This is a genomic window from Paenarthrobacter histidinolovorans (genome assembly GCF_014647595.1).
GTDB lineage: Bacteria > Actinomycetota > Actinomycetes > Actinomycetales > Micrococcaceae > Arthrobacter > Arthrobacter histidinolovorans.
In genome coordinates, this window is the sequence record NZ_BMPM01000005.1 from 55,456 (window position 1) to 169,780 (window position 114,325).

107 protein-coding genes, 3 tRNA genes and 1 pseudogene (1 of these 111 cut by a window edge) are annotated in these 114,325 nt (G+C 62.1%); 63 read left to right on the forward strand and 48 right to left on the reverse strand.

Annotated elements, in window-relative coordinates; genetic code table 11:
• Positions 1-396 carry the final stretch of a phosphoglucomutase (alpha-D-glucose-1,6-bisphosphate-dependent) gene (gene pgm / locus IEY62_RS12920; protein ID WP_229785274.1) on the forward strand. 1,275 nt of this gene lie to the left of the window's left edge, so the window shows 396 of its 1,671 coding nt (coding positions 1,276-1,671); its start codon lies off the left edge, out of view; the stop codon is at positions 394-396.
• A gap of 114 nt (positions 397-510) precedes the next feature.
• Here the strand turns inward: pgm and IEY62_RS12925 are convergent, their stop codons facing one another.
• Both IEY62_RS12925 and IEY62_RS12930 read right to left on the reverse strand, forming a co-directional pair.
• Positions 511-1,011 (reverse strand): 2'-5' RNA ligase family protein, encoded by a 501-nt coding sequence (locus IEY62_RS12925; protein ID WP_189018462.1) that lies wholly within the window; start codon positions 1,009-1,011, stop codon positions 511-513.
• A gap of 334 nt (positions 1,012-1,345) precedes the next feature.
• Positions 1,346-1,951 (reverse strand): malonic semialdehyde reductase, encoded by a 606-nt coding sequence (locus tag IEY62_RS12930; RefSeq protein WP_189018464.1) that lies wholly within the window; start codon positions 1,949-1,951, stop codon positions 1,346-1,348.
• 206 nt (positions 1,952-2,157) lie between these two features.
• On the opposite strand from IEY62_RS12930, the gene opgC reads away from it, so the two are divergent.
• The 10 genes from opgC (at position 2,158) to IEY62_RS12980 (ending at position 12,062) form a co-directional block, all read left to right on the forward strand.
• Positions 2,158-4,635 carry an OpgC domain-containing protein gene (opgC, locus tag IEY62_RS12935; protein ID WP_189018466.1) on the forward strand — a complete coding sequence of 826 codons (2,478 nt, stop codon included), beginning with the start codon at positions 2,158-2,160 and terminating at the stop codon, positions 4,633-4,635.
• Between the two features lie 81 nt (positions 4,636-4,716).
• Positions 4,717-6,072, forward strand: a complete 1,356-nt coding sequence (locus IEY62_RS12940; protein WP_189018468.1) for a uracil-xanthine permease family protein — start codon at positions 4,717-4,719, stop codon at positions 6,070-6,072.
• A 2-nt stretch (positions 6,073-6,074) separates the two neighbouring features.
• Positions 6,075-6,620 carry a hypothetical protein gene (locus IEY62_RS12945; RefSeq protein WP_189018470.1) on the forward strand — a complete coding sequence of 182 codons (546 nt, stop codon included), beginning with the start codon at positions 6,075-6,077 and terminating at the stop codon, positions 6,618-6,620.
• Positions 6,617-6,979: a hypothetical protein gene (locus IEY62_RS12950; protein ID WP_189018472.1), complete on the forward strand. Its 363-nt coding sequence runs from the start codon at positions 6,617-6,619 to the stop codon at positions 6,977-6,979. Before IEY62_RS12945 ends, IEY62_RS12950 begins: the two co-directional genes overlap by 4 nt.
• Before the next feature lie 24 nt (positions 6,980-7,003).
• A complete protein-coding gene (locus IEY62_RS12955; RefSeq protein ID WP_189018474.1) occupies positions 7,004-8,158 on the forward strand; it encodes a sensor histidine kinase in 1,155 nt (384 codons plus the stop codon).
• Positions 8,155-8,808 carry a response regulator transcription factor gene (locus IEY62_RS12960; protein WP_189018476.1) on the forward strand — a complete coding sequence of 218 codons (654 nt, stop codon included), beginning with the start codon at positions 8,155-8,157 and terminating at the stop codon, positions 8,806-8,808. The genes IEY62_RS12955 and IEY62_RS12960 overlap by 4 nt, the downstream gene beginning before the upstream one ends.
• A gap of 136 nt (positions 8,809-8,944) precedes the next feature.
• Positions 8,945-9,712, forward strand: coding sequence for a hypothetical protein (locus tag IEY62_RS12965; RefSeq protein WP_189018478.1), 768 nt, complete (start codon positions 8,945-8,947; stop codon positions 9,710-9,712).
• Between the two features lie 29 nt (positions 9,713-9,741).
• The gene (locus tag IEY62_RS12970) at positions 9,742-10,458 is read left to right on the forward strand and encodes an ABC transporter ATP-binding protein (RefSeq protein WP_189018480.1); all 717 of its coding nucleotides are present in this window, start codon (positions 9,742-9,744) and stop codon (positions 10,456-10,458) included.
• Positions 10,455-11,252 (forward strand): ABC transporter permease, encoded by a 798-nt coding sequence (locus tag IEY62_RS12975; RefSeq protein ID WP_189018482.1) that lies wholly within the window; start codon positions 10,455-10,457, stop codon positions 11,250-11,252. The genes IEY62_RS12970 and IEY62_RS12975 overlap by 4 nt, the downstream gene beginning before the upstream one ends.
• Before the next feature lie 243 nt (positions 11,253-11,495).
• The gene (locus IEY62_RS12980) at positions 11,496-12,062 is read left to right on the forward strand and encodes a type 1 glutamine amidotransferase domain-containing protein (protein WP_189018484.1); all 567 of its coding nucleotides are present in this window, start codon (positions 11,496-11,498) and stop codon (positions 12,060-12,062) included.
• A 93-nt stretch (positions 12,063-12,155) separates the two neighbouring features.
• Here IEY62_RS12980 and IEY62_RS12985 read toward each other — a convergent pair whose 3' ends face one another.
• The gene (locus IEY62_RS12985) at positions 12,156-12,638 is read right to left on the reverse strand and encodes a hypothetical protein (RefSeq protein WP_189018487.1); all 483 of its coding nucleotides are present in this window, start codon (positions 12,636-12,638) and stop codon (positions 12,156-12,158) included.
• A gap of 2,574 nt (positions 12,639-15,212) precedes the next feature.
• Positions 15,213-16,439, reverse strand: a complete 1,227-nt coding sequence (locus tag IEY62_RS12990) for a hypothetical protein (RefSeq protein WP_189018489.1) — start codon at positions 16,437-16,439, stop codon at positions 15,213-15,215.
• A gap of 303 nt (positions 16,440-16,742) precedes the next feature.
• Between IEY62_RS12990 and IEY62_RS21710 the strand changes: the two genes are divergently transcribed.
• The 5 genes from IEY62_RS21710 (at position 16,743) to IEY62_RS13010 (ending at position 19,976) form a co-directional block, all read left to right on the forward strand.
• Positions 16,743-17,141: an acyl-CoA dehydrogenase family protein gene (locus IEY62_RS21710; RefSeq protein WP_229785275.1), complete on the forward strand. Its 399-nt coding sequence runs from the start codon at positions 16,743-16,745 to the stop codon at positions 17,139-17,141.
• The gene (locus IEY62_RS21925; RefSeq protein ID WP_404595638.1) at positions 17,125-17,604 is read left to right on the forward strand and encodes an acyl-CoA dehydrogenase family protein; all 480 of its coding nucleotides are present in this window, start codon (positions 17,125-17,127) and stop codon (positions 17,602-17,604) included. Before IEY62_RS21710 ends, IEY62_RS21925 begins: the two co-directional genes overlap by 17 nt.
• Positions 17,605-17,973: 369 nt before the next feature.
• The gene (locus tag IEY62_RS13000; protein WP_189018491.1) at positions 17,974-18,153 is read left to right on the forward strand and encodes a hypothetical protein; all 180 of its coding nucleotides are present in this window, start codon (positions 17,974-17,976) and stop codon (positions 18,151-18,153) included.
• A gap of 933 nt (positions 18,154-19,086) precedes the next feature.
• Positions 19,087-19,413 (forward strand): hypothetical protein, encoded by a 327-nt coding sequence (locus IEY62_RS13005; protein WP_189018494.1) that lies wholly within the window; start codon positions 19,087-19,089, stop codon positions 19,411-19,413.
• 11 nt (positions 19,414-19,424) lie between these two features.
• Positions 19,425-19,976, forward strand: a complete 552-nt coding sequence (locus IEY62_RS13010) for a dihydrofolate reductase family protein (protein WP_189018496.1) — start codon at positions 19,425-19,427, stop codon at positions 19,974-19,976.
• A gap of 50 nt (positions 19,977-20,026) precedes the next feature.
• On the opposite strand, the gene IEY62_RS13015 is transcribed toward IEY62_RS13010, so the two are convergent.
• Entirely contained in the window at positions 20,027-20,980 is a 954-nt protein-coding gene (locus tag IEY62_RS13015; RefSeq protein WP_189018498.1) for an ArsR/SmtB family transcription factor, read from the reverse strand.
• A gap of 50 nt (positions 20,981-21,030) precedes the next feature.
• On the opposite strand from IEY62_RS13015, the gene IEY62_RS13020 reads away from it, so the two are divergent.
• Both IEY62_RS13020 and IEY62_RS13025 read left to right on the forward strand, forming a co-directional pair.
• Positions 21,031-22,296, forward strand: a complete 1,266-nt coding sequence (locus IEY62_RS13020; protein ID WP_189018500.1) for an MFS transporter — start codon at positions 21,031-21,033, stop codon at positions 22,294-22,296.
• A 142-nt stretch (positions 22,297-22,438) separates the two neighbouring features.
• Positions 22,439-23,590 carry a VanZ family protein gene (locus tag IEY62_RS13025; protein ID WP_189018502.1) on the forward strand — a complete coding sequence of 384 codons (1,152 nt, stop codon included), beginning with the start codon at positions 22,439-22,441 and terminating at the stop codon, positions 23,588-23,590.
• Between the two features lie 284 nt (positions 23,591-23,874).
• Here IEY62_RS13025 and IEY62_RS13030 read toward each other — a convergent pair whose 3' ends face one another.
• Positions 23,875-24,318, reverse strand: a complete 444-nt coding sequence (locus IEY62_RS13030; protein ID WP_189018504.1) for a YdeI/OmpD-associated family protein — start codon at positions 24,316-24,318, stop codon at positions 23,875-23,877.
• Positions 24,319-24,413: 95 nt separating this feature from the next.
• Between IEY62_RS13030 and IEY62_RS13035 the strand changes: the two genes are divergently transcribed.
• Complete coding sequence (locus IEY62_RS13035) at positions 24,414-24,656, forward strand: DUF2630 family protein (RefSeq protein ID WP_189018506.1); 243 nt, start codon at positions 24,414-24,416, stop codon at positions 24,654-24,656.
• A gap of 29 nt (positions 24,657-24,685) precedes the next feature.
• Here IEY62_RS13035 and IEY62_RS13040 read toward each other — a convergent pair whose 3' ends face one another.
• Positions 24,686-25,828, reverse strand: a complete 1,143-nt coding sequence (locus IEY62_RS13040; protein ID WP_189018508.1) for a glycerate kinase — start codon at positions 25,826-25,828, stop codon at positions 24,686-24,688.
• Positions 25,829-25,876: 48 nt separating this feature from the next.
• Positions 25,877-26,839 (reverse strand): D-2-hydroxyacid dehydrogenase family protein, encoded by a 963-nt coding sequence (locus IEY62_RS13045; protein ID WP_229785276.1) that lies wholly within the window; start codon positions 26,837-26,839, stop codon positions 25,877-25,879.
• A 74-nt stretch (positions 26,840-26,913) separates the two neighbouring features.
• Here IEY62_RS13045 and IEY62_RS13050 point away from each other — a divergent pair, with 74 nt between their 5' ends.
• On the forward strand, positions 26,914-28,719 hold the full coding sequence (locus IEY62_RS13050) for a glycoside hydrolase family 2 protein (protein ID WP_189018967.1): 1,806 nt from the start codon (positions 26,914-26,916) through the stop codon (positions 28,717-28,719).
• Here the strand turns inward: IEY62_RS13050 and IEY62_RS13055 are convergent.
• On the reverse strand, positions 28,716-29,513 hold the full coding sequence (locus IEY62_RS13055; RefSeq protein ID WP_189018512.1) for a glycerophosphodiester phosphodiesterase: 798 nt from the start codon (positions 29,511-29,513) through the stop codon (positions 28,716-28,718). The two genes, IEY62_RS13050 and IEY62_RS13055, sit on opposite strands and share 4 nt — an antisense overlap.
• Positions 29,514-29,526: 13 nt before the next feature.
• Positions 29,527-29,796, reverse strand: coding sequence for a hypothetical protein (locus tag IEY62_RS13060; RefSeq protein WP_189018514.1), 270 nt, complete (start codon positions 29,794-29,796; stop codon positions 29,527-29,529).
• A gap of 31 nt (positions 29,797-29,827) precedes the next feature.
• Here IEY62_RS13060 and IEY62_RS13065 point away from each other — a divergent pair, with 31 nt between their 5' ends.
• Positions 29,828-30,796 (forward strand): NAD-dependent epimerase/dehydratase family protein, encoded by a 969-nt coding sequence (locus IEY62_RS13065; RefSeq protein ID WP_189018516.1) that lies wholly within the window; start codon positions 29,828-29,830, stop codon positions 30,794-30,796.
• A gap of 53 nt (positions 30,797-30,849) precedes the next feature.
• Entirely contained in the window at positions 30,850-31,719 is an 870-nt protein-coding gene (locus IEY62_RS13070; protein ID WP_189018969.1) for a methyltransferase family protein, read from the forward strand.
• On the opposite strand, the gene IEY62_RS13075 is transcribed toward IEY62_RS13070, so the two are convergent.
• Positions 31,716-32,525 (reverse strand): HAD family hydrolase, encoded by an 810-nt coding sequence (locus IEY62_RS13075; protein WP_189018971.1) that lies wholly within the window; start codon positions 32,523-32,525, stop codon positions 31,716-31,718. The two genes, IEY62_RS13070 and IEY62_RS13075, sit on opposite strands and share 4 nt — an antisense overlap.
• A gap of 85 nt (positions 32,526-32,610) precedes the next feature.
• Here IEY62_RS13075 and IEY62_RS13080 point away from each other — a divergent pair, with 85 nt between their 5' ends.
• On the forward strand, positions 32,611-33,669 hold the full coding sequence (locus tag IEY62_RS13080) for a glutathione S-transferase family protein (protein WP_189018518.1): 1,059 nt from the start codon (positions 32,611-32,613) through the stop codon (positions 33,667-33,669).
• Positions 33,670-33,682: 13 nt separating this feature from the next.
• Here IEY62_RS13080 and IEY62_RS13085 read toward each other — a convergent pair whose 3' ends face one another.
• Positions 33,683-34,618: a carbohydrate kinase family protein gene (locus IEY62_RS13085; protein WP_189018520.1), complete on the reverse strand. Its 936-nt coding sequence runs from the start codon at positions 34,616-34,618 to the stop codon at positions 33,683-33,685.
• Between the two features lie 40 nt (positions 34,619-34,658).
• Positions 34,659-35,480 (reverse strand): alpha/beta hydrolase fold domain-containing protein, encoded by an 822-nt coding sequence (locus IEY62_RS13090; protein ID WP_189018522.1) that lies wholly within the window; start codon positions 35,478-35,480, stop codon positions 34,659-34,661.
• A gap of 110 nt (positions 35,481-35,590) precedes the next feature.
• Between IEY62_RS13090 and IEY62_RS13095 the strand changes: the two genes are divergently transcribed.
• The 5 genes from IEY62_RS13095 to IEY62_RS13115 all read left to right on the forward strand — a co-directional run bounded on the left by IEY62_RS13095 (position 35,591) and on the right by IEY62_RS13115 (position 40,112).
• On the forward strand, positions 35,591-36,697 hold the full coding sequence (locus IEY62_RS13095; RefSeq protein ID WP_018778427.1) for a GTP pyrophosphokinase: 1,107 nt from the start codon (positions 35,591-35,593) through the stop codon (positions 36,695-36,697).
• A 22-nt stretch (positions 36,698-36,719) separates the two neighbouring features.
• A complete protein-coding gene (locus IEY62_RS13100; protein ID WP_189018524.1) occupies positions 36,720-38,216 on the forward strand; it encodes a SulP family inorganic anion transporter in 1,497 nt (498 codons plus the stop codon).
• 152 nt (positions 38,217-38,368) lie between these two features.
• Positions 38,369-39,364 carry a bile acid:sodium symporter family protein gene (locus IEY62_RS13105; RefSeq protein WP_189018526.1) on the forward strand — a complete coding sequence of 332 codons (996 nt, stop codon included), beginning with the start codon at positions 38,369-38,371 and terminating at the stop codon, positions 39,362-39,364.
• Positions 39,365-39,414: 50 nt separating this feature from the next.
• Entirely contained in the window at positions 39,415-39,819 is a 405-nt protein-coding gene (locus tag IEY62_RS13110) for a VOC family protein (protein WP_189018529.1), read from the forward strand.
• Entirely contained in the window at positions 39,816-40,112 is a 297-nt protein-coding gene (locus IEY62_RS13115; RefSeq protein WP_189018531.1) for a winged helix-turn-helix transcriptional regulator, read from the forward strand. The genes IEY62_RS13110 and IEY62_RS13115 overlap by 4 nt, the downstream gene beginning before the upstream one ends.
• A gap of 57 nt (positions 40,113-40,169) precedes the next feature.
• Here the strand turns inward: IEY62_RS13115 and IEY62_RS13120 are convergent, their stop codons facing one another.
• The gene (locus IEY62_RS13120) at positions 40,170-41,225 is read right to left on the reverse strand and encodes a LacI family DNA-binding transcriptional regulator (RefSeq protein WP_189018533.1); all 1,056 of its coding nucleotides are present in this window, start codon (positions 41,223-41,225) and stop codon (positions 40,170-40,172) included.
• A 125-nt stretch (positions 41,226-41,350) separates the two neighbouring features.
• On the opposite strand from IEY62_RS13120, the gene IEY62_RS13125 reads away from it, so the two are divergent.
• Entirely contained in the window at positions 41,351-42,598 is a 1,248-nt protein-coding gene (locus IEY62_RS13125; protein WP_189018535.1) for a D-arabinono-1,4-lactone oxidase, read from the forward strand.
• On the opposite strand, the gene IEY62_RS13130 is transcribed toward IEY62_RS13125, so the two are convergent.
• The 8 genes from IEY62_RS13130 to IEY62_RS13165 are packed head-to-tail and all read right to left on the reverse strand — an operon-like array spanning position 42,588 to position 51,751.
• Positions 42,588-43,298: a copper homeostasis protein CutC gene (locus IEY62_RS13130; RefSeq protein WP_308424489.1), complete on the reverse strand. Its 711-nt coding sequence runs from the start codon at positions 43,296-43,298 to the stop codon at positions 42,588-42,590. The two genes, IEY62_RS13125 and IEY62_RS13130, sit on opposite strands and share 11 nt — an antisense overlap.
• Positions 43,298-44,866: a M81 family metallopeptidase gene (locus IEY62_RS13135; protein WP_189018537.1), complete on the reverse strand. Its 1,569-nt coding sequence runs from the start codon at positions 44,864-44,866 to the stop codon at positions 43,298-43,300. Before IEY62_RS13135 ends, IEY62_RS13130 begins: the two co-directional genes overlap by 1 nt.
• Entirely contained in the window at positions 44,863-46,350 is a 1,488-nt protein-coding gene (locus IEY62_RS13140) for a sulfatase family protein (protein ID WP_189018539.1), read from the reverse strand. Before IEY62_RS13140 ends, IEY62_RS13135 begins: the two co-directional genes overlap by 4 nt.
• Positions 46,351-47,226 carry an ROK family protein gene (locus tag IEY62_RS13145; protein WP_189018541.1) on the reverse strand — a complete coding sequence of 292 codons (876 nt, stop codon included), beginning with the start codon at positions 47,224-47,226 and terminating at the stop codon, positions 46,351-46,353. It abuts the gene before it with no gap.
• Positions 47,223-48,557, reverse strand: a complete 1,335-nt coding sequence (locus IEY62_RS13150; protein WP_189018543.1) for an alpha-L-fucosidase — start codon at positions 48,555-48,557, stop codon at positions 47,223-47,225. Before IEY62_RS13150 ends, IEY62_RS13145 begins: the two co-directional genes overlap by 4 nt.
• Positions 48,558-48,587: 30 nt before the next feature.
• Positions 48,588-49,484: a carbohydrate ABC transporter permease gene (locus IEY62_RS13155; protein ID WP_189018545.1), complete on the reverse strand. Its 897-nt coding sequence runs from the start codon at positions 49,482-49,484 to the stop codon at positions 48,588-48,590.
• Positions 49,474-50,409, reverse strand: a complete 936-nt coding sequence (locus IEY62_RS13160; RefSeq protein ID WP_189018547.1) for a carbohydrate ABC transporter permease — start codon at positions 50,407-50,409, stop codon at positions 49,474-49,476. Before IEY62_RS13160 ends, IEY62_RS13155 begins: the two co-directional genes overlap by 11 nt.
• Positions 50,410-50,458: 49 nt before the next feature.
• Positions 50,459-51,751: an ABC transporter substrate-binding protein gene (locus tag IEY62_RS13165; protein WP_189018550.1), complete on the reverse strand. Its 1,293-nt coding sequence runs from the start codon at positions 51,749-51,751 to the stop codon at positions 50,459-50,461.
• Positions 51,752-51,870: 119 nt separating this feature from the next.
• On the opposite strand from IEY62_RS13165, the gene IEY62_RS13170 reads away from it, so the two are divergent.
• Positions 51,871-53,055, forward strand: coding sequence for an ROK family transcriptional regulator (locus tag IEY62_RS13170; protein ID WP_189018552.1), 1,185 nt, complete (start codon positions 51,871-51,873; stop codon positions 53,053-53,055).
• An 80-nt stretch (positions 53,056-53,135) separates the two neighbouring features.
• Here the strand turns inward: IEY62_RS13170 and IEY62_RS13175 are convergent, their stop codons facing one another.
• The 4 genes from IEY62_RS13175 to IEY62_RS13190 are packed head-to-tail and all read right to left on the reverse strand — an operon-like array spanning position 53,136 to position 58,718.
• Positions 53,136-54,899 carry an acetyl/propionyl/methylcrotonyl-CoA carboxylase subunit alpha gene (locus IEY62_RS13175; RefSeq protein ID WP_189018554.1) on the reverse strand — a complete coding sequence of 588 codons (1,764 nt, stop codon included), beginning with the start codon at positions 54,897-54,899 and terminating at the stop codon, positions 53,136-53,138.
• A 7-nt stretch (positions 54,900-54,906) separates the two neighbouring features.
• Entirely contained in the window at positions 54,907-56,556 is a 1,650-nt protein-coding gene (locus tag IEY62_RS13180; protein WP_189018556.1) for a 5-oxoprolinase subunit B/C family protein, read from the reverse strand.
• A 6-nt stretch (positions 56,557-56,562) separates the two neighbouring features.
• Complete coding sequence (locus IEY62_RS13185; RefSeq protein ID WP_189018558.1) at positions 56,563-57,912, reverse strand: MFS transporter; 1,350 nt, start codon at positions 57,910-57,912, stop codon at positions 56,563-56,565.
• Positions 57,913-57,959: 47 nt separating this feature from the next.
• A complete protein-coding gene (locus tag IEY62_RS13190; RefSeq protein WP_189018560.1) occupies positions 57,960-58,718 on the reverse strand; it encodes a LamB/YcsF family protein in 759 nt (252 codons plus the stop codon).
• A gap of 109 nt (positions 58,719-58,827) precedes the next feature.
• Between IEY62_RS13190 and IEY62_RS13195 the strand changes: the two genes are divergently transcribed.
• Complete coding sequence (locus IEY62_RS13195) at positions 58,828-59,526, forward strand: GntR family transcriptional regulator (protein ID WP_189018562.1); 699 nt, start codon at positions 58,828-58,830, stop codon at positions 59,524-59,526.
• A gap of 115 nt (positions 59,527-59,641) precedes the next feature.
• On the opposite strand, the gene IEY62_RS13200 is transcribed toward IEY62_RS13195, so the two are convergent.
• Positions 59,642-60,367 (reverse strand): LysR family transcriptional regulator substrate-binding protein, encoded by a 726-nt coding sequence (locus tag IEY62_RS13200; protein WP_189018564.1) that lies wholly within the window; start codon positions 60,365-60,367, stop codon positions 59,642-59,644.
• A 33-nt stretch (positions 60,368-60,400) separates the two neighbouring features.
• On the opposite strand from IEY62_RS13200, the gene IEY62_RS13205 reads away from it, so the two are divergent.
• Complete coding sequence (locus IEY62_RS13205) at positions 60,401-60,850, forward strand: DUF5997 family protein (protein WP_018778440.1); 450 nt, start codon at positions 60,401-60,403, stop codon at positions 60,848-60,850.
• A 55-nt stretch (positions 60,851-60,905) separates the two neighbouring features.
• Here IEY62_RS13205 and IEY62_RS13210 read toward each other — a convergent pair whose 3' ends face one another.
• On the reverse strand, positions 60,906-61,286 hold the full coding sequence (locus tag IEY62_RS13210) for a VOC family protein (RefSeq protein WP_055976680.1): 381 nt from the start codon (positions 61,284-61,286) through the stop codon (positions 60,906-60,908).
• 104 nt (positions 61,287-61,390) lie between these two features.
• On the opposite strand from IEY62_RS13210, the gene IEY62_RS13215 reads away from it, so the two are divergent.
• Positions 61,391-61,945: a hypothetical protein gene (locus tag IEY62_RS13215; RefSeq protein WP_189018566.1), complete on the forward strand. Its 555-nt coding sequence runs from the start codon at positions 61,391-61,393 to the stop codon at positions 61,943-61,945.
• 58 nt (positions 61,946-62,003) lie between these two features.
• Here the strand turns inward: IEY62_RS13215 and IEY62_RS13220 are convergent, their stop codons facing one another.
• The 3 genes from IEY62_RS13220 to IEY62_RS13230 form a co-directional block, all read right to left on the reverse strand.
• Positions 62,004-63,506, reverse strand: a complete 1,503-nt coding sequence (locus IEY62_RS13220) for an APC family permease (RefSeq protein WP_189018568.1) — start codon at positions 63,504-63,506, stop codon at positions 62,004-62,006.
• A 23-nt stretch (positions 63,507-63,529) separates the two neighbouring features.
• Positions 63,530-64,396, reverse strand: a complete 867-nt coding sequence (locus IEY62_RS13225) for a universal stress protein (RefSeq protein WP_189018570.1) — start codon at positions 64,394-64,396, stop codon at positions 63,530-63,532.
• Between the two features lie 85 nt (positions 64,397-64,481).
• Positions 64,482-65,855, reverse strand: coding sequence for a flavin monoamine oxidase family protein (locus IEY62_RS13230; protein ID WP_189018572.1), 1,374 nt, complete (start codon positions 65,853-65,855; stop codon positions 64,482-64,484).
• A 107-nt stretch (positions 65,856-65,962) separates the two neighbouring features.
• Between IEY62_RS13230 and IEY62_RS13235 the strand changes: the two genes are divergently transcribed.
• From IEY62_RS13235 to IEY62_RS13255, 5 genes are all read left to right on the forward strand, one after another.
• Positions 65,963-66,670, forward strand: coding sequence for a TetR/AcrR family transcriptional regulator (locus tag IEY62_RS13235; protein ID WP_189018575.1), 708 nt, complete (start codon positions 65,963-65,965; stop codon positions 66,668-66,670).
• Between the two features lie 54 nt (positions 66,671-66,724).
• On the forward strand, positions 66,725-67,330 hold the full coding sequence (locus IEY62_RS13240; protein WP_189018577.1) for a helix-turn-helix domain-containing protein: 606 nt from the start codon (positions 66,725-66,727) through the stop codon (positions 67,328-67,330).
• The gene (locus tag IEY62_RS13245) at positions 67,323-68,231 is read left to right on the forward strand and encodes an EamA family transporter (RefSeq protein WP_308424490.1); all 909 of its coding nucleotides are present in this window, start codon (positions 67,323-67,325) and stop codon (positions 68,229-68,231) included. The genes IEY62_RS13240 and IEY62_RS13245 overlap by 8 nt, the downstream gene beginning before the upstream one ends.
• An 81-nt stretch (positions 68,232-68,312) precedes the next feature.
• Positions 68,313-69,440 (forward strand): L-talarate/galactarate dehydratase, encoded by a 1,128-nt coding sequence (locus tag IEY62_RS13250; protein WP_189018579.1) that lies wholly within the window; start codon positions 68,313-68,315, stop codon positions 69,438-69,440.
• Between the two features lie 10 nt (positions 69,441-69,450).
• Complete coding sequence (locus IEY62_RS13255; protein WP_189018581.1) at positions 69,451-70,149, forward strand: FadR/GntR family transcriptional regulator; 699 nt, start codon at positions 69,451-69,453, stop codon at positions 70,147-70,149.
• A gap of 72 nt (positions 70,150-70,221) precedes the next feature.
• Here the strand turns inward: IEY62_RS13255 and IEY62_RS13260 are convergent.
• Positions 70,222-70,304, reverse strand: a tRNA-Leu gene (locus tag IEY62_RS13260).
• 371 nt (positions 70,305-70,675) lie between these two features.
• On the opposite strand from IEY62_RS13260, the gene IEY62_RS13265 reads away from it, so the two are divergent.
• Genes IEY62_RS13265 through pknB form a run of 7 tightly spaced genes read left to right on the forward strand, consistent with a single transcriptional unit; the run spans position 70,676 to position 80,259 of the window.
• Positions 70,676-71,425: an FhaA domain-containing protein gene (locus tag IEY62_RS13265; protein WP_189018583.1), complete on the forward strand. Its 750-nt coding sequence runs from the start codon at positions 70,676-70,678 to the stop codon at positions 71,423-71,425.
• The gene (locus IEY62_RS13270) at positions 71,422-71,910 is read left to right on the forward strand and encodes an FHA domain-containing protein FhaB/FipA (protein WP_018778452.1); all 489 of its coding nucleotides are present in this window, start codon (positions 71,422-71,424) and stop codon (positions 71,908-71,910) included. The genes IEY62_RS13265 and IEY62_RS13270 overlap by 4 nt, the downstream gene beginning before the upstream one ends.
• Before the next feature lie 3 nt (positions 71,911-71,913).
• Complete coding sequence (locus IEY62_RS13275) at positions 71,914-73,623, forward strand: PP2C family protein-serine/threonine phosphatase (RefSeq protein ID WP_189018585.1); 1,710 nt, start codon at positions 71,914-71,916, stop codon at positions 73,621-73,623.
• Positions 73,620-75,047: an FtsW/RodA/SpoVE family cell cycle protein gene (locus IEY62_RS13280; protein WP_189018588.1), complete on the forward strand. Its 1,428-nt coding sequence runs from the start codon at positions 73,620-73,622 to the stop codon at positions 75,045-75,047. The genes IEY62_RS13275 and IEY62_RS13280 overlap by 4 nt, the downstream gene beginning before the upstream one ends.
• On the forward strand, positions 75,044-76,501 hold the full coding sequence (locus IEY62_RS13285) for a penicillin-binding transpeptidase domain-containing protein (protein ID WP_189018590.1): 1,458 nt from the start codon (positions 75,044-75,046) through the stop codon (positions 76,499-76,501). The genes IEY62_RS13280 and IEY62_RS13285 overlap by 4 nt, the downstream gene beginning before the upstream one ends.
• Positions 76,498-78,342 carry a protein kinase domain-containing protein gene (locus IEY62_RS13290; RefSeq protein ID WP_189018592.1) on the forward strand — a complete coding sequence of 615 codons (1,845 nt, stop codon included), beginning with the start codon at positions 76,498-76,500 and terminating at the stop codon, positions 78,340-78,342. The genes IEY62_RS13285 and IEY62_RS13290 overlap by 4 nt, the downstream gene beginning before the upstream one ends.
• A gap of 6 nt (positions 78,343-78,348) precedes the next feature.
• Positions 78,349-80,259 (forward strand): Stk1 family PASTA domain-containing Ser/Thr kinase, encoded by a 1,911-nt coding sequence (gene pknB, locus IEY62_RS13295; protein WP_189018594.1) that lies wholly within the window; start codon positions 78,349-78,351, stop codon positions 80,257-80,259.
• Positions 80,260-80,291: 32 nt separating this feature from the next.
• On the opposite strand, the gene IEY62_RS13300 is transcribed toward pknB, so the two are convergent.
• Together IEY62_RS13300 and IEY62_RS13305 are read right to left on the reverse strand one after the other, a co-directional pair.
• Complete coding sequence (locus IEY62_RS13300) at positions 80,292-80,933, reverse strand: aminodeoxychorismate/anthranilate synthase component II (protein WP_189018596.1); 642 nt, start codon at positions 80,931-80,933, stop codon at positions 80,292-80,294.
• Positions 80,934-81,103: 170 nt separating this feature from the next.
• Positions 81,104-81,916 carry a class E sortase gene (locus tag IEY62_RS13305; RefSeq protein WP_404595601.1) on the reverse strand — a complete coding sequence of 271 codons (813 nt, stop codon included), beginning with the start codon at positions 81,914-81,916 and terminating at the stop codon, positions 81,104-81,106.
• A 173-nt stretch (positions 81,917-82,089) separates the two neighbouring features.
• On the opposite strand from IEY62_RS13305, the gene IEY62_RS13310 reads away from it, so the two are divergent.
• The 7 genes from IEY62_RS13310 (at position 82,090) to IEY62_RS13340 (ending at position 86,870) form a co-directional block, all read left to right on the forward strand.
• Positions 82,090-82,344 carry a cell division protein CrgA gene (locus IEY62_RS13310; protein ID WP_018778460.1) on the forward strand — a complete coding sequence of 85 codons (255 nt, stop codon included), beginning with the start codon at positions 82,090-82,092 and terminating at the stop codon, positions 82,342-82,344.
• 45 nt (positions 82,345-82,389) lie between these two features.
• Positions 82,390-82,899 (forward strand): methylated-DNA--[protein]-cysteine S-methyltransferase, encoded by a 510-nt coding sequence (locus tag IEY62_RS13315; protein WP_189018598.1) that lies wholly within the window; start codon positions 82,390-82,392, stop codon positions 82,897-82,899.
• On the forward strand, positions 82,899-83,429 hold the full coding sequence (locus IEY62_RS13320; protein ID WP_189018600.1) for an RNA polymerase sigma factor: 531 nt from the start codon (positions 82,899-82,901) through the stop codon (positions 83,427-83,429). Before IEY62_RS13315 ends, IEY62_RS13320 begins: the two co-directional genes overlap by 1 nt.
• On the forward strand, positions 83,426-84,055 hold the full coding sequence (locus IEY62_RS13325; protein ID WP_189018602.1) for a methylated-DNA--[protein]-cysteine S-methyltransferase: 630 nt from the start codon (positions 83,426-83,428) through the stop codon (positions 84,053-84,055). The genes IEY62_RS13320 and IEY62_RS13325 overlap by 4 nt, the downstream gene beginning before the upstream one ends.
• A complete protein-coding gene (locus tag IEY62_RS13330) occupies positions 84,052-84,768 on the forward strand; it encodes an alpha-ketoglutarate-dependent dioxygenase AlkB family protein (protein ID WP_189018604.1) in 717 nt (238 codons plus the stop codon). Before IEY62_RS13325 ends, IEY62_RS13330 begins: the two co-directional genes overlap by 4 nt.
• A 126-nt stretch (positions 84,769-84,894) precedes the next feature.
• A complete protein-coding gene (locus IEY62_RS13335; RefSeq protein WP_189018607.1) occupies positions 84,895-85,494 on the forward strand; it encodes a DNA-3-methyladenine glycosylase I in 600 nt (199 codons plus the stop codon).
• Between the two features lie 755 nt (positions 85,495-86,249).
• Entirely contained in the window at positions 86,250-86,870 is a 621-nt protein-coding gene (locus IEY62_RS13340) for a GyrI-like domain-containing protein (RefSeq protein WP_189018609.1), read from the forward strand.
• A gap of 51 nt (positions 86,871-86,921) precedes the next feature.
• On the opposite strand, the gene IEY62_RS13345 is transcribed toward IEY62_RS13340, so the two are convergent.
• Together IEY62_RS13345 and IEY62_RS13350 are read right to left on the reverse strand one after the other, a co-directional pair.
• Entirely contained in the window at positions 86,922-87,779 is an 858-nt protein-coding gene (locus IEY62_RS13345) for a rhomboid family intramembrane serine protease (protein ID WP_189018611.1), read from the reverse strand.
• 21 nt (positions 87,780-87,800) lie between these two features.
• Complete coding sequence (locus tag IEY62_RS13350; RefSeq protein ID WP_018778468.1) at positions 87,801-88,343, reverse strand: peptidylprolyl isomerase; 543 nt, start codon at positions 88,341-88,343, stop codon at positions 87,801-87,803.
• 153 nt (positions 88,344-88,496) lie between these two features.
• Here IEY62_RS13350 and IEY62_RS13355 point away from each other — a divergent pair, with 153 nt between their 5' ends.
• Together IEY62_RS13355 and IEY62_RS13360 are read left to right on the forward strand one after the other, a co-directional pair.
• Positions 88,497-89,468 carry a hypothetical protein gene (locus IEY62_RS13355; protein ID WP_189018613.1) on the forward strand — a complete coding sequence of 324 codons (972 nt, stop codon included), beginning with the start codon at positions 88,497-88,499 and terminating at the stop codon, positions 89,466-89,468.
• Between the two features lie 129 nt (positions 89,469-89,597).
• Positions 89,598-90,473: a glycosyltransferase gene (locus tag IEY62_RS13360; protein WP_189018615.1), complete on the forward strand. Its 876-nt coding sequence runs from the start codon at positions 89,598-89,600 to the stop codon at positions 90,471-90,473.
• 34 nt (positions 90,474-90,507) lie between these two features.
• Here the strand turns inward: IEY62_RS13360 and IEY62_RS13365 are convergent, their stop codons facing one another.
• The 12 genes and pseudogenes from IEY62_RS13365 to dnaA form a co-directional block, all read right to left on the reverse strand.
• Entirely contained in the window at positions 90,508-91,416 is a 909-nt protein-coding gene (locus tag IEY62_RS13365; RefSeq protein ID WP_189018617.1) for a DMT family transporter, read from the reverse strand.
• 117 nt (positions 91,417-91,533) lie between these two features.
• Positions 91,534-91,609 (reverse strand) — tRNA-Ala (locus tag IEY62_RS13370).
• Between the two features lie 71 nt (positions 91,610-91,680).
• On the reverse strand, positions 91,681-91,800 hold the full coding sequence (locus tag IEY62_RS21715; protein ID WP_018778473.1) for a DLW-39 family protein: 120 nt from the start codon (positions 91,798-91,800) through the stop codon (positions 91,681-91,683).
• A gap of 47 nt (positions 91,801-91,847) precedes the next feature.
• A tRNA-Ile gene (locus tag IEY62_RS13375) sits at positions 91,848-91,921 on the reverse strand.
• Between the two features lie 113 nt (positions 91,922-92,034).
• Positions 92,035-92,760, reverse strand: a complete 726-nt coding sequence (locus IEY62_RS13380) for a DUF3566 domain-containing protein (protein ID WP_189018619.1) — start codon at positions 92,758-92,760, stop codon at positions 92,035-92,037.
• Positions 92,757-95,429, reverse strand: a complete 2,673-nt coding sequence (gene gyrA / locus IEY62_RS13385) for a DNA gyrase subunit A (protein WP_189018621.1) — start codon at positions 95,427-95,429, stop codon at positions 92,757-92,759. The genes IEY62_RS13380 and gyrA overlap by 4 nt, the downstream gene beginning before the upstream one ends.
• A 62-nt stretch (positions 95,430-95,491) precedes the next feature.
• A complete protein-coding gene (gene gyrB / locus IEY62_RS13390; protein ID WP_189018623.1) occupies positions 95,492-97,570 on the reverse strand; it encodes a DNA topoisomerase (ATP-hydrolyzing) subunit B in 2,079 nt (692 codons plus the stop codon).
• 337 nt (positions 97,571-97,907) lie between these two features.
• A complete protein-coding gene (locus tag IEY62_RS13395) occupies positions 97,908-98,462 on the reverse strand; it encodes a DUF721 domain-containing protein (protein WP_189018625.1) in 555 nt (184 codons plus the stop codon).
• The gene (gene recF, locus IEY62_RS13400) at positions 98,449-99,642 is read right to left on the reverse strand and encodes a DNA replication/repair protein RecF (protein ID WP_189018627.1); all 1,194 of its coding nucleotides are present in this window, start codon (positions 99,640-99,642) and stop codon (positions 98,449-98,451) included. The genes IEY62_RS13395 and recF overlap by 14 nt, the downstream gene beginning before the upstream one ends.
• A 23-nt stretch (positions 99,643-99,665) precedes the next feature.
• Positions 99,666-100,577: pseudogene (gnd, locus tag IEY62_RS13405) on the reverse strand (phosphogluconate dehydrogenase (NAD(+)-dependent, decarboxylating)); the annotation flags it as partial.
• A gap of 15 nt (positions 100,578-100,592) precedes the next feature.
• Entirely contained in the window at positions 100,593-101,717 is a 1,125-nt protein-coding gene (gene dnaN, locus IEY62_RS13410; RefSeq protein ID WP_189018631.1) for a DNA polymerase III subunit beta, read from the reverse strand.
• 576 nt (positions 101,718-102,293) lie between these two features.
• On the reverse strand, positions 102,294-103,712 hold the full coding sequence (gene dnaA, locus IEY62_RS13415; RefSeq protein WP_018778482.1) for a chromosomal replication initiator protein DnaA: 1,419 nt from the start codon (positions 103,710-103,712) through the stop codon (positions 102,294-102,296).
• 703 nt (positions 103,713-104,415) lie between these two features.
• Between dnaA and IEY62_RS21930 the strand changes: the two genes are divergently transcribed.
• From IEY62_RS21930 to IEY62_RS13455, 9 genes are all read left to right on the forward strand, one after another.
• Positions 104,416-104,643, forward strand: coding sequence for a DUF6355 family natural product biosynthesis protein (locus tag IEY62_RS21930; protein ID WP_407671498.1), 228 nt, complete (start codon positions 104,416-104,418; stop codon positions 104,641-104,643).
• 512 nt (positions 104,644-105,155) lie between these two features.
• Complete coding sequence (rpmH, locus tag IEY62_RS13420; protein WP_011776797.1) at positions 105,156-105,293, forward strand: 50S ribosomal protein L34; 138 nt, start codon at positions 105,156-105,158, stop codon at positions 105,291-105,293.
• 41 nt (positions 105,294-105,334) lie between these two features.
• The gene (gene rnpA / locus IEY62_RS13425) at positions 105,335-105,745 is read left to right on the forward strand and encodes a ribonuclease P protein component (protein ID WP_189018634.1); all 411 of its coding nucleotides are present in this window, start codon (positions 105,335-105,337) and stop codon (positions 105,743-105,745) included.
• 1 nt (position 105,746) lies between these two features.
• On the forward strand, positions 105,747-106,160 hold the full coding sequence (yidD, locus tag IEY62_RS13430; RefSeq protein ID WP_407671499.1) for a membrane protein insertion efficiency factor YidD: 414 nt from the start codon (positions 105,747-105,749) through the stop codon (positions 106,158-106,160).
• A 16-nt stretch (positions 106,161-106,176) separates the two neighbouring features.
• The gene (gene yidC / locus IEY62_RS13435) at positions 106,177-107,151 is read left to right on the forward strand and encodes a membrane protein insertase YidC (protein WP_189018638.1); all 975 of its coding nucleotides are present in this window, start codon (positions 106,177-106,179) and stop codon (positions 107,149-107,151) included.
• A complete protein-coding gene (locus IEY62_RS13440) occupies positions 107,151-107,702 on the forward strand; it encodes a Jag family protein (protein ID WP_189018640.1) in 552 nt (183 codons plus the stop codon). The genes yidC and IEY62_RS13440 overlap by 1 nt, the downstream gene beginning before the upstream one ends.
• A gap of 5 nt (positions 107,703-107,707) precedes the next feature.
• Positions 107,708-108,358 (forward strand): 16S rRNA (guanine(527)-N(7))-methyltransferase RsmG, encoded by a 651-nt coding sequence (gene rsmG / locus IEY62_RS13445; RefSeq protein ID WP_189018642.1) that lies wholly within the window; start codon positions 107,708-107,710, stop codon positions 108,356-108,358.
• An 87-nt stretch (positions 108,359-108,445) separates the two neighbouring features.
• Entirely contained in the window at positions 108,446-109,501 is a 1,056-nt protein-coding gene (locus IEY62_RS13450) for a ParA family protein (RefSeq protein ID WP_229785283.1), read from the forward strand.
• Positions 109,502-109,568: 67 nt separating this feature from the next.
• Entirely contained in the window at positions 109,569-110,795 is a 1,227-nt protein-coding gene (locus IEY62_RS13455; protein ID WP_189018643.1) for a ParB/RepB/Spo0J family partition protein, read from the forward strand.
• Positions 110,796-114,325: the final 3,530 nt, after the last annotated feature.

Sequence of the window (114,325 nt, forward strand, 5' to 3'; positions counted from 1 at the left end):
CTGGCGTTGCTGGCGTCGGAGATCACCGCTGTTACGGGTAAGTCTCCGTCACAGTTGTACAAGGGCCTCACCGACCAGTTCGGCGCACCCGTCTACGCCCGCATCGACGCCGCTGCCACCCGTGAGCAGAAGTCCAAGCTGGGCAAGCTCTCCGCTGCGGATGTCACCGCTACCTCCCTTGCCGGCGAGGAAATCACTGCCAAGCTCACCGAGGCTCCGGGCAACGGCGCTTCGATCGGTGGGCTGAAGGTTGTCACGGAGAACGCCTGGTTCGCGGCGCGCCCGTCCGGCACCGAGGACGTCTACAAGATCTACGCTGAGTCCTTCAAGGGCGCCGACCACCTGAAGCAGGTCCAGGAAGAGGCCAAGGCGCTGGTGGACGGGGTCATCGCGTAGGCCCTACCCTCGCTGACTCCGGGCAAAATCGCTAGCGACACCCAAACGGGTTGAGGACACTTGAATTCAGGTGTCCTCAGCCCGTTTCTGTGTCTTCAGGCGTTGTGCGTGTCTTCAGGCGTTGTGCGTGTCCTGGGTCCAGAGCCGGAGGATCCTCCGGATGGTGTGGTCGCCGTCGGGGGCCATGTCCACCAGCGCTACTTGGTCAAGGACGACGGTGTCTCCGGACTTTGGGCGCTTCCCGTCGTGGTGCGAAATGTGTGGGCGGTAATGGTCCAAGACGTAGTTCGGGGTAGCAATCCTGGCTCCAACGCCGACTGCTGCCTCCACGATTTCCTCGTGCAGCCCTTGAAGCAGCGGATCGTGCTCGATCAGGCTCACCGGAATGGACCCCATATGCCCGAAACCAGCCTCTCCGCCCACTCTGAGCCGCGTACCAAGCGCGCCCTTGACCGACGCTTCGGCCAGGTCCGCAAGGACATCGGCGACGTCGGCACTCACGTCAGGGCCGACGTCGAACCTTAACAACGTGATGTGAAGCGGCCAGTCGCTGCGCGGAAAAACGAGCCCCGGTTGCACGGGCTCAGTGAACGCTACCCAGATGAGGTTCCGCATAGGCATAGTTTGCCACCCACCGCCCAACCCTCTCCCACATCCCCTGGAGTCGAGCCAGTGGCGATTTCAAATTTGGGGGAAATTATGAGGCTGGAGTTCTGGCACGTTCTGGTTCTGCTCGTACTACTGTTTGCAGCTGCCGTGGTGATCGTGGCCGTGACACTGCTCGTCCGTTGGGTCACCAGGACGGCAGATCGTCGAGATCGAGGCAGCGGACCCAGCCCGGAGTCGGAGCGTTGATTCCAAACCGGAGGAACCTGATCGAGCGTCCAGGGTGCCGGCAAAGCAAAACGCCCGCCCACAGGAGTGTGAGCGGGCGTCTGCTGCAGAGACCTTAGACGGTGCGAACGACGTCGTCGTAAGCGAACTTGGGCTTGGCTTCGCCCCAGGCGTCCGGGCCGGGCTGGCCGATGTTGACCACCAGGAAGCTCTTCTGATCACCGGCGGGGAAGAACTCAGCGTCGATCGCGGAGAAGTCGGCACCGGTCATCGGGCCCGCAGCGAAACCGAGGGAGCGCACAGCAAGGATGAAGTAACCGGCCTGCAGGTGGGCGTTGTTGTTGCCTGTGGCGGCGGCGAAAGCGGGATCGGCGTCGTACATTGCCTTGGGCGCGCCGTAGGCGGGCAGGAACTTGTCCCACTGCCCCTGCCAGTCGGTGTCGTAGGAGAGGATGGCGACGAGCGGAGCGGAGGCTGTCTTGGCTTTGTTGCCGTTGGAGAGGGTGTCCACCAGCTTGGCGCGGGCTTCGTCGGAGCGGACGTACGTCACGCGGAGCGGCTGCGAGTTGAAGGCGGTGGGGCCGAACTTGGTCAGTTCGTAGATGGCGCGGGCCTGCTCCTCGGTGACTTCACCGGCGAAGCTGTTGGCGGTGCGGGCTTCGGCAAAAATGGCGTCGACTGCTGCGGCGTCAATGACTGCTTCTTCGTGGGCGATCGTCATTCGTGAACCTTTCGCTGGGCCCGGACTCTGAGCCGGCCGGGCACTTCTGCTTTCCATGGTTGCAACTTCAACTTCCGCTGTCCTCTTCCCGTGACGGTGCGTGACGTTGGGCACAGGGTGAAAGTCGGTACCATCATGCTTGTGGGCTGCCGTGCGCTTTGCGCGGCCGCCTCAGCCGCGGGAATGACGACACCAGAAGGGGCCTGATGCCTACCTTTCCCCTAGCGGCCCGTCGCCGGGCCCTGGTAATTCCCATCCTGATGCTTCTGGCGTTCCTTCTTCCGTCCGCGCAGGCCTGGGGCTCAGTTGACCAGCAGCCCGCCAGCGACGACCACGGTAAACAGTTCTTCGGTGCTTTGCTGAACTGGGACAAGGACTCAGCCGCGGACTATGCCCAGCGGCTCGGCGCCCCGGCAGCCCTTTACGGACAAAACGTGTCCTTGCCCTTGGACGACGGCGGCCGGGAATACCTCACCGGTTACTTCGCCCAGGTGGCCGATCAAGGCTCACACGCGCTGCTCACCGTCCGCCCCGGGATCGCCCTGAAGGACATCAGCGACGACGTCGTCAGTACCTTTGCGCGACAAATCACGACGGCGGCTGCCGGCTTCAGGGGGAAGGTCTTCATCCGTTTCGCGCCCGAAATGAACGCCCCTTGGGTGGATTGGGGCCAGGAGCCGGAAGCGTACCGGGCTGCTTTTAGCCGGGTAGCTGCAGCCGTTCGCGGCAACCTGCCTGATCCTGTGATGGTGTGGTCGCCCACGGCGGAGAAAGATTATCCATTCCAAGCGGCAACCTCCACGCCACCCAAAGGCGTGCCCCTCGCTTCGTTGGACACCAACGGAAACGGCACGTGGGACCTGGATGACTCCGCGTTTGACCCCTACTACCCGGGCGATGACGTTGTCGATTGGATAGGGCTGTCCATTTATCACGACACCACAGGGGCCGGCGCTGCGCACAACACCCTCCCCGCTGCTGACGAGTTCAACGGTTCGCTGCACGCATCGAGTGGTGGCACGGGTACTGACAATTTCTATGCCACCTACGTCCAGGCCCGGAACAAGTCCCTCCTGGTCGAAACCGGCGCGTTCTACTCCCCCGGCGCTGGTGGCGCCAGCGAGATGGATGTGAAGCAGACGTGGTGGCACCAGGTGTTTGCTTCGGCGGCGCAGCCCGAAAACGGGGCCGTGCGGGCAGTGGTCTGGAACGAAACCACTGACGCACGCGATCAGAGCAAGGTGTCAATTGACTGGCGGACCACTGCCAACCCGTCGCTGGCGGCACCGTTCCGGACTTCTTTGGACGCCTCAGGCCTGACACTCGGTCCTGTCACCGAGAAGGGGCTGAAGGACGTTCCCGGGCTGGAAGCTCCGCAGGCGAAATCCGGCACGGTCATCCAGGGGTGGGCAGCATGGGCGACTGCCGGAACTGTCCTGGTGGCCGTCGCGGCCTTGTGGCTCCTCTCGTCACGGGCCGCGCCCAACAAGTGGTCCTACGGAGGCTCGGGGAAACGGGACGCCAGAATCGACATGCTTCGTGGACTGGCAATCGTCTTCGTGGTGGTCAACCACGTGGGCATCAACTCGGTCTTCCAGTTGCTGAGCCAGGAGACAATTGGCGTGGTTTCCGGGGCGGAACTGTTCGTGATGCTCTCCGGCGTAGTCCTGGGCATGGTCTATGGGCCGCGTATCGCCACAGAGCTTGGCGATGTGGTGGACGCAACCACCAAGCGCGCGTGGAAGCTCTACTTCACCGCCCTGGCCGTGGTCCTGATTGTTTATGGGCTGAGCCTGCTGCCTTTCATCAACGCCGCGGCTGTTACCACCTTCACGGATCAAGGAACGGGCGCCGCGGGTCATTCAGCCGCTGGAACAACCTATGACCTCTACGCCGGGATGGAAGGCTTGCTGCAGTTTCCGGTCCCCCAAGGCCTGATTCCGGCCCTGCTGTTGCTGCAGGTTGGGCCGTGGCAGTTCAACATCATGGGCCTCTACGTAGTCCTGTTGTTGATCAGCCCCTTGATCCTGGTGGCCCTCTCGCGTGGGCTCACCTGGCTGGTGCTCACCCTCAGCCTGGGCCTGTACATCGCGGGGTCTGTTTTCCGTTTCCGCTTGCTTCCCTCGCAGTTCGAGGACTCGTTTCCGTTGCTCGTATGGCAGGTTCTGTTCGTCCTGGGCATGACGGCGGGGTTCCATCGCCAACGGATCATCGACTGGTTCGCCAATCCCCGTCAACGTGTTCTTCTGGGGGCGTGCGTTTTTCTGGCTGCAGCCTGCGCGCTCTTTTCCTGGAGCGGCCCCTATTTGACCAATCAGCTGGACGTACGGCTGGCCCTCATCCCCGACGCCACCTTCCGGTTCGTTTATGACACCTTCTTCAGCCGGACGTACCTGGGCCCTGGGCGGCTGCTCAACGTCTTCCTCATCACCATCGCGTTTTACGCGCTGTTGAGTGCTTTTTGGAAGCCTCTGTCACGGGCCGTGGGCTGGTTCTTCATACCTCTTGGCCAGGCCACCCTGTACGTGTTCATCATGCACGTCTTCTTCATCGTGGCCATCGCCAACATCCCTGTCCTGCGGGACGGCAACCTCTGGCTGAACACCGCCGTGTACCTCGCGTTGCTCGCGATTCTGTGGACCATGGTGAAAACGAAGTTCCTTTTCAAGCTGGTTCCGCGGTAGGCGGCTATCACGGGGCGTGCGGGGTCACTTTGGCGGTAATGTTGCACCGAATCCCAATACTCTTCTGAGGAAGGCTCCGCCATGAGCATGCTCGGCACCAAATGGAAGCTCCACGGCAATGGCAAGTCCATCCGCCCCGGCCACGTGGTGGCACCCGATGAGCGGCTCGCCTGGCCCCTGACCATCGGCATCGGCATGCAGCACGTTGTCGCGATGTTCGGGGCGACCTTCCTGGTCCCGATCATCACGGGCATGCCGCCCGCCACCACTCTGTTCTTCTCCGGCATCGGCACCCTGCTGTTTCTGGTCATCACCAAGGGCCGGGTACCCAGCTACCTGGGTTCGAGCTTCGCTTTCATCGCCCCGATCATGGCGTCCCAGCAGCAGTACGGCGTCGCCGGCGCCCTGGGCGGCGTGGTGCTTGCCGGCGTCGTACTGGCGCTTATTGGTGCGGTTGTCCAGAAGTTCGGCGCTGAGTGGATCAACCGGCTGATGCCGCCGATCGTCACCGGCGCGATTGTGGCGCTGATCGGCCTGAACCTGGCGCCGGCCGCAAAGGCGAACTTCGACCTCGCGCCCGTCACCGCGCTCATCACGCTTGTGACGATCATCCTGGTTTCTGTCCTGTTCCGCGGGATTCTGGGGCGCCTGAGCATCCTGGTGGGCGTGGTTGTGGGCTACCTCGTGGCGATGATGCGCGGCGAGGTGTCGTACGAAAAGATGGACGCCGCAGCCTGGGTTGGCCTGCCGTTCTTCCAGACGCCCGAATTCCACATCGGCGTTGTGGGCCTGTTTGTCCCGGTAGTTCTGGTGCTGGTGGCTGAGAACGTGGGGCACGTGAAGTCAGTGGCCGCAATGACCGGCCAGAACCTCGACGGCGTCTCCGGCCGCGCGCTGATGGCCGACGGCGCCGCGACGGTACTTGCCGGGTTCGGCGGCGGTTCCGGTACCACGACGTACGCGGAGAACATCGGCGTCATGGCCGCCACCAAGGTCTACTCGACGGCGGCCTACTGGGTGGCCGGTGTCTTCGCCATCCTGCTGAGCTTCTCCCCGAAATTCGGCGAACTGATCGCGACCGTCCCGGCCGGTGTGCTGGGCGGCGCCGCGACCATGCTGTACGGCATGATCGGCGTGCTCGGCGTGAAGATCTGGGTGCAGAACAAGGTCAACTTCTCCAACCCGATCAACCTCACCACCGCTGCTGTTGCTTTGATCATCGGCATCGCGGACTACACCTGGACCATAGGTGAGCTGAAGTTCACGGGCATTGCCCTTGGCTCCGCTGCTGCATTGGTGATCTACCACGGCATGAAGGGGTTGGCCCGCTGGCGCGGGACCGTCGCCGAGCCGGAAACCGAGACGGCGGGGCTGCCGCCTGCGGTGAAGTCGGCGATGAACGCTGCGGCGAAGCGGGGCGGGAAGAAGGGGAGGTAGGGGTGCGGTGCATCACCGACGCTGAGCGGCAAGTACTCGACCTGTTTCTTTCCGTCGAGTTCGAGGGCGTCGGTGCCTTCAGAGAGCAAGCGATGCACATTCTTGGAGTCGAGCCGGACTGCATTTGTGGTTGCCCGTCGATCAAGTTTCACATCGATCGATCGAAAGCGCCTGCCACACCGGCATATCGCCTGCTCCCAACGGAGTTGGAGGAGCTCAGCCGACCCGCCGGCATCCCGTCGTCTGTGCTTTGTCTTCTCGACAAGGACGGCTATCTGGCAAGCCTGGAATGTGTGTACTACGACGATGTTGTCACCGAATGGCCTGCACACGATCGTTGCGCAGTCATCCTCCGGGGCATCGGGGGGAACCTGACTTCAGTGTCGCTACCGAGCGGCGTCCTCGTGCGACCCCATGATGACGAAGATCCTTGGGCTTCCTTCAGCGAGGAAGGATTGGGATTCAGGGCAACGACACGCAAGGGATGGGCTGAAACTTATAGCGCCAACGGGGAGTTGGTGTCGCGGCTCATGGAGAGCAAACGATGAAGCGAGAACCCTCGGAAAAGGAACACGGCAGCAAGCCCCGGACGCAGATTTCGGTCCGAACGTACCTTATCTGCCTCGCGGTGCTCATAGCGTTGTCCTTCGGCGCCCCTGCAGTGGAGAAGCTCCTGAGGCCCAGGGCTGAAAAAGTCTGCACCACCGAGGACGTGGTCATTTCCCATGAGAACCGAAGCCGCACCTCCTATAAGCTCGACACCTCGTGCGGGCAACTCGTGGTGGACGACTCGATTGCCGAGGAAGCCAGCAGGACCATCGAAAGACACACAACCTACCGCATGGTTATCGCTTCAGGTCTCCTGGGCGAGTACCTGGTGGAGTTGCCAGTTAAAGTCCAGCCCTGACGGCACTGACAAATGAGATGGCCTATGAAGCAACGACACCCGAGCACGACCCAAAGCGCTGATCCAGATAACGTTCGCCTCTCCGTAGTCCGGGAAACGATCATTCCCGTTCTGCTGAACGGCCTGGTCGGCATCATCGTGGTGGCAGGGCTTTGGATCACCGTTGTTCCGCCGGAATCACCGGGCAGGCTGTTCCAACTGGCTTTGGGGGGCCTTGTTGTCCTGGGGCTCTGCCTTCGGTCAAGGTTCCCCTGGCTAGCTGCCGCGTGGACCGGCGTTGTGACGGCCGTTGGCTGGAGCTTGGGAATGACCGAGGATCCCTTTTTGGTGACAGGGCTCTGCCTGTACGTTGCCGCGGAACGATTCGGGACGCGGCTTTTTCCTGCATGGCTGATCGTGCTGGAAATTCTTCTGTTTGCGTCCTTGCTTCTGGTCTCTGCGGAGGGCGCCGAAGCGAGCATCCGGGGCATCATCCTGGGTGCCGTCATCATCGGGGCCGCATGGGTCTTGGGAATTCGCACCCAACGCATGCGTTACGAAACCGAGCGCAATGCCCGGGCGCAGGAACGGCTTCGGCTGGCGCGGGATATCCACGACGTACTGTCCCACGCCCTGGGAGGGATTGGGGTGCGGGCCGGTGTCGTGGCCCATGTAAAGTCGTCCACCACCGACGATCTGCGATCTGCGCTGCAGGGCATCGAGTCCGACGCCCGTGATGCGCTGGGCCAACTGCAGGTCTTGATGCGCCAGGAACGAACTGAAGCGGCTGATGACACTCCGCCGGGAAGCCTTCCGGAACTGGTGCAGGAGCTCTCGCAGCCGGCCATACGGGCAGGCATATCCGTCCTGATCGACGCCGACGAAAGTGCCCACGATCTCCCGGCCGCGCAGCGAACCACCGCGTATCGAATCATTCAGGAAGCCCTGACAAACGTGATCCGGCATTCCGCGGCTGAAACCTGCCGAATCACTGTCAGGACGGAGGGCGGCGACCTGAAAATCAACATCCTCGACGACGGCCCGGGGGCGGCTTTGGCTTCCAAGAACGGTCACGGACTCACAGGAATGCGTGAACGGGCTCAGTTATTGGGCGGGACCTTCGAAGCAGGACGGGACGTCAATGGTTACCGTGTGGCTGTTTCACTGCCAGGAACTGCGGGGAGGGCGCACACCCGATGAATGAAATCAGTGTGCTCATCGCAGACGACGATGCTCACATCAGGACGTCACTGCACCTCTTGATCGACGACGAGCCGGACATGACGGTGTCCGCCGTGGCTGCGGACGGCGCGGAAGCCGTGGAGTCCATCTTGGAGCATCAACCGGATGTGGCGCTCATGGATGTTCGAATGCCACGGATGACAGGCCTTGAAGCTGCAGGCATTCTGGCCTCCCGGAAATCCAGCACCCGGTTGGTCATGCTGACCACCTTCGATCTGGACGACTACGTCTACCAAGCACTCCGCCAGGGTGCCTCGGGGTTCCTGCTGAAGAACGCACCGCTGCCCGACATCCTCAAGGCAATCCGCACCGCGCATGAAGGTAACGCCCTCCTGGCTCCGGAGATCACCCGCCGTCTCATAGACCGCTTCACCCTGCGCCCGGCCGCACACGACCGCATCAGCGAGCTGACAGTCCGCGAACGCGAAACCTTGACCCTCATCGGACAAGGCGCCTCCAACAACGAGATCGCGGCAGCCCTGTTTCTCACGCGAACCACGGTGCGGACCTATGTGAGTAGAATCCTGACGAAACTGGACGCGCGGGACAGAGCCCAACTTGTTGTCATCGCCTACGAAGGCGGCCTTGTGGGTCCTACGCCCATCTAAAGCCTTTCCCCGCCCAAGAGCGTGCCACGACTGTCAACACCTGCAGACAGACAAGCGATGCTGGTCCGGATTGACTTGAGTTATGCCAGTATCTTCCAGAGCGGCCCTTGATGTGCGGCCGGGGTTAAGAACCACCATGGCCCGCGCTGTCAGGGCCGAGACCACCAAACTCCTGACACTGCGTCTTTGCCTCAACACCATGGCGGGAACGGTGCTGCTCACGGTGCTTCTTTCCTGGATACTGACCAAGCTGATCGACGCCGCCCATGCAGCGGGGAGGCCGGAGGAAGCAGCTGGCCTTGAGGGAGGCACGGCCTTTCTGGTCGTCCTTCACTATGGACAAATAGGGGTCATCCTTCTTGCTGCGTGGTCGATGCACCAGGAATCGGACAGCGGCTCGCTTCGAAGCACCTTGATCAGCCTCCCGCAGCGCAGTGCCGTGTTGGCGGCCAAAGCGATCGTGATTGTCGTTGCCGTTTTCATCACGGCTGTCCTGAGCGTATTTGGGTCGGCAGGCATTCGTTGCGTGGTTATCGACTGCACCGCCGAGAGCAGCCAGATAGCAGCAACTCCACAAGCGGCATCGGGAATCCTTTGGGGCGTGGTCCTTTACTGGATACTCATCGCCCTGTTCACCTACGCCTTGTCGGTGGTCCTTCGCAGCGGGTTGGCGGCCATGGGCACGGTCTTGGCGATGGCCCTCATTGTCTCCACCTACATGGTGAACATCACGCCCCTGGCCAAGTTCCTGCCGGATCAGGCGGGAGCCCAGCTCTACCAACTGCCACCTTCTGCGCCGGGCAATTTGGGACCTGCGACGGGCGGATTGGTCCTCGCGGTGTGGGTGGTCTCAGCGCTGATCGCTGCTCTTGTTCTGTTCCGCTGCCAACCAGTTCGCCGCTAAGTGACATCGACTACCGAGGAGATCAGACAGTGATCGAGATCAAGAGTTTGAGCAAGAAATACGGGCAGTCGGACGGAATCATCGACGTCTCACTGACGGCCGAGCCCGGGAAGGTCACCGCGTTTCTCGGCCCGAACGGGGCCGGCAAGTCGACCACTTTCCGTCTGCTTCTAGGCCTCGACCGGGCGGACAGCGGGTCCGCGCTCATCGAAGGAAAGCCTTACCGGGACCTCATCGCCCCCCTCTGGACCGTTGGAGCTCAGTTCGATGGCTCAGGAGCCCACAAGGGTCGCACAGCCAAGGCCCATCTCACCTGGCTGGCTCAATCCAATGGCATTCCGCATTCGAGGATCGGTGAAGTCCTGGAGCTCGTCGGACTTTCGGACGCCGCCCGGAAGCGCGTGGGAGCGTACTCGCTGGGGATGGGTCAACGGCTGGGGATCGCCGCGGCCCTCCTCGGCGATCCACGCATTATTGTTCTGGATGAGCCGACCAACGGTTTGGATCCCGAAGGCATCCGCTGGATCCGGGGGCTTCTAAGAACCCTCGCGTCCAACGGCAAGACTGTCCTTATTTCCAGCCATCTCATAAATGAGGTCCAGCACGTCGCTGACCATATCGTCGTCATTTCCGGTGGCCGCATTGTCCAGTCCGGAAACGTCGATGATCTGGTAGCCGGTCACCATGACCTTGAGGCCGCCTACTTTGACTGGACCGGCAACGCAGCTAAGGGAAGCGCCGCATGACTACACTCGTGGACACTGCCCGAAAGCCCAGTCTGTTCCGTGCCGAACTCACCAAACTCGTCACTTTAAGGTCCGTGTGGATCACTGCAGCCCTGACGTGGCTCATCGTCGTCCTCGTCGGGTGGTCCCAGGCGAGTCCGGTGGGGGAAGCGCTCCGAACCAATGACCCCGGTCTGGCCCCAGGGGCGAGTCCGGAGACGGTGGGCTTTGACTGGGTTGCGCTGGGACTGATTGGAATCATTGTTATCGGCGTCATTTCCGCATCGAGTGAGTACGTGTCGGGCCAACTGCGGACCAGCCTGGTGGCCGCGCCGAACCGCGAGCGCCTGTACGTGGCAAAATGCACTGCGTTGACGGTGTTCGTCACGCTGCTGGGTCTGGTGACCATCCCGCTGTTGAGCCTGCTGTCCCAATCCGGTCTCGGCGAAATTTCGGTCGTCAACGGGACCGTTCCGGCAAGCCTCGTTCTCCGTTGGGTTGGTGCCATCGCTTTCTGGGATGCCATAGCCCTCATTGGGTTCGCGCTGGGCATCTTGCTCAAGCAGACGCTGATACCGCTATTTGCGCTGATTGTGGTGTCACAACTGTCGTTGATGTTGCTCTTGCTGACTCCGGCTTTTGCCTATCTGCCCACCGTGGCCGGGGTCCTGCTGTTCGATCCCGGCTTGGTGACGGCGTCTTACCCGGCTGCGGACCTGGGTACTCTCACCGCTGCGATAGTAACTTTCACCTGGACAGCAGGCCTCGTGGGTTTTGCAGGGTTCAGGTTCAGCACGCGGGACGCCCGCGGATAGCTGAACCACGACGGCGGTCCTCACCTCAGACTAAGGCGGGACCGCCGTCGGGCTTGGCTCAGCGACGTACGAGGCCGGTTCTCACAGCGACTGAATATGTGCGGCTACGCGTATGTTCACCAACCTTATCGAATTGATCAGCTTGCTTACTAACGCATCCTTCCCTAGGCTGGAACAGGTCAGACAAACAACTCTCGCAGCAGCGGCACACGCCCAAAAAGCAGCCGAACAAGAGGAGGAACAATGTCAGAACACAACATCGCAGGCAAGAAGGTCGCATTCCTTTTGACAGACGGCGTGGAGCAGGTGGAACTCACCAGCCCGTGGCAAGCCATCAAGGACGCCGGAGGCGAGCCCACCCTGGTAGCCCTCGACAAAGGCAAGCTCCAGGGCTTCAACGGCGTGGAGAAGGGTGACACCTTCGACGTCGACCTCGCAGTTGCGGACGCCGACGCATCCAACTTCGACGCACTGGTCCTGCCCGGCGGCGTCGTCAACGCGGACAACCTCCGCGTGGACAAGGACGCCCAGAACTTCACGCGCTCCTTCTTTGAGCAGCACAAGCCAGTGGCATCGATCTGCCACGGACCGTGGATCCTCATCGAAGCCGGAGTGATCAAGGGCCGCAACGTCACCTCGTACCACACGCTCCAAACGGACCTGAAGAACGCGGGTGCCAACTGGAGCGATGAAGAAGTGGTGTGCGATCAGGGGCTGGTCACCAGCCGCAACCCGGACGACCTCCCGGCGTTCAACGCCAAGGTTGTTGAAGAGATCTCGGAAGGCCAGCACGCCGGCCAGACCGCATAGCGGCCACCAGCGTCCTTAAGGCGAGTGCCGCCGTCGTACTTTCACAAGAAGTACGACGGCGGCACTTGCCGTTTTGCTGGCTGCGGCAAGTTCTCAATCGAGGCTAAGGATGCAGTGCTTTCCGGTGATTTGACCGACTACAACGAACTCAATTTGCAGCGTTTGGGCATTGGGTGGCGGTGCGGGAGTGTATATCCAGAGTGCATCCCACTCTGTGCCGCTACCTGCCATCTTGCCGCCCGCACGTCGGTACCCGGTACCAACATCGTCAGTGAGTTGGATGCCTATCTGGTCGAAGACAGCGATACTCGGCATCTGGGGAGGATGTACTTCCTGGCCAAAAACTTCCAGATCCTTGTCTCGTTCAGACCAATCCTGAAGGTCTCTTAAGAACTGGCTATCTCGAAGTTGGGTTTCGGTGCCGCGGATACCGTTTAGGTGCAGGTGGAGACTCTGTTCACCTGCCCTTTCTCCTACGTATCCGGGTGCCCTATCCAGGTTGATACCCGCGAAACGTACGTTGATCCCGTCGCTGTTCGCGATGACGAGGTCTGCCGGGGCAGAAATGATTTTCATAGGCTCACCCTAATCATCGTTACGCCTGTTGCCCGGGTGAGGGCCGTCCCGCAGGCCGATGGGCTTACCGAACACACGGTGCGTCAATTAGCGTTGCGAAAGTGCCACCATTCAACACAGATGTTCATTGTTTGTCGTGGGGAGATTGTTTGTACCGCCATTGGAGGACCAAAATCTAGCAACGCAGTGAAAGCTCTGTCGCCAGCAGTGTCCCTCACAAGTCACAATGTCCGTTGAGGGATCCTTTACCGAACGCCCGAATCCATGGCATCGGATCTGGAAACGGGCACCACTGATCACGGCTCTGGGCGAGTTGAAGATACAAGGAATGGGTTAGTCAGAGCCCTAAGACTGTTGAGTGCTGCAATCTGTGGGTACTGATCCCTGTGAAATCGCCATCGATCATAGGCATTCCAGTAGCTCAGCGCCCTTTGAACTGTCAGGCTTATGAATGCCGGATTTTCCTTGGTGAATTGGACATAGGCCTGTTGGAGTTCGGGTCGCTCAGCTAGCGTCGTCCCAAAGAACTGCTTTAGATCGTTGCCGATTTCGATGACGTATTCACCGCAGAGCTGGACCACGAATGGAATCGTCCACGAGGCATTCGCTTCGAGGAGATCCCGGAGAGCCGCTTGGCGGATTCGTCCGTCACCGTGTCTGGACATCCAAGCTGCAAGGATGAGTAATTGCTCTGGTCCCAGATTTTGAGTGCGACTAACCTCCGGCCACTCGTAGTAGGTCCTGCACGGGATTTGAACCAACTCACCCGAGATGTGAATTTTGATGGGGGACGGAGACCGGCCGTTTGTGTCTTGGATGAGTCGCGACATAGTTGGATGGTGTGGACATGCCAGAGCACGGAGTGCTGCGTTGGCATCCGCGCGAAACTCCAAGGGCACGGCGCCGAGGAGAAGTGGATCCATTACGGACGACTCGTTCATTGGCTCATTAAAGCAGCGCCAAAACCCACAGCACCGAAGAGATGCCTTCGCCGTCACTAGTGTCCCATTTCCTTTGGAATTGGGATCCGCAGGGGCGGGACGCACTCCCCCATCATGGATTTGATTGCTGGCTGGCGGCTTCATTCTGTCCTTGATGCCGCGCAGGTGCCCGCAAGGGGATCCTTTACCGGACGGCGCTCCACCCCATCTGCGATGGACCGGTTTCGTCTTTGCAGTCCCGTCTTCCGTATTTCACACTGGTCTCATGCACCCATCGTGGACCCGGATACTTAAGCTTGGGCCACACTCATGGCTCGGGCTCGTTGGAGACGTCCTCTACATCGGTGATGACACGCGGCCTAAAAGGCAGCTCGATCTGGAGAACCCGATTGGGCTACTTCCGTGTCTGGAACGTCCTTACGAGGAAGTCCGAGCAGAACTTGAGGCGCGCGAGCTTGAGCTGTCCATGGTGCCAGGAACACTGCTTTCAACAGTTCCGCTGGCAACAATTCCAGCGACAGCGGTGGCGACTCAGATGAACTATTGGACTTCCCTTTCCGTGCCCTGGCTCGCTTCACTTCCCGCCAGCGACGTCGACGACAACGTCATCATGGCTATCGAAGAGGCGCCTTGGGCCAGCCAGGCGAGCAGGCACGGCGTCCGTAGACTTCGACGGAGTAGGAGTAGAACCTAGTCAAGGTGGCCCGGGAGTCCTTCATAGACTGCCCACGAGCGAAAGTGGATCGGCTTACGGGCGGTGGCGAGAGCCGAGAATCTTCGCTCTGAGGCCTATGATCCCGTTACGTTGTCCTGCTTGCGGCTCATTCACAAATCCTATGTAAACGCCGCCGAGGACCCCGCTATGCGATAGGGCCCCTACGATGACTTTAAGGTGCACTTCTATCAGAACAAGGTCACGGGTGCCATTGACTACGGCTACGACTACAAGGCGGTGTTGAGATCACGGTGAAGGTTATTTGTACAAAGATCCTTTCGATGGATGGGACGGAAACATACGATTCCAACCCCTCTATAACACTTGGCGCCGAGTATTTAGTGACCTCCTTGCTGGCTTACTCCAACAGGCCAACCCAGCTCCAGATCCTGACTGACGATGGGAACTCGCTTGTGTGGCACGACTCACGGTCTTTCGTCACTTCTGGTGGCTCGATACCGGACGGGTGGGAAGCGAGAATCAATGACGAGGGTACGCTCGAGTTGGCGCCGTCTAGTTGGTTTGTCGTTGGCCTTTGGGAAGACTATTATGACGGCGACCCTGAAGCTGCACACGTAGTTGCCGCGGAACTAAACAAAATGTTCGCCCTTGAGCGAAACCCCGATTCCGCGCCGCCTAAAGAAGTTGGCCCTAGCTTCAACTAGATCTTCCTGACCCGCCGCTGTCCAAGTTAGGAGGCCGTCTATGCACTATCGCAGCATAGACGCCTCCTGACATTGAGGGCAGCCGGCTTCGGGAGATGACACCAGATGGTTGGAGGATCCGATCGGGGTGCCGTCCCACTTCCTTGGCAGTGGGACACCCTGACTGGGAGACTCCCCCACCCATGGTCCTCGGGTCAGAACGGTGGGCCGGGCGAAAGCGACCGATGCTGCTGGCGGCTACTTCTATATGTCTCTATGTCCGGTCAGGCTTCGGCGGCGGCGCGACGAGCATTCGGGTGAGTCGTTCGGGCATGACATCAGCGAACCGGCTCTCAGGGTGTCCCACGGCACCGGTGAGCTCGACAGGTACCCACTCGCCAGCTTCGGGCCATCGTTCAATGATCTCTTCCCGGCCAAGTGGCCCGTCACCGAATCGGTGCATGATGCCTTCGGGATATTTCTGAACAGCGCCTTGCAGGTGCGGTCGCACGAGGTCGGAGTACAGCGGCGAGAACCAGGCCATCCAGACCGGGTGGGGGCTCAATCCCAACCACTGGCCCCAAGCTTCCTTCTGGGAGTAAAGGCTGGGCTTGGACGCGTAGCACCACAACGATCTGCCGTTCCACCCCCATCCCGAGTCAACTTCGGCGGTGGCGTAGAAGCTGCGAAGCTCGATGGCCACGGCAATGAAGAAGCGCTCCAAAGCTTCCCGCCACCGAGGATCCTCCAGCGCAAGCCGATGAATGCTGATCGAGACGACCTGCACGTCGCCCTTCCTGGTAGGGCGGTCCTGTTTCATATGACCGCCGAAAACACCTTTGAAGTAGGCGCCGGCGGTGGGAAAACTCCCGACGGTCGAAACGTCACAGTCCTCAGAAAAGAATTTCACGAAGGCCTGGTCGCCGTCACGGGCAAGGTTTCGTTGGAGCGGCTCGTAACTGCCAAACCGCTTCGGCAGCGCCTCCGGCAAGTACTGCCGGGCCAGATCCAGGTACCGCTGTGGGAAGTCGTCCCGGACCTCGTCCATGAGGTGATACCAGCGGACCTCCACAATGTCGATCATGGTGTCGCGCTCCGGCCTGGCTGCCGCCCGGGTACTGGTCTTGGGCCAGATCTCTTCGGTCTGCAGATCCTGTGCCGCCCCGTTTCCCTCCTTGGCCAAGCGTTTGGCAAACCGGACAGCATGCGCGATGGACACCGGTTCGGCGCCTTCAACCAGGATGCTGTACATGACGCCGGCGCCAAGGACAGCAGCCGTAACCTCATGCGGAACGTCTTCGGGCTCGACCAGGAACGGGCCTTCCAAAGTGAAACAATACGCGGCCCTCTTGCCCCGGAGGATGTGCCAGTTCTGCGGGCCATCACCACTTCCGCCGTCGGCGATTTCTTCCAGCTGCAAACCTATCGAAGCGTCCACGAGAGCAGTCAGAGCCTCGGCGTCAAGGGCTTCGGGCAGGTAGACAGCAAGGTCATATGACATGACCACAGGCTAGATGTGTTCGCTCCTTCATCAAAACCTGCCCGATTATGTGTGGAGCGAAGTCGGTAATCGAAATGACACCGGCTTACTGACCGTCTTGAACAAACGGTTTGGAGACATCCGCCTGGAGTCGGAACGCGTCGTTCGTGTCTTGGAGAATCGTCACGATGCAGGTGTTCCATTTCCTTGGGAGTGGGGCGGTGGCAGTATCGGTATCTCCCATGCTGCCCGGGGGCTCCGCGTAGAGTCTGAGAATGAATCCTGTCGCTGGCGATCATCGTCGTTGAGAAGGGCACACCGGGCGTGGAGATCACCGGGATGATCGACACGATGGGCCATCTCGCCTCGAACTCGCCCATCGTCGAGTTCAGAGAGGTGCGCGTGCCGCTGTCGAACATGATCGGCAAACCGGGCGACGGCCTCCAGTTGGCGAAAGGGGCCTTCTCCTGGACCTCCTCGAGCATCTGGGCTGCAGCCGTCGGCAAAGTGCGCGCCGCGTTCGAGATCGCATATAACTTCGTGAAGACGGAGAAACGGTCAGGCAGGGTTCCAGTGATCGAGCATCAGAACGCCGGCTATATGCTCGCCGACATCAAGACTCGGATCGAAGCGGCACGCTACTTCGCGTGGAAAGCGTCGGATCACTTCGACAAGACCGGGGGGTCTCGATCGCGAGCTGTCGAACATGGTGAAGATCTTTAACTCGGAACTATCAGTGCAGACGGTCTACGACGCGATGCGGCTTGTCGGTGTCGACTCGTACGGTGACCGTTCACCATTGGGCAAGGTCATGCAGGATGTTCTGTGCCTGCCGCTCTATGACGGCGGAAACATGGGGGGGTGCGTCGGCGGCACTTGCACGATCTTCTCCGTAACCCCGACTACGACCCCCTGGCGGCGTCCGAGAGCCGCCTCTCGGCTTGACCGGCCTGATTCATACCGCGTGACACGTGCCGTGCTCCGAGGCGGTACCGCGCCAGCGGTACCGCCTCTCCTCTTCGGACAAAATGGTGTCGTCGTCTTCTGTGGTCGCTTGGGCTCTTTCCTAATGGGTCATTGGCCCATTGCATCTCGGAGTGCCGCCGAGGCTACACTCCTGGAGGCTCGTTTCCCAGCAGTCGAATCATTCCATGCCCGTTTTCGTATGGAAACTCTGCATAAATAACGAACGTCCTGCCCGCGGAATGCTCGTTGGCCCACAGGAGCACCTCAGCGATGTCTGTGACTTGGCTAAGTTTCCACTCTTCCGAAACACTCTGATCTGTCCAAAAATCAACTCGGTAACTTGGATTCCGATCGACTCGGTTTACATAACGCGGGTCAATAATTTGTGGTTTCATCGCTGCTCACCAGTTAAGACTAGATTGTCTTCCAGATAGTAACGGTCTGCGTGCCCACGGTCGACATCTTTCCGCCGACCTCGAAGAACCAGGTAGACGTCGCCCTCCAGAAACCAGTTCCGCGCCCGGCGTTGCTCGGGACCGTGCTGTGACTGGGCTCCGGAACATACCACGTGACCTCCGGGCCGTTCACCATGACGGTTTGGGTCGCCGTGGCAGCACCACGATGCTGGAACACCACGTCAGTGTTCGTCGCCGAGTTCGACGGTGCGAACGAGATGATGCCACTGACCCTCAAGTCAACGGAGGGAAGCCCTGTCCCGACGCACTTGATAACCGTCTTCGAGATGGCTCCCTCGGCCCCCTTGGAGTAGTGCGGGTATCTCACCGCGTTGTCCGCTTGTGTCCCTGCGCACGTCACTGCGTAACCCGTAGCACCACTCGCCCGCAAGGTAGTTGTGAAATTCCCGGAAGCATCCACGACCGTAGTGACCTCTTGGAGGGACTGAGGATCGTTCCTGAATGCCTCGCGCTGCAAGATTTGCTGGCTTTCCTGCTCCACAGGCGGCACCTCAGCAAATGCCGGAGTGGCGGTGCAGAGACCAATTGTCAAAATGACGGCGGCCAATAAAGATTTGAAAATTCTCAAAATTCCCCCAAATAATTTAATCAGCTTTCCGCTGGAAAACCCATAGCCACACATCCAGCAATAATTGCAAGTCAAGTAAATCCATCAGAATTAGGGCAACGAGGTTACCCCCGTAACCGGTTAGGCAGTTCCGTCGTCCGCCTCATCAAAGACCCTCGCAAATGGCAGGAAGCTCTCACCCACCGTCGTTGCCCCACGCTTTGACACGTCGCGGCCCTGTGCCAATGGAATCCCACTGCCTTGGAACCGGGACACTCTCGGTAGGACAGTTTCCACTCGCGCATTCAGTCGCTGGCGGCATTCCGGACGTGGCTGATGCCGCGTCGAACCCTTGGTGGCATCCTCTAACGTGCATGCCGCGCAAACGGCTTTGGCCACTCACTCAGACGCGTTCCATGACCGATGACATCCACAGCATCCGCGGAACATTTCCGTCCCGTATGTTGTGCCAAAACATCCCCTTCAAGCAGCTGTCACAAAACAACTTCCGGGACGGTTGGTTTAGGGCCCACAAAGACCCACATCCATGCTGCACCCACAGGACGCGGCTGGTCACGGCCCGCACCCGTACAGGAACCAGCACCGGCCCCGCCGTCGCAATGTTGCGCACGTCACACATCGCACATACGCTGGGGTGCGCTGCAGCGTGGCAGCAAGGATGAAAGGCAGTTCATTGGCCAGCGACAAGCTCTCCGTAGTTGTTCGCGTCGACGTTGACGGCGAACAGATCCAGATCGCAGCGACCGGGCGCGTGACCGCGGTGAGCCTTCAGGGGCTCTACCCCGTGGTTCAGCGAACCAAGAGCCTCGGCGGCGGCTTGGGCGTGGAGATGGACCTTTCGGAGGCGACAGTCGATGCAGATGCGCTGGACCAGCTGAAGATCTACGCTGAACTTCATGAGGTGCCTGTCCGCCTGAACACGACGCCGCACAACGTAACCACGCTGCCGTCCCGGGAAGTCCTGACAACAAGCCAGGCAGCCTAAGAGGAGAACCATTGCGCAAAGTAACCGCCGGACTGTTCCATTCCGTGGATGGCGTGGTCCAGGACCCGTTCAAGTTCCAGTTCGACAGCTTCGACGAGGAGCTGGGCAAGGGACTCACCAAGATGATCAACACCGTGGATACCGTGGTGTTGGGCCGGGTCAGCTACCAGGAGTGGGCCGGTTACTGGCCGAATGCCACCCAGGACGATGACTTTGCGGCATTCATCAATCCCGTCGAGAAGTTCGTAGCATCCCGGACGTTGTCAGAACCCCTTGAATGGCAGAACTCGCAGCTGATCAGCGGTTCGCTGGAGGACTTCATCACGGATCTCAAGAACCGCGACGGCGGCGAGATCGCCGTATGTGGGAGCATTTCGGTGGTTCGCCAACTGCTGTTCGCCGGCATCCTGGACGAGCTGACCCTGATGACGCACCCGGTGGTGGCGGGCAGCGGCCGGCGCCTCTTCGAGGACGGCGATCCCCAGAACAGGCTCGTGCTGGAGGACCAATACGCCACCAGCAAGGGCAACGTTGTGAGCACCTACAGCCTCCGCAAGGACTAGAGAACGCTCGACGGCGGCAGCGGCCTGGCGCCGTCGGCCCGCCTCAGCGCTCACCCCAGCAGCAACGCCGCGCCCAGCTCGCTCCGGAAGTACAGCACACTGTGGCCGTAGCGCGTGGAAGTCACTAGACCGGCATTCCTGAGCACCCTGAGATGCTGATTGACTGCGGACGTGGTCACGCCAAAACGCACTCCAAGCTCGGTGGATGAGGCAGGGGCGGCGAGCGCAGTCAACAGGCTGGTCCGGACCTCCCCGAGCACCGCCACAACAGCGGCTGGGCTCCTCACCTGCTCGGCCTCCCACATTGCTCCTTGACCGCGGGCAGGGTACATGAGCATCGGCGGGTCCCCGTGGTTCACGGGAGCTGAGGCCCTGCGGGTGAACATGGTGGGAACAAGGGTCAGCCCCAGCCCATCGGTCTTCTCGGTCCGCGACGCAGGGTTCTTCAATCGCACGGAGATGACCCGGCCGTCGAATTCCACAGCACCAGACAAATCGTTGAGCATCGTGAACAGGCCGCCGTGGGCAAGTTGCCGGCCGCGGTAGACGATGTCCGCTTCCAGGATGGTGCGCATGCGCAGCCAGTGCGGCGCGAAGCATGTGTCCCAAAAGTCCTTGAGGATCTGCACGAGGCGCTGGATCGCGGGGCCGACAGGGCCGGAAAAGACCGCCGGAACAGCACCGTGCACCCGGATGAGGTCGCCGTGAAACTGCTCGCTGGACATCCGCTCCAAAGCCGCGAACTCGTCGTCGATCCTGGTGAGAGGTGACTCTGGCCGGGGGTTCAGGAAGTCCGGCGTCCAGAGCCGGTGGTCGACCAAGGCCAGTAAACCGTCCAGGTCCAGGCGGGAACGGGCCTCTTCCGTGCGACGCAGCCACGGTAGTTGAAGTGGGTACTGGCTGGGATCGCGTATGGCCCGGAGGGAAAGTCCCAGTTCGCACATGGGCGAGATGCCGAAGCGCACACCGCCCAGATCTGCTCCGGACAATTCGTACTTCAACATGAAGGATAACGCTACATCAATACCGGCCGTCATCGGTGGGTGGCAGAACTATGTGTGTGACCAAATCTCCCGCAGACACCACCGAGACTCCCCGGCACGGCCTCCGCGCCGCGCTTTCCGATCCCAGCCTCAAGATCCTCGCATCGGCCATCCTGGTCTCCACAGTGGGTCGCGGCATCTTCCTCACCCTGACAGTCCTCTACTTCAGCCGTTTCGTCGGGTTGAGTGCCGTGGAAATCGCCGTGATCCTCTCTGTTTCCAGCGGGCTCGGTGTCGCGACGTCCTACATTGGCGGCCGCCTGGCCGATCACTTCTCCGCGCGTCGGCTCCTGGTGGGGATGGTCGCTGTCCAAGGTCTCGCGATCGCAAGTTATACGTTCGCCGGGAACTTCGGCACCGCCGTCGTGATTGCCTGTATTACGGTAGGCGTGGACCGGGGCGCGAACGCCACACGCTCCGCGATCATTGCCCGGGCCTTCGAAGGCCCCAACCGCGTCAACGCCCGCGCGGTCCTGCGCACCATCACAAACCTGGGCATCGCGGTGGGCGGCATGATCGCCGGACTGGCTTTGCTGGCCGGGACCGCCGACGCGTTCCGGGCAATGATGATCGGCGCCGGCGTGGTTTACGTCCTCAGCGCGTTGCAACTCCGCCGCCTTCCAGCACGTGTTGACGCGCCGCGCCACGATCCCTCCCAGCCCGCTCCGAAGCGCGGCGTCTCCCCCTTCAGGGATCGCCGCTACGTTCTGTTGACTGTGCTGTCAGGAATCTTCGGCATGCAGTTCGGGCTGGCCGAGATGGGCGTCCCGCTATGGATTTCACAGGACACCAGCGCACCGGATGTGCTGATTTCCGTGGTCCTTGTTATCAACACTGTGTGCGTCATCCTCCTGCAAGTCCCTCTCTCCCGCGGTTCACACGATCCGGGCCGGGCAGGAAAGATCGTTATGACCGGTGGCGTGCTGATGGCCGCGGCCTGCGCCCTCTACGCAATTTCGGGTGGAGTGCCGGTGGCCGCCGCCATTACGCTCCTGTGCGGTGCGGCTCTCCTGCACTCTTTGGCGGAAATCCTGTCACAAGCGGGAGCGTGGGGACTCAGCTTTGAACTCGCCAATCCCCTCCAGGCAGGCGCGTACCAAGGGATGTTCGGGATGGGATCGGCGCTCGGGGCCATGCTCGCACCGCTTGTGGTGACCGCTACCGTCGTCGAACATGGTGTCCCGGGTTGGGCCATATTGGGTGCGGTCTTCCTGGCATCGTCGGCCGGCGTCGCGCTGATAGCCCGGAAAGCCTCGACGACGGCGGTACTCGCCTGATCGGAGCAGGCGCGGCAAGCGGCCGCCCACTTGTCCCGGACTCCACCCCCGGGACGAGTCGGTGGCGAGCAACATCACCACGGAGTCGGAGGACTTGAGCCCACCATCCTGAAACCATGGAGACAACGAGTGAAAGGGAATCATGGGGGAATGGGTGTGGCCGGCGTACGTGGGTGTGCTGGGAGGGGTGCTCCTCTTTGGCGTGTTCATGGTGCCTATCGTGGCGATCCAGTACAGGATGTACGGCCGGTTCACGTGGCGTCGATTCCTGGGTGCCGCAGGGCTGAGCGTCTACGGTGTTGCCCTGGTGGCCTACACGTTGCTGCCTCTGCCGGATCCCACCCTGTTGAAGTGCGGCCCAGGCGGAAGCACTTTCCAGCCGGTTCCCTTCCAATTCCTCGACGACATCCAACGTGAAACTTCGGGCCTGGGAATCACGGGAACCCTGACCAGCCGCGCCACGCTGCAGGTTGTCTTCAACGTGGTGCTGTTCATCCCTTGGGGCGTGATCGCGCGGCGCTACCTTTCGTGGAACATCGCCGTATCCACGCTGACCGGCGGCATCGTCTCGGGACTCATCGAGGCCACCCAATTCACCGGTTTATGGGGCATTTACGACTGCGCCTACCGTCTTGCCGACGTCGACGATCTCATCACGAACACCCTTGGCGCTTTGATCGGCGCCGTTATTGCTCCTTTGGTCCTTTGGTTCATGCCGCAACGACGTGACCTCCGCGCGGCCCGTGGCCAGAGCCGCCCCGTCACCGTCCGGCGGCGCTGGCTTGGGATGATCATCGACTACGTGGCGCTGGTGTTCCTCGGCTTTGGCTTTGTTGTCGTTTACAGCGTGGGGCTGCTCGCGATCGGCGCGGATCTCCCCGCAGCAGACGACACCTTTTCCCTCGTCCTCATGCATCTCGTTCCCGGGTTCCTGGTGTTCTACCTGCCCGCACTTGTGGGTTCCGGCGCATCACTCGGCCAGCGCGCCGTGTGGCTGCAACCGTATTGGCCGGCCACCCGCCGTCGGGCATTGCTCCGGGCCAGCGCTACCGGCGGGCTCTACGTCGTGTTGTCGTTCCTGGGCGATCTGATGCAGGCAACCGCGTTCGGTCCTCTCACCGGCCTCTTGCTCCTGGCCGCTTTCGTAGCGATTCCGCTCACTAAGTCGCGGGGACTTTCGGGCGTCCTAACCGGTGCACAGATGGTTGACTCACGTGAAATCGAACGACGCCGGGTGGCTGGCTTAGTGCCGGGACCGGCCTGGCGTTCGCAAACCACGACAGCAGCTGAGTGACGCGGGGTGCATGTGGCCGGCTCGAGGGGGGGTCTGCTTTCGGGCCGGCCACACTGTCCGCTCGGGCAAGCGGACGAGCGCACCCCCAAGGCCACTGACAACGAGCGGCCCAGGGTATTGCGCGTGACCGGCCGAGGAGGGGGTCTCAACACCTCATAGGCCGTGGCTGCTGCTCTGCATCCGGAATGCGCTCGGCAACCTGTCACTACTTAGTAGTGGCGCCACCCGACGGAACGTGTCATGGTCCAGGTCAGTTTCTTTTTTTATTTTTTTGCGCCTGGTTGCTACTTTTTGCCGGCCTTCAGATCCGAGACAACTTTGGCAATACGTCGTGCGCGGGTCTCAGCGGTCTTGGCGTCCCCGATCGGTTCCACGTACCGCCGCTGGGCACTGTAGTTGAGCGTCCCGTAGAAGGCTTTCGCGTCAGGGTCCGCGTCCAAGGCTGCAGCGAGATCGTCCGGAACTTCCACGACGCGCGGCTGGGTGTCCACCTCGAGACCCACCTCCACCGTGTCACCAGCGGCAGCGCCGGTCAGCTCGCGGTTCGCCGAACTGACGCCCACCATGTATTTCCCGCCCATCACCGCGATGCTGCTGCGGTAACTTTGGCCGTTGATGGTCACCACCACGGGAGGCTTTTTCCCGGCCCCAAGTGCATCCACGACGTCGGAGGGAACCTCGATGCCGGCTTTGTTGCCATCGCCCACGATGGTGGTTGTAAATTGCATGACCCAAGTATGCCGCCAGGAACCAGTAGACGCACCCCACCGGCAAGACTAGGTTTCTTATAACGCCCGGAACAGCCACCCCAAGGAGAGAGACCATGGACGAGCAGGACCTTCTGGAACGAATCCAGGCATTGGTGGAAGAGGAACATCATCTCCGCGACTCCGCAGGTTCAGAGACAGCCGGCGACGACAGCCGGGCACGCCTTGCCCACCTTGAAGCCCAGCTGGACCAGTGCTGGGATTTGTTGCGCCAGCGGCGTGCCAAGAAGGACGCCGGAGAGAACCCGGACGACGCCGAGGCCCGTCCTATCAGCGAAGTTGAGGGCTATCGGCAGTAGCTTTACCCCTCAGAAACCGGCCCTGGAATCTAGGCGCCTTCAAGTACCTGGCTGGTGGCCCACGCCAAGTACTTGGCGGCGTTGGCCACTGCGTCCGCAACATCCGGAACGCCATCTTTGCGCTGTGCGACGTCCAGCAACTGTGCCGCCGCCACGATCCCGTGCTTCGCCAGGTCCTCGGGCGTCACAGTGATACGGCCGGCTACTGCGATCACCGGAATGCCATGGACGCTCGCGGCATCTGCCAACGCAATCGGCGCCTTGCCCGTGAGCGACTGCTCATCCATGGACCCTTCACCGGTGATCACCAGATCGGCCTCACTCAAGTGCGAGGCGAGTCCAGTCAGCCCTGCCACCAGCGCGAAACCACCTTCCAGCGCGGCATCCGTGAATGCCAGGAACGACGCCGGGAACCCACCGGCCGCTCCGGCGCCCGGAACGTTCACGTCGCGCCCAGTGGTTTCCCGAAGGAGCGACGCCCAGTTGCGGAGTCCGGCGTCGAGCATTTCAACGGCGTCCTCATCCGCGCCCTTCTGCGGACCAAAAACATGCGCGGCGCCATCGGTCCCGTACAGCGGGTTTTGGACGTCGACGGCGATGCGGAACTTCACCGCCGACAGCCGGGGATCCAGCTCCGAGACATCCAAGGCTACGACGTCCGCGAGTGATCCGCCGCCCAGCGGCATCACGTTCCCGGCCGCATCCAGGGGCTTGAGCCCCAGCGCGCGCAAGGCGCCGCTGCCGCCGTCGGACATTGCTGAGCCGCCAACGCCGAGCACGATCTCGGTGGCACCGGCGTCCAGGGCAGCAGCGATGAGCTGGCCACAACCGTAGCTATGGGCGCGCAGGGAATTCCCGGGAGTCGGCTCCATATGCGCCAAACCGGAAGCCATGGCTGTTTCGATGACGGCCGTGACGCCGCCGAAAGAGTCTTTGCGGATCGCCCAGGACGCACCCACCGGCTTGAGGATGGGTCCCACAACTGCGTTGTTGCGCTCCTCGTAACCAGCGGCAATGGCAGCATCCAGCGTGCCCTCACCGCCGTCTGCCACCGGGAACTGCGTGGTCACAGCATCCGGGTAGACGCGCAAGGCGCCCTCGGCCATGGCTGACGCGGCTTCGGCGGCGGTCAGGGATCCCTTGAACTTGTCCGGGGCGATGAGGATACGCATGCGTCCATCTTGCCAGCTTTGCCCGGAAAGCGCTTGCCCGCCCGTAACCTAGCCGCTGATAACCCTCACCGGAGCACCCTCCAGCCACGCCTTCACGTCCTCGAACGCCTCGCCGTAGAACTTCCGGTAGCTCTCATGCGTCACGTACCCAATGTGCGGTGTGAGGACAGTCCGCGGGGAATGCAGCAGCGCGTGCCCGGCAGGAAGGGGCTCTTCCTCGAAAACATCCAGGGCAGCCCCACGGATCCAGCCCTCCTCCAAGGCACGGATCAGGGCCACCTCGTCAACCAACGGGCCCCGGGCAGTGTTGACCAACACCCCATCGGGACCCAGAAGGCGCAGTTCTTCGGAGCCCACAATGCCTTGGGTTCGCTCGGAGAGCCGCAGGTGCAGCGTCACGATGTCCGACTCACTGAAGAGTTCCTCTTTGCTGACCAGGCGGGCACCTGCTGCCTCGGCGGCCTCCGTGGTGAGGTTCTGGCTCCACGCGAGGACGTCCATGCCGAACGCTTGGGCGTACCCGGCCATGCGCTTGCCGATTTTCCCCAGGCCAACGATTCCGAGCGTCTTGCCTTCAAGTTCAAATCCGACGCCGGTCTGCCAGTCCCCCGCCCGCAGCGAGTTCTCCTCCACAGGCAGGTTCCGTGCGAAGGCGAGCAACAGGGCCCAGGTGAGCTCCGGCGCCGCGGCGGGTGATCCGCCCGTTCCGCACACCACGATGCCCCGTTCCGTAGCGGCTTCGAGATCGATCGCCGCATTCGCCATGCCCGTAGTGACCAGGAGCTTCAAGTTGGGCAACGAATCCAGGACATTTTGTGGAAACCGGGTCCGCTCACGCATCGCCACAATGATGTCGAACGGCGTCAACGCAGCCACGGCTTGGTCCTCCGAAAGGAAAGGTGCGCTGAAGACGCTGACCTTCACGCCGTCGTCGGGCAGTGAATCCCACGGTGCATAATCCCCGGAAACCTGCTGGTAATCATCAAGAATGGCTAAACGGAACTGGGTCACGGCAATCTCCTCCCCACAGCGGCTGGTGGTACTGAACACCATCTCACGTTAGGTTTTTGAGTGTGAGCCAAAATGTGACCTCCACCATGCCCAAGCCCGAGCACCCCCGCCCACAAATGGTCCGTGAGAACTGGATGAACCTCAACGGCACCTGGGGTTTTGAGATCGACGCCGGAGACTCCGGCGTCGATCGTGGGCTCACAACGCGCGAACTGAACAGCGAGATTCTGGTTCCTTTCGCGCCCGAGTCGGCACTTTCCGGGGTTGGGCACGTCGACTTCATGGAAGCCGTCTGGTACCGGCGAACGGTCACCATCCCGCAGGAGTGGGCAGCGCACAATGTGCTCCTCCACTTCGGCGCTGTGGACCACGACGCAACTGTCTGGGTGAATGGAGTCGAGGTTGCGCGGCACCGGGGTGGTTTCACGCCGTTCACCGCCGACTTGGGCGGAGTAGTAGAGCCCGGCGCGGACGCAGTGATAGTGGTGCGCGCCCGGGACTCACGGCACGGGATGCAGGCACGCGGCAAGCAGGCAACCTGGTACAACAACACGCACTGCCAATACACGCGCACCACCGGAATCTGGCAGACCGTGTGGATGGAAGCCGTGCCCGAGGTCTACATAAAACGCCTCCGAATGACCCCCAACCTGGCCGACTCAAGCATCACCGTGGAAGTCCCGATCAGCCGGAACCGGCGCGGACACACAGTCACGGCAGTTCTCAGCGATAAGGAAGAACTGCGGATTGAAGCGCAGGCCAAGGCGGACCTGGACCTCACACCATCGCTCCGGCTCACCATTCCCGCCGATGCACTGCGCCCATGGTCGCCGGAAGACCCGTTCCTTTACCACCTTGAAGTGAGCGTGCGGGACAGCGCCGGCGAGATTGTGGATTGCGTGAGCAGCTATGCCGCCATCCGCTCGATCGCCCTGGACGGCAAGGTTGTCCGCATCAACGGCAATGCGGTTTTCCAGCGGCTGGTCCTGGACCAGGGCTACTGGCCGGACTCCTTGATGACCGCACCCGATGAAGCCGCCTTGGTCAAGGACATCGAACTGTCCATGGCAGCCGGATTCAACGGTGCCCGATTGCACCAGAAGGTTTTCGAAGAACGATTCCTCTACCACGCGGACCGGCTGGGCTACCTGGTGTGGGGCGAATTCGGTGACTGGGGCGTGTCAGGCGGCGGCACCATCGGCCACAACCAACAACCGACGGCCAGCTTCGTGGCGCAGTGGTTGGAAGTCCTGCAGCGCGATTACAACCACCCATCCATCGTCGGCTGGTGCCCCCTCAATGAAACCCACCAGGTGCTGCACGACCGCCTCACCGTGCTGGACGACGTCACCCAGGCCATGTTCCTGGCCACCAAACTCGCCGACCCCACACGGCCCGTGATCGACGCGTCCGGCTACTCCCACCGGATCCGGGAAACAGACATCTACGACTCCCACTCCTACGAACAAGACCCCGACCGTTTCCGCATGGAACAGCAGGGCCTTGCCGACGGAAAGCCGTACATCAACAAGAAGGCCGACGGCGAGGAGTATTCCGTGCCCTACGCCGGGCAGCCGTACTTCGTCTCCGAATTCGGCGGGATCTGGTGGAACGAGGCCGAAGCCCGGCAGGCAGCGGGGGCGGCAGGCACCGACGTCGAAAGTTCCTGGGGTTACGGCCAGCGGGTCAGCAGCGAGGAGGAGTTCTACACCCGCTTCGACGGGCTCTGTGGCGTCCTGCTGGAAAATCCGGACATGTTTGGTTACTGCTACACCCAGCTGACCGATGTGTTCCAGGAGAAGAACGGAATCTTCACCTTTGATCGCAGCCCCAAGTTCGATCTCGAGAGGATCCGGGCCAGCCAGCTCCGGAGGGGCTAGACCCACTGCCCCCGGCGGATCAGGACTTCCTTGAGCAGATCCAGGCGGTCGGACACGATCCCGTCCACGCCAAGATCCAGGAGCCGCTCCATCTCGGCGGGATCGTTGATGGTCCACACATGCACCTGCCTGCCAACGCGGTGGGCACGGCGTATGAATCCAGCGGTCACTACCGGCAACCGCCCGTACCGGACAGGGACCTGAAAAACGTCGACGCCGGTCAACAACCTGCGTGCCAAACCCGTCGGCAGCACGGGGCCAAGAAGGACAAACAACGCAGTCAATGAGCTCCCGGCAGAAGATGCCACCCGACGCGACAGCTTCGCCAAGACTGCCCTGCGCCGCCTGTCCGAGAAACTGGTGACCAGGACACGGTTGTGGACGCCGTGCCTTTCGATCGCCGAAGCCAGGGCAACAACCGAGTTCCAGTCTTTGACGTCAAGGTTCAAACGGGCATCCGGCAAAGACATCACCAGCTCATCAAAAGTTGGCACCGGCTCCACACCGCCGATCCGGGCCCGGGCCACCTCCGCGGCGGTCAGCTCCGAAATCCTGCCGGTCGAGTCGGTGACCCGGTCCAAGGATGAGTCGTGGAAGACCAGCAGAACATCATCGGACGTGGTGTGGACATCCGTTTCCAGGTGCACGGTCCCGAGCTCCACGGCAGCCTTAAACGCCGCCATGGAATTCTCCAGCCCCTCCCGGGAAAAGCCGCGATGAGCCAAGGCCAAGGGTCCTGACGAACCGTCCTTGCGGAGGAAATAGGGCAGCGTCACACCCGTAGCGTAGCCCATCGCGAAAGTGGAGCTAGCCCTCCTGCTGGAGCGCCGCCGTCGTCTGCGGAACGATCTCCACGCCGTCGCTGATGTGGACGAGCGTCCGGCCGCGGCCGCCGTCGAGCTCCACCCACACGGCGGTGGCGTCGCCGGTGACGGCGTCAATCACACCCGCCGACTCGTACCCCGGTGTGAGCGTTACGCTGACGCGGTCGCCCTGGCGCAAGGAACGCCAGTGGTGATCCGGTTCGATGCGCCGCAGCGGCGCTGTGTTGAAATCGTTGATCCTGCGCTTGGCCATGATTCCCCCTGCATTTCGACTGGTAGACACGATGCGAACGGGTCCGTGGCTGGAAGCCTACGGGCGCAAGGTGAACGCCGGTTGTATGGAGGCTGGGAAGTCGGTGACAGCCCGAAACTGCAAGACTAGGGGCATGACTGTGTTGATAGCCGGCTGCGGCGACCTTGGAACGGAAACCGGGCTTCGCTTCGCTGCGGCAGGCCACGAGGTTGTGGGCTTGCGCCGTTCCCCCGGGAAGCTGCCCCCCGAAATCCGTGGCGTGTACGCGGACCTCGCCACGGACGTGCCGGAATTGCCGGCAGATGTGGACATTGTGGTGGTGGCCGTCGCCGCCGACGCCTCCACAGAAGAGGCCTATCGCGCGGCCTACCTGAACGGCGTGAAGAACGTCCTGGACGCCCTCGAACGGCAATCCATTGAACCGCGGCGGATCCTCTTCGTCTCCTCCACTGCCGTGTATAAGGATTCCGGCGGGGCTGTTGTGGACGAGACGACACCCACGGAACCCACGCGATTCAGCGGAAAGGTGCTGGCGGAGGCGGAGGAGCTGCTGTTCACCCGGACGCGCGGAACGGGCACCCAGCCAATCTCCCTCCGGCTCGGCGGGATCTACGGCCCGGGGCGCACCCGGCTGATCGACCAGGTCCGGAGCGGCACGGCTGTCATCCCCGCGCAGCCCCGGCACACCAACCGTGTCCACAGGGACGACGCTGCCGCCATGATCGTCCACCTCACCACCATGGAGGCCACCCCGGACCAGGTCTACGTGGGTGTTGATGATCACGCCGCCGAAATGGGCGACGTCATGCGGTTCCTCGCGGCCGAACTGGACTGTCCGGAACCCCCGACGGCGGCACCTGAGAGCGCGTCCGACGCCGGCCCCGGCGACAAGCGCTGCTCCAACAAACGGCTCCGGGCGACGGGTTTCGAGTTCACGTTCCCGAGCTACAAAGAGGGGTACCGCGCGTTGCTTTCCGGCGAGGGCGTACGCCACCCGTGAAGCGCGTGCTGCGTGCCACAGGAAAGCAGGGATGGGGGCTGGCCTACTTCGCAATGCAGGCGGTTGCCGGGCTGGCTTGGTGGACCCTGGTTTTCCTGCAGCCTTCGGTGCGCGCAGCCACCCTGGGCAGCCTCGACCCCATCGCTGTAGCCGCCCTCGACGTTCCCCTTTTCGTGCTCTGTTCGGCCCTCGCGGCTTGTGGCATCAGGGCCGCAGCCGTGGTGGCCACGGGCTGGACGGCCTTGGTGGCAGCCGCGCTGGCTGTCTACTCCACATTCACCACGGAAGCGGGCCTGGGCGTCCTGATGATGATTGCCGCCACGGCCTGCTCAGGCCTGGCGCTCTGCCTTGTCCTGCTGGGGCGGGTTCCCACGGACTGGATCATCCGCGGTCCCTTCGCGTTCCGTTCTGCTGCTTCGAGCCGCCCCGCGTCGGCCCACGTAAGTGCAACCATCGGGCAAATGATCCTGTTCTGGGGCTTCTTCCTTGGTGCAGTCCCGCTGGTCATCTCGTGGCTGGAACGTCGCTGGATGGTGTACCTGCCCTTCCCGCAGTCTGTCGCCACCGCGGGCGCCGTGATCTTGATGCTGGCGAGCGTTCTTGGGGTTGCTTCCGCGGTGACCATGTCGTCCCGGGGCCGTGGCACACCGCTGCCATCGGCCATGCCCAACCACTTGGTCATCGCGGGGCCGTACAGGTGGGTTCGTAATCCGATGGCGGTCGCCGGCATCGCCCAAGGCGTGGGAGTGGGCCTCATCCTGGGGTCCTGGCTCGTGGTCGCCTACGCGATGATCGGCTCTTTGGTGTGGAACTACGCCGTTCGACCGCTCGAAGAAGCAGACCTCGAAAACCGCTTTGGAGCCGAATTCCGCCGGTACCGTTCGTCAGTGAGCTGCTGGGTCCCGCGCGTCGGGCGGAACTAGACCCGCTGCTCTGTCAGCTTCGCCTCGAGAACCTGGGCCACGCCGTCGTCGTCGAAATGCGGCGCCTGCTGGCCCGCGGCGAGGATGGCTTCCGGATGTCCGCTGGCCATGGCATAACCGTGGCCGGCCCAGCGCAGCATCTCAATGTCATTGGGCATGTCCCCGAACGCCACAACATCGGCGGCGTCGATCCCCAGCGACTCGGCGTACTTGGCCAGGGTGACGGCTTTGTTGATGCCCGGTACGGACATCTCCAGCATCGCGGTCCGCGGAGCTGAGTGCGTGGTGGACACGAGATGCGCAACAGCCGGCTGCACCTCTGCCAGGAACTCGTCAGGCGTCCCCTTGCGGGTGATGGCAAGGAACTTTACGACGGCGTCATCCGCCGTGAGCGTCTGGTCCAGCGGTTTGGGGGTGAACTCGGAAAGCAGTTCGCTGGTTTCGTTCTCGATGAAGCCCGGCTCCAACTGGAAGCCGGTGAGCGTCTCCACGGCGAACAGCGCGTCAGGCCTGATGGACTTGATGATCCGGCGGGCCTCGAACACTGATTCAGCATCGAGGACGCACGAGGAAAGTGCCTGCTCCGTTTCCAAATCCCACACCACGGCACCGTTGGAACAGATCACGATTCCACTGTGCCCCAACTGTTCCTGAAGCGGGTACAACCAGCGCGGTGGTCGACCCGTAACGAAGACGAGCTCCACTCCAGCATCGCGGCATGCTTGGAACGCCTTGATGGTCCGGTCGCTGATTTTTCCATCGTGACCGAGGATGGTGCCGTCAATATCGCTTGCTACGAGCCGCATCATGCCAGTCTACGTTGGAGCGAAACAGGCGGCTGCGCACCGCAAAGCCTCCACATTTTCAAAACCGGGAGCATAGGCTGAGTTGATGAGTGACAAGACCATGAGCGAAGAACACAGCACACGCGGCGCGTACGTCACCGGCGGTGAATTCACCCGCGACACCAACTACATCGAGGACCGCATCACCCGCGATGGTGCTGCCGGGCCAAACGGGGAAACCGGCTGGCCTGTGGAGCCGGGGCGCTACAGGCTGGTCGCGGCGCGCGCCTGCCCGTGGGCCAACCGCTCTGTGATCGTGCGGCGGCTGCTGGGACTTGAGGATGTCATCAGCCTTGGCCAGCCCGGCCCCACCCACGATGCCCGCTCCTGGACCTTCGACCTTGATCCCGGCGGCAAAGACCCCGTGCTGGGGATCGAGCGCCTGCAGGAGGCCTTCTTCCGCCGTTTCCCGGACTACCCCCGCGGCATCACGGTCCCGGCCATCGTAGATATCCCCAGTGGGCAAGTAGTCACCAATAACTACCCGCAGATCACGATCGACTTTTCCACTGAATGGACAGAATTCCACCGCCCGGGAGCACCGCAGCTGTACCCGGAGCACCTCCGCGAGGAAATCGACCAGGTCAACAAGCGCGTATTTACCGAGGTCAACAACGGCGTCTACCGGTGCGGGTTCGCAGGATCACAGGAAGCCTACGACGCCGCCTACACGCGCCTGTGGAATGCCTTGGACTGGTTGGAGGAACGGCTGTCAACGCAGCGTTACCTGGTGGGTGATTCCATCACCGAGGCTGACGTCCGGCTCTTCACCACCCTGGCGCGCTTCGACGCCGTCTATCACGGGCACTTCAAATGCAACCGGAACAAGCTCAGCGAAATGCCGGCGTTGTGGGGCTATGCAAGGGACCTGTTCCAGACACCCGGCTTCGGGGACACCATCGACTTCGTCCAGATCAAGCAGCACTACTACATCGTCCACGAGGACATCAACCCCACGCAGATTGTGCCCGGGGGCCCTGATCTTTCCGGCTGGCTCACGCCCCACGGACGGAAATCCCTGGGCGGCAGCCCGTTCGGGGACGGCACTCCCCCGGGGCCAGTGAAAGCCGGCGAAGAAGTAGCGCCGGGGCATGGCGCCGGCTAGCCACTTCTGCGTGTCACGCCGTCCCGTGGTTAAGCTCGGCGCGCGTTGGCGGGTTGGCGCCGGCGCGTGAAACGGTCACCGCGGCCGCGCGTGCTGCGTGGTCCATGATTGCGGCGAGCGTTTCGGCGGGCAGTGCCCTCAGTGCCTCGCGGTTCTGAGCCCCGTCCAGCCCGTGATCCACAATCGCGGACAGCAGCCCTGCCATGAACGAGTCCCCGGCGCCCACGGTGTCCACCACGTCCACAGTCGGAGCGGGAACCTCGGTTTCACCCGCCCGGGTAATGCCCCACGGCCCACGTGAACCGCGCGTCACCACCACCAGGGCCGGCCCTTCGTCGCCGCCCAGGGACAGCCAGCGACGCGCGGACTCGGTTGGATCGACGCCGGGATACAACCATTCAAGGTCCTCGTCCGAGGCCTTCACGACGTCGGCCAGCGCCACGAAGCGCTCAGCTTGCGTCCGCGCGTACTCAACATCCGTGATGATGCTTGGGCGGCAGTTGGGATCGTAGCTGATGGTGCTGTTCGGGTGGGCATGCTCGACGGCGGCAAGAACCTCCGCCGCGCCGGGCTCCAGGAAGGTGGCTATGGAGCCGGTGTGCAGCAAGGTGGCACCCTGCAGCATGAGGGGCAGCCGCCCGGCGAGTCCGGGCAACTCCCAGGTGAGGTCGAAAGCGTAGGTGGCTGCGCCGTCGTCGTCTATTTGCGCGGTGGCCACGCTGGTTGCTTTGTCATCGGGCGGAACCGGGACCATCACGGAGCTCGAGCGCAGATGCGCTGCGACGGAGTCTCCGTAGGCGTCCTTGCCGTAGCGGCCGATGAACTGCACCGGGTGGTCCAACCTTGCCAAGCCCACGGCAACGTTGAGCGGGCTGCCGCCAACGTGGGCCTCAATTCCAGAGGAGCGTTGGACGACGTCTACCAGGGCCTCACCAATGACAGTCAGCATGGGTCAACTCTGCCAGAGGACAACTGCCGCAGCCCAACAATTACGACAACAGTCGCTGCACCAACTCGCGGCACTTCTTGTACGCGACCGCCTTGGGGTCAATGAGGTCGAAGTGGTCGCCCGGAACCCGCAGCAACTGGGCCGAACTCCCCGCTGCCGTGGCCGCGGCAACGTAGGCCTCGGACTGGCTTGCAGGAACGTCCTCGTCTTCCGTGGCGTGCACGGCGTAGACGGGGACGTCAATCGGCAGGGAACTCATGGGGTCAGCGTATTTATGCCGTTTGGGGAATCTTGCCGAATCCCCGCCCATGAGGTTGCAGACAGCGCCGTTGCTGAGGTTCAGCTTCTCGGCTGCCGCAAGGTTCAGCAGGCCTGATTGGCTCACCACTCCCGTCAGGTGCACGGCATTGTCCTCCGGTGCCCTCTGGAGCTGACGGTCGGCGTCGGGGGCGCCGATGTCCGAGAGGCGGTGCCTGCCCGCAGCCCATACCGCGAGGTGGCCGCCGGCCGAGTGGCCGAGTGCCACCACTTTGCCGAGCTGGAGGTCGTGGTCCCCGGCTATCTGCGAGAGGTGGTCGATGCCGGCGAGGATGTCCTCGAATGTATGGGGCCAACCACCGCCGTTCCCGGCACGCCGGTATTCGAGGTTCCAGGCGGTGATTCCATGCGCTGCGAGGTCCCGCGCCAGCGGTTCGCCGAGCTCCGCACCGTATTGCGAGCGCCAGTATCCGCCATGGATTACAACGGCTATTCCACCGGCCACAGCTGATGCGCCGCGATGGTTTCCGTTGTTCGGTTCAGGTATGAAGAGTTCGCCCCACTGACTGGGGTGTTCGCCGTAGCTGTACTTGTGCCGCAACATTGCGCCCTCCTTTGTACTGAGCCTATCGTGACGGTTCCGTAGTTTGGCTAGAGGCACCCCGACGGCGGGTGGCCCGGTTCACTGTCGCAGCCGCCACGTAAGCTGGGGGCATGGCAAGCAATTGGGACAGCCTGGACCAGGCCCAGCGGGATGCAGTGGATGCGAATGTGGCTCTCTATGAGCGTGTCCGCCCTGCTCTGAAGCGGGTCACACGGGACGTGCTGCTGACCCTGCGGGACATGTTGAACGACGCCGAAGTCACCCCTTTGTTCGTCACCGGCCGGACCAAGACCGTTGAGTCGTTCCGCGAAAAGATTTCCCGCACGGATGATCCCTTGGAGCCGGGTGGGCCACGGGTGCTCAAGTTCCCGGACCCTTTCCGCACGTTGAACGACATGGTCGGCATCCGGGTGATCACCAAGCTCCCGGCGGAAAACGCCGCCGTGGCCAACATCATCAAGCGGCAGCGGCAGCTCTTCGACTGCCGTGGCGACCGCGAGAAGGACATCGGTTCCATCGAATCCGGGACCTACGGGTACTCCAGCCGGCACCTCATCCTGCGCACCATCCAGAATGAAACCGTCAAGGAGTACCAGCACGTCTTCAACCCGGACATGCCCGCCAACGGCAGCTATTTCTTTGAATGCCAGATCCGCACAGTTTTTGCGCATGCCTGGAGCGAGATCGAGCACGACATCCGTTTCAAGGCGGAGGACCCGCGCGCATGGACGCCGCATTTCGACCGGCAGTTCACGGCAACGGCCGCCATGCTGGAAACCGTGGAGAGCGCCTTTGCCGATCTCCACGAACGGTACGAGGAAGTCCGCGGCTACTGGGACCTGGAGGGCGAGGGCGGCTCACCGTTGACTCCCAACCGGGTTCGTGACGTCTGGCGTACGCTCCTGCCGCACGTTGACCGTAAAGTTGATGACGACTGGGGATGGGCCGCCGAGCTGCTGGCTGCCCACGGACTCACCAAGACCGTGGAGCTGGCCGGGCTTCTCAGCGCCAACCGGATCACCGAGGTCCGCAAGGCCCTGGACCATCGCTACTCACCCGGCCCTGACCGCCTCCTGGACGACCTCCTGCTGTGGCAGTACGGAACCGAACACATCGATCTCACTGCTGAGGCGCCCGACGCCGTTCCGCACCCGCGGCGCGACAGCCTCCAGCGGCGTCTTAAGCAGATTGAGCGCTACCGCCAGACTGCACTGTAAGAAACCTGCCCTGTAAGGACCCATGACTCCCGAGCAACTCATGTCACTGCGGGCGACCTTCCGCTCGCCCCGCCGGCTGCTGACGGAGTCCCTCGCGGGTCTCGTGGTGGCCTTGGCTTTGATCCCGGAAGCGATCGCATTCTCGGTAATCGCCGGAGTGGATCCCCGTATCGGCCTGTTCGCGTCGTTCACCATGGGCGTGGTGACGGCGCTGGTGGGTGGCCGCCCGGCCATGATTTCCGCCGCGACGGGAGCCGTGGCGTTGGTGATCGCCCCCGTCATGAAGGAGCACGGCCTCGACTACCTGATCGCCACGATCATCCTGGCGGGCGTCTTCCAGATCATCCTGGCCGTCCTCGGAGTGACGCGTTTGATGCGGTTCATTCCCCGCTCGGTGATGATCGGCTTCGTCAACGCCCTGGCCATCCTGGTTTTCATGTCCCAGATGCCCGAACTCTTCAACGTGCCGTGGATGGTCTATCCGATTGTCATTGTCGGTTTGGTGATCGTGTTCGGGCTGCCGCGGCTGACCACTGCCATTCCTGCACCCTTGGTGGCGATCGTAGCCATCACACTGGTGACGGCCCTGGGCAACATCGACGTTCCCACCGTCAGCGACAAAGGCGAGCTTCCGGACAGCCTGCCCGGCTTCTTCCTGCCCAACGTTCCACTGAACCTGGAGACGTTCCAGATCATTGCGCCGTTTGCCCTCTCCATGGCGCTGGTGGGTCTGCTGGAATCCCTCATGACCGCCAAACTGGTAGACGACATCACGGACACGCGTTCCAACAAAACCCGGGTGTCGTGGGGGCAGGGCGTGGCCAACATCGTCACCGGTTTCCTGGGTGGCCTGGGTGGTTGCGCGGTGATCGGGCAGACCATGATCAACGTGAAGGGATCAGGTGCCCGGAGCCGGCTCTCGACCTTCCTGGCCGGCGTGTTCCTGCTGATCCTGGTGGTTGTGCTCGGTGACATCGTTGGCATGATTCCGATGGCAGCTTTGGTGGCCGTGATGATCTTCGTTTCACTGATCACGTTCGACTGGCACTCCGTTCGGCCCTCAACGTTGAAGCGGCTGCCCAAGTCCGAGACCGCCGTCATGATCCTTACCGTTGCCGCCGTGGTGGCGACGCACAATCTGGCGGTGGGTGTCGGCGTCGGCGTCCTGGCCGCCATGGTGCTGTTCGCCCGGCGGGTGGCGCATTTCGCTACGGTGGAACGGACTGAACTGGAGCTGAACGGCGAGAGGGTTGCGACGTACACGGTGGATGGTGAGCTGTTCTTCGCTTCCTCCAACGATCTGTATACGCAGTTCGACTACGCAAAGGATTCCTCAGACGGCATAGATCGAGTGGTCATAGATCTCCATGGCTCGCATATTTGGGATGCTTCCTCCGTATCGGTGCTGGATTCGGTGACGGAGAAGTACCGGAACCATGGCCGCGAGGTGGAGTTCATCGGGCTGAATGAGGCCAGCGTCCGCATGCGTGAGCGCCTGGCAGGGAAGCTCAACCCCTAACCCGACTGAGTCGCAGTTCAGGTCGTTCCCAGCGCTCAAAACGGCCTTAACTGCTACTTAGTTGGGTGGGGAAACAGCGGTCATCTGACATATACGCCTGCCTGCAAGTAAAGAATTCGTTGTGGTTGCCGGCCGGATGTGAGCATGGATGAATGCTTGAGGCAACCAATAACGCACCAGACTCTGAACAAAAAGCCGCGCCTGTGAATGCCGCCCTCGCCGCTGAGGCAAGGATTGCGCGGATCGCGGTCACGGTGTTCCCACTCCTCGTTGTGGCTGCCGGCGTCCTTGGCTTCCTCGTCCCGGACCTCTTCAAGCCCATGGGCGTCTCAGTTCCCTATTTGCTGGGGGTCATCATGTTCTGCATGGGCCTGACCTTGACCCCTCCGGACTTCGCGTCAGTAGCACGGCGTCCGTGGGCGGTAGCGCTGGGTATCGTGGCACATTACGTGATCATGCCCGGCGCCGGCTGGCTCATTGCCGTGCTGCTGCAACTGCCTCCTGAACTGGCAGTGGGGCTCATCCTGGTGGGCTGCGCACCGTCAGGTACGGCCTCCAACGTGATGGCGTTCCTGGCCAAGGGCGATGTTGCACTGTCTGTTGCTGTCGCGTCCGTTTCCACGTTGATCGCGCCTCTGGTGACGCCGGCCTTGACGCTGTTCCTCGCCGGTTCGTTCCTCCACATCGACGCCGGGGCCATGGTCCTGGACATCGTCAAGACGGTGCTGCTTCCCGTCATCGCCGGCCTCCTGGCGAGGTTGTTCCTCTCGAAGCTCGTCGCGAAGGTGCTTCCGGCACTTCCGTGGGCATCCGCCGTCGTGATTTCGCTGATCGTCGCGATCGTGGTGGCAGGCAGTGCCAGCAAGATCGTGGCCGCAGGCGGCATCGTGTTCCTTGCTGTGGTTCTCCACAATGGCTTCGGCCTGGGCCTCGGCTACCTGGCCGGCAAACTCGGCCGTCTGGATGACAAGGCGCGCCGTGCGTTGGCGTTCGAGGTCGGCATGCAGAACTCTGGCCTGGCCGCCACCCTGGCCACCGCGCACTTCGGTGCGCTGGCTGCGCTGCCGTCCGCCGTGTTCTCGCTGTGGCACAACGTTTCCGGCGCGATCGTTGCGGCCTGGCTGGCGCGCCGCCCGCTGAAGGACTGACATTGGCCGGGGGTCTTGACGCCGCACTTGCATTTTGCAAGTATGGCCGCATGAGCCTCTTTATTACCTGCCCCGTTGAGAGCGTTGAGCGTTCGACCGCCTTCTATACCGCCCTCGGTTGGACTCTCAACACCGAGATGTCCGATCACAACGTGTCATGTTTCGCGATCGCGCCCGAGCAGTACGTCATGCTCGGCAGCCGCGAAATGTACGCCAGCGTGGGGGGCGCCGAAGAACTGGTCGGCGGACCCGATACTCCCTCGAAGGTCACGGTCTCGTTCGACCTCGGCAGCCGCGAGGCGGTAGACGAACTCACAGAACGCGCCGGCGCCGCCGGTGGGCGGATCGGCGACACCGACGACTACCCCTTCATGTACCAGCGCCAATTCGACGACCCCGATGGCTACCACTACTCACCGTTCTGGATGAAGCCGGACACCGATCCGACCGCGTGAGCAACCTCGCCGCGGCCCTCGACGTCGTCGGCTCACGGTGGGCTCTGCTCATCGTGGAACGGCTGCTCGACGGGCCACAGCGCTACGGCGATCTGCAGCGGGACCTCGGAGTGCCGACCAACATGCTCGCGACGCGCCTGCGCGAGCTCGAAGCCGCCGGGGTACTGTCCCGCCTGCCCCTGCGCCACAACACCCGCGCCTACGCGCTGACCGACAGGGGGCGGGCCCTGGGCGAAGCGATCAACGCGCTGGCCCGTTGGGGCGAGGACTTGCCTGGGAACGACGCGGACTAGCGGTGCCGCGCCGTTGCGAACATCCTGGTTTTCAGCACCAGGGCTGAGATCCTGCCGTTACGGAGCCGCCGTCGTGGTGCCGTCTGTCGTGGTGCCGTCCGTCGTGGTGCCGTCCGTCGTGGTGCCGCGACGGTGCAGCTTCCACGGAGAGGCGACCCGGACGCCGTCGGCAGGGGCTGTTCCCTCCAAACGGTCAAGCAGCATCCGGACCACCTTCTCGAAAATGGGATCAGGCCCCACAGTGGTCAGCGCCGGATCGAACTCCTGCCCTTCGGTAGAGTTCCCCACCCCGACGATCTGCACGTCCTCGGGCACGCGGAGTCCCAGCCTGAAAGCTGCCCGTATGGCCTGGAGCGCTTCCATGTCGTCGGTGCAGAGGATGGCGGTGGGGCGGACGGGCAGCTGCAGCAATTCAAGCGCCGACTGATACGCCTCGGCCGGGCGGTGATGCGATGTCCTGATGAGGGACTGATCGAGTGGAATGCCGGCGTTATCAAGCCCCTTGGCGTAGGCAGCGAAGCGACTCTTGGGCCGGTCGGGGGAATCGGACCGGCGAATACACGCGATCCTTCGATGCGACGCAGTGAGGAACTCCATGCAGTCGGCCAGCCCGGCCTCGGTTTCGGGGGCAAGGACATCAAACCCGGCAGGATTCATGGTTTCCGAAATCACCACCTGGGCTACGCCACGGCGAGCAAGTTCGGTGACGGTTTCGTCCTCCGTTTTCGCTTCCGGGAAATAGCCGATGATGACACCGTCCGCACCACCGGACATCATGAACTTCCGCCAGTCCTCGCCCAGGAGGATCACCGGCTGGTAGCCGCGCTCCGGAAGAATGTTCGCCGCCGCAGTGGCCAACGCCCGGTCCCACGGCCACTCGAGGTTTCCAATCGCGACGGCCACCACGTCAGTTTTGCCCCTCCGCATCCCGCGCGCGGCCTGGTTGGGAACGTAGCCCAACTCCTTCACGGCCGACAGGACGCGGTCCTGGGTCGGCTGGCTGATCCGGGTGGTACCGCCGTGACGGCCGGAAAGCACGTAAGAGACGGTTGTAAGCGATACGCCCGCTGCCGTAGCAACATCCCGGATGGTGGGCTTGAATCCCTTGCTCACAGCGGCTCCTGACAGACGATTGATTCTTGAACTCTATCTTCACCAAGGTGGACTCCCCTTGACGCACTTAGTTGTGAACGTTAACAATTGCGGGAGCCAACAAGTATTCAAAAGGGAAGAATTCAATGAAGAACTGGGCAGGAAACCTTGAGTATTCGTCCGCGGGCATCCAGCGCCCCGCCTCGGTTGATGAGCTGCGTGAGCTCGTGGCACAGGCGACACAAATCAAGGCCCTTGGTTCCCGGCATTCGTTCAATACGGTCGCGGACACCCCTGGAACCCACGTCCTTTTGGATGCCCTCCCCCAGGAAATCGTCCTCGACCGCGAAAAGGGCACGGTAAAGGTCAGCGGTGGCATCAGCTACGGTGCCTTGGGCCGCTCGCTTGAAGAGCAGGGTTACGCCATCCACAACCTCGCCTCCCTGCCCCACATCTCCGTTGCGGGCGCCATCCAAACCGGCACCCACGGCAGTGGAGTCAACAACCCCTCCCTGGCTGCCGCCGTCGTAAGTGTCGACCTTGTGCGCGCCTCAGGCGAGCTGGTCACCCTCACCGCCGACGACGACGAATTCCTCGCCAGCGTGGTTGGCGTGGGAGCCCTTGGCATTGTGACAGGACTGGAGCTTGCCGTCCGGCCCAGCTACGAGGTCCGGCAACGCGTGCTCACCGATCTGTCCTGGGATGCGGCGTTGGCGAATTTCGAAACCATCGCTTCCAGTGCCTACAGCGTCAGTTTCTTCACGAACTACACGGGCGACACCATCGCGCAGGTCTGGGTCAAGGCCTTGGACACCGAAGCTCCCCTGACGGACTTGTTCGGTGCGACACCGGCGACGGCTGCCCTGCATCCACTGCCGGACATGTCAGCCGAGAACTGCACCGAGCAACTGGACGTCGCCGGCAAGTGGTTGGACCGTTTGCCGCACTTCCGCCACGAATTCACCCCGAGCAACGGAGAGGAGCTGCAGAGCGAATTCCTCCTCCCCCTGGAACATGCACCAGCCGCTTTGGACGCCGTTCGAGGCCTCGCGGACAAGCTGGCACCGCTGCTGTTCATCTCCGAAATCCGCACGATCGCTGCCGACGACTTCTGGCTCAGCCCGTTCTACCACCAGCAAAGCGTGGCCCTGCACTTCACCTGGAAGCCGATGCAGCCCGACGTCGAGGCCGTACTCCCTGAGCTCGAAGCAGCCCTGCGTCCATTTGGTGCACGGCCGCACTGGGGCAAGCTCTTCACACCCGGCGAGTACGACTTCCCGGCCCTTTACCCGCGGTTCGAGGACTTCCGGGCACTGGTCAAGGCCAACGATCCCACGGGCAAGTTCCGGAATGCCTTGCTGGACAGCGTGCTGGGCGTGACTGTTACGTCATAGCTTGTCGGGCCGCGGCCACAATCCCGGGGTCTGTGGCGTCGAGTTCCTGCGCCCCGCCACCGGGGCCTGCAGGGTAGGGGTCGTCGTAACTTGTACGCGCCGAGAGGTGCACGGCCGCAACTCCTGCCTCCACGAGCGCGGGGATGTCTTCAACGCGCACGCCTCCGCCGGCCATGATCTGCACGCCGATCGGCGCCGTGCGGACCATGTCCGCCAGCATTTCCAGTCCGTGGATGCTCCGAACCGCGCCGCCGGACGTGAGAACACGGCCCACACCGGTCCCTTCCAGCGCGGCAAGTTCGGCCAAGGCGTCCCGGCTTGCGTCCAGGGCGCGGTGGAACGTCACGGGGAGCTCTCCAGCGGCGTCGACGAACCGGCCCAGCGCCGCGAGATCAATCCGGCCATCGGGAGTGAGTGCACCCACCACCACGCCGCCCACTCCGGAATCCCTGACAGCGGCGATGTCCGCGCACATGGTGCGGACGTCGTCGTCGGAATAGACGTAGCCGCCGCCCCGGTTCCTTACCAACACGTGGACGAAGCCCGCCGGGGCGGCGTCGACGGCCAACCGCACGGTGCCCATGGACGGTGTCAGGCCACCAACACCCAAGGCAGTGCAAAGCTCCACCCGGGTGGCCCCGCCCTCCAACGCTGAACGCACCCCTGCAACGTCCTGGACCGCAATCTCAAGATCGATCATCAGCGGCGGTGCACCACGGCCGACAAAGCCGGTTGGGTGTCTGTGTCGGTGAAGGGGAAGACGCCGTCGGCCAAGTGGGAGTGGCCGAGTCGGAGCAGGTCCTGGTCCACCCCTCCCGGAGTAAGGGCGAGTTTCCAGCCTGCAGCGGCGTCGTAGAGTTCCGGTTCCAGGTAGCCGATCTTGACCACGAAGATGTCGAACGACGCCGGGTCCAGGCCGAGCTTGGTGAAGTCGCCGATGTGGTGGAACGGCTTGCGGCGTTCGGTCAGGATGGCGAACACGTTGCCTGATTGGACCACTGCCTGGGTGCCGGCTACGGGATCCCCTTCAGTGATGGAGAAGACCGTGCCCTGAAGCCGGACCGGACCGTGCGCGTTGGCGTCCACACGGGCTCCGGCTTCAACGTCGATTTCACCTCCGACGCCGGCGGCCACGGCGGCGTCCACCGCACCGGCGTCGAAAATGGATGCGTGCACCAGGCGGAAAGGACCGGCCGCGAGTTCCGGGCTGGTGACAAGTTGCTGAAGGGTCCAGGTGACATCGCCGGCGCCGCCGGCCGTGGGGTTGTCGCCGGTGTCCGAGAGGAAGTACGGGCGCGGCGCCTCCGGGTCGAGAGCCGCAGCGAGCCCATCGGCCAACGTGGCGGTTTCGGCCACGAATTCGAACTCGTGGCGCGCGTCCCAGTACAACCGGGCGAGGCGTTCAGCTTCTCGGCCGATGAGTTCTTCGTCATCGCCAGTGACCACTACGTATGCCTGGCAGCGCGGCTCGTCGGCCCACGCGTAGCCCACCCAAATGGCGGCATCGACGACGCCGTCCAGGGCGGCTACCTGTGGAACTTCTGCATAGATGCTGCGCGCCGGCTCGATGCGGGTGCTGGTCTTTTCACCCGGCAACAGCACCGGAACGGGCACCCATGCCTTGGCCGGACGTCGAGCCTGCACGTCAGCCCCGGTTGAGGCCCGCAAACGCGTCAGCAGGTTGAAGACCGCGCGTTCCTTGGTGTTCATGGCGTCCTCGTGGGGGGCCATCCGGTAGCACGTGATCAGGTCCACCGCGCTGAGCAGTTCGAAGGAGACGTTGCCGTGGAGGTCCATGGATGTGGAAACCAGCGTGTCATCGCCCAATGCGTCCCGGACGTGGCGGGCAAGGTCGCCTTCGGCGTCCTCCATTCCCACCACGCTCATGGCGCCGTGGATGTCCAGGTAGAAGGCGTCGAAGGGACCCTCTCGATGGATACTGTCAATGATCTCGTCGCGGAAGGCAGCATAGAGTTCAGGATCCACTGCACCGCCGGGCAACGATCGCGCGTGCATCAGGGGCACCCAGTCGGCGGCCTCGCCCAGGTCCCTGCCTTCGTCCAGGAACGGGTAGTACGCCCTGAGCGTCCCGCCACGACGAACCGTGAAGGCCTCGGTCCCGCTGATGTGGGGTGAAAAAGTGCTTGATTCTATGGAGATCCCGGCAATGCCGATCCTTGGCCGGGCCAGGCCGCCGCTGTGGAGCGGAGCCAGCGCCGGGCACCAGACTTCGGACTGTTCGGGCGCTGTGTGTGAAAGAGACGTCATCGTGTTCCTCTTGTGAATCCAGTGCGTTGTTCAAACGTGTCGATCATGGCGTGCGCATCAGTGGTCCGTTTCGACCAAATATTGTCCGACTCGACCGGGTCAGTGGACAGGTCAAAAAGCTGCCCGGGGCCTCGTCCGGTATCGTCCGGCTGGCCCTGCGGAGCCGAAAATCCACCCGAGCCCGTGCCGTAAATGGCTTTGATTGGGCCGTTTCGGAGCACCAGGGTGCCGTCGAACGCCTGGTGTCCCAAGAGCCGGTCCGGCTCCGCACACTGTTCCCCGGTGAGCAAAGCTGCGAACGACTCGCCGTCGTCGTGGTCGGCCGGCGATCCGCCAGCGTCACCGGAGGCAGAGCGTTCGACGGCGGTGCCCGCGGCACTCTCCGTTACGTCCCGTACGGTGGCGCGAATGTCCAGGAGACTCACGAGCGAGTCACAGACACCGGCGGAGGAGCCCGCCCCGGCAACGATGAGCGGGACCCGGTGCCCGGCTTCCCAAGCATCAGCCTTCTGACCCCGCCACGGGCCATTGGGGAGATGCGCTGTCAGCCCGCCGTCGGCGTCGAGCATGTCCTCTGTAAACATGGTGGGTGCGCCGTTGTCGCTGGTGAAGACCACAAGAGTTCGCTCCAGCTCGTCCCCCAGCGCTTCCATCAAGCGCCCGACCATCCAGTCCACCAAAAACACCGCGTCCCCACGCTGACCGGCAGCCGTAGAGCCGTGCACGAAAGCGGGCGGTACGCAGGGGCGGTGGGGTGCAGCCGTGGCGATATAGGCGAAAAACTCCTGGCCGGCGCGTCGTTGTTCCCCGATCCATGCAACAGCCTGCTCTGTGACAGTGGTGTCCACTGCGTCATCCCGCCAGCCCTGCGCGGCCAGGCCTGGCCGTTGCGAGGAGACCAGGTCCGTCTTTTCCACCAACGGCGCGCCGACGGCGTGGTCCTGATCCAGGAAGCAATACGGCGGCATATCCAGGGACCCCGCAATACCGAAGAAACGGTCAAAGCCCAAAGCTGTTGGGCCCCCGGTGAACGGCGCCGAGTAGTCGATACCACGACCACTGCCCTGCATGTCCGGTACGAAACCTTCGGTGAAGGCATCCGGAGTACTGCCATCCAACCAGGTCCATCCCAGGCCCAAGTGCCATTTGCCGAAGGCCCCTGTGCTGTAGCCTCGGTCCCTCAGGTCACGGGCCAGAGTGGGAGCATCGCGGGCAATGATCGCGGGATCGGCACCACCCAGAACGCCGCTCTTGAGCGGGCTCCGCCAGGGGTAGTCTCCGGTGAGCAGGGAGTACCGGCTGGGCGTACACACGGCGGAGGAGGCATGGGCGTCGGTAAAACGCATCCCCCGGCGGGCCAGTTCATCGATGTTGGGCGTGTGGATCTGCGTAGCTCCCTGGCAGGACAGGTCGCCCCATCCGAGGTCATCAGACAGGATGACCACCACATTGGGACGTCGCTGGCCGGAGGATGTGGCATCCATCTAGGCTCCCATCCGCTCGACCAAGGACACTCCGCCGGGTACGTCGCCCGACAACAGGTCCGCCGCATATGCCGCAGCCCCGATGAAGCCGGCGTCCGGTCCAAGTTGGGCCAACCGCACCGGCGGGGTCTGTTCACGGCCGCGCTCAGCCAAAAGCGCCGCAAGCCTCTGCTCCGTGGGTTCCGTCAACGCGGCACCAACTGCGCTGACACCGCCTCCGAGCAGGAACAGGTCCGGGTCCAGCAGCATGGCCACCTGGCTAAGGCCATAGCCCAACCAGTGGCCCAATTCAGCGAAGTCTTCCCCGGTGGCCGCAGGATGACCCAAGGCGGTTCCGCTGGCATAGCGGTCCAGGCAACCCCGGCTCCCGCAGCCGCACGGGCGGCCATCGGGGACAACCGTCATGTGTCCTGCCTCCCCGGCCCATCCATGCGCCCCGGAAACAAGCTGGCCGTTGACCAGCAAGCCACCGCCGATGCCCGTGCCCACGGTCAGCATGGCCACGTTGTCCACACCCCGCGCCGCACCGAACCGGAACTCCGCCCACAGTGCGGCGTTGGCATCGTTGAGCACGACGGCGCGAACGTCCGCGCGTTCCTCGATCCAGTCAGCGAGCCGCGCCTCTTTGAGCGCAAGGTTTGCCGCATTGGCGACGCTGCGATGGTCGGTGGAAACATAACCGGGGACGGCGACGCCCACTGTTGTTCCGCCGTCGGCGTCCAACTCCCCCAGCAACTGCGCCACCGCGGCGGCAATACCCAGGGCCCCTTCGGGTGTTGCGAGCTGTTCGCGGGCAAGGATGTTTCCTTTGGAGTCGATCACACCGGCAGCGATTTTGGTCCCGCCGATGTCGATGCCCACCAGCCGCTGGCTCATACGGGGTGCCCCGGGGCGTCTGTGTGCGGAATGGCGAAAACAGCCACAGCCGAGTCCTTCAAGGTTTCCGGGATGACGAACTTGTCGCCCGCTTCACCTGCCCCAAGCCAGCGCCCTCCGGTGGTGGGAAGCGGAGCCGCCGGGAGTTCCGCGGCGGGATCCATCACCATCACATAGGTGGCGTGTTGGTCAACGGTCAGCGCGAGATCGTCCCGTCCGCCCAGGTCACCAACGAAAGGACGCGTACCGTAGATCGCTTCGCCGTTGACGTCCATCCAGGAACCCAGGCCTTCCAGCCTGTCACGGTAGATGGCGGGAACCGTGCCATCAGCATTGAGCCCGATATTCAGCAGCAAGTTGCCGTTGCGGGACACCACAGACACCAGATGGCGGACAATCTCTGCGACGCTGAGGACATCGGCTTCAGTTTCGTTTCGGTTGACGCCAAAGGAGCGCCCCAAGCCCCGGCATGACTCCCAATCCTTGTCGGACAGTGAACCGATATCGCTGTATTCGCGCGTCAGATACCCGTGCGAGGGTACGCCCCAGCGATCGTTGACGATGCCCTCCGGCACTGTGGCGAGGTACTTGCGGAACAATGCGGCGACGCCGAAATCCGCGGCCGACTTGCCGGCGTCGGGCCATTCGATGTCGTTCCACAGGATGTCCGGGGCAAACCTGTCCACCAGTTCACTGACCTGATGGAAGGCGTAGCGGGCGAACTCCTCGTCGTTCCGGCGCAACCGGAAAACATCGGGATCGGAGTTGATGGGACGCAGATCGCTCACGTGCCAGTCCAACGCGCCGGAGAAGTAAGCCCCGAACTTCAGTCCGGCGTCGCGTGCTGCCGTTGCGAATTCCGCCAACAGGTCACGGCCCGGGCCACGCCGGACACTGTTGAAACCCGTCGTCTCCGTACCCCACAGGCAGAAACCGTCGTGGTGCTTTGCCGTGGGCACAACGTAGCGAGCACCTGCCCGGCGAAACAGCTCAACACACTCGGAGGCGTCGAAAGACTCCGCCGTCCACAACTCCGCAAGATCCTCATAGCTGGTCCCGGATCCGAACGTCTCGCGTTGGTAGGCCTGGGCGCTGCTGCCGGAAATCCGAACCGTGTTGCCGTACCACTCGGCATATTTGTGGTCCCTGTAGGCGTCCTCCACAGGGGTGGGCGCATTACCTGTCTCGGCAAACGCGGGCACCGAATAGAGGCCCCAATGGACAAAGATTCCGAATTTGGCGTCCTTAAGCCACTGCGGGAACGTCCAATCAGGGTATTCCGGTGCTTCCGCGCCGAAGTCGGGACCGACTCGGTCCTCAAAATAGAACATGTTCAACCTTGGAGGTAGAAGGAGTGCGGGCTAGCGGCCGGCCAAGCCGACTGTTGCGATGCCCTTGACCAGGTGCTTTTGGAGTGCGACCACCAGCAGCAACGTGGGCAGGATGGCAATGACCGACGCTGCCATGACCAAATTCCAGGAGCTGCCGTGCTCGCCGAAGAAGGTCTGAAGACCCAGTGAGACGTTGCCAAGCTCATTGACGTCGTTGACCACAATCAGGGGCCACAGGAAGCTGTTCCAGAACGTGATGAACGTCCACACCGCCAATACCGCCAGCGAGGGCTTGGCCAGCGGCAGGATGATCCGGCTGAAGGTGCGCCATTGGCTGCATCCGTCCATCCTGGATGCCTCCACCAGCTCATACGGGATGTTCACGAAGAATTGGCGCAGCAGGAAGGCGCCGAAAGCGCCGAATGCCCAGGGCAGGATCAAAGCCTGCCACGTATTGATCCAGCCCAGCTTCTGCATGAGCAGGAACATCGGAATGACAAGGACTTCCTGCGGGATCATCATGGTTGCCAGGTAGAGGAGCATGAATTTGTCGCGCCCACGCCAGCGGAGGATGCCGAAGCTGTAAGCCGCCAACGCGGACACTGCCACCACGATGACCGTGCCGATGATCGAGACCACCAGGCCGTTGAAGATGAAACGCAGGAATGGTGTGTACTCGAACACCTCCACAAAGTTCTGCCACCGGAACTCCGCCCCGAACAGTGATGGCGGCTGGGCGAAGATTTCGCCGTTGGATTTGAAAGCGGAGAAGAACGTGAAGACGATCGGGAAGAGGAAGAGCAGGACCACCCCGGCCATCAGTACTTCGCTGACCAGTCTGAAAGGGCGGAACCGCGCTTTGGCATTCTTGCCGGGACGTTCTGCCGAAACAGCGGACGCCCGCGACGTTGTCTGGTTACTGGTCATAGTGGACCCATTTCTTTTGTCCCAGCCACTGGATCATTGTGACTACAAGAATCAAGGCGAAGAGGATGATGGCGGGCGCCGCTGCGGCACCAAGCTCGCCACCCTGGAAGGCCGTTTGGTAGACGTTCATGACCACTGTGACTGTTGACGTGCCCGGACCGCCTGCAGTGAGGACGAACGGTTCGGAAAACATCTGGAACGCCGAGATCATGGTCACTGTGGAGGCGAAGAAGATAGCCGGGGTCAGGAGGGGCAGCTTGATCTTCAACAGCGCAGTGAGGCCCGATGCGCCGTCGAGCATGGAGGCGTCAAGAACGTCCTGCGGCAGTTGATCAATGGCGGCCGAGAAGATGAGCATGTTGTAGCCGAAGCCCTGCCACAGGATGACGACGACGACGGCGAGCATCGCCGTGCTGCTGTCGCCGAGCAGGTTGGGCATGTGGATGCCGAACATGGACTGCAGCGTTGAGTCCAGGATGCCGTCCGGCTGGTAGATCAGTTTCCAGATGACAGCCGTAGCCACGGACGGCGTCACCACCGGAAGGAAGAACAGGACCCGGTACAACTTGGAGAACCGGCTGGTCGAAACCCAAAATGCCGTGGCTATGGTCAGAACCAGGTTGAGAGGCACCACGATGATGGTGAACAACAACGTGTTGATGAGTGCTGCCGGGAATTGGCTTCCTGCCGCAAACAGATCCTTGTAGTTGTCCAGGCCAGCGAAGGTGACGTCACCATACGTAGGCCAATTGAAGAAGCTCGTGGCAATGGCCAGGAGCGTGGGCAGAAGGATGAAGAGCGTCATCCCCACGGCACTGGGGGTCAAAAAGCCCAGTGCCGCGCGGGAATCCGTCTTCTTCTTCCGTTGCACGCTCACCGGCTCCGGCGCTGGGCGCCGCGGCGGTGAAGCAATGGTGGCCGTCAAGGTGATGCCTTTCTCGTCGGGCTCAGGGGTTCGGAAGAAACAGCGGACGCTACTTGGCGCCGCTCTCCTGGACGTTCTTGAGGGCTTCCTCCGGGGAGACCTTGTCCGTATAGGCCTGCTGGAACTGCTGGGCCATCAGCTTGGTGACCTTGTCCCAGTTGTCGGTGCTGATGAATGGCACGGCCTTTTCCGAGGAAGCCTTCACTACTGCAGCCACCTGGTCCGAATAGCCCGGATTGGTGGGGTCGATGTCGGTCTTCAGCCCCTGGATGAAGGCATCCGTGGCGGCCAACCGGGCAGGCTGATTGCCCGCTTTGGCGGAGGCGGCCTGTGACGCGGCGTCCGTCAGTACGCCAATGGCCTTGGCTGCGGCTTCCTTGTTCTTGCACGTCTTGGAGATGCCGAAGCCCGAGTTGGCTGAGAATGTACCGCCACCGTTCGTGCCCTGCGGCAGCGCCACCACTCCCACCTTGAAGCCGGCAGCGTCGGTGACGTTGCTCTTGATGTTCCACGTGCCATCCACAGCCATGGCCGTGTTGCCGGCAACAAACTGCTGTTCGCCCCAGGCAACGTCCGAGGAACTGGCGGGAACGGAGCTGATCTTCTCGTGCGTTGCCAGGCCGGAGTACCAGCCGAAGGCGTCGGTGACCTTTCCGTCATTCAGCTGCAGGGCGCCGTCGTCGGAAACCGGGCGGGCGCCGTTAAAGGCCAGCAGCTGGGAGTACATGTGGAGGTCCGAGAAAGACTCGCCGAAAGCGGGCTTACCCATGGAGGCTGAGACCTTTTTGCCCGCAGCGATGAATTCGTTAGTGGTCCAGCCGCTCTTGGGCTCGTCAACACCAGCGGCCTTGAAAGCATCCTTGTTGTAATACATGACCATGGTGGAAAGGCCGTAGGGAAGTGCGTACTGCTTGTCCGAAGACTGCAAAGCCTTGAGTGCGCCGGGGCTCCACTCATCGGCCTTGAAGCCGGCGGCTTCGGCCAACGGGCCTTCCATGGGCTCCATGGCTTTGGCGAAAGCGGGAAGGCGCAAGGACTGCATGCTCACGATGCAGGGCGCAGTACCGCCGGCAAGCTGGGACTGCAGCTTGGTGAAGTAATCGGCGAAGGGGGCGGTGGTCAGGTTTACCTTGATGTTCGGGTACTTTTCTGTGACCTGCGCGGCCAGTTCCTTCCAGGTTTTGTTGCCCTCTTCACCCTGGGACCAGAAGGACCAGTCGAGCGTGACGTCCGCGCTGGATGCGTCGGAGGAACCGGAGGTGCTGGAGGAACCGCAAGCAGCGGCGCCGAACATGACGGCGGTGCTGGCGACGACTGCGGCTAGCTTCGTTGCTAATTTCATTCTTCGTCCTTCTGATTTTGGTGGAGGGTGCAAGAACCCGGTCCTATAATTAATTCGGTACCGAATTAACTACGGTCCGGTTAGACTATGCGGACGCTCCGGCCGGAGTCAAGAGAGAGGTGCTTCACATTTCGAACACTCGCCAACGTCCCCGTCCGACCCCTGCCAGTGAAGTCATCAGCCGCGCCGAGATCCTTGGACTGCTCGCTGAAAGGGGCCCGCTCAGCCGCGGTGAGATCGCCAAGCAACTCGGCCTCGGAGCTGCCACGGTCACAGCCCAGGTACGAAACCTGATGGCTGAGGGCATGGTCCGCGACCTCCCGGCCGGCCAAAGCGCCGGAGCCGGACGGCCCAAGGTGCCGGTCCAGCTCGTGCCGGACGCCGCCGTTGTTATCGGGCTGGGCATCACACCCCGCAGCGTGGTTGTGGTGTCCATGCTGCTGGACGGTGAGATCCTGGCGTCAGACGTCGTCCCCTTCAACCCTGATAAGGAGCCCGTGGGCCAGCTGGCCGCTGTGGTGACGAGGCAGATGCAAGACATGGCGCACCCCGGCCGCACCGTCGCAGTAGGCATCTCGGTCTCTGGCGCTGTGGACGAGAACTCCTCTACAGTGATCATTTCCGCCACGCTCAATTGGGAGAACTTCGACCTCGGCCAACAGCTGCAGCAGGCACTGGACCTGCCCGTCTTCGTTTCCAACGATCTCTTTGCCTTGGCCACCCGGGAGATAAGTTTCGGCCTGGGCCGCCGGCACGACGACTTCCTGCTGTTGGGACTCGGGCCCGGCGTGGGCATGGGTATCGTGAACCGCAGGTCGGTCTTCTACGGTCCCGGCGGCGCCTCCACCGAATTTGGCCACATGTCTGTGGATCCCGAGGGGCCGCGCTGCGTCTGTGGAAACCGAGGATGCCTTCAGGTCTACGCGGGGCTCAAGGAACTGCTCGCGGCAGCACCCGATCCCACCCCGGAAACGACGCTGGACGATCTTTCGGCCCGGGCCAGCGTTCCAGGCTCCCCCGCGAGTTCTTACTTGGACCGGACGGGGCGGATGCTGGGCCGTTCCCTCGGCGGCACGGTGAACCTGCTCGGCATCTCCACCATCATCGTCACAGGTGAGACGACGGCCTTGTGGGAACACCTCCGCAACGGCTTTGAGCAAGGGCTGCAGGAGACTGTGCTGCGCTTCCACCACCCCCTGACCATCACAGTCCGGGAGTGGACCGAAGCCGAAGGTGCCATCGGGGCGGCGGGCATGGCCCTGCACAATGCCGTGGTGCTGAACCGGTCAGACCCGGCGTCGTAGAAGCGATTCCATCGCTACCGGCGCTCCCCCGCCGGTCAGCGACGGGGGAGCGACAGACAGCGCGGGAACGCGGGGAATCGCTACTCGATGTGGGCAAGCACTGCGCCGGCGGTGACCACTCCGCCAGGTGCGGAGAGCACTTCCGAGAGGGTGCCCGCACGGTGTGCCGGGACCTGGGTTTCCATCTTCATGGCTTCCAGAACCACAAGCGGGTCACCGGCAGCTACCTCAGCGCCGGGCTCCACGAGCCACTTGACCACCGTGCCGGACATGCTGGAAACGAGCGCGGAGTCGGCGGGCGAATCATTGGCACCGATGACAGAACCCGGCGCATCGGTCAGCCCGGCGACGGCGGGGAGGCCCTGTCCGGAGCGCGCCCAGCCGTCCAGCAGGTCGGCAGGCAGTCCCACGGCAAGTCGCTTGCCATCGACGTCCACGGTGATGGTCCGGCGTTCTCCGTTCGGAGCCACCGCGCTGTAGTCGGGGTCCACGGGGATCTGGTCGGCGAAATCGGTCTCGATCCAACGGGTGTGCACCCGGAGTCCGGCCACCGAGGTGAAGTCGTCAGCCTCCAGGACCGCCCGGTGGAAGGGCAGCACCGTGGCCAGGCCTGTGATGCTGAATTCAGCGAGGGCCCTCCGAGCGCGGCGAAGTGCCTGCTGCCGGTCTGCCCCTGAGACGATCAGTTTCGCCAAGAGGGAATCGAACTGCGGCGGAACGTTGGACCCTGCGCGGACCCCGGTATCCACCCGGATCCCCGGTCCTGTGGGCACCTCGAAGAGCGCCACTGTGCCCGGCGAGGGCAGAAATCCACGGCCCACGTCTTCGGCGTTGATCCGGAATTCGAAGGAGTGCCCCTTGGCGACGGGGTCCTCGGACACACTCAGAGGAAGCCCGGCCGCCACGCGGAACTGCTCCTGCACGAGGTCGATCCCCGCGGTTTCCTCGGTGATGGGATGCTCCACCTGGAGTCGGGTATTGACCTCCAGGAACGCCACGGCGCCGTCCGCGGAAACCAGGAACTCCACCGTGCCGGCACCGTAGTAGCCGGCTTCGCGGATGATCGCCTTGGAGCCGTCGTGGATTTTCTGCCGCTGCGCATCACTGAGGAAGGGCGCGGGTGCCTCTTCCACGAGCTTTTGGTGGCGACGCTGGAGGGAGCAGTCGCGGGTACCAACCACAATGACATTGCCCAGCTTGTCCGCGATGATCTGCGCTTCCACGTGCCGGGGCCGGTCCAGGTACTGCTCCACGAAGCACTCACCACGACCGAATGCGGCGACGGCCTCACGGACTGCTGAGTCGAAGGCTTCTTCCACTTCAGCGAGCTCGCGGACTACCTTGAGTCCTCGTCCGCCGCCACCGAAAGCAGCCTTGATGGCCATCGGAAGTCCGTGTTCCTCGGCAAAAACGCGTGCTTCTGCCGCAGAGGACACCGGTCCTTCGCTGCCTGCGACCAACGGCGCACCCGCCCGCACGGCGATTTCACGGGCAGTAATCTTGTTGCCCAACTGACGGATCGACTCCGGCGAGGGACCGATCCACTCCAGTCCGGCGTCGATCACTGCCTGTGCGAAGTCCGCGTTTTCGGAGAGGAAGCCGTATCCGGGGTGGACGGCGTCTGCGCCGGACTGGGCCGCAATGCCGAGCAGCTTCCCAATGCTCAGGTAGGTGTCAGCGGGGCTGTTTCCGTCCAGGCTGTAGGCTTCGTCGGCTAGGCTAACATGCATGGCGTCGGCGTCGATGTCGGCGTAGACCGCCACCGACGAAATGCCGGCGTCATCGCAGGCTCGGGCGACGCGGACGGCGATTTCGCCGCGGTTCGCGATCAGGACCTTACGCATCAAATACTCACTTCTCTGGGGTTTTGCTGAAGTCTGGGGAATCGTGGATGAACCGGAATCGGATCCGTCCGCCGATGGGGACCTGTGCAGCGCGGTCCAGGTGCTCGTCACGCACCACGCCGATCACGGGATAGCCTCCGGTGATCGGATGGTCCGCCAGAAACAGGACAGGGAGTCCGGCGGGTGGAATCTGGAGCGCACCCGCCATGGTGCCCTCGCTGGGAAGCTCGCCTTCGCGGATCCGCTTCAACGGGGTGCCGTCCAGTCGCATGCCCACACGGTTGGACTGCGGTGTAACCAGCCAGTCCTGGCTCGTGAGGGAGTCCAGCGCTGCCTGGTCGAACCAGTCGGCGCGTGGGCCGGGCACGACGTCCAGCACCGTGACGTCCTCCCCTGGAAATCCGGGCTGCAATTCAGGGCTGCCCACCGCGGTCGATTCGGTGGCGTCACCGGCAGGGAGCTCTTGGCCGATGACCAGCGGGGCAGGCCCAATGCCGGACATCGTGTCGGCCGAACGGCTCCCCAGTACCTCTGGTACATCCACTCCGCCACGCATCGCCACATAGTTCCGGAAACCCGACTCGGGAGCGCCCAAGGTGAGGGCCTCACCGTCGAGCAGTGCGAAAGGTGCAGCCATGGGGACGGTCCGCCGGGAGCCCGGCTGGGGTTCGCCGCCGTCATCGTCGGAATCGACCCACGACGGCGACTGGATGGTTAGCGTCGTCGGCGCACCGGTAACGGCAATCACCTGGTCGCCCACGGCTTCCACAGTCAGGCCGCCATTGACGGTCTCGATGGCCGCCGCCGAAGCGCTGTTTCCCACCAGGCGGTTGGCCCTTCGGAGCGACGCCCTGTCCAAGGCACCGGCTGCGGAGACGCCGAGCGGGCCGAATCCGCGACGGCCGAGATCCTCTATGAGGCTCTGGGCACCTGGGTTGAGAATCCGCAGGCCCGGTCCCGTGTGGTGGTCCGGATCAGTCTGGGAATCTTGGGCTGCCGCGGTAACAACCTCGCGGACAGCCCGGTACTGGACCCGATCACCGGGCCTCACCAGGGCTGGCTGCGCGCGGTCCAGATCCCACATCCTGGCTCCGGTCCGGCCAATCAGCTGCCACCCACCTGGTGATCGACGCGGGTACACGGCGGAGTACTGTCCACCGAGGGCCACCGATCCTGCGGGGACTGCAGTGCGCGGGGACGAGCGTCGAGGAACCGTTAGGGCTTCGTTTTCGCCCACCATGTACCCAAACCCGGGTGCGAAGCCCGCGAAAGCAACGGTCCAGATCTGGCCCGTGTGGGCCGCAATGACGCCGTCCATGCTCAGTCCGGTCAGCTCCGCGACGTCGGCGAGGTCGTCGCCGTCGTACACGGTATCGATGACCACCAGCCCGGAGTCAGTGACCTCCGGAATGGTGAGTTCCAACTCGAGCAGCTGGGCGCCGATGGCGCGGGTGGCCGCTGCGGACTCGCCCACCACCATGACTGTTTCAGCTGCGGCGAGTACGTCCACCTGGCCCGGAAGCGGGGACTTGTACAGCATGTCCTGGAGGGCAAGGACATCCTGCAGCCCGTCCAGCTCGGCCAGGACAGCGCGGGTCCCAACGGGCCGGACGGAGAGTACTTTTTTCGCGGTGGTGGTGTGCATTGCGGTTTCCATGACTTGTTACACTGCCGGCTGGGACTGCGCCGCCTGCAACAAGCGCTCTTCCTCTTCAGGCTCCGGATCGCGACCCAGGAGCATGCCCACGATGGTGACAACGGATGCCACCAGTATGTAAACAGCAATCAGGTACCAGCCGTGATTCGCCGCACCGTAGAGCGCTGTGAAAATGATGGGCGCAACCGCTCCACCAATCACACCGGCCAAGGTGTAAGCCAGCGAACTGCCCGCATAACGGAGCCTCGCCGGGAACTGCTCGGTGATGAAAGCAGCCTGGGGACCGTACATGAAGGCGTGCAATGCCAGGCCAATGATGGTGCCGATGGTCAGCATGAGCACGGACCTGCCTTGGATCATCAGGAAGAACAGCGGGATGAACGCAGCGGTAGCGGCTGCGGCGATGCCGTAAACCCAACGACGGTTGAAGCGGTCAGTCAGGGCGCCGGCCAGCGGGATCAGGAAGAGCTGGAAAGCTGAGCCGATCAGGATGGCGGACAGCACGTTGCCTGTGGTCATGCCCAATTCCTTGGTGGCGTACACGGCAACGAACACGGTAAAGAGGGCGTAAAGGATGTCGGGGCAAACCCGGGAGAGGGCGGCTGCCACCAGGGCCTTGGGCTGCTGGGTGAAGACTTCCTTGATGGGGGCCTTGGGGCGATCGCCTTGGGCCTGGATGGCTTTGAACACCGGTGTTTCTTCGAGCTTGAGGCGGATGACCAGGCCGAACACCACAAGGAGTGCGGAGGCGAGGAAGGCTACGCGCCAACCCCAGGAGAGGAAAGCGTCGTTGCTCAGGGTTGCAGCAAGAATTGCGAGGACGCCGTTGGCCATGAGGTTGCCTGCGGGCGGGCCGATCTGAGCTGCCGAGGACCAGAATCCGCGCTTGTTGGGATCGCCGAATTCGCTGGACAGCAGTACCGCTCCTCCCCACTCACCACCTACACCGATGCCCTGGGCGAGCCGCAGGAGGACCAGGATGGTGGGAGCCGCAACACCGATCACGGAGTAATCGGGCAGCGCACCGATGAGGACTGTGGCCACGCCAATCAGGACCAAGGTGAATACGAGGACGTACTTGCGCCCGACCTTGTCGCCGAGACGGCCGAAGATGACACCACCGATCGGTCGTGCAAGGTAACCGACGGCAAACGCCGAGAAGGAGAGGAGCAGCGCAACAAATTCGTCGTTGCCCGGGAAGAAGATCTTCGGGAACACCAGGGCCGAAGCCACGGAGTAGATGGCAAAGTCGTAGTACTCCAGCGAGGTGCCGGTCAAGCTGGCTATGTACGCCTTGAGTGCGCCGGGCGGTGGCTTCCTTGTCACTGCCTTGGATGCGTTGTTGGTGCTGGTCATGATGTCCTCCGGGGGGATGAGGGATGGTGCGGGGCGCCCGGGACGGGCTAGAGGAACGAGCCGACGGGAACGCCGGCCTCGCCCAGTGCGGACTTCACTGCGGTGGCCATTGCCACGGCACCGGGTGAGTCACCATGTACGCAGATGCTCTCCGCGCGGAGTTTCAGGATGGAGCCGTCGATGGTCCTGACGGATTGCTCAGTAGCCATCCGAAGGACGTGTTCGGCCACTTCGGCCGGATCATGCAGTACGGCACCCGGCTGGGACCGGGCAACGAGGGTTCCGTCAGGGTTGTAAGCGCGGTCAGCAAACGCTTCGGACACGCCCCTAAGGCCTGCCTCCTCAGCCAGACGCAGGACCTCCGAGCCGGGAAGGCCGAGAATCGGGAGGTTGGGGTCCACCGATTTCACAGCTTCCACTACGGCGCGGGCCTGGTCAGTGTGCTTGACGATCGCGTTGTAGAGGCCGCCATGCGGTTTCACGTACTGAACGCGGGCACCGGAAACAGCGGCCAGCGCCTGCAGCGCACCTATCTGGTACACGACGTCGTCTGCCAACTCCAAGGGGTCAACATCCATGAAGCGGCGGCCGAATCCAGCGAGGTCGCGGTAGCCGACATGGGCGCCAATAACGACGCCGGCCTCAACCGCCTTTGCGCACGTGCTGCGGATGACGCTGGGGTCGCCGGCGTGGAATCCACAAGCAACGTTGGCACTGGAGACGGACTCAAACATGGCAGCGTCGTCGCCGAGCGTCCAGCGCCCGAAGGACTCGCCGACGTCGCTGTTCAGATCGATGGTTGCCATGGTGTGATCCCTGCCTCGTGATGTGCGTTACATCCAGCATGCACCAATCTGCTGGATTGTTCAACAATCCAGCGATCCGAATTTTCGGCAATCGTGTAATTTTGGAGTCATGGCCAGTGCAGATCAGGAATTAGGCGAACACGCTGGCTTTGATGGTGCACGGGCGCGGATGCGCCTCAGGGTCCCATCCGTGGCGGAGCGCGTTGCCGAGGAACTCCGCTACCAACTGGCTGAGGGCTTTCTGGTTCCCGGCGCCAAACTCACCGAGGCCACCATTGCCGAGGATCTTGGCGTCTCCCGCAACACGGTCCGGGAGGCCTTCGCCGAGCTCGCAGCTGAGCGGCTGCTCCTCCGCCAACCCAACAAGGGCGTGTTCGTAGCCACGCTCGAGGCCGGCGACATCCACGATGTCTACACGGTCCGTCGGGCCATCGAGGTCAGCTCCATCCGCGCAGGCGGTTCACCGGAGCGCGTGGCCGCCGTCAGGGCCGCCGTCGACGAGGGAAAACGGGCCGCAGCCGCCAATGACAACGAAGGTCTGGGCAGCGCCAACCAGCATTTCCACGGGGCAATCGTCGCCCTGGCCGAGAGCAACCGGCTGAACACGATCATGGCTCAGATCCTGGCCGAGATGCGGCTCTATTTCCATAAGGCCACTTTGAACGCGCACTTCTACAGCGATTGGCTGAAGGAAAATGAGCAGATCTGCTCAGCTCTGGAAGCCGGTGAACTGGAACGTGCGGGGGACTTGCTCCTGGCCTATCTCAACCGTTCAGAACAGCAGCAGGCTGCCATCCACGGCGAGTAAGCCCGGACCAGGCCGCGCTCCTCCCCGGTTGCCTCACTCGAAAGAGCAAAAAAACCAGCGATCTGGCGGCAAAATCCGGCACACCCACCCACCAACTGGGCAGGAGCGTCACCGGTCAGCGTTTGCCCTTCTTGCGTGAGCCCTTGCCGCGGCCCTTGTCCGGGTTCGGGGCGTAGCGTTGGGCAACCGCGGGCTTCTTGGGGCCGCCGCCGCGACGATCCGGCTTGGGTGCTTTCTTGGGCTTTTCCTGTTGGGCGGATGGCTGGCGCGAGCTCTGCGCTGTGCGGCCACGCACGATTCCAATGAACTCCTCGATCACCGGTGAATCCGTTCCCACCGGCCACGCCAAGCCGATCTGCGTACCCGGAGCGCCCGTCAAGCGCCGCATAACAGTGTCTTTGGCGTTCAAATGCCTGGCGACCGACATGGGCATTATCACCAGTCCCGCACCGGAAGCGACCACCTGGAGGGCCATGTCCGGGCCGCCCATCTCCGCTATGTCAAGGAAGTTCTCCTCGGCCAGGTCATCCAGCGCCACTTCCTCGAACACCGAGATTTCATGGCCTTTGGGCGCCACGACCACCGGCTGCTCTTCATACAAAGGGATGACGTTCAAGCCCTCGCGGTCCACGGGCAACCGGACAAAGCTGAGGTCCGCTGAACCGTCACGCAGCACCGAAAGCTGGGCGTCGTCGTCGGACATGAACGAGTGCAACGGAAAGCCCGGCATCCGCTCTTCCCACCGGCGGATCCATTTCCCGGGAGTAACGCCCGCCACATAGGCGAAGCGAAGCCCGGGTTGGGACTCGGAGGTTTCGGCGGAATCTTCAGCATCTGGCACACACTCACAGTACCGGCCAGATACCCTTGAAGCATGACGTCCTCGAACTCCCAGTCCATGAAGCCGGCAACAGTCGCCAAGAAACTCGGCATCTACCTGCCCGCGACACCCCAGGAATTCCAGGATTCGTCCATCACCCGCGAGGAATTCGCCGAACTCCAGGCGAACCCGCCGGAGTGGCTCGCCGAGCTCCGCCGCAACGGCCCGCACCCGCGCCCCGTCGTGGCACAGAAACTTAACGTCTCCATCAGCGGCCTGGCCCGCGGCGGCGTTGAGGACGCACTCACGACGGCGGAAATCACCGAGCTGCTGCAGGCTCCCCCGCAGTGGTTGGTCACCGAGCGCGCCACCCACGCCGCCGTCCGCTCAGAGGCGCAGCGTGTGAAGGAAGAGGCTGCCAGGAAGGCCGCCACCAAGGAAGCCCGGGACAACGCTGCCGCAAAGCGCGACGCTCCCAAGACTTCCAAGCGCGATCACGCCTAGTTTTCTGAAGGTTGTGGCCGGGGACCGATGGTCTCCGGCCGCATCCTTTTAAGCTCTAATCCTGGTGAAGTTGGACGAAGTTGCCGCAACCGTCGTCGAAAACTGCGCTGATTCCTGACGGATCCTCAGCCGGCTCGCCCTTGAAAGTCACGCCCGCAGCCAACAAACGCTGGTACTCGGCCTGTACATCCGGAACGCCCAGGACGACCGCAGGCATCCCTGCCTCATAGACGGCGTTCATGTAGTTCGCGCCGATGGGGTTGTCGCTGGGTTCCAGCAGCAGCCCGGTTGCATTGTTGTCCGCACCGGGGTTCTTGATGATGAAAAGGTTGTACTCCGGCATGGCCATCAGGGTCTCAAACCCCAGTGTCTCCGTGTAAAACGCGTGAGCTGCTGCCGGGTCCTTGACGTGGATGCTGCACATTTTCAGTCTCATGGTGAACAGGCTACGCCGTGGGTACGACAGGATGAGCCCTCGCGCCCACTCACGCGCTGGCGCATACTGAATAAATAGCAGCGAAGTCGCCTGGAGGTGGTCCGATGCCCGCCATGATGCTCCTGTGGGGCGTTGCCTTGGTTCTTGCAACTGCGGCAACCACATACGTCCTGCACAAGAAACTCACGCATGGACGCGGCCCGGAGCCGGACGGGCTTTTTTGGGACGTGTTCGCCGGGCTTGTGGTCATAGTGCCCGCTGTTTTGGTGCCGTCAGTGCAGTGGCCGCCGGCCGGGATCATCATGGTTTTCGTGTGCTTTGCAACCGCTGCGACCACCTTCGCCGGCGCCAGCAAAGTGGAACGGGCCCACGCAGCTGAGCCCCGCCGTCGTGCCGGGTTTGCTGACGATGTGGCCCGCCACCAAAGCATCCTGGCGCAGTGGAGCCGCTACGAACTGGATCCCGGCCGTGCCATCGACTTTCCGGCCATGACAGATGTGCGGACACAGGAGACAGCTGCGTTGACCAGGGCCATGCGAGAGGCCGAGTATTGCCGGGTGACTGCCGGCACCGACTATCGCGCCGCCGTCGAGCGTCTGGCGGATGCCCTCATGGCAGCCGAACGCGCCGCGGGAGTCCCCCTCCCCGCGCCGAGGTGACGCTTAATACCAATCCCGCCGAGCACCGCTGTCACTAAGCGCCAACCGGACAGGGACGCTAGAGAACCTTGCCCTTGAAGAACTCGGGCCGCAGCCGGTACATCACCAGCATCACCACCACGCCCAGCAGGATCACACCCATCCCCAGAACGAACACCAGGCCTACCCCGCCAACGGACGAGCCCGAACCATACTCGGGATCCATCGAGTCCATTGCCGTCTTCACGAACATCACCAGCAGGATCACGCCGCCCAGCAACGGTGCCAGGAATTTGAAGAAAAATGCCCGGACACCGCTGAAGGCTGAAGCGCGGAAGAACCAAACACAGGCCAGAGCTGTGATGCCGTAGTAGAAGCAGATCATCATGCCAAGGGCGGTGATGGTGTCCCACAGCGCATTCTCGGACACCGTACGGGTGATCACATAGAACGCGGCTGCCGCGATGGCCGCGGCGATGGTGGCAAAGCTCGGCGACTTGAACGTGGGACTGATCTTCCCAAAGCGGGGCGATATGGCGCGGTAGTGGCCCATGGCCAGCATGGTGCGCGCGGGCGACACGAACGTTGACTGCAAGGACGCGGCGGAGCTGCTCAGGATGGCCAGCGACATGAGGATCGCGAACGGACCCATCACCGGACCCGCCAGGACAGCGAAGATGCTGGACTGGTTCTCCGGGTTGCCGGCACCCAGACCGGTCTCGCCCACACCCGCGAAGGACAGGGTGGCCAGCGCAACAGTCATGTAGATGATCACGATGACCAGCACGGTGATGGTCGCGGCACGGCCCGGAGTCTTCTCCGGATTCTTCGTCTCCTCATTCATGGTCAGGGTGACGTCCCAGCCCCAGTAAATGAAGATCGAGAGCGAGACACCCGCAGCGAATGACGAGAACGAATCGACGGCAAAGGGGTTGAACCAGTCAGGCGAAATGGCTGTGGCATCGAAGGCTGTGCCGTTGGCTACATGCACGAACGCCGAGACCGCGAACCAGCCAAGAACCAACAGCTGGAAGGCAACCAGGACGTACTGGACGCCCTTGGTGGTCTCCATGCCGCGGTACGAGATCCAGCACGCTCCGGCGATGAACACCAGCGTGGTGGCTATGTTCAGCGGCAGGATCTTGCTCAAATCTGCAAGCGATGGGTTGCTGAAGATCTGCCCGAGCATCAGGTAGAAGAAGTCAACGGCAACAGCCGCCAGATTGGACAGCACAATGATGGTGGCCGCGATCAGCCCCCAGCCGCCCATCCATCCGATCCACGGACCAAACGCCCGCGTCGCCCACGTGAAGGAGGTACCGGCGTCGGGCATTGCGTTGTTCAGTTCGCGGTAGCCGAGCGCCACCAGCAGCATGGGGATGAAGCCCACCAGGAAGATGGCGGGAAGGTGCACACCAACTTCGGACACGGTGGGACCCAGGGCGGCGGTCAACGTGTACGCGGGCGCAATGCAGGAAACACCGATCACGACGGCGCCAATCAGGCCCACCGATCCGGCTTTCAGTCCCTTTTCACTCAGGGTTGATTCTTTCGACTGGACCGTCTTTGGTGCAGTAGACATGGGTATTGCCTCTCAGGCGATTGCTAGGAGCTTTGGCGCGTGTAATCGCGGGGGACCACGATCATGGGAACGGGAAGGGCGCGCAGGATCCGGTTGGCGGTGCTGCCAAGGAACGTGGCGCGGTGCTGGGCCAGGCGGCTGGAGCCGATCAGCAGGATTTCGCCGTCTTCCCAGTCGAGCCGGTCCACGGCTTCTTCGATGGTGCGGCCCTGCGCCACGACGATTTCGGGCTCGGGCAGCGGCGCGTCCGGGGTTGAATTTCCGACGGCGGCAAGCCGGTCGGCGGCGTGCATCCAGGCGGCATCGGCCAGCGTCAGCGAGTTGCCGCCGTCGAGGGCCAACAGGGAAACGAGCCGAAGCGGCAGGTGCCGGTCGCGTGCGGACTCGACGGCGACGTCGAGCAGTTCGTCTGCGCCGGGGCGCGTCCCGAAACCGCAGCTGAGCCGGGTGATCGCGTCCGTCCGCTGGTAGCCGTGGGGTGCCAGGGCCACCGGGACAGGCGACGAATGGAGCAGCGAACCCGCGACGGAACCAATGGTGAACCGTTTGAACAGGCCACCGTTCGTGGCACCGATGACCAAGGCAGCCGCATCCAGCTCCACGGCCGCGTCAATCAGCGCCTGGGCCTCGGAATCGCCGCGGCGGATGTGTCCGCGCGCTGTGATGTCGTCCGGGACCAATGCAAGGCCCTCATCCAACCAGCGTTGGGCTTGCTGGTTGAGGATGTCGTCGTAGCCGGCTTCGGGTGGGTACACGGCGTTGAACGGGGAGTCCTCCGGGATCACCAGGACCAGGTCCAGGCTGACGTCCTGGTTCCGGGCCAAGGCGACGGCAAGGTGAACGGCGTCGTGCCCCCTTGCGTTGGCGGTGTAACCAACTACGTAGCGCATGGTGGTCCCTTTCAGTTCTTAAACAGTGCAGCCGGCAGGCCGGGAAACGGTGCTCCCCCGGCCTGCCGGTGTGGTTTCACAACGATCAGACTGCTACCGAAGCCAGTTTGTTGGCTTCGACGATCCGCGCGGCGGTCGCCTGGCCCATGCGGACCGCGCCGTCAACGTGCTGGTAGCCCTCGGCCGCGAGGTCCGAAGAGGACCAGTAGATCGGGCCGACGTTCGCGTGCTGGTCCTTGCCGTAGCGGTGCAGGCCCCCGAGGTCGTAGCTGGAAGCGTATGCGCCGCGGGTCCATTCTTCGGATCCCCAGTCGGACTCGTAGTAGACCTCGGGCGTGAGTGCCTTGTCGCCCAGGAATCCGGCAATGGACTCGAGGATGGCCTTCTTGCGGTCTTCGGCGCTGAGTTCGAACACGGCGTCGGCCTTTTCGTCGGACACGAAGCCCACCAGGGTTCCGCGGGTGTCGCCGTGGTTGGTGTTGTCGTAGACCTCCTGGACCAGCGCGCCGGCGCTGAAACCCGTGCCGGAGAGTCCGTCTTCGCGCCAGAACGGTGTGTCGTACACAGCGTGGACCTTGATGACCAGGCCCAGCGACTGGTGCTGGTGCATCTGGTGTTGGCGGCGCGGAAGCGGCGGGTCGAAGGAGACCCGCGAGTACAGGTTCGGCGGAACGGCCATGATCACGTAGCGGGCGTTGACGGTTGCCTGCTCGGAAACAACGGTCACGCCGTTGTCGTCCCACTTGATGGTCCGCACCGGGCTGTTAAGCACGACGTCGGAACCCAGCTCTGCTGCCTGCAGCAGCGAAACCTGCTGCATGCCGCCGATCACGCGCTTGTCCAGGATGAAGTCTTCATCGGTGAGGTGCGTGAACGAACCGGCAGACGCGGCCATCAGGACCGCCTGCAGGGCCGAGAAGGCGTGGGCGGGCTTGGTGAGCATGCCGCCGGCGATGAAGAGGCCGATGTTGTTGCAGGCTTCTTCATCGTTGGAGTTCTGGCGGAGCCAGTGATGGAAGGAGATGGTGTCCAGCTCGCGTGCCTTGGGGTGTGCCCAGGGCTCGGTGGGGCCGATCTCTGCCGCGAGTTCGTCCAGGATGGCGACGAGCTTGTCCATTTCGGCCTTGGTGGTCTCGTTAACCGGGAAGGTGTCGCCGGTGTACTGCGTGCGCTTGCCGTCTGCGCCGATGTAGACGGATTCGCCATCGCGGTAGCGCGGGTACATTTTCAGGCCGAGCTCGTCCAGCAGGTCCATGAGGGCTGTCTGGTCCGGCGAAACCCACTGGCCACCGATCTCCAGCATGGCGCCGTCGATGGTGTCGGTCCAGGTGCGGCCGCCCACACGGTCGCGTGCTTCGAGCACTGCGACGCTGAGTCCGGCTTTCTTCAATTCGCGTGCCGCCGTCAACCCTGACGGTCCGGCACCGACGATTACAACGTCGCGATCAAGATTCTGCATGATGTCCTCTCCGTGGCCGTCCGTTGGTGGCTGACCAATAAATGAATGGCATTCATTTATATCCATAGTAGCGGCTGTGTGCGCGGCTGTGAAGAGCCGATGGAATAATGCTGGGGACACAGGCAGCAGAAAGGCTCCCGATGCCCGCACCAACCCCCGCCCCTTCCGCCAGCCCGGTCCGCCGCCGCGCCGGCCGACCTACAGCGGCGATCCTGGACCAGGACGGCATCACGACGGCGGCACTTGAGCTGATCAGCAGCAAGGGTTACGACGGACTCACCATGGCGGCGTTGGCCCGCACCCTGGGAGTAGCCCCCTCTGCCCTGTACAACCACGTCTCTTCCAAGGACGACGTGCTTGTCCTTCTCGAGGACCATCTGGCGGCGATGGTTGACGTGTCGGCTTTCGGATCCGAGCCTTGGGAAGAGGCCGTGCGCAAGTGGGCATGGTCCTACCGCGATGTGTTCTCGGAGCACACCCCCCTGATTCCGATCATCGCCGTCCTGCCCGTAGCCAACGCACCCAAGACGCTCGCCATGTACGAGGCCGTGACTGCCGGTTTCCGCGATGCGGGCTTCCCGGAGGAGAAGATCATCTCCGCGATTGTGGCCATTGAGGCGTTCGTCTTCGGAGCCGCTTACGACGTCACCGCGCCTGCGGACATCTTCGACGCCGGCACGCTCGCCGATCAGGTCCCCAACTTCACGGCCGCCGTGGACCGGTTGGCCCTGGAACAGCACGAGCGGCCAACCGACGTTGCCTTTAGCTTGGGACTTGAGGCATTGATTACGGGGTTCGGGGCGCTGCGGGGGTAGGGCATCTGACACTCGGAGCTTCTTAATGCCAAGTTAGTGCATTATGCTGCACTTATGGAAGACAGTGCAGAGGCTTTGGCGCGCGCGATTGGCCTGCGGGTAAAACAGGAACGTAAAGGCAGGGACTGGACCCTCGACCAGCTTGCGTCCATGGCCGGCGTTAGCCGCAGGATGCTGGTGAGCGTCGAACAAGGCGGGGTGAATCCCAGCATAGGAACCCTCCTGCGGCTCAGCGATGCCCTTGGCGTTGGCTTGCCCGCGCTGGTGGAGCCGCCCGCTCCCCGCACAGCGAAGATCACTCGCGCAGGCGACGGCGCAGCCCTGTGGAACGGTCCACTGGGCGGCCGTGGTGTCCTTGTGGCCGGCACCGAGTCTCCCGACGTCGTCGAGCTTTGGGACTGGACCCTGGCTCCCGGAGAACTTCACGAGAGCGAAGCGCATTCAGCCGGTACCCGCGAGCTGCTGCAGGTCCTGGAGGGCGCGCTGACAGTGATGGTCGAATCCGAGAGTTACGAACTCGGAAGCGGCGACGCCCTGACGTTCCGCAGCGATGTCGCACACTCCTACGCCAATCCCGGCGGGCAGGCTACCCGATTCTCCCTCGCCGTTTTTGAACCGGGCGTTGGAGCAGGACATCGAACGGAAAACCCCGGTGCGTAAGACTTTGACCCGAACCCTCACAGCCGCTCCCCCTTGGTCGATGGCCGTCGCAGCAATGATGGCCATCCAACTCTCCAACGCCCTGTCGGTGACTGTTATCGGGCAGGTCGGCCCTGCAGGCACTGCTTGGCTTCGCATGTGCTTCGGAGTCTTCTTCCTGTGGATGATCAGTCGCCCGGCGATCCGTTCGCTGCGCCGCCGCGACCTGCCTGCTTTGATCGCCCTGGGTGTCGTGACAGGCTTCATGACCACCTTCTTCCTTGCCGCCGTCGAGCGCATCCCGCTGGGAACCGCCGTCGCCATTGAATTCCTTGGCCCCCTCACGGTGGCCGGAATCATGAACAAACGCCGGAAGGCGTTAATTTGGCCACTCCTTGCCTTTATTGGCGTCGTGCTTCTAACGGAGCCGTGGCACGGCATCATTGACCTGGTCGGAGTGGGCTTCGCCCTGGCCGCGGGAGCCTGCTGGGGCCTGTACAACGTACTCACCCAGCATGTAGGAGACCGATTCTCCGGCATCAGCGGCCTGTCACTCACAATTCCCATTGCAGCGCTTGCCACCATGCCGTTCGGATTGCCGCAGGTACTGGGTGGATCACTTGAGTGGTGGGTGCTGCCACTGGCGGCCGGGATAGCCCTGGTTACCCCAGTGATCGCGTTCGGCCTCGAAATGCTGGCGCTGCGGCGCATGACCCACACGGCCTTTGGAACACTGCTTTCGATCGAGCCCGCATTCGGTGTTCTCATCGGACTACTGGTCCTCGCCCAGCAGCCGACGCTCATGCAGGTAGCAGGAATAGCCCTGGTGGTTGTTGCCGGGACAGCCGCGCAGCGAGGGGGAAACCGGACACCGGAACCCGTGGTGACAACGGATGTGCCGGCGTCACCAGCGGCTTCCTAATAACACCCAACTCTTGTAATACAAGTGCCCTGCTTGTATCTTAAGTAGCAGGCAAGGATGCCCCGCCCCTTAGGAGACCCAGTGAGTACCGTAGACCTCATCCGCCACGTCAAACTGTCCACGGCGCGACTGCCGCTCAGCGTGCCCATCAGCGACGCCAAAGTCTTCACCGGCAGGCAGAAGCCGATGACGGAGGTAGTGTTCCTCTTCGCCGAAATCACGACGGAACAGGGTCACAGCGGCGTGGGCTTCAGCTACTCCAAGCGCGCCGGCGGCCCTGCGCAGTACGCCCACGCCAAGGAAGTTGCCGAAGGCATCATCGGCGAGGACCCCAACGACATCGGCAAGATCTACACCAAGCTCCTCTGGGCCGGCGCCTCTGTGGGCCGCTCGGGTGTGGCTACGCAGGCCCTGGCGGCCATCGACATCGCCCTCTACGACCTCAAAGCCAAGCGCGCCGGACTCCCCCTCGCCAAGTTGCTGGGTTCCTACCGCGACTCGGTCCAGACCTACAACACCTCCGGCGGCTTCCTCAACGCCACCCTGGACGAGGTCAAGGAACGCGCCACGCAGTCAATCGACGACGGCATCGGGGGCGTCAAGATCAAAGTGGGCCTGCCCGACTCCAAAGAAGACCTGCGCCGCGTGGCGGGAGTACGCGAGCACATCGGCTGGGACGTCCCGCTCATGGTCGACGCCAACCAGCAATGGGACCGCGCAACCGCGCTCCGCATGGGCCGCCAACTCGAGGAATTCAACCTGATCTGGATCGAAGAACCACTGGACGCCTACGACTTCGAAGGCCACGCGCACCTGGCCCAGGTGCTGGACACGCCCATCGCCACAGGTGAGATGCTCGCATCCGTCGCCGAACACAAGGGCCTCATCAACGCCAACAGCTGCGACATCATCCAGCCGGATGCCCCACGCGTCGGCGGCATTACCCAGTTCATTCGCCTCGCGGCCCTGGCGGATGAACGGGGCCTGGGCCTTGCCCCGCACTTCGCCATGGAAATCCACCTTCACCTGGCCGCCGCATACCCGCGCGAGCCGTGGGTGGAGCACTTCGACTGGCTGGACCCGCTGTTCGAGGAACGGCTGGAGACGAAGAACGGCCGCATGATCGTCCCGGACCGCCCCGGACTCGGCGTCACTTTGAGCGGTCAGGCCCGGGCATGGACCACCGAATCCGTGGAGTTCGGCGCGTAATCTGGAACCCATGAGCCGAAACCTGACCGCGGATCTCGCCGCCGACCTCCGCAACCGCATCGTCGACGGCGTCATCCAACCGGGCGAGAAGCTCCCCAGCGAGAACACGCTCATCGGCGAGTTCGGGGTGAGCAGAACCGTGGTCCGCTCCGCATTGACGCGCTTGCAGGCCGAGGGACTCGTGGAAACCGAACGTGGGCGGGGCAGCTTTGCGCTGACTCCGCCCGCCGACGGCCCGACCCAAGCCCCGGGCACCCGGCCGGTGTCCAGCACGGAGGAACGGCTGCAGATGCTGGACTTCCGGATCGGCGTCGAAACAGAGGCAGCTGCCCTTGCTGCCCGGAACCACAGCGAACGCCAGCTCAAGGCCATTCACGGTGCCTTGGAACAGTTCACTGCGAATGTCGCACATCCGGCGCACGCCATGAAGGCTGATTTCGAGTTTCACCGGGCCGTGGCTGCGGCGTCCGGCAATCCCTTTTATACGGACTGCATCACCGCCCTCGGCCAAACCATGATCACCATGCCCCGCCCACGTCTCGTAGCCGGCGATGACCAGGAAACCCGCGACCGCTTCGATCACGTGATCCACGAGCATTCCTCTATATACGCAGCAATCGCGGACGGCGATCCCGTGGCTGCCGCGGCAGCCATGCGCCTTCACCTCAGCAACTCACGACGCCGGCTCGCGGGTTCCGCACGCAGCTGAGCGTTCCGCACTTCCCACTGCGAACACAACAAAAAGAGCCCCGGTCCTAAGACAGGGGCTCTTTCGATTGCGTGCGCGAGGGGGGATTTGAACCCCCACACCCTTTCGGATACTGGCACCTGAAGCCAGCGCGTCTGCCGTTCCGCCACTCGCGCGCAACTTCTTTTTCCGGACTTGGCTGGTCTCCCAGCTTCGTTTCCTTCAAAAGCAGCGAGATCAAGCATAACGGACATCCGGAGCAAAACACCAATCGGGCCGGGAGGCGTCCTTCAGAACGGCGACGTACCCCTGAAAACCGCAGAAATTCCAAGGATTCGAACCCCCCGGGACCCCCGCCAGCAAGGGCCGCCGCCGAACTTTTCCGTGGCGCAAGGCGTTGTGGATTAAGGTCATTCCCAGTCAGTCCCAGTAGTATCGGGAAGTGGAAGGGCCGTTGGGCACGCACTTTGGTGTGTGCACAGACTGGCCAATAGCAGGACCATCGGACAGGCACAGCAGGTGCCGCGGCAAGGAAAGGAGAAGGAACATGGGTTTGCTGGACAAAGTCGAGCGCGGCATTGAAAAGGCCGTCCGCAACGTCTTCTCCACGGGGTCGCGGGCACGGGTTGAGCCGGTGGAGATCGCGAGCAAGCTGAGGCGGGAACTGGACAACCAGTCCATCACCATCGCCGCCGGGCGCACGCTGGCCCCCAACGTTTTTGATGTCCTGCTCAGCGATGAGGACTTCGCCAGGGCCCAGGAATGGGGAACGCCCCTCGCTGAGGAGCTGTGCGATGTCGTCATCCAACACGTTCGCAGCCAGGGCTATACGCTCCAGGGAGCGGTCAGGATCTCGTTCCGTCGCAATGACGAGGAACGGGCCGGCCATTTCGAGATCGCTTCCCGGACCGAAAAGTCCTCAGGCGACGCAGCTCCTGCCCCGCAGCCTCCGCGGGCCAACGTCCCCGCAGCCCCCGCCCGGCAGCCTACCCGTCTCCAGCCCGTTCTGGACATCAATGGGCAGCGATACTCCCTCAATGCGGCGAGCGTGGTGCTCGGCCGCTCTTCTGAAGCTGACATCCTGGTGGATGACACCGGCGTTTCACGGAAGCATCTTGAGGTTCGTACCGGGAACGGGAGCACGTGGGCTGTGGACCTCGGTTCCACGAACGGCAGTTACGTCAACGGACATAAGGTAAACGGCAGCGTGGAGCTCACAGACGGCTCAACCATCACGATGGGACGTACCAAGATTATTTTCCGCCTCCTCCCCCAGACCCCGGGTGGCCACGCGTGAACGATGTCAGCGAACTGACCATTACAGCGCTTCGTTTCGGCTTCCTCCTGTTGTTGTGGGTCCTGATCTTCAGCATTGTGTCCACCATGCGCCGCGACTTCCAGATCGGGCGCAAGGCAGTGACCGGTGTTCCTACGGCACGCGAAGTGCGCAAGCATCCTGAACTGGCTGCCACGCCGCCGCCGGCCATCCAGCATGCCCGCAACCTGGTGGTCACCGAGGGCCCCCTCAAGGGCACCACGGTTCCCCTCGCCGCCAGCCCCATCCTGCTCGGGCGCGCCCAGGAAGCCACCCTGGTCCTGGAGGATGACTACGCCTCCGGCCGGCATGCGCGACTGTTCCCGCAAGGCAGCCGATGGTTCATCGAGGACCTTGGCTCTACGAACGGCACCTACCTGGCCGATCAGCAGCTCACGCGTGCGCTGCCGGTGGAGCTCGGTGTCCCCGTGAGAATCGGCAAGACGGTCATTGAATTGAGGCCATAGTCCATGGCCTCTTCTGAGACCCCCGAGGACAAGGAAAAGCCCGCGGAGCGCCCCCTGATCATGCGCTACGCGGCCCGTTCCGACGTCGGCAGGATCCGCTCCAAGAATGACGACTCCGCTTACGTGGGCCGCCATCTCGCAGTGGTCGCCGATGGCATGGGTGGGCACGCCGGCGGCGATGTCGCGTCCGCTTCTACGGTCCTGGACATGATCCACCTGGATCATGACGACTACCCTGAGGGCGCCGATACCGTCCTGGCGGACGAGATCCAGACCGCCAATTCCCTGCTTTCGGAGCTCGTCCACCAGAATCCGAAGCTGTCCGGCATGGGCACGACGGTTACGGCGTTACTCCTCGAGGACCGAAAGCTGCACTTCGCGCACATCGGCGATTCCCGGGCGTACCGCCTGCGCAACAAGAAGTTCGAGCAGATCAGCGTGGACCACACGTTCGTCCAGCGCCTCATCGACGAGGGACGGCTCCGGCCCGAGGAAGCCGAGACGCATCCTCATAAGAACGTCCTGATGCGTGTACTCGGAGATGTTGACGCGAGCCCGGAGCTGGACCTGGACGTCCTGGACGTCGAACCCGGCGAACGCTGGCTGCTGTGCTCCGATGGCTTGAATTATGTTGCGGGGCACGTCGTGGAGCGCATGGTCCGTGAGACCAAGGACCTGCGCGAATGTGCCGAGATCCTCGTGGACCTGACGCTCGAAGCGGGCGCCCCGGACAACGTCACCGTCGTCATGCTGGAGATCGTCGAGGAGACGGTCGACGACGTCAGCACGGCCGCCGTCGACGTCGTACCGGCCGCGGCGCTTGCCGCCGTCGATGAGCCTGACGCTGTCACGGCCACCAAGTCCCCCGACGAAACGCCGGCCGGAGAGTCAGGCAAAGCCGACTCCGCGTCAAAGGCGAAAGCTGACCGACAGGCCAAAGTGGGATCGTCCACGGACGACGAGCGAACCAAGGAAGCAGACGAGACGGACGAAACGTCCGAAGCTTCTGAAGCATCCACCGAACCGCCGGCAACCACCGACCCCCACCTCGGTGAGCATCTGTCAGCAGAAGTGCTGCGCGAGGAGCTGGCCAGCCGCCCCCATGAACTCGTTGGCGCCGCCGCAACGGCAGCTGAAACAGGCTCCATTCCTACCGTTGCTGGCCGCACGGTGGCTCGCCGCGCCGCCACGGTCCTGACGCACAAAGCAGAGCAGGACCGCGCGGAGATAGAGGAACCGCCAAGACGCCGCATCCGCTGGTTGATGCCTGCCGTCGCCGCGTTCGTGGTTGTTGGCGTTGTGGTTGGACTGTGGCTTGGCTACGCCTGGACCCAAACACGCTATTACGTGGGTGAATACGATCAGCGGGTTGCTATTTTCAACGGCATTTCCCAGAGGCTCGGCCCCATACAGCTTTCCCGGCTTGAAGCCGTCACCGACGTCAGGGTTGATTCATTGCCCGAGTATGGCCAGCAGAGCGTTCGCCAGACGGTCCCCGCCGGTGACCTCCACGACGCCCAGCTCATTGTGGAAAACCTGAAGAACTACGGCAGCGCTTCGGCTAACTGCCCCAGCACCACGCCAAGCCGCACGGCGACTCCTTCGCCCACGCCAACGGCCACGCCCACAGCCACAGTGCCAATACCCAGCACGGCAGCCGTTGCCAGCCCCACGCCATCGCCCGTTCCGACTCCCTGTGAGGGGGCAAAATGATCCAGACTGAAACCGCCCCCAAGCCACGCCGGAACGTCGAGCTTCTGCTCATCGTCCTGGCCCTTGCCGTTGGAATCGGTGCCAGTGCCCTGGTCAGCCTCAACTCGGACATGGGTCTGGACAGCGACTTCTGGTTCCAATCGAGCCTGCTCGCCGTCGCCGCCTTTGCGTTCCACATTGTCCTCCGGCTCCGCGCCAAGTATGCCGACCCGGTAATACTTCCCATCGTCGTGGCCTTGAACGGCCTGGGTCTGGCCCTGATCCACCGGATGGACGGTCCGGGCGACGACACGGGCAACAACCAGCTCCGTTGGACGCTGATCGCCATGGCAGTCTCCATCGCGGTGATCTGGTTCCTCAAGGACCACCGGATCCTGCGCCGCTTCACCTACATATCGCTGGCAGCCAGTGCCTTGCTGCTGGTTCTGCCCTTGGTCCCCGGCATCTCCGCCGGCGAAGTACTCGGCGCCAGCGTATGGATCCGGATCGGCCCCATGACCTTCCAGCCAGGTGAAATCGCCAAGATCACCCTGGCCATATTCTTCGCGGGTTATCTTTCGTCCAACCGGGACCTCATTCTCCTGGCCGGCCGGAAGATCGGTCCCATGCAGTTCCCACGTTTCAAGGACCTGGGTCCCATGATCACCGCCTGGCTGGTGAGCATCGGCGTCCTGGTCTTCCAGAGGGACCTCGGATCATCCGTTCTCTTCTTCGGCCTCTTCATCGTGATGATTTACGTGGCCACCAGCCGTATCTCCTGGGTAGTCATTGGGCTCGCCCTGATCCTCGGCGGCGGTTTCATCGCATCGAAGATCTTCTCCCACGTTGCCTTCAGGATCGACAGCTGGATCAATGCCTTCACCCCCGAGGTCTTCGGCAGGTCTCCCGGCGGCAGTGGGCAGATTGTCCAAGGCCTGTTCGGTATGGCCGATGGCGGCCTTGTGGGAACAGGACTGGGCCAGGGCCGTCCGGACCTGGTTCCGTTCGCAAACAGCGACATGATCGTGGCACTCATCGGCGAGGAACTGGGCCTGATTGGCCTCTTCGCCGTGGTGATGCTGTATTTGCTGCTCTTCACCCGCGGCTTCCGTGCAGCCCTGGGAACGCGTGACGCGTTTGGAAAGCTCCTGGCGTGCGGCTTATCGTTCGCGATCGCCCTTCAGTGCTTCGTGGTCATCGGCGGCGTCACCCGGCTCATCCCCCTGACCGGCCTGACCACCCCGTTCCTGGCCGCCGGCGGTTCGTCCCTGCTGGCCAACTGGATCATCGTCGGGCTGCTGCTCATGATTTCCAATACGGCCCGCGGACCGGTTGACACCACACCGATGGTCAACAAACCCCCGACCACCAGCTCCCACGGAACAGTCAAGACTCCAACAGGCCAGACCCCAAGCGCACCAACTGAGGCGGTGAAGCATCAATGAACCAAGCTATTCGCAGCTCCTGGATGGCCGCCGTCGCCATGTTCGCGTTGATTTTCGGCGCCATCAGCTACGTCCAGGTCATTGGCGCGGACGACCTCAACGCCAACCCCTGGAACCAGCGCGCCATCCTGGCCACATTCTGCAACGAACGCGGCGCCATCATCGTTGGCGGGAAACCGGTAGCGGAGTCCGTGCCCGGGAACGAGTCCTGCGCCTTCCAGCGCTCGTACCCGCAGCCTGAGCTTTACGCGGGCGTCACCGGCTTCTTCTCAAGGGGCTTTGGATCCACTGGACTGGAGCAGTCCATGGGGGAAACCCTGGCCGGCAACTCGGACCAGTTGTTCCTGGACCGCATCAGCCAGATGTTCCTCGGCAAAGAGCCCAAGGGCGCTTCTGTGGAGCTGACCTTGGACCCTGCCATCCAGAAACTCGCCTACGACCTCATTCCGGATGGCCAGCGGGGTTCGATCGTGGTCACCAACCCGAAGACAGGAGCCATCATTGCCATGGTCTCCAAGCCTTCCTACGACCCCAACCTGATCGCCACCCATGACACGGCAGCTGCCGAGGCGAACATGGCCAAGCTGAACCAGGTCCCGGGCATCAACCTGAACCAGAATGTCAGCGGCCCCACGGGAAACCTGCTCTCTCCCGGTTCGGTTTTCAAGCTCATTGACACGGCCGCGGCGTTGAACTCGGGCAAGTACAACAAGGACAGCGAGCTGCCGAACCCCAGCAGCCTCCCGCTTCCCGGCTCCAATGCCAGCCTCCCCAACTATGCCGGGGGCAACTGCAATGTCCGGGAGACGGCGTCGTTCGCCTTTGCCTTGGAGCAGTCCTGCAACACGCCGTTCGCGAGCATTGCCCTGGACCTTGGCCAGGACGCCATCCGTGAGCAGGCCGAGAAGTTCGGTTTCGGAGAAACCTTCGGCGATCAGCTCAAGCTCCAGCAGGCCAAGAGCGTCTTCCCCCGGGACCTGGACCAGGCACAGCTCGCCCAGTCATCCGTGGGCCAGCGCGACGTCAAAGCCACTCCGCTGCAGATCAACATGATGACGGCAGCCATTGCCAACGGCGGCGTGCAGATGAAACCAAACCTGGTGCAGACAGTGCGTGCTCCCGACCTGCGGGTCATCAGCGAAACCAAGCCTGAGGCACTCCGCACCAGCACCACGCAGCCAATAGCCAGCCAGATCACTGAATGGATGACCAGTGCCGTGGACAACGGCATCGCCAAGGGCGCAGCCGTTCCCGGCGTCAAGGTGGCCGGCAAGACCGGTACGGCCGAACTCGGTGATTCAGGTTTGAACAACTCTTGGTTTACCGGGTTCGCCCCGGCAAACGACCCGCAAGTAGCCGTCACCATCGTCATGGAACGTGTGGACGTACTCAGCGGTGCCCAGCTAACCAGTCCGAACGCAAAGAAGATTTTTGAGGCGGTGTTGAATAAGTGAGGCCTACTTCGGGAATCACACTCGGCGGCAGGTTCCAGCTGACCAGTCGCATTGCGATTGGCGGCATGGGCGAGGTCTGGAAGGCCAAGGACCAGATCCTTGGCCGGATCGTGGCCATCAAGGTGCTCAAGGAGGAATACACGGGTGACCCCGGCTTCCTGCAGCGCTTCCGTGCCGAGGCGCGCCACACCGCCCTCCTCAACCACGTGGGCATCGCCAACGTGTTCGATTACGGCGAGGAAGCCGGCTCGGCCTACCTGGTGATGGAGCTCGTGCCCGGGCACCCCCTGAGCGGCATTCTGGAGCGCGAGCAAGTGCTGTCCCCGGACATGACGCTCTCCATCATCGCCCAGACGGCCCGCGCCCTGGCCGTTGCCCACGCGCAAGGCCTGGTGCACCGCGACATCAAGCCCGGCAACCTCCTGATCACACCGGACAACCGGGTCAAGGTCACGGACTTCGGCATCGCCCGCCTGGCGGATCAGGTTCCGCTGACGCAAACCGGCCAGGTCATGGGTACTGCCCAGTACTTGGCACCCGAGCAGGCAACCGGCCAGACAGCCACAGGCTCCTCGGACATCTATTCCCTGGGCGTCATCGGCTACGAGTGCCTCACCGGTCACCGTCCGTTCTCCGGCGAATCGCAGATCGCAATCGCCCTGGCACAGGTCAACGACGCACCGCCGCCCCTGCCGGAAACGCTGCCCACGCCCGTGCGTGCCCTCTTGATGTCCATGCTTGCCAAGGACCCCAAGAACAGGCCGGCCAACGCCATCAAGCTTGCCGAAGCAGCTGAAGCCATCCGTAACGGCGACATCGCCACGGCTCATGCCGCCGTGCCGGGAATGCTGTTGTTCGAAGACTCAACCGGCCCCATCACGGCGCCGGTCGACACCGCAACGGCACCTACCGGCGTCGTCACCTCGCCTTACGGCAAGGAGCAATCCTCGACGGCGACCTCCGCACTTCCGGTGCTGGGAGCCGGCGCCGCCGGAGCTGCTGCAGGAGCTGCGGCGGCTTCCGCGGACAACCCTCTGACACGCGCCAACGCGCTCGAAGCGGAGCGGCAGCTGAACGACGAAGAAGAAGTCATCTACAGCGATGACGAACGCTTTGACGATCAGGAACCGGAGCGCAAGAAGCGCAGCCCCTGGACGTGGCCGCTGGTCGCATTGATCCTGCTGGTCCTGTTCGCGCTGGTTGGTTTCCTGATCTCCCAGTCGGGCTTCTTCTCGCCAAGCCCCTCGCCGAGCCAGTCGACGCCGTCCAGCCCGAGCCGGACGCCCACCCCTACGTCCTCGTCGGCAACTCCGACGCCAACTCCCACGCAGACTTCGGAAAAGCCGACGCCTACCCAGTCGACGCCGCAGAAGATCAACCTCATCCCGGAAGAATTCGAGGGCCAGCCGTTCGAGACAGTCAGTGCGCAGCTCCGCGCGCTCAATCTCGGAGTGAACGGCCAAGAGAAATTCGATCCGTCAGTAGCTGGAACGGTTCTCAGCCTCAACCCCACGGGTCCTGTTGACCCTGGCACAACCATCACAGTGACCTACTCCAAGGGTCCGGAGATGGTTGCCGTACCCACCATTGGCCAGGGAGTCTCCGAGGCCCAGGTCCAGGGCGCTCTGCAGGGGGCAGGGCTTAAGTACGTGAGGGGTGAGGACGTCAACGGAACCATCAGCCAGGGGCCGAACACGTTCGTGCGTTCCTCGCCTGCCGCCGGGACCGAGGTACCCGCAGGGTCCACGGTGACCTACTACTTGTCCAAGGAACTCGTCCCAACGAATCCCGTGACTCCCAGCGGAAACCCGTCCAGCTCTGCGTCCCCAACAGGCCGCTAAGCCACCATGTCTACGCCCCGTCCCGGCCCCGCGCATCGAGAGGAGAGCACACCTGTGTCTTCACAGCGCATCCTCAATGAACGCTACGAACTCGGTGAGTTGATCGGTCGTGGCGGCATGGCCGACGTCTACAAGGGAACAGATACCCTCCTGGGCCGAACCATTGCGGTGAAGGTCCTCCGTGCGGACCTCGCCCGCGATCCCCAGTTCCAGGCTCGCTTCAAGCGGGAAGCCCAGGCCGTCGCAGCGCTCAACCACCCCTCCATCGTGGCCATTTTCGATACCGGAGAGTATTCCGTTCCCGGCGGCCCCGGAGAGGATGTCCGCGTTCCATACATCGTTATGGAGTTCGTCTCGGGCCGCACACTGAGGGACATGATCAAGGCCAAGGAGCTGGGTGTAGAGGACTCCGTCGGCTACACGCTGGGTGTTCTTGCGGCTTTGGAGTACAGCCACCGGGCAGGAATTGTGCACCGGGACATCAAGCCCGCCAACGTCATGGTGTGTGCCGATACCGGTGACGTCAAGGTCATGGACTTCGGAATCGCGCGGGCCATGGCGGATTCCGCGGCCACCATGACGCAAACACAGGCAGTGGTCGGCACCGCGCAGTACCTATCACCTGAACAAGCCAGGGGCGAGACAGTGGACGCCCGCAGCGACCTCTACTCGGCCGGCTGCCTCCTGTACGAGCTGCTGACCAGCAGGCCGCCGTTCGTTGGCGACAGCCCGGTTTCCGTTGCCTACCAGCATGTCCGGGAAACCCCGGATCTTCCCAGCACCCACAACCCGGACATCACAGAAGCGCTGGATTCCGTGCTGGTCAAGGCGCTGCAGAAGAACCGTACTGACCGCTTCCAGGATGCAGCCGCCTTCCGCCGCGCGCTCCGGGCAGCAAGCAACGGCATTCCCGTGCCTGCACTCCCGGCAAGCGAAGCTCCCACGGATCCCAACGACCTTGTGGAACAGGAAGACCCCGCCACGCAGCTCCTGAGCACTACGGCCGTGGGGCTTTTGGATGTGGACCAGTTCAAGGACGAGCCCCTGGACCATGAACACGAGGAGCCCCTTCCCCTGGGCCTCCCAGCGGAACGTGAGCGGCCCGCGGGCCAGAACTCACGGCGTCGCGCATGGGTTGCAACCCTGGTGATTTTCACGCTCCTGGTCCTTGCAGGCGGTGGTTTCTGGCTTTACAGCCTCATGAACATGCAGCCCCCGCCTCCGGCGAAGATCGCGGTCCCCGTGGTGGCCAACATGTCCGAATCACAGGCCATCCAGGAGCTGTATTCCGCCAAGTTGGTCCCAAAATCGGTGCGTGAGCCGAGCGACACCGTGGCCAAGGACATGACAATCGGCACTGCGCCCAGCGCTGGCGCCATGCTGGATCAGGACGCCGAGGTGATTCTCAAGATCTCCAGCGGTCCCAGCTCGGTGACCATCCCGACAAACATTGTGGGACGTACTGAACCGGACGCCCGTGAGGCACTGCGGCGGCTCGGCATCACCGGCGATATCTCAACCGTCCGTACGCACAGTCCCACTGTTCCCATCGGTTTGGTCATCAGCACCTCACCGGCCCCGGGCGGGCCCATTGCCGCGTCGTCGAAGGTGGAGCTGCAGGTTTCCTCGGGTAAGGTCCTGATGCCGCAACTCATCGGCCTGCCTGTCACCGAGGCTGAGGCGGCCCTGAAGGCCAACGGGCTGACCATGCAGGTGGTGGAACAGGAAAACTCGCAGGTGGAACCTGGCAAGGTCACGGCACAGAGCGAGGCATTCAACAGCGAGGTTGATCAGGGCAAGATGGTCACCGTTACTGTTGCGAAGGCTCCCGCACCTGTCCCGACGCCGACACCCACTCCTACACCCACAACGGACACGCCTACGCCGAAGCCGACACCGACGACAACCAAGAAGTAGCCTGCTGCCGGGCGGAACTACAGACCCGGCGGCTACTGCTTGATCAGTGGGCTCAGCTTGGAGGCACGCTCGGCGGCACCGGCCATGCCCAGGGACTCAAGCCAGTTCCCCAGCATCTGGTATCCGCCTTCAGTGAGCACTGATTCCGGGTGGAACTGGACACCGCACAGGGGAGCGGTCTTGTGCTGAAGACCCATCACCACGCCATTGGTGGTCTCCGCTGTGACCTCCAGGACCTCAGGTATGGAATCGCGAACCGCTGCCAGTGAGTGGTACCGCGTTGCCGTAACTGGCGAGGGGAGGCCGGCGAAGACGCTCTTGCCTTCATGCCGCACGGGGGATGTTTTGCCGTGCATCAGTTCCGGCGCGTGGGTCACCACTCCGCCGTATGCCTCAGCGAGAGCCTGGTGTCCCAAGCAGACCCCGAACATGGGCTTGGAGGCTTCACCGCACCACTTAATGAGCTCAATGCACACACCCGCTTCTGCGGGGGTGCCGGGACCGGGCGACACAAGTACGCCGTCCCGTGTTCCCGCCAGCTCAATGGCCTCGGCAAGAGTGACGTCGTCGTTCCGGACCACCGTGGTTTCGGCGCCCAGTTCCTGGAGGTAACCCACCAGTGTGTAGACGAAGCTGTCGTAGTTATCTATTACCAAAATCTTTGTTGTGCTCATGGTTGCTGCACTAAACCAATCGTTGAGTCAGTCAATGTGGTGAATTGGGAAAACCAGGGGAAGAGGAACTCGACCATCAAGACAAGGGCTACACCCACCAGTACCAGCGAGGTAAGGATCCGTACCCACAGCGGACCGGGCAAATTCCGGAAAATCCATGCGTACATCTGCTATCCCTTTCCGTGGGCGCGGGCTACTTGGGCGGCGATTTCCGACGGCGGTCCCGCTGAGGCAGGTTGCCAGCCATCCAGCACGGAGTAGGCAATGATGCGTTCCTGTGCACCAAACCGGGGGTTGCAGCTGGTCATGGTGAGGATACTTTCCGTAGGGGTTGCCCCGGGTTGGGTAGGCACGGGCATCAAAACGTCGGTGCGATCCGGCAGGACGATCTGGTTGTTGCGGAACACGTAGGTGTAATAGCCATCCGCGGTCTGCACGTAGATCTTGTCCCCGGGAACCAGCGTGTGGATGTTGTCCAGGACCGCACCGTGTGTCTGCCTGTGGCCTGCCACCGCAAAGTTGCCCGGAGCTCCGGGCATGCTGGTGGTGCCGTAATGGCCCAGTCCCAAGGTGTCCAGGACGTCTGATCCCGTGCCTTCAATGATGGGGCGGGTGTAATCCTGGCCAAAGCGGGGGATGTACATGATGCCGATGGTGCCACCATTCCCCGGAGCCGTGCCCACCACGGGAGTGCCGTAGTCCACCGGGCCGGCCGGTGCAGCTGGAGCTATCGGCCCGGTGAATTCCTGGGCGAAGCTCTTGACCGCTTCCGTTTGCTTGGCGTCGGCTTCAACGTTGGTCCACCACAATTCCCAGCCAACGAACAGGAGCAGGACTATGCCGGCCGTGATGAGGAGTTCACCGAAGATCTGGCTGATTTTACGGATGACATCCGAGGCCCGGCGCGGTTTTCGGGGCGGCAGTTCCTGCCCGTCACTGGCGGACGGCACGGCTGATGCCGCCGTCGTCTGCTGGTGCGCCACAGGGTCTCCTCATCTAGGGCGCGGGCGTCGCGGGCGTATCCCGAGTTGCGGCTAGACTTGACAGCTAGAACCAACCCGGAACGCCGTGTGGCCGTTAACCGCTGGAAATTTCCTTCCTGCAGGATATCAAGGCCGGCAGGGACGGGTACCAACCGAACAGTCCAGGAGGATCCGTGCCCGAGTCCAAGCCCCGCAAGCGGCCTGCCCGCCAGGCCCCACAGACTTCGGCCACGCAGCAGTACAAGCCCAACCCGGTCTGGTACAAGGCCGTCATGTTTGGATTGATGATCCTCGGTCTTCTGTGGATCATCACCTTCTACATCACTGAAGGGCAGTTCCCGGTCCGTGACTGGGCGTCCTGGAACATCGTGGCCGGCTTCGGGATTGCAATTGTCGGGTTCCTCATGACCACGCGCTGGCGCTCCTAGGAATTCAGGACCTCACATTCCAGTGCTCGCTGACGTCTACAGGATATGAGCAACCGGCACACCACGTTGGATTCCCCGTTGGGTCAGCTGACGCTGACAGCCCACGGGGAACTTTTGACGGGCCTCTTCTACGAAGGGCACTGGCATATGCCGCCGCCCGACTATTTCGGAGAGCCGACCACCATCGAGGACCCTGTGTTCCATCAGACCCGGATCGAACTCTCTGAATACCTCGCGGGTCACCGCACCGAATTCAACGTTCCGTTCGAAGCACGCGGAAATCCCTTCCAGGAGAAGGTCTGGGCCCGGCTCCAGACCATTCCTTTCGGAGAAACGGTCAGCTACGGCGAGTTGGCCCAGGAACTGGGTGATCCGCACCTGGCGCAGGCGGTTGGTTCGGCTGTCGGCCGCAATCCCATCAGCATCGTCATCCCTTGCCACCGCGTGGTGGGTCGGAAGGGGCAACTGACGGGCTATGCCGGCGGGCTTCGGAACAAACGCTTCCTCCTTGAGCTGGAAGAACCGGATTCCGTAAGAGAGGGCAAGCTCTTCTGATGGAAACCGGACAGGCGGCCAGCAAGAAACCGTTCGAAGCAGTTGTCCGGGAACGCGGGGCAACAGTGCTCCGTGTGTGCCGTGCAATCCTCGGCGTCCACGATGCCGATGACGCGTGGTCGGACACCTTCCTGGCAGCTCTCCAGGCCTATCCGGATCTTCCTGTGGGGGCCAACGTGGAAGCCTGGCTGGTCACCATTGCCCACCGGAAGTGCATTGACCATCTGCGGGCAGGTGCGCGCCGCGCATTGCCTGTTGAGCAGCCGCCAGAACAGCCAACCCGGCTGGGTCTTCCGGGCGAAAGAGACACAGAACTTTTCGACGCCGTCGCCCAGTTGCCGCCCAAGCAGCGTCAGGCTGTGGCGTACCACTTCCTCGCCGGGCTGCCCTACAAGGAAATCGGCGCCCTTCTGGGCAGTTCTCCGGAGGCCGCACGCCGTGCTGGAGCAGATGGCGTGAAGGCGCTCCGGGCAGCCATCCAAACCCGTGCTTCGCTGGTCCATTTATCGTCGAAAGGTGAAATTCAATGACCGTCGACCCCAGCCCCGGACACACCGAGGTGTTGTCGTTCCTGGAACCACTGAACGTAGCCCTCGAGCCGGCCCTCGCCGGTCTCCATGCCCGGCTTGCCCGTGATGCACAACTGACCCACACCCTGGACATCGCCTACCGCACTGTCGATTCACCCGTGGGGAAGCTCCTTCTGGCAGCCACGGATCGCGGAATCATCCGGGTGGCGTTCGAACTGGAAAACCACGACTCCGTTTTGCAGTTGTTGGCCGACACCGTCAGCCCGCGCATTTTGGAAGCACCCAGCCGCCTGGATGACGCCGCGCGGGAACTCGAAGAGTATTTCGCTGGTACACGGCGGGACTTCGATCTCATCCTTGATTTCCGTTTGTCCCGCGGCTTCCGGCTCAACGTCCTCCGTCACCTGCCCCGGATTCCTTACGGCAACACAGCGAGTTACGCACAGGTGGCCCAGGCCGCCGGCAGCCCCAACGCCGTCCGCGCCGTGGGCACCGCCTGCGCCACCAACCCGCTGCCCGTGATCGTCCCGTGCCATCGGGTGGTCAAGTCCGATGGCAGCTTCGGTGGCTACCTGGGAGGACCCGAAGCCAAGCGCGCCTTGCTGACGCTTGAGGCCGCGGCGTGAGCGACGACGCCCTGTTCCCGTTGGAGCTGGTTCAACCTGGAAAGCACGACGCCGGTCCGCGCCTGGTCCGGCCCGGCGCGGTTCACGTCCCCGGTTGGCTGACACTGGAACAGCAGCAGTGGATCGTGGGGCGTTTCAGTGAATGGACCCAGGGACCGGTTCCCTTGCGGGCTGCAACTTTGCCGGGCGGGCACCAGATGTCCGTCCGCACGGTTTGCCTGGGGTGGCATTGGCAGCCGTACCGGTATTCCCGGACGGCGACCGACGTCAACGGCCAGCCGGTCCTCGATTTTCCTGAGTGGATGGTTCGTTTGGGAAAGCAAGCCGTTGCGGCCGCGTATTCCCCGGACCTTGGGGTGGAAGAGTCCCTGCTTGGCCTTTCCCGGGATTACGCGCCGGATGCTGCCCTGGTGAATTATTACGGCGATGGTGCCGCCATGGGCATGCACCAGGACAAGGATGAGCATTCCAACGCTCCTGTGGTGTCGCTCAGCATTGGAGATGCGTGCATCTTCCGTTTCGGCAATACCGAGTCACGTACCAAGCCCTACACGGACCTGGAACTCCGCTCGGGCGATCTGTTCGTTTTCGGGGGGCCTTCCCGGTCCGCCTATCACGGCATCCCCAAGGTCCTCCCGGGTACGGCTCCTGACGGCTGCGGCCTGGATCGTGGACGGATCAACATCACCATGCGCGTCACTGGTCTGTCGTAAGGCCGGAACCCCGGGAACATGGCTCCACAGCGGCCCTGCTGTTAATGTCACAGGTGCCGGGAAGAATATCCCCGGCAGTTAAGTACATGCCGACCGCTGAGGCGGCATGGTTGCGGAGGAGCACGCATGACCCCGGATAACGGCACCATTATCGGACCTGACGGCCTGGCACGTCCCTCATGGGCTGCCTCGGACCCGCTCCTGCAGGCCTACTACGATCACGAGTGGGGCATGCCCGTGCGGGATGAGCAGGGCATGTACGAACGCATCAGCCTCGAGGCTTTTCAAGCCGGACTCTCCTGGGCCACCATCCTCCGGAAGCGCGAGGCCTTCAGAGAGGCGTTCCTGGACTTCCATCCGGAGAGCGTGGCCGCCTTCACTGAATCCGACGTAGAGCGACTCATGCTCAATGCCGGGATAGTCCGGAACCGGCTGAAGATCCAGGCCGCCATCACAAACGCCAAAGCCACCATCGCCTTGCGCGAGGATGGCGGGCTGGTGGATTTCGTGTGGTCGTTCCAGCCGCACAACACACCCGCGCCCCGCACCCTTGCGGAAATCCCCACCACCTCTCCGGAGTCAATCGCCCTGTCCAAGGCCCTGCGGAAGAAGGGGTTTGCTTTTGTGGGACCCACCACCATGTACGCACTGATGGAAGCCGTGGGCATCATCGACACCCATTTGCTGGATAGCCACCGGCGCGGCACTTCCGGGGTTTGGACGTAGAAGAAGCGTCCGTGCAGGCGGCAAGTCAGCGCGGTTCTTGTCCACAGAAGTGCGTAACTTTATCCACAAGCGTGGATAACTTCTGTGGACATCCACGCACTTAGGCCCAAAATCGGCGCCACACGGGGTTTGCCCGGCCCAGGAGACCACTGCGGGACTTATGCCCACTGTGTACCAGCCTGTGGATAGTGGCCGAAGCTTCATCGAAAGTTCAACGGTTCAGGATTGCCTGGTTCGTGTGTGAGGAACAATCCGGCCAAGGCTTCGGGGGTAGCTGGCCTCAATCGCCACGTTCCCCGGATTTCTCTTGTTGTCAGGGGTTACCCACTTAACAACAACCTCGTACCCACAAGTTATCCACAGGTGGGGAAAACATGTGGGTTTCAGCAGCGGGATCGCCGCCATGCCGGGCCTCAGGGGTCATCAAGACGGCGAAACTACACGTGTGTAAGTTATTAACATTGTTGATAAGCCTGTTGATAGACCCCACTCCGGAGCGGAATTAACAGACTTATCCACATTGATCCCGGATACGCCCACTTTGTCCACAAATCGTTGACCAATGGGGACATAGTTATCCACAGGTGTGGAGAAATCCATGCCTTTCGGGGGATATCTACCGCTACACGGGCTGTAATGGGGGAGTAACCCGATAACTACACGCTTGTAAGTTACTCACAGTGTGGATAACGCTTGTGGATAACGTAAGCGCCCATCGAGTGGAGCACCTGAGCTGGTAGGCCTACCGTGGTCCTATGAAGAGCGACTTCAAGACTTTGATACCTGCCTACAACGCGACGAAAGGCAGGTTCTCCCTGATCACTGTTCCGCCGCTGCAGTATTTGATGATCGATGGCAGCGGGGACCCCAACACTTCCCAGGCGTACAGGGACGCTTTGTCCACGCTCTATCCCGTTGCCTACAAACTCAAGTTCTTCAGCAAAGGCGAGCTCGAACGCGACTATGGGGTCATGCCGCTGGAGGCACTGTGGTGGGCCGAAGACATGGACTCGTTCACCGGCGCCAGGGACAAATCACTCTGGTCGTGGACATTGATGAACATGGTCCCGGAGTGGATCACGCGGGAACACGTGGAGGCAGCATGCAGGGTGGTCGCCGGCAAAGGAGGGGCACCCGCCCTGGACATACTCCGTCTGGAGTCGTTGGATGAGGGATTGAGCGTGCAGACGCTTCACGTTGGACCCTACGACGACGAAGGCCCCGTGCTTGAGGAGATGCACCACAGGTTCATACCGGAACAGTCGTTGGCCATGACGGGGAGGCATCACGAGATCTACCTTTCCGACCCCCGGCGTGCCGCGCCGGAAAGGCTCAGGACAATCCTGAGGCAGCCCGTCGCACACCTTCCGGACTGAGGATCGCCGAAGCAGCGGACCCTGGGGCCAGGCCAAGCCTCGGACAGGTTTCTAGCCGGCAGTAATACGGAACCAGGTCACCACGGCCAGCAGGCCAGCCACGAGCACCAGGCCGCCGGCTTGGAGCAGACCCTGGTTCTTGCCCCGGGGAGCGTAGGCGATGGCAGCGGCGGCCAGGCCACCGGTGATAAGGCCACCCAGGTGGGCTTGCCAGGCAATGCTGGGGATAAAGAATCCGATGGCGCCATTGATGGCGATCAGGATCCAGAGTTGCCGGGTGTCGCCGCCCCGGTGTCGCTGCACCACGAGCATGGCTCCGAAGAGGCCGAAGATGGCTCCGGAAGCGCCCACAACACCCACTGCCGGCACTGTGGTCGGAGTGAGGGCAAGGAAGCCTACTGATCCGCCAACAGCGGAAATCAAATAGACGGCGAGGAAACGGATACGCCCGAGCAGAGGCTCAAGGGCCTGTCCGAAGATCCACAACGTGTACATGTTGAGCACGATGTGGAGGAGGAAACCTTGTGAGTGCAGGAAGGCTGAGGTGATCATGCGCCACGGCTCGCGGTCAGCGTAAACGTTGGCGAAGGCAAAGTTCCTGAAAATCAGATCGCCGGGCACAATCCACTGAAGGATGTACACCAGCACGCAGAGCCCGATGATCGTGAACGTCACCAAAGGACGGCCGACGGCCAAGGCGCCGCCGTACGGCGACCGGTACACCGGCGTCGTACGTTTTTGTTCGTTGACGCAGTCAACGCATTGGAACCCGACGGCGGCCGTCCGCTGGCACTCGGGGCACGCGGGGCGCCCGCAGCGCTGGCACCGCACATAGGAGGGCCTGTCCGGGTGCCGTGGGCACACCGGAATATCAGCGGACGGCTCTGCCGACGGGATTCCGTAACTCATGGATTCAGCTTCAGTGAGCGACTAGAGCTGTTCGATGTCGATGCTGTTGATGACGACGTCTTCAACGGGACGGTCGCCCATGCCCGTGCGGACAGCCTCAATGGCGTCGACAACCTTGCGGGATTCCTCATCCGTGACTTCACCGAAAATGCTGTGCTTGCCGAACAGCCAGTCGGTGTTGACCGTGGTGATGAAGAACTGTGACCCGTTAGTGCCCTTGCCCATCTGGATGCCGGCGTTTGCCATGGCCAGCTTGTACGGAGCGTTGAAGGTCAGTTCCGGGTGGATCTCGTCATCGAACTGGTAGCCGGGGCCGCCGACGCCGCGGCCAAGAGGATCGCCGCCCTGGATCATGAAGTCCTTGATGATCCGGTGGAAGATCGTGCCGTTGTACAGGGGCGTTCCGGTCTTGTCCTCACCCGTCTCGGGGTGGTTCCAGGACTTTTCACCCGTGGCCAAGCCAATGAAGTTGGCTACGGTCTTGGGCGCGTGGTTGCCGAAGAGGTCAACCTTGATGTCGCCGAGGGTAGTGTGGATCGTTGCTTTTGCAGTTGCAATGGTCATAGGCCCATTCTTCCATGCAGGGTCAACGCCGTTGCAGTTGTAAAGCCGGTTCCGCGCTCGGTGAAATCCGGGTCGAATCGGGCAGATGAATAGCCGGTGTTCCCCAAGCGACGTAGGCTAGCAACAAACGAGCACGTGTATCGGGAGGTAGTTGTGAAGAAAACAGACCGTATTGCCCGCGAACTCGAACAATCCGTTGCGGTTGGTGTGGATAACGCACGCGACTGGGCTGCGCCCCGTGTGGAAGCAGCCGTCAATTGGGCTGTTCCGCGCATCCAGCACGGCATTGACACCGCTTCCCCCAAGATCCAAGAGGGGCTGAAGTCCGCCGCGCACAACCTCGCCGACGGCGTGGCAGTTGTTACGCCGCGGATCCAGGACGGACTGGCGCACCTCGCGCCGAAGATCCACGATGTCGTAGAGGATGCAACACCCAGGATCCAGGAGACGCTCAACAAGGCCACTCCGGCTCTGGGAATTGCACGGGACAAAGTGGTGGACGAGTACCTGCCCAAGCTCTCTGAACAGTTGGGACAGGCTTCCGTGGCCGTTCACCACGTCTTGGAGAACGCTCCCGCACAGGTTGACGCCGTTGCGCAGAGGCTTGTCGATTCGGGCGTGGTGCACAGCGTCCAGGAGCAGGCCCAGGCTACCGGCAAGCAGATCAAAGCCGTGGCTGACGAGGCCACCAAGGCTGTCTCCACGAAGTTGGGCAAGGAACCGAAGCCCAAGAAGCGTGGATGGCTGATCTTCACCGTTATCGCCGCAGCTGCGGCCGCCGGTGTTGCCGCCTGGAAGGCTTCCAAACCGGTCGAGGATCCGTGGAAGACGCCTTCTCCGGTCACGCCTACTCCGGCTCCGGTTCCGGCCACCCCGGCACCTGCTCCGGCCGACACAGCGGCATCTGCCACGGCAACGGAAGCGACCAAGCCCGCCGCCACGGACATCACTCCGGAAGAAGCAGCAGACGAGGCAGAGCAGGCCACCAAGGACGCCCTCAAGAACGTCGAGGACTCCACCGCCAAGGTGGCAACCGACGCCAAGACTGCCGTCAAGAACATCGCAGCCAGCCTGAACAAGGACACCGAAGGCACTGAGACTGACGCCAAGGGTACAAACAACTAAGTGCTTTTCAGCTAGGCACCGCTTCAATACTGGAGGGACTTCGGCAGCAGCCGGGGTCCCTCCAGTGTTTGCCGGCTTGTAACCCAAGCCTCCGGCAGGGGCAAGGTTACGGGTGTTAGATTTGAGGAGATGTCAGCCGATAGCCCCTTGGCGGGTGCCCTCCAGGATGCTCCGGAACCCCCGGGAGTCTCCATTGTCATCCCGGCGTATAACGAGGAAAGCGTCATTCGCCAGTGCCTCATCGCTGCCATCTACCAGTCTGTGCCTGCGGACGAGATCATCGTGGTGGACAACATGTCCACGGACCGCACAGCCAGGATTGTGCGCCAGATGCAGCAGGAATACCCCGAAAGTCCCATCATTCTCCTTCGGCAGGACGTGGCGCAGGGTCTCATCCCCACACGCAACCACGGCCTGAACAGCGCCACGGGTGACGTTGTGGGCCGCATCGATGCCGATTCCGTACTGGAACCGGATTGGGTTGAGCAGGTGCAGAAGGCATTCACCGACGATTCCGTAGCCGCTGCCACAGGCCCTGTGGTGTACTACGACATGCCCATGCGCCGGTTCGGGCTCAAGGCCGATGACAAGATGCGCCAACTCATGCTGCGCCTGGCCAAGCACCAGTACCACTTCCTGTTCGGCTCCAACATGGCCCTGCGCCGGACTGCCTGGGAAACCATCCGCGACGAAACGTGCCTCGACGAGAAGGATGAGATGCACGAGGACATCGACCTCTCGCTGCACCTTTTTGAGCACGACCTCAAAGTCCAGTACGTGCCCCAGATGGTCTCCGGTATGTCCGCCCGCAGGTTGGAAGACTCACCGAGGGACTACCGCTATTACGTCCAACGCTTCGACCGGACCTACAAGGCGCACAACGTCAAGAAGATGGCGCTGAAAGCACCCATGGTGGTGTTCTTCTCCGTGTATTTCCCCGCCAAACTGCTGCGGGCCATCCACACAGCCAATTCGGCTCAGGGCGTCCGCCGCGGCGGTCTGTAACGCCGGCCAACCATTAACGTACGACGCCGGCACTTCAGTCGGTGCCGAGCTCGGCTTCCCGCCGGTCAGCTTCCGGCCGCTTGCGTCTCTGTCCGGTCACCACAACGGCCAAGCCAGCGAGTATGAGGCCCAATCCGGCATAGATACCGCCAGGCAGTGTTTCGTTGAGGAAGATGGCAGCCAGGATGGCTGCGCCCGGGATCTCCAGCAGGATGATCATGGACACCAGCAAGGGACTCATGGTTGCCAGCAAATGGTTGAAAGCCGTGTGCCCTATCAACTGCGCGCAGACGGTGATGGCAATGATCCCAAGCCAGCCGCCGGCGTCGAATCCTGATAAAGGCTGTCCAGCGAGCAGGGCCATCAATGCCACCAGCGCCGCGCACATGCCGTAACAGAGGGTGGTGTAGGTTCCCGTTGCCATGGACTGCCGGGCTTTGCCTCCCGCCAGGGTGTACAGGCCTGCCAGGGCCCCGCCAGCGACAGCCAGGAGATCGCCCAGCAACGCCTCCGGGGACGAACCCATATCGAATCCCGTGATCGCCACGACGCCCACGAAGGCGATCCCAAGGCCGATCAGGACGGGCCAGCGGTGCCGCGTACCGCGGAACATCTGGAAGACGGCGATCCATGCGGACTGCAGGCAGACCAGCGCCGTGGCAGCAGCAACCGATGTCAGCTGGAGCGCGGTGATGAAACAAGCGAAATGGAAGGCCAGTGCGACGGCGGCCACTGTCGACCAGCCGAACTCGCGCCGGGTGATCCTGCCGAAAGCCTTCGGCTCCCGGATGGCTACGGGGGCCGCCATCACTACTGCCCCGATGGCATTGCGCCAGAAGGCGATGGCCAGGGCAGTCACCGAGGTAGCGCCCAGGGTCCCCGCCATCAGCGGGCCGGAGGCAGCAACGCCCAAGACCCCCAGGGCGGCAATGAGAAGGTTCACAGACCAACCCTAGTGTGCCGGGACGGTCTGTCCATTCGTGATGCCGGCAAGAGGCGCATTCCGGACCTGGGTGTTAAACGCAAAAGTCCCGGTCATTTCTGACCGGGACTTTTCTTATGGTGGAGGCACGGGGACTCGAACCCCGAACCCCCTGCTTGCAAAGCAGGTGCGCTACCAATTGCGCCATGCCCCCATAAGAAGCAACCCATCAATCATACCCCATCTCCGGACTGGTATTTACCAGTTCAGAACCGGGCTCCTCGTCTAATCAACCGTATCGGTTGACTTGCTCCAGACATCTTTCCGGGCTTCGGATTCCTGGTTCTTTTTATAAACCAGGACACCTGCGATTGCGGCTGCCACAACTATCAGCAACTTCTTCACAAGTACCTCATTCCGGCTCAGTTTTACCTGAACCTGTTTTGGTTCCGTGGGCGTACCAGGACTTGAACCTGGGACCTCTTCGTTATCAGCGAAGCGCTCTAACCGCCTGAGCTATACGCCCCGATGCCTCATCGGGCCGAGATATGACTGTACAGCACTTCCCGGCCCGATCTCAAATCGAGGCAATTTCGCGGAGGTTTTCGGCCAAAAACGGCCAATTTCCGCGGATTTCTTCTAGTCGTCCGTCAAGGTGACGCCGACGCCACCAACCAATGTTGCCGAAATGTTATAGAGCACCGCGGACAGCATGGACAATGCCGTCAGCAGAACAACATTCACCACAGCGATGATTGTGGCGAACGAGGCAACCTGACCAAGCGAAGCGATCTTCTTCAGCTCGAATCCGCTGCCTTCAGAACCTGCGAGCGTGCCCAGGAGGCTGTCCACCTGGTTGAAGATCCCCGTAAGGTCCAGCACGGTCCACAGAACGATTGCAGCCACCACAGTGACAATGCCCAGCGCTACGGACAGCAGGAACGCCATCTTGAGCACCGACCACGGGTCAACCTTGCTGACCAGGAGGCGGGCACGGCGCACCTTCGCCTTGGGGGCAGGCTTTACCAAGCCAGGGGCACCCTGGGCCGGACGCTGTCCCGGGGCGCCTGCAGGCCGCTGGCCGGGCTGGGCCGGACGCTGTCCGGGGGCACCGGCGGGTCGCTGCCCTGCCGAAGCAGGGCGTTGGCCCGCTTGGGCCGGACGCTGTCCGGGGGCACCGGCCGGCCGCGGAGCAGAGTTGGCGCCCGTTACGGGACGCGCACCTGCTGCTCCTGAACCGGTGGAACCCGCTCCGGGGCGTTGCTGGGGCCGTGCAGGTGTTCCGGCCTGCGTATTGCCCGAGGGCTGCCGGAGTCCGCCGGGGACACCTGTGCTCGGCTTGGGATATGAGTCGGAATTACTCACTCGTTACCTCCGGTATTGTCTTCGTTCAGCTCCGCGCCCGATTCACTTTCCGGGTCTGCGTCGTTTTCCGTTGCGGGCGTTGCGGTCACCGCAGCGGCGCCGTCCTCCGCAGCCAACGTTACGTCATCGTCGGCTCCGTCCTCGGATTCCTCGCCTTCCAAACCGCGTTCGCTGTTGCGCGCAACTTCAATAATGCGGTCATTCTTGTCCGGTTTGGCAAAGATGACGCCCATGGTGTCCCGGCCCTTGGCGGGAACGCCGGTCACGGCTGACCGGACCACCTTGCCACCCTCCATGACCACCAGGACTTCGTCCTCTTCCTGGACGATCAAAGCGCCCACAAGATCACCACGGTCCTCGGCAAGCTTGGCTACCTTGATACCCAAACCACCGCGGCCCTGGAGACGATACTCATCCACAGCAGTCCGCTTGGCATAACCGCCCTCGGTCACGATGAAGACAAACGAGCCGTCCTGGACCACGTCTGCAGCCAACAGTTCGTCGTCTTCACGGAACTTCATGCCCGTGACGCCCGAGGTAGCGCGGCCCATCGGCCGAAGGGCGTCATCCGTAGCTGTGAAGCGGATGGACTGGCCCTTGCGTGAGACCAGGAGGAGATCGTCTGTTTCACTGACCAACTGGGCCGAAACCAGTTCGTCACCATCGCGCAGGTTAATCGCGATGACGCCGGCTGTGCGGTTGGTGTCGTAGTCTTCCAGGCGAGTCTTCTTGACCAGGCCGTTCTTGGTGGCCAGCACAAGGTACGGAGCCTGCTGGTAGTCCCTCAGGTCCAGGACCTGGGCGATATGCTCGTCCGGCTGGAAGGCCAGCAGATTGGCAACATGCTGTCCCTTGGCGTCGCGTCCTGCTTCGGCAAGCTCGTAGGCCTTGGCACGGTAAACGCGGCCCAAATTGGTGAAGAACAGCAACCAGTGGTGCGTGGTGGTGACGAAGAAGTGCTCCACCACGTCGTCGCCCCGCAGCTGGGCGCCCTTGATGCCCTTGCCACCGCGTTGCTGCGAACGGTAGTTGTCACTGCGGGTCCGCTTGACGTAGCCGCCGCGCGTAATGGTGACAACCATTTCCTCTTCGGGGATCAGGTCCTCCATGGACATGTCACCATCGAAGCCCATCAGGATGTGCGTCCGGCGGTCGTCGCCATGCTTGGCCACGATTTCAGCGAGTTCCTCGCTGATGATCTGGCGCTGGCGTTCTTCGGAAGCCAGGATCGAGTTGTATTCCTCGATCATGGCTTCAAGCTCGGAGTGGCGGTCCTGGATCTTCTGGCGTTCCAGTGCAGCCAGGCGGCGCAGCTGCATGTCCAGGATGGCACGGGCCTGGAGTTCGTCGATCTCCAGCAGTTCCATCAGGCCTTCGCGGGCTGCTTCCGTGGTGTTGGACGCACGGATCAACGCGATGACTTCATCCAGCATGTCCAGTGCCTTGAGGAGGGCGCGCAGAATGTGCGCTTCTTCCTCGGCCTTGCGCAGGCGGTACCGGGTGCGGCGTGCAATAACGTCCATCTGGTGGGTAACCCAGTGCCGGATGAAGGCATCCAGGCTCAGGGTGCGGGGAACGCCGTCGACAATTGCCAGCATGTTCGCCGAGAAGTTGTCCTGCAGCTGCGTGTGCTTGTAGAGGTTGTTCAGGACCACCTTGGCCACGGCGTCGCGCTTGAGGACGATCACCAGGCGCTGGCCGGTACGGCCGGAGGTCTCATCGCGGAGATCGGCGATGCCCTGGATTTTGCCATCCTTGACCAGCTCGGCGATCTTGATTGCCAGGTTGTCCGGGTTGGCCTGGTACGGAAGCTCGGTGACTACCAGGCAGGTGCGGCCCTGGAGTTCTTCGACGTTGACCACTGCGCGCATGGTGATGGAGCCACGCCCGGTGCGGTAAGCGTCCTCGATTCCCTTGTGGCCCAGGATGGTTGCACCCGTGGGGAAGTCGGGTCCCTTGATGCGCAGCAAGAGGGCTTCAAGGAGCTCTTCACGCGTAGCGGTGGGGTTTTCCAGTGCCCACTGGACGCCGTCAGCAACCTCACGGAGGTTGTGCGGCGGGATGTTGGTGGCCATGCCGACGGCGATGCCCGAGGAGCCATTGACCAGCAGGTTCGGGAAACGCGCCGGCAGGATGGTGGGTTCCTGGTTCTTGCCGTCGTAGTTGTCCTGGAAGTCGACGGTTTCCTCGTCGATGTCACGGACCATTTCCATGGCCAGCTGGGCCATCTTGGTTTCGGTGTAACGCGGTGCTGCAGCGCCGTCGTTGCCGGGCGAACCGAAGTTACCCTGGCCAAGTGCCAGCGGATAACGCATGGTCCAGTCCTGGATGAGTCGGACCAAGGCGTCGTAGATCGCCATGTCACCGTGCGGGTGGTAGGTACCCATGACGTCGCCAACAACACGGGCGCACTTGTTGAAAGAGCGGTCGGGGCGGTAGCCGCCGTCGAACATTGCGTACAAAACGCGGCGGTGCACCGGCTTCAGGCCGTCGCGGACGTCCGGGAGGGCGCGGCCGACGATCACGGCCATGGCGTAGTCCAGGTAGGACCGCTGCATTTCTGTCTGCAGGTCCACCTGCTCCACGCGGTCGGTCAGCACATCACCCTCAAGAACAACATCCTCGGCGTCGTTGGATTCCGCCGGGACTTCGGGAGTTTCGTCACTCATAATCTAAGTTTTCCGTTTCAGGTATATGTCGGTTCTGGAATATTCAAGTGCCCTCCGGGGCGCTAGATATCGAGGAACCTGACGTCCTTGGCGTTCTGCTGGATGAAGTTACGGCGTGATTCCACGTCCTCGCCCATCAACACGGAGAAGGTCTGGTCGGCAGCCAGAGCGTCGTCCATGGTGACCTGCAACAGAGTGCGGCGCTCCGGATCCATGGTGGTGTCCCACAGCTCGGTGTAATCCATTTCGCCGAGACCCTTGTAGCGCTGGATGCCGTTGTCCTTGGGGAGGCGCTTGTTCATCGCGGCGCCCTTGCGGATGGTCTCATCACGTTCGCGGTCGCTGTAGACGTAATCGTGCGCGGCATTGGACCACTTGATCCGGTACAGCGGCGGCTGGGCCAGGTAAACATAGCCGTTCTCGATGAGCGGACGCATGTACCGGAACAGCAACGTCATCAGCAAGGTGGTGATGTGCTGGCCGTCCACGTCGGCATCCGCCATCAACACGATCTTGTGGTACCGGAGCTTGGAGATGTCGAAGTCTTCGCCAATTCCCGTGCCGAATGCGGTGATCATGGACTGTACTTCGGCATTGCCCAGGGCCTTGTCCAGGCGTGCCCGCTCCACGTTCAGGATCTTGCCTCGCAGCGGCAGGATCGCCTGGGTTTCAGGGTTGCGGCCACGCTTGGCCGAACCGCCGGCCGAGTCACCCTCCACCAGGTAGACCTCGCAGCGTGAAGGATCCTTTGAGGAGCAGTCAGACAGTTTGCCGGGCATGCCGAACGACTCAAGCGGGCTCTTGCGGCGTGCGTTATCGCGCGCCTTGCGGGCGGCCATGCGGGCCTGCGCAGCTGAAATGGCCTTGCGGATAACGTCGCGGGCCGGGCCCGGGTTCCGTTCCAGCCAGTCACCCAGCTGGTCGGTAACCACGCGCTGGACAAAGCCCTTGACCTCGGAGTTGCCCAGCTTGGTCTTGGTCTGGCCTTCGAACTGCGGTTCGGAAAGCTTCACGGAGATCACCGCAGTCAAGCCTTCGCGGATGTCATCACCGGTGAGGTTGTCTTCCTTTTCCTTGATGATGCTCTTCTCACGCGCATAGCGGTTGATCAGCGACGTCATCGCGGCGCGGAAACCTTCTTCGTGCGTTCCGCCCTCGTGGGTGTTGATGGTGTTCGCGTAAGTGTGGACACTTTCCGAATAAGCGGTGGTCCACTGCATGGCAACCTCGACGGCGATGTGCCGCTCAGTGTCCTCGGTTTCGAAAGCGATGACGTCCTCGTGGACGATCTCGACCTTTTTGTTCGAGTTGAGGTGCTTGACGTAGTCAAGCAAGCCGTCCGGGTATTCGTAAACCACCGTGCGGTGCTCTGCTGCAACTTCGCCTTCAGTGGCTACAGCGTCCAGGTCAAGATCGTCATCGCCGTCGCGGTTGACCGGACGCTCGTCGGTCAACGTGATCCGCAGGCCCTTGTTGAGGAAGGCCATCTGCTGGAAACGTGCGCGAAGGGTCTCGAAGTCGAACTCGGTGGACTCGAAGATGGTTCCGTCAGGGTAGAACGTCTGGGACGTCCCGGTACGATCGGTTTCTTCTCCCTTGACGAGTTCGCCCTGGGGCTTGCCTCCATCGGCGAATGTCATTCGCCAAACGTGGCCCTGACGGCGGACTTCCGTGTCCACCCGGCGGGAAAGGGCGTTCACCACGGAGATGCCCACACCGTGAAGGCCACCCGAAACCGCGTATCCTCCACCGCCGAACTTACCGCCCGCGTGCAGGATGGTCATGACGACTTCAACCGTGGGCTTCCCCTCGGTCGGGTGGATATCAACGGGAATGCCGCGGCCGTCATCGACCACCTGCACACCGCCATCAGCGCGGAGCGTTACTTCTATGTGGCTGCAGTAACCGGCCAGGGCCTCGTCAACAGAGTTGTCCACCACTTCATAGACCAAGTGGTGCAGGCCGCGGGGACCGGTTGAACCGATGTACATGCCGGGGCGCTTGCGCACGGCTTCGAGGCCTTCCAGCACGGTGATGTCGCTGGCACCGTACTCCCTTGGAGCCTCCGCAGGCGTATCAGGCGTGGGAACAGTCTCCTCTTGGGGCTCTACTGCCAAGGTCTCTGCATTGTCGTTAGCCACAGGCGCTTTCGACTCCTCTGTACTCGATGTCGGCCGTTCCCGCAGCTCCCCGCGGCGAACCGCGGCCGCCAACGGGCACGTGACTGATTGCGCCGGCTACTCCGAAGACGGGGTTCCCAACTGCCACAGGAGTGGATGCAGGATCCGACGACGTTTCACCGGCGCTCAGTGATCTACGCCAATTCTATCGTGGAAACCGGCGAATCCTTGCAAATACGGGGGCAGCCCAGAGCTGAATATGCCGATAGGAGGCCGCTGGCCCTATCTGCAATGGCCCTGCGGTGGTCCCGATGGGTGCCTATACGACTCGGGGGCGTTGAAACGCCCTGCACGCCGTTTAGCCGTACGTATCCCGGGGGCCGCGGCCGTTGACGCTGCGGCCACCTTTTCGCCAACTCGGGGCGGACGGCCCCAGAACCTGGATGCTGGTGACCACGCCTTCTCCCAACTCATTCCGGAACATCTCCAGGAGGCTGGTACTGAGCAACCGCAACTGCGTTGCCCATGCCGTCGAGTCGCAGCGGACATGCAGCGTGGTGTCGGTGAAACTCTCCGGTGTGCAGTGCGAGGAAATGTCCGGACCAACCAGCGTTTCCCATTCGGCCATGACGGAACCGACCGCAACAGGCGAAGTCCAACCCCGCTCCGCGACAAGCCTTCCCACAACATTGCCCAGGCCCAAAGGGTCGCGGCCACTGCCGTGGAACTGCGTGAAACCCCTGGTATCCCGCAGACCCTTGCGCTTGGGCGCAGATCCGGGCCTGGGGGCGCGCAGCCTTACTTCGCCGCGGGCGGCGGCTGCTTCACGCATGCGGTTCAGCGCCGCCTGGGCAGCATCAATTTCGTCCGGATCCCGGCCCGGTTGCAGTCCTTCGGGACTATCCTTCGCCATCGATGCCTCCCGGAACAACGGTTACACGCCGTCCGGCCAGCTCCTCAGGGATATCGGCATCGACGGCGGCAGTCACCAGAACCTGTTCGGCGCCAGCCACTATTGCAGCCAGTTTACGACGCCGCTGCACGTCCAATTCAGCAAAAACATCGTCCAAAATAAGGATCGGCGCAGTTCCACCGGTGCGGGCGTCATCCAACATGACGTAGTAGGAAGCAAGGCGCAAAGACAGGCACATGGACCATGTTTCGCCGTGGGACGCATAGCCTTTGGCCGGAGCCTGTCCCAGGACGAGTTCCAGTTCATCACGGTGCGGGCCAACCAGCGAGATACCCCGCTCGAGTTCCTTTTTCCGCGACGCTGCGAAGGCCTGGACGTAGCGTTCGGTGAGTTCGTCAACAGACAGCAGCCTGAGGTCCTCAACCGACGCCGATCGTTCCGTTCCATAGTCGGCCGGACCGCCGTCGTCGTCCAGGATGTCCTGGATGGTGGAGCGGTAAACCGCGCCGGCGTCCTTGGAGCCATCCGTGAGTTGGGCGTAGGCACTGTTCAGGTGCGGACGCAGCCGCTCCACCAACTCCAGCCGGGCGTGCAGCAATTCGGCGCCCGCCCGGGCCATGTGCTGGTCCCACACATCCAAGGTTGCTTCGTGGCCCGCAGTGAATTTCCCGGCGCGGGCCGATTTCAACAGGGCGTTCCGTTGCTTCAGGACGCGGTCATAGTCACTGCGGGTGGCGGCATGGCGGGGAACCAGGCTCACCAGCAGTTCATCGAGGAAGCGGCGGCGGTTGGAGGGATCTCCCTTCACCAGTGCCAGGTCCTCGGGGGCGAACAGGACAGTGTGGCAAATGCCAAGGATGTCCCGAGCGCGCACCGGGTTTCCCCTGTTGATGCGTCCGCGGTTGGCACGTCCCGCATTGATTTCAAGCTCAATCACCGTTGCTTGCTCACCACGGACCAGGCGGGCCCGGATCAACGCGCGGTCGGCACCAAAGCGAAGCAATGGCGCGTCGGTGCTGACCCGGTGCGAGCTAAGGGTAGCCAAATACCCGATGGCTTCCATCAGGTTCGTCTTGCCGATGCCGTTGGAACCCACCAGCACGGTGACACCGGGACCCAGTTTCAGGTCCACCTGTGCGTAGCTGCGGAAATCTGTCAGCGAAAGATGTTCGAGGTACACGCCGTTTGCGGGACTCCTGCGGCCTAGTTGGCCGGACGGGTGGCGTGTCCGCCGAACTGGTGACGCAGGGCCGAAACCATCTTCATGGCTGGTGAGTTGTCTTCACGCGAAGCAAAGCGTGCAAAGAGAGCAGCCGTGATGGCAGGTGCCGGCACAGCGTTGGCGATTGCTTCTTCCACGGTCCAGCGGCCCTCGCCGGAATCTTCGACGTAGTCATCAATGGAGGCTAGGCCGGGATCTTCATCGAGTGCCTTCACCATGAGGTCCAGAAGCCAGGACCGGACAACAGTTCCCTTTTGCCACGCGCGGAACGTTCCAGGAAGGTCCTTGACGATGTCCTTTGCGGCCAGGAGTTCGTATCCTTCGGCGTAGGCCTGCATCAAGCCGTACTCGATACCGTTGTGCACCATTTTGGCGTAGTGGCCGGCGCCGACGCCGCCCACATGGACGAAGCTGTCGGCCCGTTCGCCTTCAGGACGAAGTGCGTCGAAGACCGGCATGGCAAGTTCTATGTCCTCTTCAGCCCCGCCGGCCATGAGGCCGTATCCGTTCTGGAGGCCCCATACGCCGCCGGAAACACCGCAATCGGCGAAGCGGATGCCTTTTTCGGCCAGCGCGGCAGCGTGTTTCTGGTCTTCGGTGAAACGCGAGTTGCCGCCGTCGATCACCATATCCCCGGGGCTTAGCTTCTCACCGAGTTCGGTAACAACGGCATCAGTGATCTCACCGGAGGGGACCATGACCCAGACGAGCCTCGGAGTGGGGAGAGCGGCAATGAGCTCATCAACCGAAGCGGCATCCGTGACGTCAGGATTCCGGTCGAAGCCTGTGACTTCGATGCCGCCTTTCCGCATGCGTTCCCGCATGTTGAAACCCATTTTTCCAAGGCCGATCAATCCGATGTGCACAGTGTGAACTCTTTTCTGCGAAAGCGGGGTGGGGTTTGCCGATCAGTTGGGAAGGCGAACCGGCATCACGAGGTACCGGTAGTCGTCCTGGTCTTCGCCGTCGGCTTCTGCCTGGGCCGTGATCATGGCCGGTTTGGGAGCGGTGGTGAAGGAGAAGCGAACGTACTTGGTCTCGATAACGCTCAAACCTTCAACGAGGTAGTGCGGGTTGAAGGCCACGGTGATGTCATCTCCGGACAACTGTGCTTCAAGCTCTTCGGAAGCCTGTGCGTCTTCGCCGGTACCCGCGTCGAGATTCAGCAGGCCCTGTGTGAAGGCGAGCCGGACGGGTGTGTTGCGCTCCGCAACCAGGGAAACGCGCCGTACAGCCTCCACGAGTTCCTGGGTCTGCACTGTTGCGTGGATCGGCGTGGAGTCGGGGAAAAGCGACCGGATTTTGGGGTAATCGCCGTCTACAAGCAGGGAGGTGGTGGTACGTCCACCGCTTTCGAAACCAATGAGCCGGCTGTCGTCATCCGCGAGTGCCAGGTTGATGTCGCCGCTGCCGCCCAGGGTTTTGGCGACCTCATTCAGGGTCTTGGACTTCACCAGTGCGCTGGTGGAGATGCCGGGAGTCACTGGCTTCCACGGAACTTCGCGCATGGCCAAACGGTAGCGGTCTGTGGCCAGGAGCGTGATGAGGTCGTCCTCGATCTCCATGCGGACACCGGTAAGGATCGGCAAGGTGTCATCTTTGCTGGCGGCGATGATGACCTGGGACACGGCTTGAGCGAAAGCATCGCCGGGCAAAGTGCCGCTGATGGCCGGCAGCGCGGGCAGGGCCGGGTACTCGGACTCAGGCATGGTGGCCAGGTGGAAGCTGCTTCGACGGCAGGTAAGAGTGACTTTGCTTCCGTCGGTTTCAACCTCGACCGGAGCCGAAGGGAGGCTGCGGCAAATATCTGCCAGGAGGCGTCCGGACACCAATATGGTGCCTTCGACGGCGATATCAGCCCGAATTTCCAGCCGCGCGGAAGTCTCGTAGTCGAAGCTGGAGAGGCTTACGGTTCCTGCCTCGGCTTTGAGGAGGAGGCCGGAAAGCACAGGTACGGGCGGCCGCGGAGACAACGACCGCGCGGTCCACGTAACGGCTTCTGCCAGGACGTCGCGGTCGACTCTGAACTTCACGGAGGGGTGCCGCCTTTCATTGCTGCTGCCATGTAGTAGCTGCGGGTTCCTGCTTGGAACCCGCTAAATCTTCGCAGTCCGGCATCGGAACCTGCATGGTCCGCACTGAGCGAACTACAAACAAGACCCAAGGATGGGAGCGCTGCTGACAGCTTAGCCGGAAGATCCGCGATTAACCCATCCCCGTTTGCTCCGACCCGCCCTATGTGGACAGCCGCAGGCCGGCCTTGGCCTGGATGCTGGTCTGTCCTTCGGATGGTCGGGTGGGCGGCAGAACGAGATTGTTATTTGAGGGATTTCAATTTTTTGGGATTCGTAGTGTTAATAACTGCTGTGGAAACTGTGGATAACCCCATCCTGCGGCGCAGATCCGCGGTTAAGCCCTGTTCATGGACTGTGCGTTAACTGGGTTTTAAACAGGGTGTGGATGGGGACAACTCCGAAGCCGGTTTTTAACGATCCACAGACGGCTTAAGGGTTTTAAGCCCATTAACCGCGCTTGTCCCCTTAAGTATCCACAGGCTTATCCACATGCGCCTGTTAATAAGGTATGTAGTGGCGGCCGCGATGTGGATTTCAGGAGTCGCGTTGCTGCTGCTTAATGCGGTTGGTGAGCTCGGTGACCTGGTTGTAAATCACACGACGTTCTGCCATCAGCTCGCGGATCTTGCGGTCCGCGTGGATGACCGTGGTGTGATCGCGGCCGCCGAGTTCCTGTCCGATCTTAGGGAGCGACATGTCCGTCAGTTCGCGGCACAGGTACATGGCGATCTGGCGAGCGGTCACCAGAGTGCGCGTACGGGACTTGCTGCAGAGTTCTTCCATGCTGAGCTTGAAGTAGTCAGCGGTCTGGTCCAGGATCTGCTTGGCCGTGATCTCCTGGGCGCCATCGTCGGTAATCAGGTCCTTGAGGACCATCTCCGCGAGGGCAACGTCCACCGGCTGGCGGTTCAGGCTGGCGAACGCCGTGACACGGATCAGTGCGCCTTCAAGTTCGCGGATGTTGCTGGAGATCTTGGAAGCGATGTACTCCAAAGCGTCATCGGGAGCCGACAGGCCTTCGCTCAATCCCTTTTTGCGGAGGATAGCGATACGCGTTTCAAGTTCCGGCGGCTGGATGTCCGTCAGGAGGCCCCATTCGAAGCGTGAGGTCATGCGGTCCTCGAAGCCTGCCAGCATCTTGGGCGGCTGGTCCGATGTGATGACAACCTGCTTGTTGGCGTTGTGCAGGGCGTTGAACGTGTGGAAGAACTCTTCCTGTGTCCGGTCCTTGCCCGCCAGGAACTGGATGTCGTCAATCAGGAGGACATCCACGTTGCGGTACGTGGTCTTGAAGCTGGTGCCCTCATCATCGCGGATGGAGTTGATGAAGTCGTTCGTGAATTCCTCGGAGTTTACGTAGCGGACCCGGATACCGCTGTAGAGCCGCCGTGCGTAGTGTCCAATGGCGTGCAGCAGGTGCGTCTTGCCAAGACCGGAGTCGCCGTAGATGAACAGCGGGTTGTACGCCTTGGCCGGTGCTTCTGCGACAGCGACAGCGGCAGCATGTGCGAACCGGTTCGAGGAACCGATCACGAAGGTGTCAAAGATGTACTTGGGGTTCAGGCGTCCGAATTCATGCGAGGTGCTCGGCGGGGTCGGCTGCGGCTTCGGTTCAGCGAAGTCAGGAACAGCAGAAAGCTCGACGGCGGGTTCCGGCTCGGCATGGACGGGCACCAGATCGGTGTCGACATCGATGGCGCAGCGGATGTCGTCGGAGAAGACGTTGCGCAGGGCGTCGTCCAGAGCATCCTTGACCTGCGTCTGCAGGACTTCGCGGGTGAGCTCGTTGGGCACTGCCACCAACAGGGTCGAACCAATAAGGCCCTGGGCCTGGGCGAGAATGACGAAACCACGCTGACGGGGTGTGACGCGGTCGTCCTGTTCGAGGAGGGTCAGCACCCTGCGCCAGGAACTTCCGACAGTGTTGGCGTGGTTGGCTTCGTCTACTGTCATCAATCAGTTCCTAAATACTTGCTTGCCGGCGTTGCTGGCAGCCGAGGTGTCTCAGGCGGGCGCTGGTCCGGGCGTTAATCCACAGAGTTATGCACAGCGGGTGGACAATGGGCTACTGAGCCACTCTAGGGGATGAAATCGCCAGAAGATAGCTGGGAAGTTGCCTGTGGATAATTACACTGTTGTGGTTCGGTAAAACGGTCTGTGAGCCACTTCATCCACAGGCTTGAACCCGCTGTTGGACACAACTGTGGATAGATGCGCGGCAGGCTCCCGGTTTGACTGTGGGTGCCTTTTTGCCCCCATCGATCCATTTGAAGCCCTCGCGTGCTCTAAGCCGGTTGAAGTGTCACGCCACAAGTGACGGCTTGTGGATCGTTCAAGATATCGGCCGTTCAGCTGCCATTCCTACGAGAGCCTGAGCTTTATGACAAGAGCAGGCCGCCAGCCAGAATTGGCCAACACTCAATATGGTGAAACAAATATTCACTAGATTTATGTATAGACTATTCAAGTCAAGAGTCTTCTTATTCGAGGTTGTACTTCAATAAGCAGCCGACTTGATATGACTTGACGAACTGTTGAGCTTATGGCAAGGAATGCTTGTCACGAAGAAATAACTAACCTTTGGGGGGTTAAATTGAGGTCCATCAAGACCAAAATCATTTCCGGTATGGGTGCGGCGGCGGTTGCTGCTACCTTCATGATCGGCGGAGCCTCGGTAGCGCAGGCAGCGAGCTGTGGCTTTCAAGGCAAGAACAACGAGGCCTACGATGCAGTCCACTACAACCACTGCGGCTCTGGAAACGTCTACGTCCAAATCGACTATTGGATCGGCACCGGAAATGCATGTCTCGGGCCCGGAATGAGTTCAATCACTTCGTTCCCGTGGAATCGTGTTCAGAATGTATTTGCCGTAGGTAGCTGCTAAGAATGAAGCGTTTTTAGTTCGCGAAACGACAGGGTGGCCTTCTCCTGAGCGGGAGGCCGCCCTGTCGGCATGAGCAACTCGTGACCACCTATTCGTTTGCATTGAGCCGTCCAGCTTGAGTCGCAGCGAAAATCGAATTATTTGGCAAAAGATTTGGCCAGCCCCCAGGGCGCGCTCCGAACGCGCTCCCTGGTAGTGGCATGTGGGTGACGACGGACCGGACTATAGCCGCTTGGGTTCGGAGGCTATTCCCCGAGGTAAGCAGTAGGACCAGCAAGATAGCTCCGTCGTCTCGACCTAAGGGCTAGGTGTACTGTTCGAGGGCCGTGAGCAGCTTTTGACTGCCGGGCATGTTTTGCCCTAAGGTTGTGAAGTCCATTGTGTCCGTTTGGATGACCAGTTGCGCCATACGGCGAGCTAGGTCGGCGGACACATACAAAAACTTAGCGTCGGCCAGTTCTTCCCCTTTTTTGATCGGGTGGGCGCACCTTTGATCCACTGGAGTAACTAACGTGAGCAAGCGGACTTTTCAGCCGAATAACCGCCGTCGGGCCAAGAAGCACGGCTTCCGCCTTCGTATGCGCACCCGTGCCGGCCGCGCCATCCTGGCTGCCCGTCGCGGCAAGGGCCGCGTCGAACTGTCGGCGTAAATAACTGACTTGTCGGTCAGGGTCTATTTGCGGGTTCGACGGTGCTAGCCACCCCTAACCGTCTGCGGACGTCTACCGACTTTTCAACAACTGTACGTTCCGGCGTCCGCAATGGACGCCGGAACTTAGTGTTATATACGGCTCCTATCGGAGCCGGGGAGCCGAGTCGAATCGGTTTCATTGTCTCCAAAGCCGTCGGGAACGCCGTGACCAGGAACCTCGTTAAGAGGAGACTGAGAGAAGCAGGCGCACTTTCCTTGCATACGCATGGAACGGGCCTGGCGGTCGTGGTCCGGGCACTGCCCGCAGCTGCAAATGCGAGCTGGGAGCAGTTGCTTTCGGATTACAACGCCGCACTGGCAGTGACGACGAAGCGATTGGGTGGCTCAGGTCCGCGCAACGCTTCGACCGAACACAACGGCACCACAATGGAAGGGACACCGCGTGCATGACATGAGCACCGCCGTCGTTCCTTCCTCAAGCGACCCCTCCGGGAAGGTTCCCCAGCGGGGCCTTTCCGCGGCGGTGGGCACATTCCTCTGGGAACTGCCCCGCAACATTCTCATCATCCTGCTGAAGACCTACCGCAAGGTGATCTCACCCCTGTACGGCCAGGTTTGCCGTTTCTTTCCCTCCTGCTCGGCATATGCCTTGGAAGCAGTGACGGTGCATGGCGCCGTGAAGGGTAGCTGGCTGGCGGCCAGGAGGCTCGCCAAATGCCACCCCTGGAATGCCGGTGGAGTGGACCATGTCCCCGCCGGCCATCGTCATTGGCCCGAAGGCCGGACGCCCACAATTGTTGTACTGAACAATCCGGACCAGTTCCTGGCTGCTCAGGCTGATGAAGAAGGCCGCTCTGCGGCCTAACGAATAGGGATATCGTATGGATGACTTTTTTGGAACAATCATGTTCCCGTTCAAATGGCTGGTGTCAGTCATCATGGTCGGCTTCCATGAAGGACTGAGCTTCATTGGTCTGCCCGCCGCGAACGGCTGGACCTGGACTCTGTCCATCATCGGCCTCGTGCTGGTGATCCGTGCCGCCCTGATTCCCGTATTCGTCAAGCAGATCAAAGCCCAGCGCGGTATGCAGCTGCTGCAGCCGGACCTGAAAAAGCTTCAGACCAAATACAAGGGCAAGACCGACCAGCTCTCCCGCCAGGCAATGGCGCAGGAACAGATGGCGCTGTACAAGAAGCACGGCACCAACCCGTTCTCGGCCTGTTTGCCGATGCTGATCCAGATGCCGTTCTTCTTCGCTCTGTTCCAGGTGTTGTCGGGTATCTCCACCAACGCCAAGCAGGGCCAAGGCGTTGGCGCCATGAGCGCCCAGCAGGTCGTTGAATTCGATTCATCGAGTATCTTCGGCGCGCCACTTTCTTCCGCGCTGTTGCACGGTGGTGCAGGCAACATGTCTGTTGTCGTCCTCTCGATCCTGATGATCGTCGCCATGACGGCCTCGCAGTTCATCACGCAGAAGCAGATCATGGCCAAGAACATGTCCGAAGAGGCCATGGCCAGCCCGTTCATGCGCCAGCAGAAGATGATGCTCTACATCCTGCCGCTGGTGTTCGGTATCGGTGGCATCAACTTCCCGATCGGTGTCCTTATCTACTGGACCACCACCAACCTCTGGACCATGGGCCAGCAATTCTTCGTCATTCGCCGCATGCCCACCCCGGGCTCTCCCGCCGCGAAAGCTCTTGAGGAGCGCCGGGCGGCCAAGGGCCTGCCCCCGCTGCTGGGTGGCAAGAAAGCCGCGGACGCCGCTGCCGAGGCGGAAGCAGCTGCTGCTGCCGCAGCCGAAGCCCGCGCCCAGCGCGTCCAGCCACAACGTAAGAACAGGAAGAAGAAGTAATGTCTGCCGAGAGCACTGAAGAAGTTATCGCCGCCGTGACTGAAGAGCAGGAAGACTCCCAGGAAGAGACGCAATCCAAGACGGCCAGCCGCTTGGAAGAGGAAGGCGACATCGCCGCCGATTACCTCGAGGAGCTTCTGGACATCGCCGACATCGACGGCGACATCGACATCGAGGTCCGTAATGGACGCACGTACATCTCCATCGGTACGGATGAAGAGTCTGCGGCCTTGGACAGCCTGGTTGGGCGCGACGGTGAGGTCCTTGAGGCCCTCCAGGAACTCGCCCGTCTGTCCGTTCTCTCCGCAACCGAGACCCGCTCACGCCTCGTCCTCGACATCAACGGCTACCGCAAGGAGCGCGCAGGCGTTCTTCAGCAGATCGCCGAGGACGCCGTGGCCAAGGTCAAGGCAGACGGCGGCACTGTAGCCCTCGAACCGATGAGCGCTTATGAGCGCAAGATTGTTCACGACGCCGTGGCTGATCTTGGCTTTGTCTCCGAGTCTGAAGGCGAAGGCGCTGGCCGTCACATCGTCGTTTCGGCTGACTAGAGCCCATGGTCGAAATCACCGCAGCAGAACTGACAGCCGCTGAGAAGATCTTTGGGGAGCGCCTGGATCTTGCCAAGCGCTACGTTGAGCATCTGGCCACCTCGGGAACTGAGCGTGGTTTGATCGGCCCCCGCGAGATTCCACGTTTGTGGAGCCGGCATGTTCTCAACTGTGCAGTCATCGAGTCCGCCATCGCCAGGAACAGCCATGTCGCCGACGTCGGTTCCGGTGCCGGACTTCCTGGTCTCTGCCTTGCCATAGCCCGCCCGGACCTTGAACTGACCTTGATTGAACCCTTGGAACGCCGGGTCATCTGGCTTCAGGAAGTGGTGGATGACCTGGGGTTGGACAACGTCACCATCATGCGCACTCGCGCCGAACTGGCTGTGGGCATGGTGGACGCCGATGTCGTCACGGCCAGGGCCGTTTCCGCGCTGACCAATCTTGCGGGTCTGACCATCCCGCTGCTTAACGGCAGCGGCGAAGTGGTGGCCATCAAGGGTCGCAGCGCCGCAGAAGAGATAGAGAAGGCCAGCAAAGTCATCCGCAAGCTCGGCGGCGTGGAAACGTCTGTTGTGGTGTGCGGGCAGGAGCTGCTGGAGGAACCCACCACTGTGGTGAGGATTATCGTCAACAAGCAGGGAAAGACGGCGTAGATCCCGCTTGGTTTCCCGCGTGTCGGCGGCTGAGCGGTTAGGCTAGAGAACGGCAGCAAGCGCCGAATGAGAGTGAGAGTGTGACCAGTGGGCAGTAGTGAAACCTCCACGCAAAGGATTCCCCCGTTTATGTCTTTGGGGTCCGCGCGGGCCATGGCTACACCCTCTTCGTCCCTCCAGTCCGCGATTGTGCGCACTGATTCAGTTGCAAACGCTGCAGTTTCACGTGAAACCGTCTCAGATGGAGTGCAGAACGTCATGGATTCCATCGATGATTCCAGCCCGATAGCGCGGCAGCTCGCCAACGAAACGCGGCGCCGTGAGCGATTGATCGGCCGGGAGCTTCCCAAGCCGGACGGGACCCGTATCTTCACGGTTTCCAATCAAAAGGGCGGAGTCGGAAAGACCACCACCACGGTCAACATTGCGGCCGCCCTGGCCTCTGCAGGTCTCAACGTCCTGGTTATTGATATCGACCCCCAGGGGAACGCATCCACGGCTCTGGGTATTGAGCACCATGCGGACGTTGACAGCATCTACGACGTCCTCATCAATGACCTCCCGTTGAAAGAGGTCGTGGCCCCATGCCCCGACATTCCGAATCTCATCTGCGCGCCGGCCACCATTCACTTGGCAGGCGCCGAGATCGAACTTGTTTCCCTGGTGGCGCGTGAGCAGAGGCTCCGTCGAGCCATCGATGTCTATGCCAAGGAGCGGGAAAAGAACGGTGAGGGCCGCTTGGACTTCATCTTTATTGACTGCCCTCCCAGCCTGGGCCTGCTCACGGTTAATGCGTTCTGCGCTGCCAGCGAGGTTCTGATCCCCATCCAGTGCGAGTACTACGCGCTTGAAGGACTCAGCCAACTGCTCAAGAACATTGAGATGATCCAGAAACACCTCAATGCGGATTTGGTGGTTTCGACCATCCTCCTGACGATGTACGACGGCAGGACGAACCTTGCCGCGCAGGTCGCATCAGAGGTTCGCCAACACTTCCCCCAGCAGGTTCTTAGTGCGGTGGTTCCCCGCTCGGTGCGTATTTCCGAGGCGCCGAGCTACCAGCAGACCGTCATGACCTACGATCCTTCATCGAGCGGCGCGCTGTCCTACATGGAAGCCGCAGCCGAAATCGCTGAACGTTAGAATTCTTGAAACACAGCAACAGTCAGGGCAGGTCCGTGCTCGGCTATTCCATCGGAGGGATGAATCAATGAGCGAAAAGCGAAGGGGCCTCGGCAGGGGTCTTGGGGCTCTCATTCCTAGCTCTGCCGCGGCACAAGGAAACGGCGCAGCGCCGTCCCGTCCCGTGGATCTGTTTTTTCCGGAAGCACGTAAAGCTTCGGAACCTACAGTTGAAGCTCCACGTGAGGAGTCGGCTCTTCCCGAGACATCGCCGGCAACTGCGGAGTCCCCTGCGGCGTCCAAAGCCAAGGCTTCTTCGACGAAGGTGCCAGCCAAGGCCGCATCAGCGAAATCGCCTGCTGCGAAGCGTTCCTCAGTGGCTAAGACTGCTGGAGCGGAACAGTCAGAGAGTCCCTCTCGTGCTGAGGTACAGACCCCGTCTGCTGCCACAAAGACTCCCCCAGCTTCCCAAGTCAACGACGTCGAGTTGGTTGAGGTCCCAGGGGCTCGGTTCGCCGAGATTCCAGTCGGTGACATTCATCCGAACCGCAAACAGCCGCGCTCTGTCTTCGATGAGGACGACATGGCTGAGTTGGTGCATTCTGTTCGGGAAATTGGAGTCCTCCAGCCAATTGTTGTACGTACTTCAACCGAAAAGGGTGGAGAACCGTACGAGCTCGTCATGGGTGAGCGGCGATGGCGTGCAGTACAGGCCGCAGGACTGGAAACCATCCCTGCGATCGTCCGGGACACCACGGATGACGACCTTCTCCGTGATGCTTTGCTGGAGAACCTGCACCGTAGCCAACTGAATCCCTTGGAAGAGGCCGCGGCCTACCAGCAGCTTCTTGAGGACTTCGGTACCACCCACGAGCAGCTGGCAGATCGCATCGGCCGGTCACGCCCCCAGGTCTCCAATACACTCCGTCTGCTGAAGCTTCCGCCCCTGGTACAGCGCCGCGTGGCTGCAGGCGTCCTGTCTGCTGGCCATGCACGTGCTCTGCTTGCCCTGCCGGACGCGGCCGCTATGGAACGCCTGGCTCAGCGCATCGTTGCTGAGGGAATGTCCGTACGCGCCACCGAAGAGGCCGTGACGCTGTACCAAGACCCCTCCACTCCTGCAAAGAACAGTATCCCAAAGCCGAATGCGCGCCATGAGCGGCTTGATTACCTGGCATCTTCACTTTCGGACCGCTTGGACACGAATGTGAAGATCACCCTCGGTGCCCGTAAGGGTCGAGTGAGTATCGAATTCGCCAGCGTGGAGGATCTCAACCGCATAATGGATGTGTTGGGTCCAGGTTCTGAAGACTGAACTTAACATCGGGAAGGGCTTCACTCATTGAGTGAGGCCCTTCTTCATCTTCCAGAGCTGGCTCCTGTTGTCGGAGACTTAGGTTCAAGCTTTGAAAAATGGGCTCTTTCAATGCAAATGGACATGAACGATACCGTCCTTCCCTTGTTTGCGAACTCTTCTGACTTTTGTTTCCGGTTTTGGGACTTGGAATGCATAGACCAGCGTTGTTTCACGTGAAACGCCCGGGTAAGTGGGTTTATTGGCAGTATTTGATGGAGGTGTGGGGCCTGCTCGAAGCAAAGAAGCGTCGAGCGGGTCGTTCGTCCGCTCCGGTATGAGACTGCCTTCGTCTTCCCATGGCGTTGACGTTCACGGAAATTCCCATGGTGCTCTCCTCAAGCCTCAGTCTGTGACCGCGCTGCAATCCACGGGCCGATCAAGTGTGCACTGCAAGACGATCTAACACTGTCCGGAGTTGCGGATGCTCAGGACTTCGGAATGCTATTCTTCGTTTCACGTGAAACACCGAACCCTGGGACCTCAACGCACGATATGCGGCCATTGGCTTGTCCTATCAGTCCTCAGCCTGCAGAAATTGCATCGGCTGGGCCCCGTGATTATGCGACAGCAGCAGCCTAGCGAGCTGCATAGCGATTGTTCCGAGGGCATTGGATTAGGAGAAGCTGCGGGGCGGGACGCGCCCTTGGAGGCCGAGACTACGGTACATCGGTGTTGAGCAGGGATTTGTTTCACGTGAAACATCATAAGATCGGTGCGCCAGGTCTTTTGGTCCGCCTATGGAACGTCCCAATTGTGAGTACAGTGGACCCCAGCCTCCGCCCAAGGACTCTGGTCGGTGGTTCCCCGAGAGCGTGGTGCTGACCAGGATCTCTCAATCAGGTCCTTACTATCTGGAGTGAGATTCGCCGGTACGTTTCGTTCGGAGTGAGATTCGCCGGTACGTACCGTCTGGAGTGAGATTCGTCTGTACGTTTCACGTGAAACGCACAGATAGTCTTGGGTGGAGGGAGAATGAAGCTCCCCCTTGTTCGACGGTTAGCTTGATCTGACCGTCGGAGTACGCAGGTGTAATGAGATAGCGGAGTCGCCCGTGGACGCGCCCGCAGGGGCTTGTCACGGCCCGATGCGGCGCCCTGAGCTCGTCGCGCCAAGTTGGGCGTGGAGAGTGGATCGTCGCGCTGTCTGCCACGTGAGAGCCACGAAAGTGCTGGCTGGACGCCGTCCGTTGTGGCTGTAGAGTCGAGGGATAGCCGAGTGGTAGGTGCCGACTTGTTAGGTGCTCAGATCGTATTGCAGCAGATCGGGCGGGAGACCGAAAATTGCGCGCGTCGCTCATTGGGGTGGTGATTCGCTTTCAGTTCCTGTGGGTCTGGAAGGATGTCTCGGCCAATCGCTAACGAGGGACTTTCTGGAACCTGGACCGGATTGGTGTGGGGATCAGGAGAGCTACATGAGCACTGCCTTCAATCTGCTGGCCAGCAGCAGTTGCTCGGTTGTGGTGACTGCTGGATTACACGTGGGGCTCCTTTCAAGCGGGGTCCGAATGGTGTTGCCGGCCAGAAGGAGGCAAGCTACCTGCGCATCAGGTTGTGTTGGAGAGCTGGGCGGATAGTTGCTGTCCTGTCTCATTCCGTAGTGGTAAACGACAGCAACCATCCAGTACTTGTTCGTCGGTACTGTCATTGGATTGATTCGATGCCAGCACACGAGACGGAGGACCAGATGCGATTCACCCTGTAAGGCGAGCTGCATGTAGACGGTGCTGCTGGATGAGTTGGATATTGCTGCCGCCACGCGAGCCGTTTGGTCCGAGGTGAAGTCACGTGGTCTCTGTGCCGCGTGTTGCAGCGTTCCATCGAACTGAGTACTGCCCGAACCTATGGTCCCCCAGCTTAGTACGGGCGCTCATGACAACTGTGGACGTTGGGCGGTCGTTCATGATTGATCGGATGTTGAGCGCCCGTGCCCCACGTTACTTCACCCTTCTCGTCAGGTCGTCCCGAGAACTCCTGGTCGACGCAGGCCGCCCGGAGATCACTCTCCCCATCCATCACCTTCTGCACCCGTTAGTAGTCATTCCGAGAACAAGGACTACGGCCTCCCTGTTTCACGTGAAACAGGGAACGACGTGATCAGGGACCCGGTGAGCCTTGCTCATAGCTGTGAATATTGCAGTGGATAAGCCTGTGGAAAACTCTGGGGATAACATGGGAGCGAATGACCGATATCCAATCCGCCACAACAGCCTCTGAGTTCCTCAGATGGAAGCCTGGCGGCTTCGTGAGCTGACCCCGCTCCGGATAATCTGCCTTCACGCGAGGAACCTTGCTAGAAGGAAACGCAACGAGGCATTTGACACGTAAAATCATTGCAAAAGCGCGGATCTGAGGGCCCTGCTGACGTCTGGTACTTAGAACCGCTGCTGTGAATTTGAACTCATCTCGTCCTGGCCGAAATGGCTGGCGTCTGAGGGGTGGATGACTCCAGCGTGAGATCGAACACTCCCAGTGGATAAGGCTGTGGATAACGCTGTGCATAAGAGGAGGGGTGCCCTGCGGATAACTTAGTCACACCGACCCCATGCGGTCTTCAGTCAAGCGCACATCCGTCGCAGGAAGGTGCCTCCCAGGTACATCTCATCGGCAAGAGCTGTCATGCGGACGATGGTGGACCCGTTGTGTGCGATGAGCAGGAAGGTAGCGGGCTTGGCGTCTCCATGAGTGCTTCGCCTCCACTCCGTCGTAGTCCGCGGCACAGCCAAGGATTATCCAAGATTCATCCGATGTCTCCTCGCGGATGTGCCCCCTACCTCAATATCCCAGTGGTCCGTACGCGGACGCCAACAGCGAGCTGTAGTTGCCTGTCCGGCTGAGGCCATTGAGATCACGGATCTGTGGCTTTGGGGGTGGCTACATGACGTGGCTCGGGAAACGTCGAGGTAGGCGTTTGATTCCTCAGAACAAGGGTGCATTCGTGGCCTCAGGTCAAGGGTGCATTCGTGGAGACCGAGGGGTGCCGGTTTGTCGGACAGCTGTCTGCCGAGGTTCCTGATACTTCCCGTTGGGGGGCGGAGCATGTGCCGTTGCCCCATTCTCGTTCTGCTTGGTGTCGCCATATTCACTGTGGCAAGGGATGGTCGTGCCCTCTGGGCCGGTTTCACGTGAAACATCGAAGACCACTGCGTTGCTCGTTCCCTTCCTCCCATCCTCGGGCCTATTGGAATCCGTTCAGGCAGTGAGGACCACCGACGAGACTCGGTAGGCATGTCGATAACAAGAGGACCACTGCAGCCTGGCCAGCGGAAACCCCGCTGTCCCACGCCCGGCTATGTCCCAGCTCCCCGGCTTGAGATAGTCCGTCTTGCGGTGATGATGCGACTTGCCAGGACTCAGTTGAGTACCCCTCAACGGACACTGAGTAGGCCGTTCCAATCCTGGACACCTTCCGGTGTCCACTTTCGAACCATATATCGCTGGATGGAAACGAGGTGTCGGGCTCCTTGAGACCGTCGGCGGTGCTTCCATGAT

Bases quoted from the DNA above. Each gene is read 5' to 3' on its own strand.
- IEY62_RS13350 (WP_018778468.1), bottom strand. From the start codon at position 88,343: ATGACCATTGCAACTGCAAAAGCAACGATCCACACTACCCTCGGCGAC.
- IEY62_RS13240 (WP_189018577.1), top strand. From the start codon at position 66,725: ATGGAAGACAGTGCAGAGGCTTTGGCGCGCGCGATTGGCCTGCGGGTA.
- IEY62_RS13345 (WP_189018611.1), bottom strand. From the start codon at position 87,779: ATGAGTTACGGAATCCCGTCGGCAGAGCCGTCCGCTGATATTCCGGTG.
- IEY62_RS13095 (WP_018778427.1), top strand. From the start codon at position 35,591: ATGGCAAGCAATTGGGACAGCCTGGACCAGGCCCAGCGGGATGCAGTG.
- IEY62_RS13055 (WP_189018512.1), bottom strand. From the start codon at position 29,513: ATGGGCTACGCTACGGGTGTGACGCTGCCCTATTTCCTCCGCAAGGAC.
- IEY62_RS13000 (WP_189018491.1), top strand. From the start codon at position 17,974: ATGACGGTTTGGGTCGCCGTGGCAGCACCACGATGCTGGAACACCACG.
- IEY62_RS13145 (WP_189018541.1), bottom strand. From the start codon at position 47,226: ATGAGCCAGCGGCTGGTGGGCATCGACATCGGCGGGACCAAAATCGCT.
- IEY62_RS13300 (WP_189018596.1), bottom strand. From the start codon at position 80,933: ATGAGCACAACAAAGATTTTGGTAATAGATAACTACGACAGCTTCGTC.
- IEY62_RS12985 (WP_189018487.1), bottom strand. From the start codon at position 12,638: ATGAAAATCATTTCTGCCCCGGCAGACCTCGTCATCGCGAACAGCGAC.
- IEY62_RS12940 (WP_189018468.1), top strand. From the start codon at position 4,717: ATGAGCATGCTCGGCACCAAATGGAAGCTCCACGGCAATGGCAAGTCC.
- yidD (WP_407671499.1), top strand. From the start codon at position 105,747: ATGAGCACCGCCGTCGTTCCTTCCTCAAGCGACCCCTCCGGGAAGGTT.
- rsmG (WP_189018642.1), top strand. From the start codon at position 107,708: ATGGTCGAAATCACCGCAGCAGAACTGACAGCCGCTGAGAAGATCTTT.
- IEY62_RS13315 (WP_189018598.1), top strand. From the start codon at position 82,390: ATGAGCAACCGGCACACCACGTTGGATTCCCCGTTGGGTCAGCTGACG.
- IEY62_RS12955 (WP_189018474.1), top strand. From the start codon at position 7,004: ATGAAGCAACGACACCCGAGCACGACCCAAAGCGCTGATCCAGATAAC.
- pknB (WP_189018594.1), top strand. From the start codon at position 78,349: ATGTCTACGCCCCGTCCCGGCCCCGCGCATCGAGAGGAGAGCACACCT.
- IEY62_RS13165 (WP_189018550.1), bottom strand. From the start codon at position 51,751: ATGAAATTAGCAACGAAGCTAGCCGCAGTCGTCGCCAGCACCGCCGTC.
- IEY62_RS13065 (WP_189018516.1), top strand. From the start codon at position 29,828: ATGCGAACGGGTCCGTGGCTGGAAGCCTACGGGCGCAAGGTGAACGCC.
- IEY62_RS13280 (WP_189018588.1), top strand. From the start codon at position 73,620: ATGATCCAGACTGAAACCGCCCCCAAGCCACGCCGGAACGTCGAGCTT.
- IEY62_RS13135 (WP_189018537.1), bottom strand. From the start codon at position 44,866: ATGACGTCTCTTTCACACACAGCGCCCGAACAGTCCGAAGTCTGGTGC.
- IEY62_RS13395 (WP_189018625.1), bottom strand. From the start codon at position 98,462: ATGGCGAAGGATAGTCCCGAAGGACTGCAACCGGGCCGGGATCCGGAC.
- IEY62_RS13130 (WP_308424489.1), bottom strand. From the start codon at position 43,298: ATGATCGATCTTGAGATTGCGGTCCAGGACGTTGCAGGGGTGCGTTCA.
- IEY62_RS13340 (WP_189018609.1), top strand. From the start codon at position 86,250: ATGAAGAGCGACTTCAAGACTTTGATACCTGCCTACAACGCGACGAAA.
- IEY62_RS13360 (WP_189018615.1), top strand. From the start codon at position 89,598: ATGTCAGCCGATAGCCCCTTGGCGGGTGCCCTCCAGGATGCTCCGGAA.
- IEY62_RS13090 (WP_189018522.1), bottom strand. From the start codon at position 35,480: ATGTTGCGGCACAAGTACAGCTACGGCGAACACCCCAGTCAGTGGGGC.
- IEY62_RS13210 (WP_055976680.1), bottom strand. From the start codon at position 61,286: ATGAGACTGAAAATGTGCAGCATCCACGTCAAGGACCCGGCAGCAGCT.
- IEY62_RS13080 (WP_189018518.1), top strand. From the start codon at position 32,611: ATGAGTGACAAGACCATGAGCGAAGAACACAGCACACGCGGCGCGTAC.
- IEY62_RS13225 (WP_189018570.1), bottom strand. From the start codon at position 64,396: ATGCGCTACGTAGTTGGTTACACCGCCAACGCAAGGGGGCACGACGCC.
- IEY62_RS12990 (WP_189018489.1), bottom strand. From the start codon at position 16,439: ATGTCATATGACCTTGCTGTCTACCTGCCCGAAGCCCTTGACGCCGAG.
- IEY62_RS13455 (WP_189018643.1), top strand. From the start codon at position 109,569: ATGAGCGAAAAGCGAAGGGGCCTCGGCAGGGGTCTTGGGGCTCTCATT.
- IEY62_RS12975 (WP_189018482.1), top strand. From the start codon at position 10,455: ATGACTACACTCGTGGACACTGCCCGAAAGCCCAGTCTGTTCCGTGCC.
- IEY62_RS13275 (WP_189018585.1), top strand. From the start codon at position 71,914: ATGGCCTCTTCTGAGACCCCCGAGGACAAGGAAAAGCCCGCGGAGCGC.
- IEY62_RS13060 (WP_189018514.1), bottom strand. From the start codon at position 29,796: ATGGCCAAGCGCAGGATCAACGATTTCAACACAGCGCCGCTGCGGCGC.
- IEY62_RS13070 (WP_189018969.1), top strand. From the start codon at position 30,850: ATGCAGGCGGTTGCCGGGCTGGCTTGGTGGACCCTGGTTTTCCTGCAG.
- IEY62_RS13205 (WP_018778440.1), top strand. From the start codon at position 60,401: ATGACGTCCTCGAACTCCCAGTCCATGAAGCCGGCAACAGTCGCCAAG.
- IEY62_RS13075 (WP_189018971.1), bottom strand. From the start codon at position 32,525: ATGCGGCTCGTAGCAAGCGATATTGACGGCACCATCCTCGGTCACGAT.
- IEY62_RS13150 (WP_189018543.1), bottom strand. From the start codon at position 48,557: ATGTTCTATTTTGAGGACCGAGTCGGTCCCGACTTCGGCGCGGAAGCA.
- yidC (WP_189018638.1), top strand. From the start codon at position 106,177: ATGGATGACTTTTTTGGAACAATCATGTTCCCGTTCAAATGGCTGGTG.
- IEY62_RS12930 (WP_189018464.1), bottom strand. From the start codon at position 1,951: ATGACGATCGCCCACGAAGAAGCAGTCATTGACGCCGCAGCAGTCGAC.
- IEY62_RS13155 (WP_189018545.1), bottom strand. From the start codon at position 49,484: ATGACCAGTAACCAGACAACGTCGCGGGCGTCCGCTGTTTCGGCAGAA.
- IEY62_RS13195 (WP_189018562.1), top strand. From the start codon at position 58,828: ATGGCCAGTGCAGATCAGGAATTAGGCGAACACGCTGGCTTTGATGGT.
- IEY62_RS21930 (WP_407671498.1), top strand. From the start codon at position 104,416: ATGATCGGCGGAGCCTCGGTAGCGCAGGCAGCGAGCTGTGGCTTTCAA.
- IEY62_RS13015 (WP_189018498.1), bottom strand. From the start codon at position 20,980: ATGTTGAAGTACGAATTGTCCGGAGCAGATCTGGGCGGTGTGCGCTTC.
- IEY62_RS13215 (WP_189018566.1), top strand. From the start codon at position 61,391: ATGCCCGCCATGATGCTCCTGTGGGGCGTTGCCTTGGTTCTTGCAACT.
- IEY62_RS13185 (WP_189018558.1), bottom strand. From the start codon at position 57,912: ATGACCAGCACCAACAACGCATCCAAGGCAGTGACAAGGAAGCCACCG.
- IEY62_RS13220 (WP_189018568.1), bottom strand. From the start codon at position 63,506: ATGTCTACTGCACCAAAGACGGTCCAGTCGAAAGAATCAACCCTGAGT.
- IEY62_RS12950 (WP_189018472.1), top strand. From the start codon at position 6,617: ATGAAGCGAGAACCCTCGGAAAAGGAACACGGCAGCAAGCCCCGGACG.
- IEY62_RS12925 (WP_189018462.1), bottom strand. From the start codon at position 1,011: ATGCGGAACCTCATCTGGGTAGCGTTCACTGAGCCCGTGCAACCGGGG.
- IEY62_RS13320 (WP_189018600.1), top strand. From the start codon at position 82,899: ATGGAAACCGGACAGGCGGCCAGCAAGAAACCGTTCGAAGCAGTTGTC.
- IEY62_RS13030 (WP_189018504.1), bottom strand. From the start codon at position 24,318: ATGCAATTTACAACCACCATCGTGGGCGATGGCAACAAAGCCGGCATC.
- IEY62_RS13100 (WP_189018524.1), top strand. From the start codon at position 36,720: ATGACTCCCGAGCAACTCATGTCACTGCGGGCGACCTTCCGCTCGCCC.
- IEY62_RS12960 (WP_189018476.1), top strand. From the start codon at position 8,155: ATGAATGAAATCAGTGTGCTCATCGCAGACGACGATGCTCACATCAGG.
- IEY62_RS13105 (WP_189018526.1), top strand. From the start codon at position 38,369: ATGCTTGAGGCAACCAATAACGCACCAGACTCTGAACAAAAAGCCGCG.
- IEY62_RS13035 (WP_189018506.1), top strand. From the start codon at position 24,414: ATGGACGAGCAGGACCTTCTGGAACGAATCCAGGCATTGGTGGAAGAG.
- IEY62_RS13235 (WP_189018575.1), top strand. From the start codon at position 65,963: ATGCTGGGGACACAGGCAGCAGAAAGGCTCCCGATGCCCGCACCAACC.
- gyrA (WP_189018621.1), bottom strand. From the start codon at position 95,429: ATGAGTGACGAAACTCCCGAAGTCCCGGCGGAATCCAACGACGCCGAG.
- IEY62_RS13110 (WP_189018529.1), top strand. From the start codon at position 39,415: ATGAGCCTCTTTATTACCTGCCCCGTTGAGAGCGTTGAGCGTTCGACC.
- dnaA (WP_018778482.1), bottom strand. From the start codon at position 103,712: ATGACAGTAGACGAAGCCAACCACGCCAACACTGTCGGAAGTTCCTGG.
- opgC (WP_189018466.1), top strand. From the start codon at position 2,158: ATGCCTACCTTTCCCCTAGCGGCCCGTCGCCGGGCCCTGGTAATTCCC.
- IEY62_RS13265 (WP_189018583.1), top strand. From the start codon at position 70,676: ATGGGTTTGCTGGACAAAGTCGAGCGCGGCATTGAAAAGGCCGTCCGC.
- IEY62_RS12980 (WP_189018484.1), top strand. From the start codon at position 11,496: ATGTCAGAACACAACATCGCAGGCAAGAAGGTCGCATTCCTTTTGACA.
- IEY62_RS13175 (WP_189018554.1), bottom strand. From the start codon at position 54,899: ATGCGTAAGGTCCTGATCGCGAACCGCGGCGAAATCGCCGTCCGCGTC.
- IEY62_RS13255 (WP_189018581.1), top strand. From the start codon at position 69,451: ATGAGCCGAAACCTGACCGCGGATCTCGCCGCCGACCTCCGCAACCGC.
- IEY62_RS13325 (WP_189018602.1), top strand. From the start codon at position 83,426: ATGACCGTCGACCCCAGCCCCGGACACACCGAGGTGTTGTCGTTCCTG.
- IEY62_RS13190 (WP_189018560.1), bottom strand. From the start codon at position 58,718: ATGGCAACCATCGATCTGAACAGCGACGTCGGCGAGTCCTTCGGGCGC.
- IEY62_RS13125 (WP_189018535.1), top strand. From the start codon at position 41,351: ATGAAGAACTGGGCAGGAAACCTTGAGTATTCGTCCGCGGGCATCCAG.
- IEY62_RS13085 (WP_189018520.1), bottom strand. From the start codon at position 34,618: ATGCTGACTGTCATTGGTGAGGCCCTGGTAGACGTCGTCCAACGCTCC.
- IEY62_RS13140 (WP_189018539.1), bottom strand. From the start codon at position 46,350: ATGGATGCCACATCCTCCGGCCAGCGACGTCCCAATGTGGTGGTCATC.
- IEY62_RS13335 (WP_189018607.1), top strand. From the start codon at position 84,895: ATGACCCCGGATAACGGCACCATTATCGGACCTGACGGCCTGGCACGT.
- IEY62_RS13005 (WP_189018494.1), top strand. From the start codon at position 19,087: ATGAAAGGCAGTTCATTGGCCAGCGACAAGCTCTCCGTAGTTGTTCGC.
- IEY62_RS13020 (WP_189018500.1), top strand. From the start codon at position 21,031: ATGTGTGTGACCAAATCTCCCGCAGACACCACCGAGACTCCCCGGCAC.
- IEY62_RS13230 (WP_189018572.1), bottom strand. From the start codon at position 65,855: ATGCAGAATCTTGATCGCGACGTTGTAATCGTCGGTGCCGGACCGTCA.
- IEY62_RS13025 (WP_189018502.1), top strand. From the start codon at position 22,439: ATGGGGGAATGGGTGTGGCCGGCGTACGTGGGTGTGCTGGGAGGGGTG.
- IEY62_RS13180 (WP_189018556.1), bottom strand. From the start codon at position 56,556: ATGGAAACCGCAATGCACACCACCACCGCGAAAAAAGTACTCTCCGTC.
- IEY62_RS13040 (WP_189018508.1), bottom strand. From the start codon at position 25,828: ATGCGTATCCTCATCGCCCCGGACAAGTTCAAGGGATCCCTGACCGCC.
- IEY62_RS13285 (WP_189018590.1), top strand. From the start codon at position 75,044: ATGAACCAAGCTATTCGCAGCTCCTGGATGGCCGCCGTCGCCATGTTC.
- IEY62_RS21925 (WP_404595638.1), top strand. From the start codon at position 17,125: ATGGTGAAGATCTTTAACTCGGAACTATCAGTGCAGACGGTCTACGAC.
- IEY62_RS13440 (WP_189018640.1), top strand. From the start codon at position 107,151: ATGTCTGCCGAGAGCACTGAAGAAGTTATCGCCGCCGTGACTGAAGAG.
- IEY62_RS12965 (WP_189018478.1), top strand. From the start codon at position 8,945: ATGGCCCGCGCTGTCAGGGCCGAGACCACCAAACTCCTGACACTGCGT.